The organism is Xanthomonas bonasiae (genome assembly GCF_014836395.1).
Lineage (GTDB): Bacteria > Pseudomonadota > Gammaproteobacteria > Xanthomonadales > Xanthomonadaceae > Xanthomonas_A > Xanthomonas_A bonasiae.
The window spans coordinates 1-115,343 of record NZ_JACSQX010000002.1 but is presented as its reverse complement, the minus strand read 5'-3'; the positions used below and the strand labels follow the sequence as shown (position 1 = coordinate 115,343).

Below are 115,343 nucleotides of genomic sequence, written 5' to 3'. Positions count from 1 at the left end.
CGCGCAGGCGGCGGCTTGCGTCGTTTTCCGCGCGCGAGCGCAGCCGGGTGAGCCAGTAGCGGCCGGCGTCGATGCGGGTCGGGAACGGCGCGAGCAGGCGCCCGGCGTCCAGGTCCTGGGCGAACAGGCGCAGCGGCAGCAAGGCCACGCCGGCGCCCGCCGCCGCCGCGCTGGCCAGGGTCAGCGACGAATCGCAGATCGGCCCGCTGGCGACCACTTCCGGCGCGCCGGCCGCCTGCAGCCAGCGCGCCCATTCGTCCAGCCGGTAGGAGCGCAGCAGCGGCACGCCGCCCAGGTCGGCCGGCACGCGCAGCGACCGCGCCAGCACCGGCGCGCACACCGGCGCGAACGGCGCGTCCAGGATCGGCGTGGCGGACTGGCCCTGCCAGTCGCCGTCGCCGAAGCGGATCGCCAGGTCCAGGCCTTCGCCGGCCAGATCGACCCGGTTGTTGTGGGTGTGCACGCGCAGTTCGATGTCCGCATGCGCGGCGTGGAAGGCGTCCAGCCGCGGCAGCAGCCAGCCCACCGCGAAGGTGCCGACCACGCCGATGCTCAGCGTCTCGCGGTAGCGGCCGCCGGCGAAGCGCTGCAGGGTGGCGGCGATGCGGTCGAAGGCCTCGGTCAGCACCGGATGCAGGCGCTGGCCTTCGTCGGTCAGGGCCACGCCGCGCGGCAATCGCTGGAACAGGACCACGCCCAGGCGCGCTTCCAGTTGCTTGATCTGGTGGCTGAGCGCGGCCTGGGTCACGCACAGCTCGGCGGCCGCGCGGGTCAGGTTCTGGTGCCGTGCGGCGGCTTCGAAGGCGCGCAGGGCGTTCAATGGCAGCTGCGGGCGGATCATCGTGCGCCATTAGTTATTTTCATGATTGCGATTGAATAACCTCGCTGGTGGGCCGCGGTCAAGCTGCGCATGATCGGGTCTTCGACGGAGGTGGACGATGCTGGACAGACGACGATTCCTGCAGGGCATGGGGCTGGCGGCGGCCGCGCTGGCGGTGGCGACGGTGGATGCGAAAGTGCCGCCGGGCAACGCGCGGACGCTGGCGCAGCGGCTCGCCGGGATCGAGCGCCGCACGGCCGGGCGGTTGGGCGTGGCGCTGCTCGACGGTAGCGGCAGGATGTTGGGCGGGCAGCGCCTGGACGAACGCTTCCCGATGTGCAGCACCTTCAAATTTGTATTGGCGGCCGCGGTGCTGCAGCGGGTCGATCGCGGCGAACTGAGCCTGGAACAGCGGGTCGACATCCGCGCCGCGGACATGGTGTCGCATGCGCCGGTGACCGAGCGCCATGTCGGCGGCACGCTCAGCGTGGCCGAGCTGTGCCGGGCGACGATGATCTACAGCGACAACCCGGCGGCCAATCTGCTGTTCCCGCTGGTCGGCGACCCGCCGGGGCTGACCCGCTTCCTGCGCAGGCTCGGCGATCCGGTGACCCGCAGCGACCGCCACGAGCCGGAGATGAACCAGTTCGCCGTGGGCGATCCACGCGATACCACCACGCCGGCGGCGACGGCCACGACCATGCGCACGCTGTTGCTCGGCGATGCATTGCAACCGGCCTCGCGCAAGCGCCTGACCGATTGGATGCTCGACAACCGCACCGGCGACGATTGCCTGCGCGCCGGCCTGCCGCGCGATTGGAAGATCGGCGACAAGACCGGCAGCAACGGCACCGACACCCGCAACGACATCGCCATCGTGTGGCCGCCGGGCGGGCGGGCGCCGTTGCTGCTGACCGCCTACCTCAACGGTGCCAAGGTCGACAGCGATGCGCGCGACGCGGCGCTGAAGGCGGTGGCGGTCGCGGTCCGCGAGACGCTCGCGGCTTGAGCGCGAGCGCCACGCGCGGCCGCAGCGGTCATCGCCGTGGCGCGCTTGGCGGCCCAGTGGACGCCGCTGCTGGTTGGCGGCAGCACCCATCCCAGGCGTGGCGCGGCCGCCGCACCTGCATTGCGAATCACCAGATCCGGGCGCCGGCGCATGCGCTGCCGCACCTGCGAGTGGACGCCTCGTGTTTCCGCATAGCGCATGCGTTCCTCCCTCTTGCTTGCTTCTTCCTCTTCGCCATCCACTGGAGCACCACGATGCGCAATCCGTTCCTTTCCAGCGTTGCGGCCGTCGCACTGCTGTTCGCCCATACACAGGCGCAGGCGGAGGCCTGGCAACCAGCGCCTGGCCATGTGCAGGTGCCGATCTGGCCCGGCACGGCTCCCGATGCATTGCCCCATCCGAAACCAGAATCGGTCGGTCCCGGACCAGGCAGGGCCAACGACGTCAGCCGGCCGACGATGACGGTGTATGCGCCGACGGGTCGCAACACCGGTGTGGCGGTAGTGGTGTTTCCCGGCGGCGGCTACCAAATACTGGCGATGGATCTTGAGGGCACCGAGATCTGCGATTGGCTGACATCGCGCGGCATCACCTGCGTACTGCTGAAGTACCGTGTCCCGAATTCGGGGCCGACCTGGGTCAACGGCGCTCGGTACTACCCGAAGGTCCAGACCGCGCTGCAGGACGCGCAGCGCACGCTGGGACTGGTGCGCCTGCATGCGGCGGAGTGGGGGATCGATCCGCACAAGGTCGGGGTGATGGGGTTTTCCGCGGGCGGGCATCTGGTGGCCGCGACCAGCACGCATTTCGCCAGGCGCACGTATCCGGCGGTGGATGCCGCCGACGCGCAGAGTTGCCGCCCGGACTTCGCCATCGCCGTCTATCCGGGCCACCTGTGGGCGCACGAGGACGAGGACGACGCCACGCGCGATCCGACCCGCCTGGATCTGCGCCCTGACATCACCGTCAGCGCGGATACGCCGCCGACCTTCCTGCTGCAGGCCGAGAACGATGAGGTGGATGGAGTGTCGCAGTCGCTGGCTTACTACGTCGCGCTGAAAGAGGCCGGCGTGCCGACGGAAATGCACCTGTACGCGCAAGGTGGCCATGCCTTCGGCCTGCGTGCGGGCAAGCTGCCGGTCGCGCAGTGGCCGCACCTGGTGGAAACCTGGCTGGGGAGCATTGGGGTGCTGGATGCGGCCGGCGCGCGCTGAGCGTTTCCGCGCTTGCCGGCGTGCGGCCGCTGCGCGGGTTCGCGTGCGGTCATCGCGCTAAAAAAACGTGGCGCTCAGCCGATCGGGCCGAGCGCACCGATCACGACCGGGTCCTCCTGATACAACCGCGCCGGCCCGCCCATCGCCGGATCGCTGACGCCGGGTTTGCCGGTTTCCACGCGCCCGGCCAGGCGCTGGCGCGCGCCGTCCTGGACCACCCACAGGTCGTACCAGCCGCCACTGGCCGCCGCGCTCCAGCTGCGCCGCTGTTCGGTGCCGGGCGCCAGCAGCACGCTGTCGCGGGGTTGCGCCTGCGCATAGGCGGCGGGCTGCAGTTCCACGCGCAGCGCGCTGTTGCCCGGGTTGCGCAGCAGCAGGCACAAGGCTCGCGGATCGCGCACGTCCTGGGCGATCTCGGCCTGCAGCGGCGCGGCGTCGAGGTCGCCGCGGTAATGGCGGTGGAAGCCGTTGGGGCCGAGCAGCCACAGGTCGTAGCGGCCGTCGTAGGTGGTCCAGGTGGCGTCCAGCGTGGCGCCTGCGCCCAGCGTGTAGCGCCGCGGAATCGCGGCCAGGTCGTAGCGGTCGTAGACCTGCAGCACCGCGGCTGCGCCGGCATTGCCCATCCGCAGCAGCACTTCGCCGCGTGGGCTCACGTGTTGCAACTGCACCGTCGGGCGATACGGCAACGCGCGCGAGCGGCGCACGCCGAACGGCTGCTGCGGCGCCTGCACGGTGGGCGGCAGCGGCGGCAGCGCATGTTCGTGCAAGGCGGCCGCGCGCGCGGCGGCGGCGCTGACGTCGGGCAGCGCGGCGAAGAACGGGCGCGTATCGGCCTGGCGGAAGTCGAAGGCATCGACCAGGTCGCCGCAGACCGCGCGGCGCCACGGCGTCAGCCCACTCGCGGCGACGCCAAAGCGGCGTTCCAGCAAGCGCAGCACCGAGGTGTGGTCGTAGACCTGCGAATCGATCCAGCCGCCGCGGCTCCACGGCGAGATCACGTACATCGGCACCCGCGGGCCCAGCCCGTAGGGCCGGCCGCGCAGTTCGGGCAGGTCGGCCTTTTCGTCGCCCGGCGCCGGGTGCAGGTGGTATTCGCCGTCGGTGCTCACCGTGGACGCCCCGGCCCAGCCACCGGCCGCTGCCGGGTCGGGCGAGGGCGGCGCCGGCGGCGGCACGTGGTCGAAGAAGCCGTCGTTCTCGTCGAACATCAGCAGCAGCGCGGTGCGCGACCACACCTGCGGATCGGCGGTCAGCGCATCCAGCACGCGCGCGGTGTAGGCCGCGCCCTGCGCGGGGCTGGACGGATCGGGATGCTCGCTGCCGGCGGCGTCGGCGATGATGAAACTCACCGCCGGCAGCCGTGCGCCGAGCACGTCCTCGCGCAGCTGCGCCAGCGTGCGCGTGCCGACTCCGCGTTCGCGCAGTTGCGATTCGTGCCCGGGCGCGCCGCGCCAGGCGGCACGGAACGGGGCGAAGCCGGCCAGCGGGTTGTCGGTGAAGTTGTCGGCCATGTCCTGGTAGATCTGCCAGGACACGCCGGCCTGCTGCAACGCTTCCACGTAGCTGGGCCAGCGGTAGTCGTCGGCATGCCCGCCCAGTTCGGGGAAGTTGTCGTGCGAGTTGGCGATCACCGGCCCGCCGGCGCGCGCGTGCGGATCGTTCTGCCCGGTCCACAGGAACACGCGGTTGGGATTGGTGCCGGCCTGGATCGCGCAGTGGTAGGCGTCGCACAGGGTGAAGGCCTCGGCCAGCGCGAACTGGAACGGCAGGTCGTCGCGTTCGTAGTGGGCCAATGCGTGGTCGTGCTTGGCCGCGGCCCAGCGGCCCATGCGGCCGTGGTCCCAGGCCTGCTGCGCATTGGGCCAGGTGTGCGGGGTGCCCTGCACGCGCATGCCGCGGAAGTCGCGCGCGGTATGCAGCGGAAACGGCGTCAGCAGCCGGCTGCCGTCTTCGCTGGGTTGCAGCCAGACGGTGCGCGGCGCGATGCCGGGCAACGGCGGCGCCGGGATCGGGAAGCGGTCGCCGAAGCCGCGCGCGCCGGCGAAGCTGCCGAAGTAATGGTCGAAGGCGCGGTTCTCCTGCATCAGGATCACCACGTGCTGCAGGTCCTGCAAGGTGCCGCTGCGCACGTCCGGGGCGATCGCGGCGGCGCGGGCGATGCTGGGCGGCAACAGCGCGGCGGCGGCGCCGGCGACGCCGGCCTGGAGCAGGCGGCGGCGGGGAAGATCGGTCATGGCGCGGGCACCGGCAGGACGGGACGAAAAGGGCTCGCCGGCGGCGCCAGGCCGCCGGCGAGGACGCAGCATGCGGGCTGCGCGATTACAGATCCAGCGTCAGGGTCAGGCCGACCGTGCGCGGTGCGGCGATGAACGCGCTGTCGCTGCCGTCCACGCCTTCCAGGTAGCGCTTGTCGGTGAGGTTGCTGACGTTGAGGTCCAGCTTCACGCCCTGCAGCTGCGCCGACAGCTGCGACAGGCTCAGGCCCAGGTGCGCGCCGAAGGTGGTGACGCCGTCCAGGCTGTTGCTGTTGGACGCATCCAGGTAGCGCTTGCCGAGGTAGCGCCCGGAGATGCCGAACGACCAGGCCTGGCCCTGCCAGTCGGCCGAGGCCACCAGGGTGTTGCGCGGCTGCCCGATCACCTGCGAGCCGGGGGTGATCTCCAGTGCGGTGTCGCGCGCGGCGTCGCCGCTGCCCAGGTAGGTCGCCTTGTTGAAGGTGTAGGCGCCGTTGACCCGCCAGCCGTTGTCCCAGCCATAGCCCAGCGCCGCTTCCACGCCGCGCGCATGCACGCCGCCGAAGTTCTCGTAGACGCCGTCGGTCTCGCCGAGATAGTCGATGCCGCTGACGAAGTTCGCCGGCACGTAGACGATGCGGTTGTCGAAGCGGATGTCGTACACGGTGACGCTGCCGGTCAGCGGCCAGCGGCTCATGCGCAGGCCCAGCTCGATGTTGTCGGCGGTCTCCGGCTTGACCCGGCTCAGCGCCACCGGGTCGGTCTCGCCGAGCACGCCGGAGGGAATCGCGGCGAAGTTCTGCGAATAGCCGGCGAAGGCTTCCAGGCCCTTCACCGGGGTGGTCCAGGTCAGGCCGGCGGAGAACAGCGGATCGGAATGCGAGTCCGACTCGACGTGTTCGCTGTCGCCGATGCGGCGGTCGCGGGTCTGGTCGACGAAGAACTGCTTGACGCCCACGCGCCAGGCGAAGTTGCCGTAGCGCATCACGTCTTCCACGTAGTACATGCGCTCGTCGGTGTCGTAGTGGTCCTTGAACTGCACCCAGTACGGCACGTGGTCGAAGGCGATGTTGGTGCCGACGTTGAGCAAGCGGTGCCAGTCGCGGGTGACGCTGCGCTGGTATTTTTCCAGCCACACGCCGGCGCGCACGGTGTTGTCGATCGCGCCCAGGTCGGCGCGCCATTCGGCATCGGCGGTGAAGCCGGCGCGGTCGTTGTCGTAATGGCTGTGGCGGTAGGACTGCACCGCCTGCGAGCCGACCGGGTAGCAGGCCGGATCGGACTCGGCCGGCACCGTCGCGCTGCCGCTGCAGCCGGCCAGCATCGTCGCCGCCGCGCCGGTGGGGGTGACGAAGTAGATCTTGCCCAGGTCGCTGCCGCCGTACACGGTGTGTCCGCCGGTGTATTCGGATTCGGGCTTGCCGCTGCCGTCGTCGGTCACGTCCACCAGGTACGGCGGGATCCAGTCGCCGCGGCCTTCCATGCGATGCGCGTAGCCGGCGAGCGTGGCCTTGAAGCCGTTGCCGCCGTCGAACGCACCGCGCAGGTAGCCGAAGGTGTTCTTGCGCAGCGCGCGCGAGCCGGAACGGTAGTTCTGGTCCAGATAGGGAATGCCGGTGAGGGTGCCGGTCAGCAGGTCGTGCTCGGGATCGCGCGCGAACTGCTCGGGGGTGACGCTGCTGTACTCGGATTCGTCGGCGTCGTCGTAGGACAGGTAGCCGCTGAGCTTCCACGCGCCCAAGTCGCTGTCGAACTTGCCGGCGAGATGATCGCGGGTGGTGTGGCCACTGCCGTCGATCCAGTCGGTGTTGCTGCTGTGCGAGGCGCTGAGCCAGGCCTTGCTGGTGCCGATCAGGCCGGTGTCGTAGCGCGCGTAGTACTTGCGCGCCTCGTTGTCGCCGATGCCCACGGCCATGCGCACGCGCTGTGCGTCGAGCGGTTCGCCGGTCAGGTAGTTGAGCGTGCCGCCCAGCGCTTCGTTGGAGCGCGAGGCGATGTCGGCGGTGCCCTGGCTGACTTCGACCGTCTCCAGGTCGAGCGTGTCGATGAAGCGGTTGGCCTTGGAGCCGCCGCCATAGGCCGAGCCGCCGTTGGGCAGGCCGTCGATGGTGGTGCCGATCTGCTGCGTATCGCGGTTGCTGACGAAGCCGCGCATGCTGATCTGCGTGCCCCAGTCGGAGGAGCCGAACGCATCGGCCTCGGTCACGATCACCCCGGGCAATTCGTTGAGCACGTCGTTGACGCTGCCCATCGCGAACTGGCGGTCCAGCATCTCCTTGCTGACGCTGGTCTTGGCGTAGGTGGTGGCTTGGCCGACGACCTGCACCTGGTCCAGGGTGGAGACCTGCGCGTCGGCATCGGCGGCAGGAGCGCCGGCGTCGCTGGCCGCCTGGGCGTGGGCGACCATCGCCGACAGCAGCAGGGCGAGGGTCGTGCGCCGCGGAGCACGGAAATTTTTCGGAAAATTCATCAAGGGTGAATGCTTGTGTGGGGGCTGCGATGGTGTCGACACATGGTTGCGTGTGTGTGACTGCCTGTTTGCGTTACGTGCCGCCGTGCGCGCGCATCCGCGACACGGCATGCGCAGGGCGCGTGCCAGCGGCGAGGCAGGCGGACACGCATCGCCGCGGCCGCGCTGGAGCCGGTGCCTCGCGTGTCAGGCCGCCCGCCTGCATACAGATAGGGAACAGGCAACCGCTGCAGGCGCCGGTGCGGCGTGACGACACCCGTGCACGCCACGCGGCATCATTGGCGCCGCCGCCGTCGCCGCCGGTGGCCCCCCACGATGGACACGCTGCCCGATGAGCCACGAACTGATCTACCTGCTGCTGATCTTCGCCCTGCTGGTGATCCCGCGCGCGCTGCAGCGCTTCAAGCTGCCGGCGCCGCTGACCTGCCTGCTGTTCGGCATCGTCGCGATGCTGGCGATGGGCGAGCGGGCGCACGATGCGGTGATCGCGCTGCTGGCCACGCTCGGCATCTCCTCGCTGTTCCTGTTCGCCGGCCTGGAGGTGGACCTGAAGGCGCTGCGCCGCGGGTTGTGGCCGCTGCTGCTGCACCTGCTGGTGCGCGGCGGCACCTTGTTCGGAGTCGGCTGGCTGGCCTGGCGCTACGCCGCGCTGCCGTGGCAGGCGGCCGGGTTGCTGGCACTGGCGCTGCTCACCCCGTCCACCGGCTTCATCATCGATTCGCTGGGCCGGCTCGGGCTCAGCGAGGAAGAGCGCTTCTGGGTCACCAGCAAGGCCATCGCCGGCGAATTGCTGGCGCTGGCGGCGTTGTTCGTGATCCTGCAGGCCGGCGATCCCTGGCGGATGGGCCTGTCCAGCCTGGCGTTGCTGGCGATGCTGGTCGGCCTGCCGCTGCTGTTCGTGGCGCTGGGACGCTGGGTGGCGCCGCAGGCGCCCGGGTCGGAGTTCTCGCTGCTGGTGATGGTCGGGCTGATCGCCGCCTACATCACCTATTCGCTGGGCGTGTACTACCTGGTCGGCGCGTTCATCGCCGGGCTGGTCGCGCGCCTGCTGCGCCAGCGCATGCCGCTGCTGGCCTCCGACGAGAACCTGCACGCGGTGCGGCTGTTCGCTTCGTTCTTCGTGCCGTTCTACTTCTTCAACGCCGGCACCAAGGTGCCGAGCGGGGCGCTGAGCCTGCAGGCGCTGGGGCTGGGCCTGGCGCTGACCGCGTGCGTGCTGCCGTTGCGCATCGGCATCGTCTGGCTGCAGCGGCGGCTGCTGTTCGGCGAGGATGCGCGCAGCAGCCTGCGGGTGTCGCTGGCGCTGGCGCCGACCCTGATCTTCACCCTGGTGCTGGCCGCGATCCTGCGCGAGCGCTTCGCCATCGCCGATGCGCTGTTCGGTGCGCTGCTGCTGTACGCGGCGCTGAGCACGTTGCTGCCGTCGCTGCTGTTCCGCATGCCGTTCGACGTGGACCCGGTTGAGGCCGCGCCGTTGCCGGCGGCACCGGCCCAGGGCCTGCTCGAGGCGCCTGCTGCGCAAGATCCGGCACCGCTGCCGGTCGATCCGCCGCGGCCGGCGCTGCCGCAGGCGGCCGTTTGAGCGGCGCGCGGTTCCCGAGCCCGCGCAGCGACGCTGCGGCCCGCGGGGAAATCCAGGACAGGGCGCCACGCGCCGGTATCGCTTGAAAGCCGGCGCCCGGGCCCCATACTGGCTGCCTCTGTTCCTTTCGCGTTTTTGCCGCCATGCCGATCTATGCCTTCCAATGTGCCGAGTGCGGTCACAGCTTCGACCGCCTGCAGAAACTGTCCGATCCCGATCCGGACGCCTGTCCGTCGTGCGGCGCGCCCGCGGTCAAGCGCCAGCTGACCGCACCGTCGTTCCGCCTGTCCGGTAGCGGCTGGTACGAGACCGACTTCAAGAAGGAGGGCGACAAGAAGCGCAACCTGGCCGAGTCCGGCAGCGGCAGCACCGGCGAGGCCAAGCCGGCCGCCGCGTCCAGCGACAGCGCGGCCAAACCTGCCGCAACCCCCGCGGCCACGCCGGCGCCTGCCGCCAAGCCCGCCGCGACCTGAGCGCGGCGTCCCGGAGCGGGGCGGGGCGGGGCGGGGCGTCCCGAAAAATGCGAACGGCCCGGAGTCGCCTCCGGGCCGTTCGCGTTCCTGCCTGGGAGGCTTCAGCGGGCGCCGAAGCGTGCCCGGCAGCCTTCCTTGACCCACACCGCATTGCCCTCGTAGCCCCAGTTGCGGCCTTCGACGCAGGTGGTGCCGGAAAGCTGCTGGATCACTGCCGGGCGGCCCTGGCGGCGGTCCCAGGCGCAGCTGCGCAGGCGCTTGTCGTCGCTGCTGCAGGTCACCGAGTAATCGCCGCCGGACGGCGGGCGGCCCGGACCCCAGCCGCCACCGCCGCCGCCGCCGCCCCGGCCTTCGGCGAACTCGCCGCGGCAGCCATCGTCCACCCACACCGCGCCGTCGCGCTGACCCCAGCTGCGGCCCTCGATGCAGCGGGTGTCGGACAGCTGCCGGACCAGCACCGCATTGCGCCAGCCGGTGGTGCAGACGCGCTGGCGCTGGTCCTGGCTCTCGCAGCGGATGGTGCCGCCCGGGCCGGGACCTGGGCCAGGACCCGGCCCGGGGCCGTCGCCGTCGCCCCAGCCACCGCGGCCTTCGGCGAAGCGGCCGCGGCAGCCGCGGTCCACCCACACCACGCCGGGGCCCGATCCCCAGGTCTGGCCCTCGATGCACGGCGAATCCGACAGCGCGCCGACCAGCCGCGCGCGGCCGCGGAACGGCGTCGCGCACTGGCGGCGCTTGCGGTCGTTGCTGGAGCAGGCGATGGTCTGGGCATTGAAGCCAGGCTGCGGCCGCCACTGGCCGCTGCTGCCGCGCAGCGAGGTGGAGATGTCCTGCTGGATGCGGCCGAAGCCCCAGCCGCGGTCGATCTGGTCCAGGTAGAACTCCAACTGGTCGTCGGGGATCTGCCGGCCGTGGCTCTGGTCGGCGTATTCGCGCTCGATCACCCGCACCCGGCTCGGCACCGACAGCTGCCGCAGGTCCTCCGGCGCATAGGCGCGCGCGCTTTGCGCGGCCACCGGCCCGCTGGCCAAGGCCAGGCCGACCACCAACAACCAACCGCTCAGCTGCTTCAACATGGGTCCCCTCCGATGCCCGTGACTGTGGGCGGACTATAGCCTCACGGAAACTTAAGGCCAGGTGAGTTGCGGCGGGATTTGCCCGGGCCGGCGCCGCGCCGCAGAATATCCGGCTTGCCGGCGCGTTCTGCGCCGGCGGCCCCACCTTGGAGTTTGCGATGCGTACCCACTTCTGCGGCCTGGTCGACGAGACCCTGATCGGCCAAACCGTCACCCTGGCCGGCTGGACCGATGTCGCCCGCAATCTCGGCGGGGTCTGCTTCATCGATCTGCGCGACCACGAGGGCATCGTCCAGGTGACGGTGGAGCCGGAGAACGCGGAGGTGTTCGCGGTCGCCGCCTCGCTGGGCTACGAGGACGTGCTGCAGGTGGAAGGCGCGGTGCGCGCACGGCATGCGGTCAACGACAAGCTGCGCAGCGGCAAGGTCGAGGTGATCGCCACCCGCATCACCATCCTCAACAAGGCCGCGCCGCTGCCGTTCCATGCGCACGAGAACCCGGGCGAAGAAACCCGCCTGAAGTACCGCTACCTGGATCTGCGCCGCCCGGAGATGCAGCGCATGCAGCGCACCCGCATCAAGCTGGTGCAGGGGCTGCGCCGCTACCTGGACGAGCGCGGCTTCCAGGACATCGAAACCCCGATCCTGACCAAGGCCACCCCGGAAGGCGCGCGCGACTTCCTGGTGCCGGCGCGCATGCATCCGGGCGAGTTCTACGCGCTGCCGCAGTCGCCGCAGCTGTTCAAGCAGATCCTGATGGTGGCCGGCTTCGACCGCTACTACCAGATCGCGCGCTGCTTCCGCGACGAGGCGCTGCGCGCCGACCGCCAGCTCGAGTTCACCCAGCTGGACATGGAGTTCGCGTTCGTGCGCGAGCGCGACGTGCAGGATGCGGTGGAGCAGATGATCCGCCACATCTTCAAGGAAGTGGTGGACGTGGAACTGGCCGCCGAATTCCCGCGCATGACCTGGGCCGAGGCGATGCGCCGTTTCGGCTCGGACAAGCCGGACCTGCGCATCGGCCTGGAACTGGTCGACGTGGCCGAGCTGGTCAAGTCCAGCGAGTTCCCGGTGTTCACCGCGGCCGCCGCCGATGCCAACGGTCGCGTCGCCGCGCTGCGCATTCCCGGCGGCGCCACGCTGTCGCGCAAGCAGATCGACGACTACGCCGCGCATGCCGCCAAGTACGGCGCCAAGGGCCTGGCCTACATCAAGTTGTCGGAGACCGGCGAAATCAGCTCGCCGATCGCCAAGTTCTTTTCCGAAGAGGCCTTCGCCGCATTGGTCAAGCACGTCGGCGCCGGCAACGGCGACATCGTGTTCTTCGGCGCCGGCGGCTACAACAAGGTCTCCGACTTCATGGGCGCGCTGCGGCTGAAGGCCGGCAAGGACTTCGGCCTGGTCGCCGAGGGCTGGGCGCCGCTGTGGGTCACCGACTTCCCGATGTTCGAATGGGACGAGGAAGCGCAGCGCTACGTCGCCCTGCATCACCCCTTCACCGCGCCGGCGGTGGACGACATCGCCGAACTGCGCACGCATGCCAGGACCGCGGTGTCGCGCGGCTACGACATGGTGCTCAACGGCAACGAAATCGGCGGCGGCTCGATCCGCATCCATCGCCCGGAGATGCAGAGCGCGGTGTTCGAACTGCTCGGCATCGGCGCCGAGGAAGCGCGCGCCAAGTTCGGTTTCCTGCTCGACGCGCTGAACTACGGCGCGCCGCCGCATGGCGGCATCGCGTTCGGCATCGACCGCATCGCCGCGCTGATGGCCGGCACCGAGTCGATCCGCGACGTGATCCCGTTCCCCAAGACCACCGGCGCGCAGGACCTGATGACCGACGCGCCGTCGCCGATCGCCGACGCGCAGCTGGCCGAAGTGCATGTGCAGGTGCGCGCCAAGCCGGTGCAGGGCTGAACGATGGCATTGGCGATCCGCCAGGCCACCGAGGACGACGCCGCCACGCTGGCGGCGCTGGCCGCGGCCACCTTCACGGAGACCTTCGGTCACCTGTACTCGCCGGAAGACCTGCACGGGTTTCTCGACGAGCACTACACCGCGGCGCGGCAGCGCACGATCCTGCAGCATCCGGAGTACGCGATCTGGCTGCTGGAGGACGACGGCGTGGCGGTGGGCCATGCCGCGGCCGGCCCGTGCGGCCTGCCCCACGCCGAGGTGCAGACTGGCGACGGCGAACTGAAGCGGCTGTACCTGCTGCGCTCGCACCAGAACAGCGGCTGGGGCAGCCGCCTGTTCGAAACCGCGCTGGCCTGGCTGGAACGCCAAGGCCCGCGCACGCTATGGATCGGCGTGTGGTCGGAAAACTTCGGCGCGCAGCGCTTCTACGCGCGCTACGGCTTCGAGAAGGTCGGCACCTACGAATTCCCGGTCGGGCAGACCCGCGATTTGGAGTTCATTCTGCGCCGCGTGGCGCGCTAACTGGCCAAGGGGGCGCCAGCAAGGCGGTGGAGTGCTGTGTCGCCTGCATGCCGCCGATGGCGAACACCGGTCGGGCTGCTGGAACGGCTACGGTTCAGCAATGCTGCGCTGCGGATCGTGCCGCCGCAACGATGGTCAAGGCCATCGCTGCGCCCTCATCATTGCGAGCCGTTTGCCGACCCTGTCCCCGCAGAGTGTGCGCCACGCTGCTTTGAGCCTTCCCACACTTTGTTCCCTGTTGGATGCCTGGGTGAAAAGCAGCGATTTGCTGTGAAGCAGGGGGCAGATACCCACATCTCTGCTGCCCGTTAATTGGACTGTATTTCCCACGTCTGGTTGGGATTGCCAAGGCAGTCCCACATTTGTACGCGCGCGCCATTGGCGGTACCGCCGGCAGAGTCATCAAGGCATCGGTTGTTCAAATCGCTGCGGATCTGTCCACGGATACGCTAGGTTTGCGCCTGACTTCCGTTGCAGGTCGCCATGACGATCGGTCTGCCGTTTGTGCCATAGCCGCCGCTGGCTTCAAGGCAGTTTCCGCCATAGCCGATGAGCGAGCCATTCGGACCAAGCGTCCATTTCTGGTTCTTGGTTCCTGAGCAGTCCCATAGCTGCACGGGGGCGCCGCTATAGATGCTGTAGTTGGCGACGTCCAGGCACCTGCCAGTGGAGACCTGAATCGCGCCGCTTGCAGGATCAAATTTCCATACTTGATTGGCGCCGCCTACGTTGTCCCAAGTCTGCAAGCGCGCGCCGTTGCCCGTGCCCCAGCTAATCACGTCAAGTACCTTGCCGCCGCTGGCAATAATCGAAGATGTACTGAAGCTCCAGCGTTGATTGGGGGAGTTGAGGGACTGATAAAGCTGGATCTTCGCTCCAACGTTAGCATTCACTCCTTCGATATCCAGGACCTTGTCGGTGCCGAAACTGCGCAGCGATCGACCTTGACTCTGCCATTGCCACTTTTGCTGCCGCAAACCGTTGCATCCCCAAACCTGGATTCGGGCGGTGTTGTCGGTTCTACCGTCCGCCACGTCCAGGCACTTGCCGGAAGGGCCGACGATCTGTCCCGGCGAACTGGAGTCGTCGAACGGCACGGTAGTTGCACGAAATTGAACGATGTTAGGTATGGTTATTAGGAACGCCATCGCGTTGTCGGCCTGTGCGACCACGCCGCAGGCCTGTCCATAGCATCCCTGGATCAGCGGAGACGAGTAGATATTGACCTCGCGCTGACCGTTGATGGCGTAGGCCATCACCGTGTGGAAGCTGCCGACGTCGCTGCGATGCCCATAGTTGTATCCGGTTTCCTGGCCGGTTTCGCGTTGGTGATTCGATCCGAGCAGGTGTCCGAACTCGTGTCCCAGGGTCGTCGGGGGGCAGTAGTAGTTGCCATCGACGCCATCGGAAACGATCGCGTACGCGTAGCGGGAATCGGTGCCTCCGTTGACCCAGGCGATGCCGCAATTGTTCTGGCTGGCGCTGTTGAAGCGGCGGACCAGGCCCACCAGGTCGGCGCCGTAGTTCTCGCGTATCTGGCGAATTGGGCGGAATGCGTCGTTGGACGCCTGGATCCAGGTCAGTTCGTCCAGCGCCTGCCCATTGTCGTTGTTGTTGGTGTAGCCCACTTCGATGATGCCGACCAGGCGGTAGCGCGCCTGCACGTTTGCATTGGCGAAGGCCTGGTTGGCGACCTCGACGAGATTGGTCAGCACCGATTCTATGGCCGACTCGCCGCCTCGGTACGCTTTGTAGTCCGGCGTGTAGCCCAGCACGACGTCGATCGTGTTGGTCGAGGTGGTGCCGGCGGCGGCATTCACCTGCGCCAGGGTCGCATAGTTGGCAATGGCGCCGGTCCCGGCCGCCAGCGGCGTCGCGTCGGCAGTCGGCAGCATATGCCGTGCGTCGCCGCGCCTGCTGGGTGTCGCCGATTGCAGTTCGACTTCGGATGCAGCCATGACATAGGGCTGCCCATCGATGGTGGAAATCCGGTAGGTCTTGCCGCCGCTGCTGCCGAGCGAGCCGAACACCGCGTTCTTGCCGAAGGTGATGACCGACTCCTCGCCGACCTGGGAACCCGGCAGGCGACCTACCCAGGTCCAGTTGCCGTTCTTGCCTTCGGTGTGACGGACATAGTCCATCCGCAGGCGGGTGCCGTCCGGCGCGACGATCGTCATCGCGCCCTCCATCGTGGCCCTCAATGCATACCGCTCGCTGACGCGTGCCGGATAGAGCGTGAAAGGGCCTTCCTTGGTCGGCGCTGCCTGGTCGACATAGGAAACCAGCGTGCCGTTGTCCGGCGCGTCGAACGATGCAGCGGTGCCTGCGGCGGGCTGCGCGGGCGCGCCATTGGCTGCGCCGCGGGCACCCGCGGTTTTGACGGGAGCTTGGTCGTGTGCGACTTGGCCAGCGTTCGATGCGGCATGAGACGTTCCGCTCTTCGAGACGCAACCTCCAAGCCACACGCCTGCCGCCACGGCGAGGCAGGAAGCCAGAATGATGCCCTTGTGGTACATGCAGCGATTCTCCTTGCTGGTTGCGCAGGCCTGCGTTCGATTCCCGTTTCGCTATCGTCCGCCGCTTGGCTTGCCCTGGACGGGATCCGGATGGAGCACTCGCTGGCGCGTAAGCGGATGCGGGGATGTGAATTTTTGAGCGTCTGCATTCGAATCCTGCGAGCAGCCCGCCAAGTGGCGATTGCTTCCAATGGGAGACGACGCAGATGTGTTTGCGCCATTGCTGCGCGGGTGGGCGCAGCAATGGCCTGCTCTTCGCTAACGACCGGGGGTGAGCTTTCTTGACGCCGGTGGCGCCGGAATTTCACTCTGGTGTTTCGAATTGTGACGTTTTACCGTGTGCATGCCGCGCCTGGCCACTTGCGCCTGGATGTGCAGCGCGTGGTCGGCGCTGGTCGGCGCTGCATGCGGCAGACCTTGTCATGAAAGGAGAACGCCATGTCGCGACCACTGAAATGCGCCGCCGCCTTGCTGCCGCTGCTGGCCGCGTGTGCGCCCTCGACCTCGCTGCAAACGGCCGGTGGCGGGCCGGCGGCGCAGGGCGATGGCCGCTGCCAGGCCGAGCCGGTGGCGTGGGCGGTCGGCCAGGCCGCAACCGAGGCGACCATGGCGCGGGTCCGCCGGGAGAGCGGCGCTGGCCAGCTGCGGCCGATCACCCCCGGCCAGGCGACGACCCGCGACCTGCGCCCGGACCGGGTCAACGTGTTCGTGGATGCGTCCAATGCCATCGTCCGCATCACCTGTGGCTGAGGTCGCGCGCACGGTTGCCGCGGGCGGCGTGGTCGACCCCTTGCCGCAGGTCCTGTTGCTGCACGGGATCTGGAACGGCCGTGTCTGGCTCGGGCCGCTGGCCTGGCGGCTGCGCCGCGAGGGCTTCCGCGTCGCCACCTTCGGCTATTCGACCGCGTTCGGCGGCGCCGAGGCGGCGCTGCCGCGGTTGCGGCAGCGGATCCAGCGCCTGGCGCAGCAGGGGCCGGTGGCGCTGGTCGGGCACAGCCTGGGCGGGCTGATCGCGCTGCAGGCCTTGCGCCAGGCGCCACAGCTGCCGGTGACCCGGGTGGTGTGCCTGGGCGCCCCGCTGGCCGGCAGCGCGGTGGCGCAGACGCTGCTGCGACGCGGTCTCGGCGTCGCCCTCGGGCGCAGCGCAGCCCTGTTGCAGCGGGGTCTTGGGCAGTGGGACGGCTCCGCCGCGGTCGGCATGGTGGCCGGCAGCGTCGCGTTGGGAGTGGGCAATCGCATCGCCGCGCTGGGGCCGGACTCGGATGGCACCGTGGCCCTGGCCGAGACCCGCGTGCCGGGCCTGCGCGACCATTGCCTGGTGCGCGCCAGCCACAGCGGCCTGCTGTTCTCGCCAGTGGCCGCGCGCCAGGCCGCGGCGTTCCTGCGGCATGGCCGCTTCGCCGCCTGAGCGGTTGCGCCGCGGATGCGGGCGCGGCGGCGCAATCGAGTAAAATCCGCCGCTTGTCCTTACTGATGTCCGGAACGCCCCATGGGTAGAGGCCCCTCGATCGAAGCCCGCAAGAACGCATCCGATGCGAAGCGCGGCAAGATTTTCACCAAGATCATCCGCGAGATCGGTGTCGCCGCGCGCGCCGGCGGCGGCGACCCGTCCAACAACCCGCGCCTGCGCGTGGCGATGGACAAGGGCCTGGCCTCGAACATGTCCAAGGACGTGATCGAGCGCGCGATCAAGAAAGCCACCGGCGAGCTGGAAGGGGTGGAGTACGAGGAGATCCGCTACGAGGGCTACGCGCCGGGCGGGGTCGCGGTGATCGTCGACTGCCTGACCGACAACCGCGTGCGCACCGTGGCCGACGTGCGCCACGCCTTCAGCAAGTGCGGCGGCAACCTGGGCACTGAAGGCTCGGTGGCGTTCATGTTCAAGCGCCTGGGCGTGCTCAGCTTCGCTGCCGGTGCCGACGAGGAAAAGATCACCGAGGCGGCGATCGAGGCCGGCGCCGACGACATCGTGGTCTATCCGGAGGACGGCGCGATCGACGTGCTGACCTCGGCGGACGCGTTCCACGCGGTCAAGGACGCGATGCAGGCGGCCGGCCTGACTGCCGACCATGCCGAGATCAGCTTCCGCGCCGACAACGACATCGCGGTGGAAGGCGATACCGCGCTGCAGGTGCGCAAGCTGCTGGACATGCTGGAAGACCTGGACGATGTGCAGGCGGTCTATTCCAATGCCGACCAGTCCGCGTTGAGTGGCGGCTGATATGGCGACGGCCGGGACTCGGGACGGTGCCGGGACTCGGGACGCGGGACGCGGGACTCGGAACGGCGCGTCGACGGGGCCCGATGCATCGCCGTCGCCCGGGGTCGTACCCGTTCGAACCAGTCGCGTAGCCAGCCCTTCGAGTCCCGAGTCCCGGGTCCCGAGTCCCGCCAAGGTCCGCATCCTCGGCATCGACCCGGGCTCGCAGCGCACCGGCGTGGGCATCATCGACGTCGACGGCAGCGGCCGCACCATCCATGTCCACCATGCGCCGCTGCTGCTGCTCGGCGAGGGCGACTTCTCGCAGCGGCTGAAGCGCCTGCTGCACGGGCTGGGCGCGCTGATCGAGGAGTACCAGCCGCAGGAAGTGGCGATCGAGCGGGTGTTCATGGGCAAGAGCGCCGACGCGGCGCTGAAGCTCGGCCACGCGCGCGGCGCGGCGATCTGCGCGGTGGTCTTGCGCGACCTGCCGGTGCACGAATACGCGGCCAAGGAGATCAAGCTGGCCATCGTCGGCAAAGGTGCGGCCGAGAAGCAGCAGGTGCAACATATGGTCGGTCTGATGCTGAGTCTGACCGGAAAACTGCAGGCCGACGCCGCCGACGCGCTGGCGGTGGCCATCACCCATGCCCACGTGCGCGCCACCGCGCAGCGCCTGGGCGTCAGTACGCAACAGGCTTGGAGCAGAAAATGAGTGGAGCCGGGATTCGGGATTCGGGATTGGGGATTCGCAAGAGCGAGGTGCCTGCGCCTGCGCGCGGCTGTGCCCAATCCCCAATCCCCAATCCCCAATCCCGGCACCTCGAACGAGGCGCCCAATGATCGGCCGTCTGCGCGGCATCCTCGCCTACAAGCAGCCGCCGTGGCTGGTGATCGACGTGGGCGGGGTCGGCTACGAGCTGGAGGCGCCGATGAGCACCTTCTACGACCTGCCCGACGTCGGTCGCGACGTGATCCTGTTCACCCACTACGCGCAGAAGGAGGACAGCGTGTCGCTGTACGGCTTCCTGCGCGAAGGCGAGCGGCGGCTGTTCCGCGACGTGCAGCGGGTCACCGGGATCGGCGCCAAGATCGCGCTGGCGGTGCTGTCCGGGGTCAGCGTGGACGAGTTCGCGCGCATGGTCACCAGCGCCGACGTCACCGCGCTGACCCGCATCCCCGGCATCGGCAAGAAGACCGCCGAGCGCATGGTGGTGGAGCTGCGCGACCGTGCCGCGGACTTTAGCGGCGGCGCGCCGGTCACCGGCCAGCTCGGTACCGATGCGGTGTCCGAGGCCACGGTGGCGCTGCAACAGCTCGGCTACAAGCCGGCCGAGGCGGCGAAGATGGCGCGCGACGCCGCCGCCGACGGCGACGAGGTCGCCAGCGTCATCCGCAAGGCCCTGCAGGCCGCGTTGCGCTGACCGCGCGCCGTACCTCCTTCTTCACGCCTCGCGGCGCTAACCTGATCCCTCAATGTCCACCACTCCCGCTCCGTCTCCCGGCTCCGGCCATTCGGCCGACGCCTCGCATGGCAAGGCCGGCTTCGCGCTGATCATCGGCGCCATCGGCGTGGTGTTCGGCGACATCGGCACCAGCCCGCTGTACACGCTCAAGGAAGCGTTCTCGCCGCACTACGGCCTGAGCAGCGACCACGACACCGTGCTCGGCGTGCTGTCGCTGGCGTTCTGGTCGCTGATGATCGTGGTCACGCTGAAGTACGTCACCATCATCATGCGCGCCGACAACGAGGGCGAGGGCGGCATCATGGCGCTGATGGCGCTGACCCAGCGCACCATGCGCAAGGGTTCGCGCTCGGCCTACGTGGTCGGCATCCTCGGCATCTTCGGCGCCTCGCTGTTCTTCGGCGACGGGGTGATCACCCCGGCGATCTCGGTGCTGGGCGCGGTCGAAGGCCTGGAGGTGGCCGCGCCGGGGCTGCACGCGTTCATCGTGCCGATCACCGTGGTGGTGCTGGTGATCCTGTTCCTGGGCCAGCGCTTCGGCACCGAGAAGGTCGGCAAGGTGTTCGGCCCGATCACCTGCCTGTGGTTCCTGTCGCTGGCGGCGATCGGCATCTGGAACATCGTCGACGCGCCGGAAGTGCTGAAGGCGTTCAACCCGTGGTGGGCGATCCGCTTCTTCCTCGACCACGGCTGGCACGGGGTCTGGATCCTCGGCGCGGTGGTGCTGGCGGTGACCGGCGGCGAGGCGCTGTACGCGGACATGGGCCATTTCGGCGCGCGCCCGATCCGTCACGCCTGGTACTTCTTCGTGCTGCCGTGCCTGGTGCTGAACTACCTGGGGCAGGGCGCGCTGGTGCTCAAGCATCCGTCGGCGCTGAAGAACCCGTTCTTCGAGGCGGTGCCCGGCTGGGCGCTGTACCCGATGATCGTGCTGGCCACGCTGGCGGCGGTGATCGCCTCGCAGGCGGTGATCACCGGCGCGTTCTCGATCGCGCGCCAGGCGATGCAGCTGGGCTACATCCCGCGCATGCTGATCAAGCACACCTCGCACGACACCATCGGCCAGATCTACATCCCCGGCATCAACTGGCTGCTGATGGTGATGGTGATCGCGCTGGTGCTGATCTTCCGCAGTTCCACCAATCTGGCGGTGGCCTACGGCATCTCGGTGTCGGCGACGATGCTGATCGACACCCTGCTGCTGGCGCTGGTGGCGCGCGCGCTGTGGCCGCGCTGGCGCAACTGGGTGCTGCCGCTGTGCGTGGTGTTCTTCGTCATCGACGCCGCGTTCCTGATCGCCAACGGCGCCAAGCTGCTGCAGGGCGCCTGGTTCCCGGTGGCGCTGGGCATCGTGATGTTCACCATGATGCGCACCTGGCGCCGCGGCCGCGAGCTGCTGCGCGAGGAAATTCGCAAGGACGGCATCCAGATCGACAGCTTCCTGCCCGGGCTGATGCTGGCGCCGCCGGTACGCGTGCCCGGTACCGCGGTGTTCCTGACCGCCGACGCGACCGTGGTGCCGCATGCGCTGATGCACAACCTCAAGCACAACAAGGTGCTGCACGAGCGCAACGTGTTCCTGACCGTGGAGACCCTGCCGGTGCCGTATGCCTCGGCCAAGCAGCGGCTGAAGATGGACGCCATCGGCGACGAGTTCTACCGGGTGATCGTGCGTTTCGGCTTCATGGAGACCCCCGACGTGCCGCTGGCGCTGATGCGCTCCTGCGACCAGGGCGGCATCTACTTCGACCCGATGGACACCACCTATTTCGCCAGCCGCGAGACCATCGTCGCCAGCGCCAACCGCGGCATGCCGATCTGGCGCGACAAGCTGTTCGCGGTCATGCACCGCAACGCCGCCCCGGCCACCGGCTTCTTCCGCATCCCCGGCAACCGGCTGGTGGAGCTGGGGGCGCAGGTGGAGATCTGAGGCCGCCTGCGGCGGCCGGGATTGGGGATTGGGGATTCGGGATTCGGGATTGGTCAAGGCCATAGCGCCGAAGCCATCCTGCAGTCGATACTATTGCGCTACCAATCCCGAATCTCGATTCCCCAATCCCGGCTCTAAATGGACCGCATCATCGCCAGCAGCGCCACCCGCGAGGACGACGCGGTCGAGGCCAGCATCCGTCCCAAGCGGCTGGCCGACTACCTCGGCCAGCAGCCGGTGCGCGAGCAGCTGTCGATCTATATCGAGGCGGCCAAGGCGCGCGGCGAGGCGATGGACCATGTGCTGATCTTCGGGCCGCCGGGCCTGGGCAAGACCACGCTCAGCCATGTCATCGCCAACGAGTTGGGGGTCAACCTGCGTACGACTTCCGGCCCGGTGATCGAGAAGGCCGGCGACCTGGCGGCGCTGCTGACCAACCTGCAGCCGCACGACGTGCTGTTCGTGGACGAGATCCACCGCCTGTCGCCGGTGGTCGAGGAAGTGCTGTATCCGGCGATGGAAGACTTCCAGATCGACATCATGATCGGCGAGGGCCCGGCCGCGCGCTCGATCAAGATCGACCTGCCGCCGTTCACCCTGATCGGCGCCACCACCCGTGCCGGCCTGCTGACCGCGCCGCTGCGCGACCGCTTCGGCATCGTGCAGCGCCTGGCGTTCTATACCCCGGAAGAACTGGGCAAGATCGTGCGCCGTTCCGCCGCCATCCTCGGCATCGCCTGCGACGCCGACGGCTGCGCGGAGATCGCGCGGCGCGCGCGCGGCACCCCGCGCATCGCCAACCGGCTGCTGCGGCGGGTTCGCGATTTCGCCCAGGTCCGCGCCGGCGGGCTGATCGACCTGCAGGTCGCGCAGGCGGCGATGCAGATGCTCGGGGTCGACCCGGAAGGCTTCGACGACCTGGATCGGCGCCTGCTGCGCACCATCATCGACTACTTCGACGGCGGCCCGGTCGGGGTCGAGTCGCTGGCCGCCTCGCTGTCGGAAGAGCGCGGCACCCTGGAAGACGTGATCGAGCCCTACCTGATCCAGCAGGGCTACCTGATCCGCACCGCGCGTGGGCGCATGGCGACCAACAAGGCCTATCTGCACTTGGGCTTGCCGCCCAAGCGGGATTCGGGATTCGGGATTGGGGATTCGGGAGGGCTGTTTTGACTGCTAGCCGCCAGGACACGCCTTTGCCCGGCGAATCCCCAATCCCCAATCCCGAATCCCGGCAGCTATTCAGTTGGCCGACACGCATCTACTGGGAAGATACCGACGCCGGTGGCGTGGTCTACCATGCACGCTACGTCGCCTTTCTGGAGCGGGCGCGCACGGAGTGGCTGCGCGCGCTGGGCTATGGACAGGAACGCCTGCGCCTGCAGCACGATCTGGTGTTCGCGGTGCGCGCGATGCAGCTCGACTTCCTGCGCCCGGCCCACCTGGACGATGCGTTGCAGGTCGGCGTCGCGCTGACGCAGTGCAGGCGCGCCAGCCTGCTGTTCGCGCAGTCGATCCATCGCGACGGCGAGCTGCTGTTGCGCGCGCAGGTGAAGGTGGCGGCGCTGGGCGCCGGCAGTTTCCGCCCGCGCGGCATGGACGACGCGTTGTACGACATTTTGAAAGCTCTCGAAATCACTGAAGCAGCATTACTGAGGAACGACGGATGATCGCATTGCTCCTGGCCCTGCAGGACACGGTGGCGGAGGCGCTACCGCAGGACGTGACCCAGACCGCCGCGCAGGCCGTCGCCAGCACCGCCGCCCATGGCGGCATCAACTACCTGGATCTGCTGATCAAGGCCAGCCTGCCGGTCAAGGTGATCGTGCTGCTGCTGCTGCTCGGCTCGCTGATCAGCTGGGTGATCATTTTCCGCAAGGCGCGGGTGTTCAAGCAGGCCAACCGCGACGCGGACGACTTCGAGAACCGCTTCTGGTCCGGCACCGACCTGACCAAGCTCTACGCCGGCGCGGCCGACCGCAATCGCGTGGTCGGCGGGCTGGAGGCGATCTTCGAGGCCGGCTTCCGTGAGTTCACCCGCCTGCGCGACAAGCGCAAGCTCGACGCGCGCATCCAGCTGGAAGGCGCGCAGCGGGCGATGCGCGCGACCTATGCGCGCGAAGTGGACCGCCTGGAGCGCAACCTGGAGCTGCTCGCCAACATCGGTTCCACCGCGCCCTACGTCGGCCTGGTCGGCACCGTGTTCGGCATCATGGTGACCATGCACGACATGCTCAACAGCGGCCAGCAGGCGGGCATCGCCGCGGTCGCGCCGGGCATTTCCGAGGCCCTGTTCGCGACCGCCATCGGCCTGTTCGTGGCGATCCCGGCGGTGTGGGCGTACAACCGCTTTACCACCCGGGTCGAGCGGATGGCGGTGCGCTTCGAGACCTTCTCCGAAGAGTTCAGCTCCATCCTGCAGCGCCAGGCCAGCGGCGACTGAGCGCCGCCGCGCGCTCCGCCCAAGACCCCAGGATTCCCGCATGACTGCCGCCATTTCCCGCCGCAAGCGTCGCAAGCTCAAGTCCGAGATCAACGTCGTGCCGTACATCGACGTGATGCTGGTGCTGCTGATCATCTTCATGGTCACCGCGCCGCTGCTCAGCCTGAGCGTGGACGTGGACCTGCCCGATTCCACCGCGCGTTCGGTGGAAAGCAAGAAGGACCCGGTGATCGTCAGCGTCGACGCCGAGGGCCGCTACACGCTGACCCTGCAGGACGGCAAGCCGGAGAAGATCGGCGCGCCGGAACTGAAGGCGAAGATGCAGGCCTTCGTCAGCCAGAACAAGGACGTGCCGGTGTTCGTCGCCGCGCCCGGCAATTCCAACTACCAGCTGGTCATGGACACCATGGTCATGCTGCAGCAGGCCGGCGTTCCCAAGGTGGGCCTGATGAGCCAGCCCGGTACCAATGCACGCTGAAGCCGATTCCCGACCGCCCCGCGAACAGGACAGCAACCAGGGCCTGATCGTCGGCGTGCTCCTCGCGCTGGCCGTGCATGTGCTGCTCGGGCTGCTGTTCTTCCTCGCCTGGTGGTGGTCGCCGGTGCGCCAGGTGGAGCCGGCGGCGGGCTCGCCGATGGTCGAGGCCTCGCTGGTCGTGTCGGCCGCCGACGTGCGTTCGGCGCAGAAGGCGGTGCAGGACGCGCCCAAGCCCCTGCCCGAACCGCTGCCCGAACCGGTCAAGGAGGTCGCCGAGGACGACACCGTGCCGCCGCCGCAACCGGTGCCCGTGCCCAAGCCGCAGCAGGCGCCGACCGAGCAGCAGCAGAAGGCGCAGGACTTCATCCCGGTGCCGGACAAGGTCGACCAGGACCGCGCCAGCCGGACTGCGATCTCGCAGGAAAAGGAAAAGCAGGAGCAGGAAGCCAAGCGCCGCCAGGAGCAGATCGACCTGACCGAGCAGAAGCGCCAGCAGGAGGCCGAGCAGAAGCAGCGCCTGGCCGCGCAGCAGGAAGAGGAGCGGCAGAAGAAGATCGCCGAGATCCGCAAGCAGCGCGAGCAGGCCGACCGCGAGGCCAAGCTGGCCGAGCAGAAGCTGCGCCAGCTGGCCGACGTGCGCGCCAAGCAGGCGTCGGCCACCGCCGCGTCCACGCCGCAGGCGGCGCCCGGGCAGAACGGCACCAATACCGATCTGTCGGCCAAATATGCCGCGGCGATCCAGCAGGCGGTGCTGAGCCAGTGGGTGCGCCCGGATTCGGTGCCGCTGGGGCAGAAGTGCAAGATCGCGATCAAGCAGATCGTCGGCGGGCAGGTGATCGAGGCCAAGGTCAGCCCCGACTGTCCCTACGACGAAGCGGGCCGGCGCTCGATCGAGGCCGCGGTGCTGCGCGCGCAGCCGCTGCCGTACCGGGGCTTCGAATCGGTGTTCGCGCGCGACCTGACCTTCAACTTCACTGCGCAGGATCGCTGAGAAGCCGGGATTGGGGATTCGGGATTGGGGATGCCAGGCTCCATGCCCCAGCCCCAGGGTCCAAAAAGCCCGCTTCCGGGCCTGGCGAGGCCCCGGGAACTCCCCGGCGGCGGTGCGATAGGCGATAATCCGCGCTTCCTGCCATCGGCTTCACATGTCGGTGGTTCATGATTGCGAATACGTTCACCCGCGCATTGCTATCTCTTGCGCCTTCCCGAGTACCGCTGAGCGACCCATGAAGAAACTGCCGCGCTGGCTTGCCGTCCTGACTGCCCTGTTGCTCCCCCTGGCCGCGTCCGCGCAGGACAAGGGCCTGGAAATCGACATCGTCGGCGGCAACGCGTCGGCGACCCCGATCACCGTCGTGCCGATGCCCTACCAGGGTTCGGCGGCCGCACCGTCCACCGACGTGTCCGCGGTGGTCCGTGCCGACCTGGACCGTTCCGGCCAGTTCCGCAATCTGCCCGAGGCGCAGATCGTCGAGCGCCCGACCCGCGGCAGCGAAGTGCAGTACGCCACCTGGCGCGCGCTGAAGCAGGATTACCTGGTCGCCGGCCGGGTGATGGATGCCGGCGAGGGTACCTACCGGGTCGAGTACGAACTGTTCGACGTGGCCAAGGGCGAGCGCATGCTCGGCCTGGCGATGACCGCGCGCGCCAGCGCGATGCGCGACGTGGCGCACCAGATGGCCGATGCGATCTACGAGAAGATCACCGGCGTGCGCGGCGCCTTCTGGACCCGCATCGCCTACGTCACCGCCAGCGGCAAGGGCGGCGCCATGCGCTATGCGCTGATGGTCGCCGACTCCGACGGCTACAACCCGCAGACCATCGTGCGCTCGGCCGAACCGCTGCTGTCGCCGAATTGGAGCCCGGACGGCAAGAAGCTGGCCTACGTGAGCTTCGAGCGCGGCAACTCCTCGATCTACATCCAGGACATCGCCACCGGCGCCCGCCAGCTGGTGTCCAGCTTCCGCGGCATCAACGGCGCGCCCTCGTTCTCGCCGGACGGCAAGAAGCTGGCCCTGGCGCTGTCGCGCAGCGGCAACCCGGAGATCTACGTGATGGACCTGGGCAGCAAGCAGCTGACCCAGCTGACCAACCACTTCGGCATCGACACCGAGCCGACCTGGGCGCCGGACGGCAGCAGCATCTACTTCACCTCCGATCGCGGCGGCCGTCCGCAGATCTACCAGGTGGCGGCGACCGGCGGCAGCGCCAACCGGGTCACCTTCCAGGGCAACTACAACGCCACCGCCAGCGTGTCCTTCGACGGCAACAAGATCGCCGTCGCCCAGGGCAGCGGCAACACCTACAAGATCGCGATGATGGACCGCAGCCTGGGTTCGCCGCGCTGGAGCACATTGTCTACGGGGTCGCTGGACGAGTCGCCGAGCTTCGCTCCGAACGCCAGCATGGTCCTGTACGCCGCCCGCGAAGGCGGGCGAGGGGTGCTTTACGCGGTCTCGGCCGATGCCCGCGTGCGCCAGCGCCTGGTCCTGGCCGATGGCGACGTGCGCGAGCCGTCGTGGTCGCCGTATCGGACTGCGCGTTGACACGTAAGTTTGATGTTAATATTTCGCTGCGTTGAACCCCCTTTCGGCTCAGGAGCCATATAGGTATCCCCATGAACAAGACCACCCGCGTTCTGCTTGTTTCGCTGTTGTCCGTTGCAGCTCTGGCCGGCTGCTCCAAGAAGGTCAAGGAAGTTCCCCAGACCGACACCACCGGCACCACCGGTTCCACCACCCCGACCGGCCCGTCGACCTCCGGCCTGTACGGCCCGGGCGATCTGGATACCGATGCCTGCCTGCGCCAGCGCGTGGTCTACTTCGATCTGGACCAGGACTCGCTGAAGCCGGAGTTCCAGGCGATCATGGCCTGCCATGCCAAGTACCTGCGTGACCGTCCGTCCTCGCGCATCACCCTGCAGGGCAATGCCGATGAGCGCGGTTCGCGCGAGTACAACATGGGCCTGGGCGAGCGTCGTGGCAACGCCGTGTCTTCGGCGCTGCAGGCTGCCGGCGGTTCGGCTGCGCAGCTGACCGTGGTCAGCTACGGCGAAGAGCGTCCGGTCTGCACCGAGTCGAACGAGTCCTGCTGGTCGCAGAACCGTCGCGTCGAGATCGTCTACACGGCGCAGTAATAGATGCGTATCGGTGTCCTTACATCGATGATCGTCGCGGCGGCCCTGGTGGTCGCCGCGCCGGCTCATGCGCAGCGTGCAAGCCTCGCCGATCGCGTGTCCGCGCTCGAGCAGCAGGCAATGAACACCCAGGGCAACACCGACATGCTGAACCAGCTCAACCAGCTGCGGACGCAGGTGCAGTCGCTGGAGTCCACGATCGAGCAATTGCAGCACGACAACGAACAACTCAAGCAGCGCGCCAAGGACCAGTACCTGGACCTGGACGGCCGCCTGAACCGGATCGAGGGTGGCGCGACGCCGCCGTTGCCGCCGGCCGGGGCTGCCGCACCCGCCGCTTCCGCACCCGCTGCCAAGCCGGCTGCCGCCGTTTCCGAACGGCCGCCGTCGGTGCATGGCGACGCTGGCACGCTCGCCGCCAGCGGCGACGAGCGCACCAGCTACAACGTTGCCTTCGATGCGCTGAAGGCCGGCAAGTACGCCGACTCGGCGAATCTGTTCCAGAGCTTTCTCGAGCTGTACCCGAACGGCGTCTACGCCCCCAATGCCTTGTATTGGCTGGGCGAGAGCTATTACGCCACCAAGAATTTCCCGCTGGCCGAGGCGCAGTTCCGCGACCTGATCGGCCGCTACCCGACCCACGACAAGGCCTCCGGCGCCCTGCTCAAGCTGGGCCTATCCCAGTACGGCGAAGGCCGCACCCAGGACGCCGAGCAGACCCTGCAGCAGGTGATCAGCCAGTATCCGGGATCGGATGCCGCGCGCACCGCGCAGGACCGCCTGCAGTCGATCCGCATCGGCCAGCAGCTGCGCTGAGCCCCCGAACGCTGCCGCCATCGTCGCGGGAGCATACTTTCCCGCCATGGCCGCCGTTCCCAGCGATATCGTACAAAGCCCGCTGCCGCGCCTGAAGCTGACGGAGATCTTCCTGTCGCTGCAGGGCGAGGCCGAGAGCGCCGGCTGGCCGACCGTGTTCGTGCGCCTGACCGGCTGCCCGCTGCGCTGCAGCTACTGCGACACGGCCTACGCCTTTCATGGTGGGCAATGGTGGGACATCGACGCGATCCTGGCCGAAGTGGCGCGCCACGGCGTGCGCCATGTCTGCGTGACCGGCGGCGAGCCGCTGGCGCAGAAGCGCTGCCTGCGCCTGCTCGAGCAACTGTGCGACGCCGGCTACGACGTATCGCTGGAAACCTCCGGCGCGCTGGACATCGCCGAAGTGGACCCGCGCGTGTCGCGGGTGCTCGATATCAAGACTCCCGCATCGCAGGAAGCGGCGCGCAACCGCTGGGAAAACCTGCCGCTGCTGAGTGCGCGCGACCAGATCAAGTTCGTGCTGTGCGGCCGCGCCGACTACGACTGGGCGCGCGCGATCGTCGCCGAACACCGCCTGCACGAGCGCTGCACCGTCTGGTTCTCGCCGAGCAAGAGCGAACTGGCGCCGCGCGACCTGGCCGACTGGATCGTCGCCGACCGCCTGCCGGTGCGCTTCCAGATGCAGTTGCACAAGCTGCTGTGGAACGACGAGCCGGGGCGTTGAGAAGCCGGGATTGGGGATTGGAGATTGGGGATTCGTAGAACTCCCTCCGATGTCCGATCGCGTGCTGTAGCTTTTGCGAATCCCCAATCTCCAATCCCCAATCTTGGCCCTTCAATGAAAAACGCCGTCGTCCTACTCTCAGGTGGCATGGATTCCGCCGTCGTCGTCGCCATCGCCCGCGAGCAGGGCTATGCCGTGCATGCGCTGAGCGTCAGCTACGGGCAGCGGCATACCTCCGAACTGGATGCGGCCACGCGCGTGGCGGCCGCGCTCGGTGCGGTGGCGCACAAGACGGTCAATGTCGACCTGCGCAGCATCGGCGGCTCCGCGCTGACCGACGACATCGAGGTGCCGGACGCGGGCGGCGAGGGCATCCCGGTGACCTACGTGCCGGCGCGCAACACCATCATGCTGTCGGTGGCGCTGGGCTGGGCCGAAGTACTGGGCGCGGCGGACATCTTCTGCGGGGTCAACGCGGTGGACTATTCCGGCTACCCCGACTGCCGCCCCGAGTTCATCGACGCGTTCCAGACCCTGGCCAACCTGGCGACCAAGGCCGGCGTGGAAGGCGCCGGGCTGCGCGTGCACGCGCCGCTGCAGCGCATGAGCAAGGCCGACATCGTGCGCGAGGGCGAGCGCCTGGGCGTGGATTTCGGCCTCACCGTGTCCTGCTACCGCGCCGATGCCGACGGCCGCGCCTGCGGTCACTGCGACGCGTGCCGCCTGCGCGCCGCCGGCTTCGCCGATGCGGGCGTGGCCGACCCGACCCGCTACGCCTGATTTCGCGTTGACGCGGGGGTGGGGTAGAATACGCACCCCGGCGCAACGCCGGGGCATTGTTTTGGGCCGTTAGCTCAGTCGGTAGAGCAGAAGACTTTTAATCTTTTGGTCGATGGTTCGAATCCATCACGGCCCACCATTCAGTCCACTGATGTGCAGCCATCCAACACCATTGGCGCGGCCCTGTACGGTCTGCCGGTGCTGGTTGGTGCCCATGCTGCGTGCGTCGAAGTCGGCCCGACCGTGGGCTCGTGGGCCTGGGGCGGCCCGATCTCAACGCGGGTTCGCCGCTTGGCTGAGCGGAATGGAGATCCGCGCTGGCACACCGAGTTGAGCCTTGCATTTCAGGTTGCCCTGCAAAGGGATCCAGTCCTGCGCTGCGAGCGGGCAGGCCGCGCGCAACTCGGCGACGTCCAGGACATCGCCCTTGAATCCCGGTATCTCCCATGGGTCTCCATGGAACTCGATCACCAACAGCCTGTCGGCTGGCCCCTCTTCGGGGACGGAGAAACCGTGCCGCCATTTGGTGAGGCCCCTCTCCATCTGCGTCCCGATGATGATTGCCGGCATACGTTTCTCCATATGAAAAACAAGGACGGGGGTTCGCGGCCGCGCAAGCGGCGGGCCATGCATCCTTCCACTGGCAGGTCTCACCTGATGAGAATCGTCCGGGCCGGAAAGGGACGCTTGCCCCGCGACGGATCGGAAGGGAGCTGCCGACCTTCACTCCCTGCATGGGCGCCAGCCACCTGTCCCGCGCGCGGCACTTGCAGGCGCTATGAAGCTTGGTGACGTGGGCGGTCGACCAAGTGGGAGCGCATGGCGCCTGCCGCAGTGAACCGGCGCCTGCCGTGCCGCGTCGGGCGCATCTCGATCGGGCGCATGCGGCTCAAGCGCCTTTCCGTCCGCGCTGCATGCTCGACGCCGCCGTGCGCAGCGCCTGACTGATCTGCTGCAGCACGCTCGAACGCACCGCCGCGTGCTGCCAATAGAGCGGGACGTCGAGCCAGCGTTGCGGGTCGATGACGACGATCTGTTTCTCGTGCAGTCCGGACGCGAGCATCTGCTCGGGGGCGAGGCACCATCCGAGACCGCGCGCGGCGGCTTCGACGAAGCCGGTCGAGGTCGGCAGGTAGTGGATAGGCGGGCTCAGGCGGGTGCGGGTGATGCGCCGCACGAAGCGCGCCTGCAGCGCGTCCTTGCGGTTGAACACCATCATCGGCGCCTGTGCCAGCGCGGCCGCTGTGAGTCCTGCGGCGAAGTGGCGCGCGACGAATGCCGGCGAGGCGATCGCGTGGTAGCGCATGCTGCCCAGGGCATGCACGTTGCAGCCCTGCAGCGGCTTGCTCGCGGACGTGACCGCGCCGAGCACGGTGCCGTTGCGCAGCAGCTCCAGCGTGTGGTCCTGGTCGTCCACGTGCACGTCGAACAGGAAGCCGTGCGCATGGTGCAGCGACGCCAGCGCGGCGAGGAACCAGGTCTGCAGTGAGTCGTCGTTGACCGCGATCGCGATGCTGCGCGCGGGGCCGGCGTCGGCCGCGTTCGGCAGGAAATCGGCCATCGCCTCGGCCTCCAGCGCCTGCATCGGCCGCACCCGGCGCAGCAGCGCTTCGCCTGCAGGCGTCGGCCGGTAGGGTGCCTGGCGCACGACCAGCACCTGCCCGAGGCGGTCCTCGAGCGCCTTGATCCGTTGCGAGATCGCCGACGGCGTCAGCGACAGCCGCCGTGCCGCCGCTTCGAAGCTGCCTTCGTCGAGCACGGCGGCGAAGGCCGACAGTTGCGGATGAAGCAGGTCCATGCGGCCGCCTGATTAGCATTTCTTCATAGCGTACAGAATATTTAGCTTGGCTAATCACGACCTTCGGGCCAGCATGCGTCTCCCTCGGTTCTGGCGATCCTCTCCTCATGGTGCTCGAAGCATCGCTTGCTGGCTTCATCGCCGGCGCCGGCTTGATCGTCGCGATCGGCGCGCAGAACGCGTTCGTGCTGCGCCAGGGTTTGCAGCGGCAGCAGGTGGGCCTGGTGGTGGCGGTCTGCGCAGCCGGGGATATCGCCTTGATCGTGCTCGGGGTCGCCGGCATCGGCGCGCTGGTGCAGCAATGGCCCGCACTGCTGCAGGTGCTGCGCTACGCCGGCGCGGCCTTCCTCGGCGTCTACGGCCTGATGGCGGCGCAACGCGCCTGGCGCGGTGCCGGCGCATTGAAGGCGCACGGCGAGACGCCGGCGAGCCGGCGCCGCGTGCTGCTGGCCTGCCTGGGCTTCACGTTTCTCAACCCGCACGTGTATCTCGACACGATGGTCCTGCTCGGCAGCCTGTCCACCCGCTATCCGGGAGCGCTGTGCTGGGCGTTCGCGTGCGGCGCCTGCGTGGCGAGCGTGGCCTGGTTCTGCAGCCTGGGCTATGGCGCACGATTGCTGCAGCCGGTGTTCCGCAAGCCCGGCGCATGGCGGATGCTGGACGCCTGCATCGCGGTGTTCATGCTGGCACTGTGTCTATTGCTGCTGCTGCGACCGCTCGGCTGATTGCCGCGGTCGGGCAGGTGCCTGCGCAAGGGAAACCCCCCATCGCACGCGCCGAATGGCGACAATGGGGCGATTGCGGCGCCTCGGCGTGCCCGCGGACGGCCGTCTTTCAGGAGTCGGCACGATGTGCGGGCTGCGAATCAGCACCGACAAGGCGAACTGCAGACGCGCGAGATCCATGGCTATCTGTCGCAGCACACCGGCTGGGCCAAGGACGTCCCGCTGGCGCTGCTGGAAAAGGCGATCGCGCATTCCCTGGGCTTTGGCGGTTTCGTCGGCCGCCGCCAGGTCGCGTTCGCCAGGGTGGTCTCCGACTACGCCACCTTCGCTTGCCTGGGCGACGTCTTCGGGTTGCCCAAGGACCGCGGCAAGGGCTACGGCAAGGCATTGATGGAGGCGATCCTGGCCCATCCCGAGCTGCAGGGCCTGCGCCGTTTCAGCCTCGCCAACAGCGATGCGCATGCGCTGTATGCGCGCTACGGATTCACCGCGCCGCGGTATCCGCACTCGCTGATGGAGCGCTATTTCCCGGGCATGTACACCGCTGCCCGCTGACGCGGCTTTCCGCGGCGGGCTCGGCCTGCAGCCAGGCGATCTGCTGGCCTTGCACTGTGTTTCGCGGGGCGTCGGCCGTGCTGCGCGCGCAGCGGTACTTCGCTCGAACACGACGCGGATCTCGCTACTCGGGGGCGACGCGAAGCGGTGGCGGACGCGCACTGCGGCCAAAAAATGGCCGGGTGCGCACATGTGCGTATAATAATCATTCTCGTTATCGGGCGGCGCCGGCACATCTGCGATTGGTACCGTCCTTGTCACAAGGATCCGTTGATGCGTCTGCTGTGTTCCCTGTCCGTCGCCATGCTTCCGCTGGCGGCTGCCATCACTGTTGCCCGGGCGCAGTCGCCCTCCACGCAAACGCTGGACGCCGTGGTCGTCAGCGCATCGCGTACCGACCAACCCGCGGACACGGCGCCCCAGACCGTGGTGGTGATCGACCAGCAGGAGATCGCCCAGCAGCTCAGCATCAGCAGCAATTCGTCGGACCTGCTGTCCAGCCTGCTGCCGTCGTATACGCCGAGCCGCGGCAAAATGAACGGCAGCGGCGAGACCTTGCGCGGACGCACGCCGCTGATCCTGGTCGACGGCATCCCGCAGTCCAATCCGCTGCGCCCGACCGGGCGCGAAGCGCACACGATCGACTACGCGATGGTCGAGCGCATCGAGGTGATCCAGGGCGCCAACGCGATGAACGGCCTGGGCGCCACCGGCGGCACCATCAACCTGGTCACGCGCCGCCCGCAGCCGGGCGCGCTCAACCAGCATGTCGAGGTGCAGGCGACCGTGCCGACCACCGACGTCGATGCCGAGACCACGAGCTACAGGACCAGCTACCGCATCGACGGGCGCCGCGACAAGCTCGACTACCTGTTCGCGGTCGGCTACGAGGACCAGGGCCTGTACCTGGACGGCGACGGGCGCGCGATCGGCACCGACGTGACCCAGGGCGATCTGATGGCCACGCGCGCCTACGACGTGCACGCCAAGCTGGGCTACTGGATCGACGACCGGCAGGAGCTGCAGTTCAGTTCCAACCGCTACCGGATCAAGTCCAAGGCCGAGTACCTCGGCGTGGCCGGCGATCGCGAACTCGGCATCCCGACCACCTCGGTGCGCGGCCGGCCCGAAGGCACGCCGCCATGGAACGACGTGTGGACCACCGGCCTGTCCTATGTTCATCACGACCTGGCGGGCATGGAACTGAAGGCGATGGTGTTCAACCAGGAGTTCGAAGGCCTGTTCGGCGCCGACAACTCGGCCACCTTCCAGGATCCGCGCATCGCGCCCAACGGCACGCTGTACGACCAGTCGCGCTCGGTCGCGTCCAAGTGGGGTTCCAAGACCAGCCTCGGCAAGGACGACCTGCTCGATGGCCGGCTCAAGCTCACCGGCGGCTTCGACACCCTGTGGGACAGCGGCAAGCAGGACCTGTACGGCACCGGCCGCACCTATGTGCCCGAGTCGGAATACCGCGACCTGGCCGCGTTCCTGCAGGGCGAATACCGGCTGCTGCCGCAGCTGACCGTGCATGGCGGCGTGCGCCACGAGGACGCGAAGCTGCGCATCGACAGTTACCAGACCCTGGCCCGCTACAACCGGGTGCAGGTGCAGGGCGGCACCCTGTCCTTCGCCGAGACGCTGTACAACGTCGGCGCGGTGCTGGCGCCGAGCGAGCGCTTCAACGTCTTCGCCAGCTATTCCGAAGGCTTCGGCATGCCCGACGTGGGCCGCGTGCTGCGCTCGATCAGCACGCCCGGCACCAGCGTCGCCAGCCTGAGCGCGCTGCAGCCGGTGCTGACCCGCAATGTCGAACTGGGCACGCGCCTGCGCGGCGCGGCGTGGGATGTCGATGTCGGCGTGTTCCAGTCGCGCTCGGACTACGGCACCCGGGTGATCGCGGTGGACGGTGCGTTCCAGATGGCGCGGGAGAAGACCCGCATCGAGGGCGTGGATGCCAGCGCCAAGTATCGGCTCAACGAGCGGCAGCGCCTCGGCCTGGCCTATGCGTATACGCGCGGGCGCTACGACAGCGACGGCAACGGCACGCTGGATGCGCACCTGGACGGATTGAACATCGCGCCCAACCGCGTCGTCGGCAGCTGGTCGTCGCAATGGACGCCGCGGCTGTCCAGCTTCGTGCAGGCGCAGTACGCGTTCGGCCGCAGCTTCGACGATCCGCAAAAGCGGTTCAGCGGCTATGCGCTGGTCGATGCGGCGCTGAACTACCGGTTGCGCCAGGGCGAACTGCGCCTGGCCGTCGCCAATCTGCTCGATCGCCAGTACATCACCTACTACTCGCAGAGCGCGCTGGTCGAACCGGACCGCTATTTCGCCGGGCGTGGCCGCACGCTGACGGTGGGTTACAGCCTGGATTTCTGAGCCGCGGCCGCTGCGTGACGCAAGCCTGAGCGCGTTCGCGGGCGCGGCGTTGCGGCGTGGCGTCCGCGTAGTGGTGGGCTGCGAGATGGACGCGACGGATGACGCTGGCTGTGCAGCCATCCGCGGCTGTCTGGTTTGGACCACTTGCCCGGGCCGGCGCGTTCGCCGGCGGCGGAGACGTTGCCGAGCAGTGCCGCACCAGGCGTCGGATCGCGCTCCGGCCGCGCGCGGGAATCGATGCATGGCGGGCGCCTGCCCGATGCCGGCGCGGGCAGGCCGCCGCTGCGCCGGCCGTCTGGGGGCTACCTACCAGCCGCCGTAGGGATAGCCGTAGCCGCCGCGGCCGTAATAGCCGCCGTGGCCTTCGCTCTGGCCGACGCTGATGCTGATGCCGACTTCGCGCGGCTTGCCGTCGTCGTTGTAGTAGGTCTTGCACAGGTTGAGGTTGGCGGCCTGATAGTTGCTGTTGCCGCCGCGCGAGGAATAGCCGAAACCGGTAGAGACGCTGCCGTGCACGTCGCCCTTGCAGCGGTCGGCGCGCGCCTGTTCGGCCTCGGCCACGGCCTGGGTGGCCGCGGCCTTCTGTGCCGAGGCCGAGGTACCGCTGGTGTCGCCGTAATAGGCGCCTGGCGGGTCGGCCTTGTACACCGGGTCGGTGCCGTAGGTGATCGGCTGCTGCGGCACGCTCAGGTCCAGCGCGCGCTTGGCCGCTTCGCTGTCGCTGTTGCCGCCGTCGGCGGAGGTCTGCGCCATGGCCGGGCCGGCGAGCAGGGCGCAGGCTAGCAGGAAGGATCGTTTCATCGGACGTACGCCAAGGAAAGAAGGGCTGGGTGGCTGCAACCGCAGCTGCGCGCCACCATGAGGCGACGCTATCAATACCACGTTGAACCCGGCCTGTCGGCAGCCGGGGATTTTCTTGCCGGTGCCGGGCACGGGCCGCGACGTGGCGGCAAACGGCCGTCGCCGGGCCGGTTCCGCTAGCCCTGCTGCAGCACGATATCGATCAGCTGCTGGCCGTAGCGGGCCAGTTTGGTGCCGCCGATGCCGCCGACATGGGCCAGTTCGTCCAGGCTGGTCGGGCGCTGTTCGGCGATATTGCGCAGGGTGCTGTCGTGGAAGATCACGAACGCCGGCACGTTCTGCTCCTTGGCCAGGCCGGCGCGCAGGTCGCGCAGCGCGTTGAACAGGCTCAGGTCCTGCGGCTGCACCGGCACGCCGGTGCGCGGGCTGCCGCTGCGGTCGCCGCGTTCGCGGCCGCGGCTCGGCGCCTCGCGGCGCATCATGATCTGGCGTTCGCCCTTGAGCACCTGGCGGCTGGCGTCGGTCAGGCGCAGCCCGCCGTAGGCGTCGCTGTCCACTTCCAGCAACCCGGTGGCGACCAGTTGCCGGAACACCCCGCGCCAGGCGCGCGCGTCCAGGTCCTTGCCGATGCCGTAGGTGCTGAGCTGGTCGTGGCCGAACTGCTTGATCTTCTCGCCGTCGCTGCCGCGCAGGATGTCGATCAGGTGGCCGACGCCGAAGCGCTGGCCGCTGCGGTAGACGCAGCTCAGCGCCTTCTGTACGGCCACGGTGGCGTCCCAGGCCGCGGCCGGGGTCAGGCAGTTGTCGCAGTTGCCGCAGGGCTGCGGATAGGTCTCGCCGAAGCCGGCCAGCAGCACCTGGCGCCGGCATTGCATCGATTCGCAATAGCCCAGCAACTGGTCGAGCTTGCGCCGCTCCACCCGCTTGCGGTCTTCGCCGGCTTCGCCCTTTTCGATCATCTGCTTGAGCAGCACCACGTCGCCCAGGCCGTAGCACAGCCAGGCCTCGGCGGCTTCGCCGTCGCGCCCGGCGCGGCCGGTTTCCTGGTAGTAGCCTTCCAGCGACTTGGGCAGGTCGGTATGCGCGACGAAGCGCACGTCCGGCTTGTCGATGCCCATGCCGAAGGCGATGGTGGCGCACATCACGATGCCGTCCTCGCGCAAGAAGCGGCGCTGGTTGGCGGCACGCACCTCGGCCGGCAGGCCGGCGTGGTAGGGCAGGGCGTTGAGCCCTTCCTTGGCCAGGAACTCGGCGGTCTCCTCGACCTTGCGCCGCGACAGGCAATAGACGATGCCGGCGCTGCCGCGGTGCGCGCGCAGGAAATCCAGCAACTGGCGCTTGCTGTTGTCCTTCTGCACCACGGTGTAGCGGATGTTGGGGCGGTCGAAGGAGCTGACGAAGTGGCGCGCCTGGGTCAGGTCCAGGCGTTCGGCGATCTCGCGCTGGGTCGGCGGATCGGCGGTGGCGGTCAGGGCGATGCGCGGGATCTGCGGCCAGCGCTCGTGCAGCACGGTGAGCTGCCGGTACTCGGGGCGGAAATCGTGGCCCCATTGCGACACGCAGTGCGCCTCGTCGATTGCGAACAGGGCGATGCGGCTGCGTTCGAGCAGGGACAGGAAGCGCGGGGTCAGCAGGCGTTCGGGGGCGACGTACAGCAGGTCCAGCTCGCCGGCCAGCAGCTCGCGCTCGACCCGCTGCGCGGTTTCGCCATCCAGCGTGGAATTGAGGTATTCGGCGCGCACGCCGAGCTGGCGCAGCGCCTCGACCTGGTCCTGCATCAGCGCGATCAGCGGCGAGATGACGATGCCGGTGCCGTCGCGCAGCAGCGAGGGGATCTGGTAGCACAGCGACTTGCCGCCGCCGGTGGGCATCAGCACCAGCGCGTCCTGGCCGGCGGCGACGTGTTCGACGATGTCCTGCTGCGGACCGCGGAACTGGTCGTAGCCGAACACGCGGCTGAGCACGGAATGGGCGGAAGATTGCATGCGCCTAGGATACCGCGTAGGTCAAGCGCGGCAGTGCGCCGCCACCACGCACCGCGGTGTCAGGCGCCAGCGGCCGCGTGCGTAGGCATTGCCCGACGCGCGCGGCGCCTGCCGACGAAGTGGCCGATCACCAGCACCGGCAGCGCGACCAGCAGCGCCGCCGAACAGGCCAGCGCCGGCGCGATCGTCGCCAGCACTTGCGCGGGATGGTCGGCGTCGTAGCCGCGCGCCCACACCGCCACTGCCACCAGGCCCAGGCCGCTCAGCAGCACCAGCAGCGCCAGTGCGGTCATCTTCGGCACGCTGCGCTGCTGCGGCTGGCAGCAGTCCACTGCCAGGGCCAGGGCGACGCACGCGGCCCATACCCCGGCGAACCAGTTCAGCGCGGGGACGAGAAAACTGATGCTGTAGCTGATCGCAGTCAGCACCGCGTTCAGCACCGCGAGCAGCAACGCGACCAGTTCATTTCTACTCTCGGTGGGCACGCCTGAGTCGTCGAGTTGCGACCCCGCATAAAAGCCAGCGGCCAAGCCAGCCGCGATACCGACGACGCATCCCAGCACGATGGCCAGCAGCGGGCGACGCAGCGAGGGATACGGAGACGGGGCGGTCATCGAACGTCCATGTAGGCGGAGCCGCCGCCTCGCCCACCAGTATGCAGGACGCGTGCGACCCAGAAGCCGCTTGCGCGGAGCCACCAGCGTGCAAGCCCCCTTGGTAAGGCGGCGCGCCGAAGGCGCGGGGATTGGAAGCCACGCAGCTGGGGCCCAGAGTTTGCGGCGCAAACTCTGGGAGGCCATGCCTGCTGCGCAGGCGTGGTCGTCCCCTTACTGCAGCAGCGACCGCAGCATCCACGCGTACTTCTCGTGGGTCTGCAGGCGCTGGGTCAGCATGTCCACCGACGGGTCGTCGCCGGCATCGTCGGCGGTCTTGAGCGCCTTGCGTGCGGTGCGGCACAGGGCCTCGTTGCCGACCACCAGCTGGCGCACCATCTCGCGCCAGTCGGCGCTGTCGCTCAGGCCCGGCTCTTCCGGGATCGAGGTCAGCGCGGCGAATTCCTTGTACGAGCCCGGCGCGTTGAAGCCCAGCGCGCGGATACGCTCGGCGACGTCGTCCAATGCCGCCCACTGCTCGGTGTACTGGGTCTCGAACATCAGGTGCAGCGAGTTGAACATCGACCCGGTCACGTTCCAGTGGAAGTTGTGGGTCTTCAGGTACAGGGTGAACGCGTCGGCCATGAAGTGCGACAGGCCATCGGCGATCTTCTTGCGGTCGCCGCCGCTGATCCCGATATCGATGTTGGGCGCGGACGGCGCCAGCGACGCCAGCGGCGTGGTGGACGCTGCCTGCTTGGCGGGGCTCTTGGTCTTGCCGGGGGTCTTGCTCTTGGCCATCAGGAAATCCTCTTGAGGGGTTGGGAACGATATGGCGTCACAATAGACAGACTAAAGCATGCGCTGTTATTCAAAGTTCAACGGCATCTGATTGATGAGCACTATCGAAAAACACTTGGCCGCCCGCCTGCGCGAGCGCCGCGACGCGATCGACGGGGCGCTGACCCGCGACCGCGGCCGCCTGTTCGGCCTATGGTCGCGCTGGCAGGCCGCGCCCGGCAATCCCGCATTGGAGGCAGCGTTCGAGCAGGCGCTGGGGCAGTCGCAGGCGCGCTGCCAGGCGCGCGCGGCGGCGCAGCCGGCGATCACCCTGGACGAGCAGCTGCCGATCGCGCGCGAGGCCGAGCGCATCGTGGCGCTGATCCGCGCGCACCAGGTGGTGGTCATCGCCGGCGAGACCGGCTCGGGCAAGACCACGCAGCTGCCGAAGCTGTGCCTGGCCGCCGGCCGGGGCGCCGCCGGCATGATCGGCTGCACCCAGCCGCGGCGCATCGCCGCGCGCGCGGTGGCCGCGCGCGTGGCCGAGGAACTGCGCACGCCGGTGGGCGGGGCGGTGGGCTTCCAGGTGCGCTTCAACGACCGGGTCGGCGAGGAGACCCGGATCAAGTTCATGACCGACGGCATCCTGCTGGCCGAGATCGCCAGCGACCGCTGGCTGTCCAGCTACGACACGATCATCGTCGACGAGGCGCACGAGCGCAGCCTCAACATCGATTTCCTGCTCGGCTATCTCAAGCAGCTGCTGCGCAAGCGCCCGGAGCTGAAGGTGATCGTGACCTCGGCGACGATCGACACCGCGCGTTTCGCCGAGCATTTCGACGGCGCGCCGGTGATCAGCGTCGAGGGCCGCACGTTCCCGGTGGAAGTGCGCTACCGGCCGCTGGAGGAGCCGGGATTGGAGAGTGGGGATTTGGGATTGGCGGAAGCGCGAGAGGGCCAACGTTCGCCGCGAACGGCCGTTGCGACTCCCGACTCCCGACTCCCCAATCCCGGCCTCACGGTCAACGATGCGATCGTGGCCGCGGTGGACGAGATCACCCGGCTCGACCCGCGCGGCGACGTGCTGCTGTTCCTGCCCGGCGAGCGCGAGATTCGCGACGCGCACCAGGCGCTGGAGCGGCGCAAGTACCACGAGACCGAGGTGCTGCCGCTGTACGCGCGGCTGTCCAACAGCGACCAGGACCGGGTGTTCAATCCCGGCCCGCGGCGGCGCCTGGTGCTGGCCACCAACGTCGCCGAGACCTCGCTGACGGTGCCGCGGATCCGCTACGTGGTCGATCCCGGCTACGCGCGGGTCAAGCGCTACAGCCCGCGGCAGAAGCTGGACCGGCTGCACATCGAACCGATCTCGCAGGCCAGCGCCAACCAGCGCAAGGGCCGCTGCGGACGCGTGGCCGAAGGCATCTGCTACCGGCTGTACGCCGAGGCCGATTTCCAGGCGCGGCCGGAATTCACCGATCCGGAGATCCGCCGCTCCAGCCTGGCCGGGGTGATCCTGCGCATGCTGCAGCTGGGGCTGGGGCGGATCGAGGATTTCCCGTTCCTGGAGCCGCCGGACGAGCGCGCGGTCGCCGACGGCTGGCAGCAGCTGGTGGAACTGGGCGCGGTCGGCGAGCCCGACCGCCATGGCCTGCGCAAGCTGACCGAGATCGGCCGCAAGATGGCGCGGCTGCCGGTCGATGTGAAGCTGGCGCGGATGCTGGTGGCCGCGCAGCAGCACGGCTGCCTGCGGCCGATGCTGGTGATCGCCGCGTTCCTGGGCATCCAGGACCCGCGCGAGCGCCCGCCGGAAGCGCGCGAGGCGGCCGACAACGCGCATGCCACCTTCGCCGATGCGCGTTCGGAATTCGTCGGCATCCTGCGCCTGTGGGACGGCTACCGGCAGGCGCACGAGGAGCTGACCCAGTCCAGGCTGCGCGACTGGTGCGGGCGCCACTTCCTCGGTTTCCTGCGCATGCGCGAGTGGCGCGAACTGCACCGCCAGCTGCACCTGCTGTGCGAGGAACTGGGCTGGAGCGAAGAGCCGGCGGCGGCCTCGCTGCAGCCGCTGCTGGCCGGTGCGGCGTCGCCGCCGCCGGCCCGCGATGCCGAGACCAGCGCGCGCGCCACGCGCGGGCAGCTGCATCGCGCTGCGCGGCTGGCGCGCGAAGGGCGCAGCGAGCCGGCGGCCATCGCGCCGGTCGCTCCCAAGCCCGCGCCGCCCGCCAACGCCACCGACGACGCACCACGTGCCAGCGAGCGCGAACGCGCCGCCGCCTACCAGGCGTTGCACCGCGCGCTGCTTGCCGGCCTGCCGACGCAGGTCGGCCATCGCACCGAGAAGGGCGATTTCCTGGCGCCGCGGCAGCGCCGCTTCCTGCTGTTCCCCGGCTCGGCGCTTGCGCGCAAGCCGCCGCCGTGGGTGCTGCCGGCCACGTTGCTGGACACGCAGAAGGTGTGGGGCATGACCAACGCCGCGGTCGAGCCGGACTGGGTCATCGCCGAGCTGCCGCACCTGCTGGCGCGCAAGCATTTCGACCCGCATTGGTCGCGCGCGCAGGGGCAGGTGCTGGCCTCCGAGCAGATCAGCCTGTTCGGGCTGGTGCTGGCGCCGAAGAAGCCGGTGCACTACGGCCGCATCGACCCGCCCGGCGCGCACGAACTGTTCGTGCGCCAGGGCCTGGTGCCGGGCGAGATCAACACCCGCGCCAGCTTCGTCGCCGACAACCAGAAAGTGCTGGCGCAGGCGCACGAGGAAGAAGCCAAGCTGCGCCGCGCCGGCATCGTCGCCGACGAGGACTGGCAGGCGCGCTGGTACCTGGACCGGATTCCCGGCGAGATCCACTCGGCCGCCGGCCTGGACGCGTGGTGGAAGACGCTGCCGCCGGAGCAGCGGCGCGCGCTGCACTGGTCGCTGACCGACCTGCTGCCGGGCGAAGGCAGCGAGGCCGACCGCTATCCGAAGTATTTCGCGCTGGGCGACGCGCGGCTGGCGCTGCATTACAAATTCGAACCCGGCGCGGCCGACGACGGCGTGACCCTGGAGGTGCCGCTGCACCTGCTCAATGCGCTGGATGCGGCGCGGCTGTCGTGGCTGGCGCCGGGTTTCGTCGCCGACAAGGCCGCGGCGCTGATCCGCAGCCTGCCCAAGGCGATGCGCCGCAACTACGTGCCGGCGCCGGACTTCGCCCGCGCGTTCTACGAGGCGTTCCCGCAGCCCGGCGCCGACGACATGCGCGGCGAGCTGGCGCGCTTCCTGCAGCGCGCCACCGGCGCGGCGCTGAGCGCGCTGGATTTCGACGAAAGCGCATTGGACCCGCATCTGCGCATGAACCTGCGGCTGCGCGACGACGCCGGCAAGGTGCTGGCCGAATCGCGCGACCTGGACGCGTTGCGCGCCCGCTTCGGCGACCGCGCAGGGCAGGCGTTCGCCGCCCGTGCCGGGCGCGAGATGGCGGCCGACGGGCTGCGCGAGTTCCCGTCCGCGCCGATCCCGCTGCAGGTGCCGGGCGAAGCGGGGGTGCCGGCGTATCCGGCGCTGGTGGACGAAGGCGACGCGGCGGCGCTGCGCATCTTCGCCGACCGCGCGCAGGCCGAGGCGGCGCATCCGCGCGGCGTGCGCCGGCTGCTGGAGATCGCGCTGGCCGACAAGGTCAAGCAGGCGCGCAAGCAGCTGCCGGTGTCGCCGAAGACCGGGCTGCTGTATGCGGCGATCGAGTCGCAGGAGCGCTTGCGCGGCGATCTGGTCGATGCGGCGTTGAATGCACTGCTCGAAGATGGCCTGGACGCGATCCGCGACCCGGGCGGCTTCGCCCAGCGCCGCGATGCCGCCGGCAAGCAACTGTTCGGCGAGGCGATGGAGCGGCTGAAGCTGGCCGAGGCGATCATGGGCGCGGCGGCGGAACTGAAGCCGCAGCTGGAATCGCCGCTGATGGGCTGGGCCAGCGGCAACCTCGACGACCTGCGCGCGCAGCTGGCGGCGCTGGTGCATCCGGGCTTCCTGCGCGAAACGCCGGCGACGGCGCTGGCGCAGTTTCCGCGCTACCTGCGCGCGATGATCCTGCGCGCCGAACGCGCCAAGCGCGATCCGGCGCGCGATCAGGCGCGGATGCTGGAGTTGAAACCCTTCGTCGATGCGCTGGCCGATGCCGCCGCGGCCGGGCGCAGCGCCGACCCACAGTGGCAGGCATTGCGCTGGGACCTGGAGGAATTGCGGGTGTCGCTGTTCGCGCAGGAACTGGGCGCCAAGCCCGGGATCTCGGCGAAGAAGCTGGCGCAGCGGGTGGCTGGAGTGCGGTGATTCGGGATTCGGGATTGGAGATTCGTAAAAGCGACTACGAATGTCTGATCGCACGCTTTGCGCTTTTACGAATCCCGAATCCCGACTTCCAAATCCCGGCCCCTAACTCAATCATCCACCCGCTCGCCCATCAGCTCGCGCTGGCGCTTGTCCAGCTCCTCGGCGTAGCGCTTGCGCACGAAGCTCTCGGTCAGCACGCCGAGCACCTTGCCGTGGTCGTCGACCACCGCCAGTTCGTCGCTCTGGGTCAGGTCGAACTGGCGCATCGCGGTGACCACGTCGGTCTCGGCGCGTAGCGCCACGTCGCGGTTGCCGGCGTAGTCGGCGATGGCCGCGTCGGCATTCACGCCGTCGGCGTAGGCGGCGGCCAGCGTCACCAGCCCGGCGTAGTGGCCCTGTTCGTCTTCCAGCACCACGCGCACGCCCGAGCCGAGCGGGAAACGGCGGCGGAACTCGGCCACCGAGGTGCCGGCGGCGAGCGGGTGCACGTCCTGGCGCATCATCCGTCCGGCGCTCAGGTGTTTGACCCAGCCCACGTCGCGCGCGCTCTTGATGGTCTCGCCGCGCAGGTGCAGGCGCCAGGTCGAGAACGAATAGCCGAACACCTGGCGCACGATGGTGTTGGCCACCAGCACCGCCACCATCACCGCGCTGGCCAGCACGAAATCGTGGGTGCCCTCGAGCACCAGCATCGCCATCGTCATCGGCGCGCCGACCACGGCCGCGGCCAGCGCGGCCATGCCGGCCAGCGAGGCCGCGGTGCCGTCGACCAGGGCCATGCCGGTGCCCAGGTTCAACAGCCCGGCGAACAGGCCGCCGACCAGCGAGCCCATGAACAGCGAGGCGAAGAACAGGCCGCCGCGGAAGCCGAAGCCGAGCGAAATGCCCGAGGCCAGGCACTTGAGCAGCAACAGCACGCCCAGCCATTGCAGCGAGGTCGGGCTGGTCAGGTCCAGGTGCAGCGCGCCGTGCCCGGAGGAGAGCACCTGCGGGGTGATCAGCGCCAGCGGGATCAGCATCAGGCCGCCGGCCACCGGCCGCGCCCAGCGCGGCAGCGGGCTGCGGTTGACCGCCTGCTCGATCGCGCCGACCAGGCGCATCACCGCCACCGCCAGCAGCGCGCAGATCGCGCCGAGCAGCGCGTACAGCAGGTAGTCGCGCGCTTCCAGCGCGGATGCCGCCGAGGCCGGCAGCAGGTACGGCTGCACGCCGGCGGCCTGGGCCACGAACACCGCGCCCAGCGAGGCCACCGCCACCGGCGCCAGCGCCGATGGCGAGTACGCGCCGATCACGATCTCGAACGCGTAGAACGCGCCGGCCAGCGGCGCGCCGAACGCAGCGGCGATGGCCGCGCCGGCACCGGCGCCGACCAGGGTGCGGATGTCGGCGCGGCGCAGGCGCAGGATCCGTCCCAGGTGCGAGCCGCTGCCCGCGCCCATCTGCGTGTACGCCGCCTCCAGCCCGACCGATGCGCCGCAGCCGTTGGACAGCAGGGTCTGCGCGGACACGATCAGGTTGTCGCGCATCGACATGCGTCCGCCGTACAGCGCATTGGCTTCGACCGCATCGATCAGCTGGCGCTTGCGCGCGCGCGCGGCCATGCCGAGCAGGCCGACCAGCAGCCCGCCCAGCGGCAGCACCAGCAACTGGCCCAGGCTCAGTTCGGGCATCGCGCTGAGCCGGGCATCGACGTCCAGGCCGTACAGCCAGGCCTGCGCGCCATGCGCCAGGCCGCTCTGCAGCAGGGTCAACAGGCCGGCGACCAGGCCGACCAGCAACGCCAGCGCGATGAACCAGACGTCGCTGGCGCGGAAGCGCCGGCGCAGCGCGTCGGCGAGGCTGTGCGAGGCGTCGGCCAGGCCCAGCCGCGGATGCTGGCGCACGTTCACGGCCTACGCCTTACTTGACGCGGCGCACCTTGGCCTGGGTGTTGTAGGTGTCCACCTGCATGTACCACACGCCGCCGATGCCCGGCTTGATCCGCACCTTGGGCGCGCTGCGGCGCACGCTGGTCAGGCTGGCGGACTCGGTCTGCTCCCATTCCTGGCCGTTGGCCAGCACGTAGCGGCGGCCCTTGGAGAAGCCGGTGAACTCGCCGACCAGGGTGCTTTCGATCGGTTCCTGGCTGCCGAAGTCGAAGAAGCCGCGGTTCTTCACGATCACTTCCTGGCGGCCTTCTTCCTTGGCCTTCTCCAGCGCCACCGCGGTCTCCTTGGCGACCTTGCCCTGCAGCCAGTCGTTCAGCGCAGTCAGTTCCTGCGGCGACAGCTTGTCCAGCCCGGCGGCCTTGAATTCCTGCGCCGACATCTGCGTCTGCAGGTCGCCGGCGACGGTGCGCTGGGCGGCGGCGGGAACGGCGCACACGGCGAGCGCCGCGCACAGGACCAGGGGAGTGAGGCGCGCAAGCAGCATGGCGGGATCCGGGCAGTGGAGTGCGACGTAGTGTAGTCGCAAGACGTGGCGCGGGTGCTGGGTGGCGATGCCCGCCGGTGCGCTGCTGCTGCGGTCATGCCCCGCTGTGCGCCATCCCGCGGCGCTGACGCGGGTCACTCGCCGACGCCGCCGCGGCACGCGGTTGGCCGGCGCAGATGCCCGGCCGGCGATCAGCCCGCGCTGGACTCGGTTTCCGCTTGCGGCCGTGGCGGGCGCCGGTACAAGAACGCCGGCGCCGCAGCGGCCGCCTCGCGCTGGGCCAGCGCCTGCACGTCGGCATGCTCGGGCGCGCGCTCGCAGACCGGGTCCAGCGTGGCCGCATCGCCGCTCAGCGCCAGCGCCTGGCAACGGCAGCCGCCCCAGTCGATCTCGCGTTTCGGACAGCCCTGGCACACCTCCGGCATCCATGCGGTGCCGCGGTAGCGGGCGAACGCCTCGCCGTCCTGCCAGATCGCCGCCAGCGGCCGCTCGCGCAGGTTTTCGAACACCATGTCCGGCAAGGTCTCGGCGGCGTGGCAGGGCAGCACGTCGCCGCGCGGCGAGATGTTGACGAAGCGCTGGCCCCAGCCGCCCATGCACGCCTTGGGCCGGTGCGCGTAGTAGTCGGGGGTGACGAAATCGATGGTCAGCCGGTCGCCCAGCCGTTCGCGCGCCGCGGTCACCGCGACCACGGTGGCGTCGATCTGCGCGCGGCTGGGCATCAGCGCGGCGCGATTGCGCAGGCCCCAGCCGTAGTACTGGGTGTGCGCCACTTCCAGGCGCTCGGCGCCCAGTTCCAGCGCCAGCTCGATCATCGCCGGCACCCGTTCGGCATTGTGGCGGTGGATCACCGCGTTGATCGTCAGCGGCAGGTCGAGCGCACGCACCGCGGCGGCGAACGCGCGCTTCTTGGCCAGGCTGTCGCGGTAGCCGGCGATGAAGTCGGCGCCGGCGGCGTCGGCGTCCTGCACGCTCAGTTGCACGTGTTCCAGTCCGGCGGCGGCCAGTTGCGCCAGCATCGGCGCGCCGCCGGCCACGCCGGAGGTGATCAGGTTGCTGTACAGCCCCAGCGCGCGCGCATGCGCGACCAGCTCGGGCAGGTCCTTGCGCAGCATCGGTTCGCCGCCGGAAAAATGCGCCTGCAGCACGCCCATCGCCGCGGCCTGGTCCAGCGCCGAGCGCCAGCCGGCGGTGTCCATTTCCTCGCGCAGGCCGGCCAGGGCGATCGGGTTGGAGCAGTACGGGCAGGCCAGCGGGCAGCGGTGGGTCAGCTCGAGCAGCAGCGACAGCGGCGGCGGCACGGTCGCGTTCATGCGCGCAGCAGACGCTTGCCGTGCAGGTCCGCGGCCAGCTCGAGCACGTCGCGCTCGACCTCGGCCGGATCGGCGTCGAACTCCGCGGCCAGGTCCGCGGCGATCGCCGCCAGCGAGCGCGTGCCGTCGCAGCGCGCCACGATCGCATGCGCGATCTCGTCCAGTTCGACCACCCGTTCCGGCGCCAGCAGCACCCATTGCGCGCGGGTGCGGTCGTGCTGCAGGCGCACGCCGGCGGCCAGCCGCGGGCAGCTGTCGGGCGCCGCTGCGCTCATGCCGCCGCCTGCGCGGGCGCGGCGACGAACGCGTCCGGCCAGGCCACGCCGGGTTGCACGTAGGCGAAGTGCAGCGCATCCAGCTGCGACCACAGCACGCCGCACTTGAAGCGCAGCGCGTCCTGCACCAGTTGCTGCTTTTCCACCGTGTCGGCGTGGCGCTTGACGTAGTCCAGGGCGAAGTCCGAATCGCGCGGCGCCTCGTGCAGGCGGTGCTCGAAATACGCCAGCGCCTCGCGCGAGACGAAATCGTAGTGCTGCAGCATGCCGGCGACGCGGCGGCCGATGATGCCCGGCGCGAACAGCTCGGTCAGCGACGAGGCGATCGCTTCCAGCAGGCTCTTCTCGCGCACGAAGTGCAGGTAGGCCTGCACCGCGAAGCGGGTGCCCGGCAGCAGGGCGCGGCCGGATTGCACGAGCGCACGGTCCAGGCCCAGCGCGTCGGTCAGGTGCAGCCAGCGCGCGATGCCGCCTTCGCCGTCGGCGCTGCCGTCGTGGTCGACGATGCGCTGGCGCCAGATCCGGCGCAGCGCCGGATCGTCCATCCGCGCCAGGATCGCCGCGTCCTTCAACGGGATGCAGCGCTGGTATTCGTAGCGGTTCAGCGCCCAGGCCTGGACCTGGCCGCGCTCCAGCCGGCCGCTGTGCAGCAGCGCATGGAACGGGTGCTGGTCGTGGTACAGGCGCGCGCCGATCGCGCGCAGTTCCGCTTCCAATTGCTCGGGGCTCAGCAATGCGCTCACAGGCGGGTTCTCACAGGGTGATGTCCATGCCGTCGTGGGCGACGTCCCAGCCGTGCGCGGCCACCGCTGCGCGTTCGGCCGAGCCGGCGTCGAGGATCGGGTTGGTGGTGTTGATGTGGATGAAGACCTTGCGCGCCACGTCCAGGTCGGCGAACGCGCGCAGGGTGCCGGCCTCGCCGTCGATGCTGAGGTGGCCCATGCGCTGGCCGGTCTTGGCGCTGACCCCGAGCTGCACCAGTTCGTCGTCGCGCCACAGGGTGCCGTCGAAGAACACCAGTTCGGCGCCGCGCAGGCGCGTGCGCAACGCGTCGGTCATGGTCGCGCAGCCGGGAATGTAGTGGAAGCGATGGCGGCCGTCGTCGATGGTCAGGCCCAGGGTCTCTTCGTCGGAGCCGGCCAGGTCGCCGCTGTGGCGGCTCTCCATGAACAGCGGCACCTTGCCCGGCACCGCGAACGGCGTCACCTGCAGGCCGAGCAGCGACAGCGGCGTGTCCAGGGCGAAGGCATGGCGCTGCACGTAGGCCGGGTGCAGAGCGTCGAAGATCGGATTCTGCGCCAGCAGGTCGAGCACGCGGCCGCTGGCATGCAGGTCGAAGCGCTGGCTTTCGCGCATCGACAGCAGGCCGGCGATATGGTCGATCTCGCCGCTGGTCAGCAGCACGGCCTCGATCGGCGAATGGCGCAGGTCGCGTTGCGGCCACAGCGCGGGGGTGGCCAGCAGCTGCTGGCGGAAATCGGGGGAAGCGTTGATGAGCAGCCAGCGCTGGTTGTCGGCGCTGACCGCGATGCTGGCCTGGGTGCGACGTTGGGCACCCGCAAGCTGTTGCCATGCCCGCAGGCTCGCGGGTGTATGGCAGTTCCATTGCGGGTGCCCTCCGCCGGCCGCCGATCCCAATACGATGAGGTGCATCCGGTCTCCGTCTACGGCGCCTGGCCGGTCACGCATCGTCTCGGGAACGGGGCTGACACGCGATCAAAGCTCGCCGGAGGCGTAACAGTTGATTTCCGCACCGACGCAGATTTCGCGGATCACGGGCTTGTTCCACTTCTTCATGGGCGTTCCTCTTCGGGTGGGATCACGGGGCGACGACGGCGACATCGGTTTCAGCGGAGCGCGGCGTCGGTTTCGAGAATAGGCCCGCACCCCACGGGGGATGTGAAATTTCCGGTAAGGGCGGGCCAAGTCGCAAGCCGGTCACAGTGAGCTTCTGGTAGGGATGCGGCCGCGGCGGTCCGCGCGGCGCGTTGCGTGCAATTGTGGGCGGGCGCGCAAGCGCGCTAGTGTAGGCGGCACCGTTTCGTCACGACCGTCCGTCCTTGAATCACTCTCCCCATCCCGGCCTGGAGGCGCTGCTGCAGCGTCCGGCCGCCGCCGCGCTGGCGCCCGCGCTGCGCGAAGCGCTGTTGCAGGCCTGGCACGCGCAGCCGGAACAGACCGCGCGCGCGCCGTGGCCGGTGCTGGCCGATACGCTGGACGCGCTGGCGCTGCTGTCCGCCGACGAAGCGGCGCTGCTGGCCGCGCTGCTGTTCGACCTGCCCGGCTTGCGCGCGCAGCTGGCGCAGTTGCCGGTCGCGCCGCCGGCGCGGGCGCAGGCGGTGGTCGGCCTGCTCGACGGCCAGGACGCGGCCGACCAGGTCTGGGCGCTGCACGCCGGGCGCGAGGCCGGGCGCAACAGCGAAGGCCTGCGCCGGCTGCTGCTGTCGATCGTGCAGGACCTGCGCGTGGTGCCGATCCTGCTGGCGCGGCAGCTGGCGAAGATGCGCGTGGCCGACAAGCTGCCCGAGGCGCAGCGCCGCGCGCTGGCGCAGCTGACCCGCGACATCCACGCGCCGCTGGCCAACCGGCTGGGCATCTGGCAGCTGAAATGGGAGCTGGAGGACCTGGCGTTCCGCCACCTGGAGCCGGACACCTACCGGCGCATCGCGCGCGAGGTGGACGAGAGCCGGGTGGCGCGCGAGCGCTATATCGAGGCGGTCAAGAAGATCCTGTCCAAGGCGCTGGGCGAGCAGGGCCTGCAGGCGGAGATCAGCGGCCGGCCCAAGCACATCTACAGCATCTGGCGGAAGATGCAGAAGAAGCGGCTGGCCTTCGACCAGCTGTACGACTTGCGCGCGGTGCGGGTGATGGTCGACGACGTCGCCGCCTGCTACGCCGCGCTGGGCGTGGTGCATGCGCTGTGGGCGCCGGTGCCCAGCGAGTTCGACGACTACATCGCCCGACCCAAGGCCAACGATTACCGCTCGCTGCACACCGCCGTGGTCGGCCCGGAAGGGCGCACGATCGAGGTGCAGATCCGCACCCACGAGATGCACGCGCAGGCCGAGCTGGGCGTGGCCGCGCACTGGAAGTACAAGGAAGGCGGCAAGGGCGCGGAGAAGGCGTTCGACCGCAAGATCACCTGGATGCGGCAGCTGCTGGAGCAGTCGCAGGACGGCGAGCAGGGTGGGCTGGCCGGCGCGCTCGACGCCGAGCTGGTCGAGGACCGGGTCTATGCGCTGACCCCGATGGGCGAGGTGATCGACTTGCCGCAGGGCGCCACGCCACTGGATTTCGCCTACCACGTGCACACCATGGTCGGGCACCGCTGCCGCGGCGCCAAGGTCAACAACCGCATCGTGCCGCTGACCCACAAGCTGCGCAGCGGCGACCGCGTCGAGATCCTGACCGGCAAGGAGGCCGAGCCGCGCCGCGACTGGCTGCTGCCGGCCAACGGCTACCTGGCCAGCGGCCGCTCGCGCGACAAGGTGCGCGCCTGGTTCCACAAGCTCGACCGCGCGCGCAACGTGCAGGCCGGCAAGGACCTGCTCGAGCGCGAACTCAAGCGCCTGGGCCTGCAGCATGCCGACCTGTTGCCGGCGGCGAAGAAGTTCCATGCCGACGGCATCGAGGAGCTGTACATCCAGGTCGCGCTGGGCGACGTCGGCCCCAGCCAGGTCGGCCGCGCCCTGCACGAGGCCGAACGCGCCGCGGCGCAGCCGGCGGCGCCGGCACTGCCGCGGCCGACCGCGCGCCGTAGCGGATTGGCCAAGTCCAAGTTCACCGTGCAGGGCGTGGGCAACCTGCTGGTGCAGCTGGCGCGCTGCTGCCAGCCGGTCGCCGGCGAGCCGATCGCCGGCTACCTGACCCGCACCCGCGGCGTCACCGTGCACCGGGTCGATTGCGCGTCCTTCGCCCGGCTCGCCGCCAGCAACCCGCAACGGGTGCTGCCGGTGGAGTGGGGCCAGGCCGGCGGCGGCTACGAGGTGGACGTGCTGGTGCGGGCGATGGACCGGCGCTGGCTGCTCAAGGACATCACCAACCTGATCGCGCAGGAGGACGCGCACGTGCTGGAGATCAACAGCGACAACGTGCGCGACAGCGGCCGCACCCAGTTGCGGCTGCGCCTGAAGGTCGGCGACTACGGGCAGCTGTCCACCTTGCTCGGCAAGCTCGACGCGCTGCCCGGGGTGGACGAGGCGCGGCGCCTGGGCTGACCCGGGCCGCGCGCTGCGCGCGCATGCATGGTCTTGCCATGCACGCACGCTAAGCTTGCGCGGTGAGCAAGCCGCCAGATCAGGTCAGGGACGAACGCCGGCGCCCGCAGCGGTCGGTGCCGCTGTGGCGCGACCGCCGTGTCTGGCGCTGGGCGCTGGCCGTCCTGCTGCTGGCGGCGCTGGCGCTGGTGATGTTCCGCCGCCCGCTGGCCGATCTGCTGTGGCCGGAAACGCGGATCCAGCAACTGCTCGACCAGGGCAATGCGGCATTGCGCGCCGGCCGCCTCAGCGCCGCCGACGGCAGCGGCGCGCGCGAGCGCTACGAGGCGGCGCTGGCGCTGGACGGCGACCGCCTGCAGGCACGGGCCGGGCTGGCCGCGACCGGCCGCGCCGCGCTCGGCCAGGCGCGTGCGGCGCTGGCCGCCGGGCGCTATGCGCAGGTGCGCTCGGCGTTGGCGCTGGCGCGCGCGCTGCAGGTGCCGCGCGCCGACGCCGATCGTATCGACGCCGCCTTGCGCCAGCGCGAAGCCGCGCATGCCGGGCTCGACCAACTGTTGCAAAAAGCGGCACAGGCCCAGCGCGAGGGGCGCCTGGACGGCGCCCCCGACGCGGCGCTGCCGCTGTACCGGCAGGTGCTGGAGTTCGCCCCGGAACGGACCGCGGCGCTGGAAGGCCGCGAGGATGCCTTGTCGGAATTGCTGCAGCGCGCGCAGGCGGCGCTGGCGCGCGGCGACGTGGCGGCGGCCGCGGCGCTGGTGGATAGCGCCCGCGACTACGACCCCGGGCACGTCGACCTGCCGGCGGCGCAGGCGGCGCTCAATCGTGCGCTGGAAGCCTTGCAGCGCGAAATCGATGCAGCGCTGCGCCGGCAGCGGCCGGACGCGGCGGCGCGGGCGCTGGCCAAGCTGCGCGCGGCCGCACCCGATGCCGCTGGCGTGCGCGATGACGAGGAGCGCGTGGCCGCGGCGTATGCGGCGCAGGTCACGCGCGCCGCCGCCGATTTCCGTTTCGCCGAGGCCGAGCGCGCGCTGCAGAACGGGCAGGCGGTGGCGCCCGACAACCGTGCGCTGGCCGACGCGCGGCAGGCGCTGACGCGTGCGCGGCAGAGCCAGGCCACGCTGCATTCGCCGCTGTCGCCCGCCGCGCGCGCGCGCCGCCTGCAGACATTGCTGGCGGAACTGCAGGCGGCCGAGGCGCGCGGCGACTGGCTGACCCCGCCCGGCAGCAGCGCCTACGACGCGCTGCAGGCGGCGCAGGTGCTGGCGCCACGCGATGCCCGCGTGCGCAGCGCCGAGCAGCGCGTGCTGTCGGCGCTGCGGCGCTGTTTCGACGACGAATTGCGGGGCAACCGGGTGCTGGCGGCGAGCGCGTGCTACGACGCCTGGCGTGCGCTGGCGCCGGGCGGCAACGGCGTGGCCGCGGCACGCCGGCGCCTGGCGCAGCGCTGGCTCGCGGTCGGCGACGAGCGCCTGAGCGCCGGCGACGCCGACTTCGCGCGCGAGGCGCTGCGCCGCGCCCGCGCGATCGATCCAGGCACGCCGGAGCTGGCCGCGTTCGAGCGCCGCTTGCGCAGCTTGTCGCCCGGGCGCTGAGTGCCGTTGGGCAGCGGGTTGCTGCGTCGGCGAGAGGGGCAGCCGTGTGGCCGAGCCGTCCTGGCTCCGGATGTGGTTGGTCGCGGCTGAAGCCGCTCCTACAGAGGCGTGCCGCGCGCTTGCAGGGTGCACTGTAGGAGCGGCTTCAGCCGCGACGCTTTACCGGTAGCGCATCAGGGCGATGGAAGGCTGCTAGCCAGAGCCGCTGCTGTGTCGGACGTCAACGGCTTCACAGCAACCCTAGTCGAGAAACACCTGCCGCACCGTGGCGCGCGCCGCGTCCAGCGAGAAGTGCGTGGCGATGTTGCGCAGGCCGTTGGCGGCCAGCGTGTTCCATAGCGCCTCGTCGGTGTACAGCTGCGCCAGCGCGGCGACGAACTGTGGCGCGCTGTCGGCGATCAGCACGTCCTCGCCGTGGCGCAGGTGCATGCCTTCCACCGCGCACGGCGTGGCCACCACCGGTTGCCCGTGCGCCATGCTCAGGTTGACCTTGCCCTTGACCCCGGCGCCGAAGCGCAGCGGTGCCACCGCGATGCGGATCTCGTCCATGTAGGCGACGATGTCCGGCACGTAGCCGAGCAATTCGACCCCGGGCGTGGCGGCGCCGAGGCGGCGGATGTCGTCGGGCATGTCGGCGCCGATGCAGTGGAAGCGCAGGTCCGGCAGCAGCGCGCGCAGCGGCGGGAACACCTCCTGCAGGAACCAGCGCACCGCATCCACGTTGGGCGCATGGCGGAAGCCGCCGACGAACACCAGATCGCGGCGCTGCGCCCACGGCAGGCCCGGTCCGGCCACTTCGTGCAGATTGGAGATCAACGCGGTGCGCACCTGCGGCGCCTCGCGCTGCAGCTGTTCGCGCTCGACGCCGCTGACCAGCACGGTGACATCGACCTGGGCCATCACCTCCAGCTCGCGCGCGCGGGTGCGTTCGGCCTCGCGCAGCAGCCGTGCGTCGCCGGCCAGCTCGGCGCCGCGGCGCTCGCGCAGGTAGTGCAGATCGACGGTATCGAACAGCCGCCGCGCCTGCGGTGCGAAGCGGCGCAGCAGCGGCAGGCAGGCATGGGCGACGTGGTGGCGCACCAGCAGCACCGCATGGAAGCGTGCGCCGTGCTGCTGCAGGAACCCGCTCACGCTCTTCAGGTAGGGCGCATACCACACCTCCACGCCGAGCCGCTGCAGCGCCTCGCTGTGGCGGCTGGCGTACTCGCGGCCGCTGGGCACGAACACCACGTGCGCGCCTTCCTGCAGCAGCAGGCGGATCAGGTTGAGCTGGCGCAGCGAGGCCGAGTCGCGGTCCGGTTGCGGCAGCGCCTCGTCGAGGATCAGCACCTGGCGCTGCCGCCGGTGCAGTTGCGCCGGGGTCGGCGTGGTACCCGGTGGCAATTGCCGCGCCAGCACATCGGCCCATTTGGCCGCGAACACGCCGCGGTTGCGCACCTGGTAGGCCTTGATGCCGCTGCCGGTATCGGTGCCGTTGCTGGTGCCCTCGTCGTGCACCACCTGGCTCGCCGGCTGCAGCAGGGTGCGCAGCCCGGCCTTGCGCACGGCGAACGCCAGGTCGGTGTCCTCGTAGTAGGCCGGCAGGTAGCGCGTGTCGAAGCCGCCCAGCGCCAGGAAGCGTTCGCGCTCGATCGCCAGCGCCGCACCGGCGCCGTAGTCGATGTCGCGCAGGTAGGCGTAGCGCGGATCGTCCGGCGATTCGAAGCGGCCGTAGCTCCAGGCGCTGCCGTCGGCGAAGACCACGCCGCCGGCTTCCTGCAGGCGCCCGTCCGGGTACAGCAACTGCGCGGTGACCAGCCCGGCCTGCGGCACCTGCGCGAAGGTGTCCAGCAGCGCATCCAGCCAGCCCGGCTGCGGCACCGTGTCGTTGTTGAGGAACACCAGGTAGCGGCCGCGCGCGCGCGCCGCGCCGTCGTTGCAGGTGGCGATGAAGCCGCCGTTCTGGCGGCGCACGTGGTAGTGCAGGCCCTGGATCTGCGGCAGCCACTGCACGGTCTCGTCGCTGCTGCCGTCGTCGATCACCAGGATCTCGCAGGCCGCGGCCGGCGGGTGCGCGGCGAGCGCGCGCAGGCAGGCGAGGGTATGCGCGACGTGGTTGTAGACCGGGATCACGATGCTGGCCAGCGGCGCGTCGCTGACCGGCACCCCGAAGGCGGCGAACGGCTGCGGCGCGACCGCGAACAGCGTGCGCCGCGGCGGCGGCAGCGGCTGCGCATGCACGCGCAACCGCTGCCAGGTGCTGCGCCAGCCGCGCGAGCGCAGGCTGGCCAGGCCGCGCCGCAGCAGGCCGGCAAAACGGTTCAGGGCGTAGCGCAGGTTCGCCCAGGACATCGACATCCGTTGCAACTCCAGCTGAAACAAAGGGGACCCCGCGCCGCGCTGCCTGCTGGCCTGCGCTAGACTCGCCGGAATTTACATTCTCGCATCCCCGTGCCACGACGCTACGACGACAACGACACCGACGATCAGGACACCGACGATCTCGACAGCGGCGCCTCGCCCTGGCGCCGGCGCCTGCTCACCTGGGGCCTGGCCGCCACCGCGCTGGGCCTGGGCTTCCTGATCCCGTACACGGTCTATCTGAACAAGCAGGTGACGCAGCGCTTCGGCGAACTGCGCTGGCAGATTCCGACCCGGGTCTACGCCCGCCCGCTGGCGCTGGCGCCGGACACGGCGATGGACGCGCAGACGCTGAAGACCGAACTGGACGCGGCCAGCTACCGCGAGGATGCCGGCGCGCAGCGCCCCGGCACCTACCAGCAGGACGGTAGCCGCTTCGTCATCGCCAGCCGCGGCTACGTCGACGTGGACGGCCGGGTCGCGCCCAGGCGCGTGGAAGTGAGCCTGTCCGGCGGCCGCGTGGCGGCGCTGCGCGATGCGCAGACGCGCAAGTCGCTGACGGCCGCGCGGCTGGATCCGGCGCGCATCGCCACCTTGTACGGGCAGAAACAGGAAGAGCGCCGACTGGTGCGGGTGGACGAAGTGCCCGAACTGCTGGTCACCGGTCTGCAGGCGGTGGAAGACCGCGACTTCAACTACCACCACGGCATCGACCTCAGCGGCATGGTGCGCGCGGCCTGGGTGATGGTGCGCTCCGGCGGCAAGAGCCGGCAGGGCGCCAGCACCCTGACCCAGCAGCTGGCGCGCAGCGGCCTGCTCGGCATCGGCAAGGAACAGACGCTCACCCGCAAGTTCAACGAGATCCTATACGCGCTGATCATGGAAGCGCGCTACGACAAGCGCACCATCCTCGAGGCCTATCTGAACCAGGTCTACCTGGGCCAGCGCGGCAGCCAGGCGATCCATGGCGTGGCCTCGGGCGCGGAGTTCTGGTTCGGACGCGAACTGGATTCGCTGCCGCCGGAGCAGGTGGCGCTGCTGATCGGCCTGGTCAAGGGGCCTTCCTACTACGACCCGCGGCGCTTCCCCGAGCGCGCGCTGGACCGGCGCAACTTCGTGCTCGGCAAGCTGCGCGAAAGCGAGTTGATCGACGAGCCCACCTACCGCAAGGCGCTGGCCGCGCCGTTGGGGGTGCCGGCCAATCCGGGGCTGGTCGCGGCCAACCGCTTCCCGGCCTATGTGGACCTGGTGCGCCGCCAGCTGGCGCGCGACTACCCGGAAAGCGCGCTGCAGGGCGCCGGGCTGAGCGTGCTGACCGGCATGTCGCCGTCGGCGCAGGCCTATGCCGAAGGCGCGGTGACCCGCACCCTCACCGCGCTGGAAACCAACAAGAAGCGGCCGCCGCTGCAGGCCGGGCTGGTGCTGACCGACACCCACAACGGCGACGTGCTGGCGGTGGTCGGCAGCCGCGACGTGTCGCAGCCCGGCTTCAATCGCGCGATCGAGGCGCAGCGCCAGGTCGGTTCGCTGCTCAAGCCGTTCGTGTACCTGCTGGCGCTGGCGCAGCCGGACCATTACTCGCTGGCCAGCTGGGTCGACGATTCGCCGGTGACGGTGCAGCTCAGCCGCGGCAAGCGCTGGACCCCGGGCAATTCCGACAACCGCAGCCACGGCACGGTGCGCGTGGTCGATGCGCTGGCGCATTCGTACAACCAGGCCACGGTGCGGATCGGCATGCAGGTCGGGCCGGAGCGGGTGGCGCAGCTGATCAAGGTGCTGGCCGGGCTGGAGGCCGAGAACAATCCGTCGCTGATCCTGGGCGCGACCGACCAGAGCCCGTACGCGATGACCCAGCTGTACCAGTTCCTCGCCTCCGGCGGCGAGATCCAGCCGCTGCATGCGGTGCGCGGCGTGCTCGATCCGCAGGGCAAGCTGCTCAAGCGCTACGACAAGGCCCCGGCGCCGGCGCAGGAAGGCGATTCGGTCGCGGCCAACCTGGTCGGGCTGGCGCTGCAGCAGGTGGTCAGCAACGGCACCGCGCGGCAGCTGCTAGGCGACGGCCTGGGCAAGTTGACCCCGGCCGGCAAGACCGGCACCAGCAACGATGGCGTGGACAGCTGGTACGCCGGCTACACCGGCGATCATCTGGCGGTGATCTGGATCGGCAACGACCAGAACAAGCAGACCGGCCTGTACGGCGCCACCGGCGCGATGCGGGTGTGGTCGGGCATCTTCGCGCGGTTGCCGAGTTCGCCGTTGAAGGTGCAGGGCAAGGGCATCGACTGGCAATGGATGGATCCGGCCGGCAGCAACAGCACCGATCCCAGTTGCCCTGGCGCGCGCCAGTTCCCGTTCGTGGTCGGCTTCGCCCCGGCGTATGCGCCGTGCGCGCCGCCGCAGGCGCTGCCTGAAGAAGGGCAGCCCGCTGCCGAGGGCGAGGAGAGTCGTGGCGGCGGCTGGCGCAGTTGGTTCGGCCTGGACAAGAAGAAAGAAGCGCCGCCCGCCGACGCGGCGTCCACCCCTCCGGCGCAATGATCCACGGATGCCTGCCATGACCCGATACACCCCCACCGTCGCCATCGCCGCGCTCAGCCTGCTGCTGGCCTCCTGCGTCAGCGCACCGCCGCCGCCCCCGCCGCCGCCGGTGGACACCACCACTCCGGCGCAGCGGCTGGCCGCGATCGAGGCCAGCGGCGGCGCCGACGACACCGAACTGAGCGTGCAGCCGTTGCGCGATCCGCAGGTCGAGGACCTGCGCGACAGCGCCAAGCGCAAGCGCGCGGCCGGCGACCTGGCCGGCGCGGCGGCGGCGCTGGACCAGGCCCTGCAACTGGTGCCGGAAGACCCGGCGCTGCTGCAGGACCGCGCCGAACTGGCCTTGCTGCTGAAGGACGACGCGGGCGCCGAGGCGTTCGCCAAGCGCGCCATCGACCTGGGCTCGCAGACCGGCCCGCTGTGCCGGCGCCACTGGGCCACCATCGAGCAGTCGCGGCTGGCCCGCGGGCAGAAGGAGAACGCGGCGTCCGCGCACGCGCATATCGAAGGCTGCACGGTGGCGGGCATCAAGCGTTATTGATTGAGAGCCGGGATTGGGGATTGGGGATTCGGGATTGGTAAAAGCGACGGCGGTTCGGTTGTTTGTGGCAGGCCGATATCGCCGCGTCGGTGGCCGCACTAGATAGCGAAACCCGACCTGCCGCTTTCGCGAATCCCCAATCCCGACTCCCCAATCCCGGCCCTCTATGTCCCTCAGCCACGCCAGCACCGAAGCGCTCAGCGAAGGCGGTGCGCTCGCCCGCCAGCTGGATGCGTTCGTGCCGCGTGCGGCGCAGCTGCGGCTGACCGCGGCGATCGCCGAGGCGTTCGAGCAGCGCGACGTGCTGCTCGCCGAGGCCGGCACTGGCACCGGCAAGACCTATGCGTATCTGGTGCCGGCGCTGCTGTCGGGACTGAAGACCATCGTCTCCACCGGCACCCGCGCGCTGCAGGACCAGCTCTACCACCGCGACCTGCCGCGGGTGCGCGCGGCGCTGGGCGTGGGCCTCAACAGCGCGCTGCTGAAGGGCCGCGCCAACTATCTGTGCAAGTACCGGCTGGAGCAGGCCAAGGGCGAGCCGCGCTTCACCTCGCGCGAGCAGATCGCGCAGTTCCAGCGCATCGTCGCCTGGGGCGGGCGCACCCGCTTCGGCGACATCGCCGAGCTGGAGGCGCTGCCCGACGATTCGCCGCTGCTGCCGATGGTCACCTCGACCATGGACAACTGCCTGGGCACCGAATGCCCGTTCTGGGGCGAGTGCTTCGTGGTGCAGGCGCGGCAGCGCGCACAGGCCGCCGACGTGGTGGTGGTCAACCATCACCTGCTGTTGGCCGACCTGGCGCTGAAGCAGGAAGGCTTCGGCGAGATTCTGCCCGGCGCGCAGGTCTTCGTCATCGACGAGGCGCACCAGCTGCCGGAACTGGCGGCGAACTTCTTCGGCGAAAGCTTCGGCATGCGTCCACTGCAGGAGCTGGCGCGCGACTGCCTGGCCGAGAGCCGCCACGTCGCCGGCGCGCTGGCCAGCCTGCAGGCGCCGGTGCAGGCGCTGGAGCAGGCCTTGCGCGAACTGCGCGCGGCGATGGAAGGGTTGCCCACCCGCGGCACGCAATGGCGGCTGCTGGCCAAGCCTCAGGTACGCGACGGCTTCGATGCGCTGCTGGCGGAACTGGCGCGCTTGCAGGAGAGCCTGGCGGGGCTGCGCGAGGCCTCGCCCGGTTTCGACGCCTGCGCCGCGCGCGCGCAGGAGATGCGCGCACGCCTGGGCCATTGGCTCGGCGACGACGCGCCGATCCCCGATTTCGACGCCGAGCCGGCGCCGCCGTCCAACGATGTGCTGTGGTACGAACTGAGCGCGCGCGGCTTCCGTTGCCAGCGCACGCCGCTGGACGTGTCCGGCCCGCTGCGCCTGCATCGCGAAAAGTCGCACGCGGCGTGGGTGTTCACCTCGGCGACGCTGGCGGTGAAGGGCGATTTCGAGCACATCGCCACCCGCCTGGGGCTGAGCGATCCGATGACCTTGCTGCAGCCCAGTCCGTTCGACTGGGCGCGGCAGGCGCTGTGCTATCTGCCGGCGCTGCCGGACCCGAACGCGCGCGGCTTCGGCACCGCGCTGATCGCGGCGTTGCATCCGGTGCTGCAGGCCTCGCAGGGCCGCGCCTTTCTGCTGTTCGCCTCGCACCGTGCGCTGCGCGAGGCCGCCGAGGCGCTGCGCGACGGGCCGTGGCCGCTGTTCGTGCAGGGCGAGGCGCCGCGCGCGAGCCTGCTGCAGCGCTTCCGCGAATCCGGCAACGGCGTGCTGCTCGGCTCCGCCAGTTTCCGCGAGGGCGTGGACGTGGTCGGCGATGCGCTGAGCGTGGTGGTGATCGACAAGCTGCCGTTCGCCGCGCCGGACGACCCGGTGTTCGAGGCGCGGCTGGACGCGATCCGCCGCGACGGCGGCAATCCGTTCCGCGACGAACAGCTGCCGCAGGCGGTGATCGCGCTGAAGCAGGGCGTGGGCCGGCTGATCCGCAGCGAGACCGACCGCGGCGTGCTGGTGCTGTGCGATCCGCGGCTGCTGTCCAAATCCTACGGCCGCACCTTCCTGGAGTCGCTGCCGCCGTTCGCGCGCACCCGCGATGTCGAGGACGTGCGTCAGTTCTTCGGCGCCGACGCCGCGCTGCCGGTGGATAATCACGAACACATCGCCTCGCCGCCGTTCGACTAGCCGGCGCACGGCATCCGCTTTTGCTCCTCGCTTCGCTTTTTCGAATCCCCAATCCCGAATCCCCAATCCCGGCCTCCAATGAAAATTCTCGCTTTCGAAACCGCCACAGAAGCCCTCTCCGTCGCCGTGCATGTCGATGGCGCGGTGCGCGAGCGGTTCGAGCTGGCGCCGCGCCGGCATGCCGAGCTGGCGCTGCCGTGGGCCGAGCAGTTGCTGACCGAGGCCGGCATCGCGCGCAGCCAGCTCGATGCGATCGCCTTCGGCCGCGGCCCTGGCGCGTTCACCGGGGTGCGCCTGGCGATCGCGCTGGCACAGGGCATCGCGCTGGCGCTGGACCTGCCGGTGCTGCCGGTGTCCACCCTGCATGCGCTGGCCTTGCGCGCGCCGGACGATGCGCCGCAGGTGCTGGCCGCGATCGACGCGCGCATGGGCGAGATCTATGCGGCGGCCTTCGTGCGCGATGCCGACGGCCTGCACGCGCTGACGCCCGAGCAGGTGCTGGTCCCGGACGCGTTCGTGCTGCCGCAGACGGACGCGCCCTGGCATGGCGTCGGCACCGGGCTGGCGGCGATCGACAACGCGTTGCAGCGGCGCCTGCACGCGCAGTTGCGCAGCGTCGATGCGCAGGCCCTGCCGCATGCCGCCGACGTGCTGACCCTGGCGCTGGCGGCCCACGCGCGCGGCGAAGCGATCGCGCCGGAACGCGCCGAACCGGCCTATCTGCGCGACAACGTCGCGCTGACCCTGGCCGAGCAGCAGGCGCAGCGGGCCGCACGATGAGCGCGGACGAGCGCGAGCGCGCGCGTTTTCGCGGCTGCCTGCTGGGCCTGGCGGTCGGCGATGCGCTCGGCACCACGTTGGAATTCAAGGCGCCGGGCAGCTTCGCGCCGATCGACGACATGGTGGGCGGCGGTCCGTTCGATCTGCAGCCCGGGCAGTGGACCGACGACACCTCGATGGCGTTGTGCCTGGCGCATAGCCTGCTGTACCGCGAAGGCTTCGATGCCGCGGACCAGATGAACCGCTATTGCAACTGGTACCGCCACGGCTACCTGAGCAGCACCGGCGCGTGTTTCGACATCGGCAACACCGTGCGCCAGGCGCTGGAGCGCTATCTGGACGGCGGCCCGGCCTTCAGCGGCAGCGCCGACCCGCGCGCGGCCGGCAACGGCTCGCTGATGCGGCTGGCGCCGGTGGCGATGTACTACGCGCATCGCCCCGAAGGACTGGCCGACCGCGCGGCGGACAGTTCGCGCACCACCCATGCCGCGGCCGAAGCGCTGGATGCCTGCCGGCTGTTCGCGTTGCAGTTGCGCGCGGCCCTGCTCGGCGGCGATCGCGTGCATGTGCTGCAGGCGCCGGATGTGGCCCTGGACACGCCGGCGCTGCGCGCGCTGGCCGTGCGCGACCATGCCGCGGTGCCGGCAACGCAGATTCGCGGCACCGGCTACGTGGTCGATGCGTTGTCGGCGGCGCTGTGGTGTTTCGCGACGACCGAGTGCTTCGCCGATGCGGTGCTGCGCGCGGCGAATCTCGGCGACGACGCCGACACCACCGCGGCGATCTGCGGGCAGCTGGCCGGCGCCTTCTACGGCATCGACGGCATCCCCGCCGCCTGGCGCGAGCGCGTGCAGGACGCGGCGGACATCGTCGCGCTGGCCGATCGCCTGCATGCGGCCAGCGTGGCGGGATGACCGCATGCGGGGAGGCCGGCGATGGCTCGTCGGTCTCCCCGCGCTGCGCCCGCGCGGTAGCGGTCAGTAGTCGTAACTGACGCTCAGCCGCAGCGAGCGCGGTGCCTGGCTTACGAACGCCGCGCCATAGACCGGATCGCTCACGCCCGGGTCGGTTTCCGAATACGGGTACTTCCACAGCGTGGCCTGGCCGTTGAAGACGTTGAACACGTCCAAGTTGAAGGCCAGCTTGTGGTCGGCGTACGCCGGCCGCCACGACACCCCCAGATCGAGCTGCTTCAGCCACGGCAGCCGGCCCTGGCTGCCCGGAGGCGCCGCCTTGCCCTGGTAATAGTGGTAGGCGATGCCGTAGCCGGACGGGTCGCTCTGGTCGGCGCCGTAGGAACCCAGCGCGCTGAACGGCGAGCCGGACACCAGCTTGAGGTTGGCCGACACCAGCCATTCGGGATTGAACTGGTAATAGCCGTAGAACTTGAACTGATGGGTATGGTCGTTGCTCTGCGGGCCGTTGGTGTGTTCCATCAGCTGCGCGTAGTCCCAGGCCTGGGTGGTGGACACCGCGGTCTGGCCGATGCCCGACAGCAACTGGCCTTCGGTGGTGCCGTAGCTGCGCGACCAGGTGTAGTCGAAGCGCCCGTACCAGCGCTGGTCGAACGGGTGCTCCAGCGACAGGTTGAGCCCGTAGTAGTTGCGCTTGAACTTGGGAAAGCCGAGCTCGGCATTGCTCAGCGGGACGCTGACGTAGTTGCCCGAGGTGTCCACCAGGGTGAAGGTGTTGGACTTGCCCGGATTGATCAGCCAGCAGCTGACCGGATTGCTGTCCAGGGTCACCGTATGTCCTTGCGCGGCCGCCGCCGCGAACACCGTGTCGCTGTCGCAGTAGTCGTCCACGCCGCTGCGCAGGGCCCGGTAGGTGCCCTTGGCGCCGTAGACCCAGTTGTCGCCCCAGGCCTTGGTGAAGCCGAGGATGAACTCGTCCTGGAACGAGGGCTTGATGCCCTGCGTGGCCACGGTCTTGGCATCGGGCAGGATGCCGTAGTTGTTGTTGGAGGAGACCGCGCCGGAGATCTGGGTCAGGTCGGTGGGGTAGCCGTTGGCGTCGATGCCGCCGTAGGTGTAGTAGGTCGAGGTCGCCAGGGTCGCGCCGGCGGCGTTGAATGCCGGGTTCAGCGGCAGCGCCAGGTAGTAGCGGCCGGCGTTGCCGTAGACCTTGAAGCGCGCGTCGCCGTCGACGTCCCAGCTGAAGCCCAGGCGCGGCGCCCACTGCCCGCTGGTCTGCTTGATGTAGGCGTCGCCGTCGCGGTTGTAGTTGGTGAACTGGTCCAGGCGCAGGCCGAGGCTGAGCAGGAAGCGGTCGCTGACCTGCCAGTTGTCTTCGATGTACTGCGCGCGCTGCACCGCGCGCACCGAGGCCAGGGCACTGTAGACGTACCTGCGCACGTAGTAGCCGTCCTCGCCGTTGGCGTAGCCGCCGGTGGCCGGCACGCCGAGGCCGGTGTTGATCGGTATGCTCGGATTGGATTGGCCGTAGATCCACTGGTACCCATCGCCCGAGGCCACCGAGCCGCGGTTGAGCGCGCGCGCGTTCTGGTTGTCGATGCCGACGGTGATGCTGTGCGCGCCGATGACGTAGTTCAGGTCCAGCCGCAGGTTGTCGGTGCGGTTGCCGCGGTCGGGATCGACCAGCAGCGAAGTGGTCTGCGTATTGGTGATCGGGGTGCCGCCGGTGTAGGCCGGGTTCTGGAACGAGGTACCGCTGAGGTAGGTCAGCGCGCCGTTGTAGGTGGGGTTGCCGGTGTAGTCGTCGGTGCGCTGCTTGCCGTACTGGGCGCTGAAGGTCAGGCGGTCGGTGAGGTAGCCGGTGTACTTGGCGGTCCACAGGTCGCCGCCGGTCTTGGTGGTGTTGGCGTCGCCGCGCAGGTCGCCGATGTCGTAGCCGCTGTACTCGTAGTACTTGCCGCGGGTGATGTAGCGGCTGGAGGCGCCGGTGATCTCCAGCAACTGGTTGTCGCTGATGTTCCAGTCGAGCTTGGCGTACCAGCTCGGCCGGCGGTAGTGGTAGTCGTAGTAATACTCGCCCGGGGTGGTTTCGCGCGCGCCGTAGAACCTGTCGCCGTCCTGGCGCTGCAGTTCGTAGGAGCCGAAGAAGAACAGCTTGTCCTGGATCAGCGGACCGCCCGCGTACAGGCTCTGGGTGCTGAGCGTCGAACCGCTCTTGCTATCCGGCCGGTACAGCGCGCCGTTGCCGGGCGCGTAGACGTCCTTCTGCGAGGAGCGCAGGCCATCGGGTTCCCAGGTGGCCTGGCCGCCGAAATGCCATTCGTTGCTGCCGCGCTTGCCGACCGCGTTGATCACGCCGCCGTCGGAACGGCCGTACTTGGCGCTGTAGCCGCCGGTGTAGACCTCCAGCTGGTCGATGCTGCCGTAGGGCAGGGTCAGTCCGCCCAGTCCGCGCAGCGGGTCTGTGGTGTTGAAGCCGTTGATGTAATAGGCGTTCTCCGCAGCCGAGGAGCCGCCGAAGCTGAGCAGTTGCGCGCCGGTCGGGCCGGTATAGGTGCCGCTGCCGCTGTTGCCGGCCACGCCGGGCGCCAGCTGTGCGATCGCCTCGGCCGAGCGTCCCAGCGGCAATCGTTGCAGCTGTTCGGCGTTGATCACGGTGCGCGAGTCCACGCTGCTCACGTCGATCGCGGCGGCGGCGCGGTCGGCGCTGACGTTGACCCCGGTCAGGCTGGTGACCGCGGCGAAGGAGACGTCGGTGACCGCGCCGACGGTGAGGCCGACGCCTTCGCGGCTGCCGAGCACGGCGTCGTCGGCGCCCTTGGCGACGACGGTGTAGGTGCCAAGCGGCAGCTGGCCGATGCTGTAGCGGCCGCGCGCATCGACCGCGACTTCGCGGCTGAGGCCGCTGTCGCTGCGCACCTGCACGCGCTGCGCATTGGCCGGCGCCTGGCCGGCGACCGTACCGGTGGTGGACTGGGCCAGGGCGGCGGGCGCAGCGAGGGCGGCGCCCAGCGCCAGCGCGAGCAGGGCGGGCCTGCGAAGGAGGTGGGGCTTTTTCATGGAGGAGGCGGCTCGGGGTAGTGGGGGGCGGGGACGCGCCGCGCCGGCCTCCGAGTCACTCGTCCTTGGCGATGCGGTGTGCGCGGTAACGTTCCCCGCCACCATTAACCTTAATGTGACGCCTATTCAGAAATGCCGCGTCGTTATGTCGCTGGCATGAATCGTTATCTCGATGCTTGCCGCGGGCGCGCACGCCCTGCCACGCGATGCAAATAGCAGCTCCCTTCTCCCATCGGGAGAAGGTGCCCCGCAGGGGCGGATGAGGGTGGGGCGCAGCCTCGAAACGTTGGGTGTCGCCACGCAGTCCGCGGCGGCCGTACCCTCACCCCAACCCCTCTCCCGGTGGGAGAGGGGCTCGGTTTGTCCCTTCTCCCTCCGGGAGAAGGTGCCCCGCAGGGGCGGATGAGGGTACGGGCGCAGCCTCGAAACGTTCAGTGCTGCCAGGCGGTCCGCGGCGGCCGTACCCTCACCCCAACCCCTCTCCCGGTGGGAGAGGGGCTCGGTTTGTCCTTCTCCCACCGGGAGAAGGTGCCCCGCAGGGGCGGATGAGGGTACGGGCGGAGCCTCAAAACGTTGGGTGTCGCCACGCAGTCTGTGGCGGCCGTACCCTCACCCCAACCCCTCTCCCGGTGGGAGAGGGGCCAGAGGGGCCAATTGCTTCAGCCGCCGCGCGCTCAGCGGTCGTCGCGCAGCGTGCCGCCGGGCAGGAACACCCAGGTGCGGGTGACCTGCAGGATGTCGATGTTGTCTTCGGTATGCGGCAGCGGCGGGAACGGTTGCGCCAGCTGCACCACCCGCATCGCCGCGGCGTCGAGCATCGGCACGCCGCTGGAGCGCAGGATGCGGCTGCTCTCGACGCTGCCGTCGCGGCGCACGCCGACGCTGATCACCACCTGGCCGCCCAGCCGCTGCCGTCGCGCCTCGTCGGGATAGTTGAGATTGCCGACGCGCTCGGCACGGTCGACCCAGGCGCGCAGGTAATTGGCGTAGGCGTATTCGCGGGTGCTGGCGGAGACGAACTTGCGGTTCGGGCGCTTGGCGTACTGCTCCGACCGCAGGTGCACTTCGGCGGCCAGGCGCGCCATCTCCGCATCGCGCTGCTCGCGCTGCGCATCCACCGGCTGGGTCGGGGCGTCGGTGCGCGGCTGGGTCTGCGCTGCCGGCTGCGGCTGCTCGCCGCGCGCGCTGCTGACCACGCGCGGGGTCGGCTCCGGTGCCGCCGCCGCGGTCTGCGCGCGCAGCGCCTGCGGCGCCAGGCCGTCGTGCTGCTGCGGCACGATGCCGGGCTGGCTGTCGCGCGGGCGCTGCGCCTTGTCGTGGTCGCCGCCGCCCTGCTGGTTGGCCTGGGCCAGGAAGTCGGCCTGCTTCGGCGTCAGCGGGGTGCTGGTCTGGCTGAAGATCACGTCCAGGGTCGGCACCAGCGGCGCGTCGTCGTCGATCGCGAAGCCCACCCCCAGGATCAGCAGGCCGTGCACGATCAGCGACAGCACCAGGGTGGCGCCGAGCCTGTCGCGCTCGCCGATGCGCGGCGCGGGCGTCGCGGCGGCCGCGCTCATCGCGCCGGGTAGGCCTCGATCGCGTCGAACAGCAGCCCGGCGATGTTCAGCCCGAACTGCGCGTCCAGTTCGCGCACGCAGGTCGGGCTGGTGACGTTGACCTCGGTCAGGAAATCGCCGATCACGTCCAGGCCGACGAAGCGCATGCCGCGCCGTTTCATCTCCGGGCCGACCTGGGCGGCGATCCAGCGGTCGCGCTCGCTCAGCGGGCGGCCTTCGCCGCGGCCGCCGGCGGCCAGGTTGCCGCGGAATTCGTCGCCCTGCGGGATCCGCGCCAGGCAGTAGTCCACCGGTACTCCGTCCACCAGCAGGATGCGCTTGTCGCCGGCGCTGATGTCGGGAATGAACCGCTGCGCCAGGGCCAGGGTACGGCCGCCGTCGGTCAGCGTCTCCAGGATCACGTTGAGGTTGGGGTCGCCGGTGCCGCTGCGGAAGATCGAGCGCCCGCCCATGCCGTCCAGCGGCTTCAGCACCGCCTGGCCGTGCTCGAGCACGAACGCCTTCAGCGCGGCCGCGTCGCGGCTGACCAGGGTCGGCGGGCAGCATTGCGGGAACAGCTGCGCGGCCAGCTTCTCGTTGAAGTCGCGCAGGCCCTGCGGGTCGTTGACCACCTGCGCGCCGGCGCGCTGGGCCACGCTCAGCACGTGGGTGTCGTACAGGAATTCCGAATCGAACGGCGGGTCCTTGCGCATCAGCACCACCTGCCCGGTGCCGAACGCCAGCTCGGCGAATGCGCCAAGTTCGAACCAGCCGGTCTTGTCGTCGCGCACCTGCAGCGGCGCCGCCTGGGCCAGCGCGCGGCCCTCGCGCAGCGACAGCCCGCCGGGGCGCACGTAGTGCAACCGATGCCCGCGGCGCTGCGCTTCCAGCAACATCGCGAAGGTAGTGTCTTTGGCAATCTTGATGCTGGCGATGGGATCCATCACCACGATGACATCGAACGACATGGCGTTACCCGGGGGACTGAGCGGAGGATGGTAGCGGGTCGGCGGCAGGGGTGCGCAAGGGCCGTGGCACGGGGCCATGCGCTGCCCTGCGGCGGCAATCAAACTGTGACATAGTTAGCGCTGGAAAGTGATCCAAAGCAGAGCCGTGGCGGCGGCCTTGACAGTCCGAGCGGGTCTTGGGATACATGTCGTTTCGCAGCGACGTCGGAACCGATGAAGCGTCGCGCGCCTGGGGGGCAAGTGAATGAGTGAAAACACGACTGCGGGTGGGGAACTCGCAGGACTGAGGGTCATGGTGATCGATGACTCGAAGACGATCCGTCGTACTGCCGAAACGCTGTTGAAGCGCGAGGGGTGTGAGGTGGTCACTGCCACCGACGGCTTCGAGGCCTTGGCCAAGATCGCCGATCAGCAACCGCAGATCATCTTCGTGGACATCATGATGCCGCGGCTGGACGGCTATCAGACCTGCGCGCTGATCAAGGGCAACCAGCTGTTCAAGGCGACGCCGGTGATCATGCTGTCCTCCAAGGACGGCCTGTTCGACAAGGCGCGCGGGCGCATCGTCGGTTCCGAGCAGTACCTCACCAAACCCTTCACACGCGAAGAACTGCTGGGCGCGATCCGTACATACGTCAACGCCTGACCAGGGGGAAAGGCACCATGGCTCGAATCTTGTTGATCGAGGACTCACCGACCGACCGGGCGGTGTTTACGCAGTGGCTGGAAAAAGCCGGGCACGAGGTGCTCGCCACCGACAACGCCGAGGACGGGCTGAAGATCGTCCGCGAGCAGGCGCCCAGCCTGGTGCTGATGGACGTGGTGCTGCCGGGGATGAGCGGCTTCCAGGCCACTCGCGCGCTGTCGCGCGACGAGGCCACCCGGCACATCCCGGTGCTGATCATCAGCACCAAGAGCATGGAGACCGACAAGGTCTGGGGCATGCGCCAGGGCGCCACCGACTACATCGTCAAGCCGCCGCGCGAAGACGAGCTGATCGCCCGCATCAACCAGCTGGTCGGCTGACGTGCGTTCGCCCTTCGACATCCTCGAGGCCTACGAGCGGCGCAGCCTGGCGCACGCGGTGCAGATGCCCGAGCGCGAATTCGACGAGGACATCTGGCGCGGGGTCGGCTTCCGCGTCGGCAACCGCCATCTGGTGTCCGACTTCCGCGAGGTGGTGGAAATCGTGCGCATGCCGCCGATCACCCCGGTGCCGGGCGCGCAGCCGTGGCTGCTGGGCGTAGGCAACCTGCGCGGCAACCTGTTCCCGGTGGTCGATTTGAAGCAGTTCATGGAAGGCCAGCGCACCTCGCTGCTGGAGGGCCAGCGCGTGCTGATCATGCGCCAGAGCGGCGGCGACGTGGCGTTGACCATCGACGAACTGTTCGGCCAGCGCAGCTTCGCCGAATCGCAGGCGGTGGAACCCGGCGACCTGGCGCAGGGCCGCTACGCGCACTTCGTCGACCGCGCGTTCCGCGGCGACACCCACGACTGGGGCGTGTTCTCGCTGTCGCTGCTGTCGCGCACACCCGAATTCCGTCAAGCCGCCGCCTGAGCGCGCGGCCTGCCTTCGCATCGAAGATCGAGGTCGAATCATGAGTACTGCACCGGACGCCCCCAAGGCCAGCAAGCTTGGCAGCGTGGGGACGAGTTTCTGGCTGGGCCTGTTGGCGCTGTCGCTGATCGTGTTCGGCGCCAATACCGGCGTGGCCACCTGGCAGGGCAACCGCCTGGCCGGCGCCAGCACCGGTGCGGCCGATCTGCAGGTGCTGTCGCAGCAGCTGGCCAACCAGGCGCGCGACGCGGTGTCCGGCAACGCCGCCACCTACAAGGAATTCAAGCAGACCAAGTCGCGGGTGGAGAGCACCGTCGCCGGGCTCAACGCGCGCTACGCCAACGAGACCGGCATCGCCGGCCCGCTGGCCGAACTCAACCGCACCTGGACCCCGCTGGGCAAGAACGCGCAGCAGGTGGTGGACAGCGAACCGGCGGTGCTGGCGCTGGCCGGCAATGCCGAGCGCTTCGTCGGCGGCGTGCCGCAGCTGCAGGCGCAGTTGAACGAGGTGGTGCGCGCGATGACCGTCGGCGGCGCCCCCGCCGCGCAGATCTACAACACCCTGCAGCAGGTGGTGGTGGCCGGCACCATGGCCCGCCGCGTCACCGAGATGCGGGCCGGCGGCAGCGGTGCGGCCAGCGCCGGCGATGCGCTGGCGCGCGACTCGGTGGTATTCGGGCAGATGCTCGAAGGCCTGCGCAACGGCAACGAGGAACTGGGCATCGCGCCGGTGCGCAACGCCGCCGCGCTGGCTGCGCTGGAGCAGTCGCAGGCGCAGTGGGCGGAAATGAAGAAGGACCTGGACGCGCTGCTGGCCAGCTCGCGCAGCCTGTTCGCCGCGCAGTCCTCGGCCGCGGCGCTGACCGCCGGCTCGGACAAGATGCTCGACGACAGCAAGAAGCTGTTCGACGCCTTCTCCGCGTTCGGCTCCACCCGCGACACCCGCCTGTTCCCGAACTTCTGGCTGGGCGTGGTGTCCGGCCTGCTGGCGCTGCTGTCGATCATCGGCTTCGTCTGGACCTCGGTACGCAGCCGCACCCGCGACCAGGAAATCCGCTACCAGACCCAGGTCGAATACAACAGCCGCAACCAGCAGGCGATCATGCGCCTGCTCGACGAAATCAGTTCGCTCGGCGAAGGCGACCTGACCGTCAAGGCCTCGGTCACCGAGGACATGACCGGCGCCATCGCCGACGCGATCAACTACGCGGTCGACGAGCTGCGCCACCTGGTGACCACGATCAACGACACCTCGGCCAAGGTCGCCATCTCCACCGAGGAAACCCAGGCCACCGCGCTGCAGCTGGCCGAGGCCGCCGGCCACCAGGCCGAGCAGATCGGTTCGGCGTCCGAGCGCATCAACGAAATCGCGGCCAGCATCGAACAGGTCTCGCGCAACTCCAGCGAGTCGGCCGAAGTGGCGCAGCGCTCGGTGGTGATCGCCGCCGAGGGCGCCGGCGTGGTCCGCGAGACCATCCAGGGCATGGACCAGATCCGCGACCAGATCCAGGAAACCTCCAAGCGCATCAAGCGCCTGGGCGAATCGACCCAGGAGATCGGCTCGATCGTCGAACTGATCAACGACATTTCCGAGCAGACCAACATCCTGGCGCTCAACGCCGCGGTGCAGGCCGCCTCGGCGGGCGAGGCCGGTCGCGGCTTCGCGCTGGTCGCCGACGAAGTGCAGCGCCTGGCCGAACGCACCTCCGGCGCCACGCGCCGCATCGAAGGCCTGGTGCAGACCATTCAGGCCGATACCAACGAAGCGGTCAGCTCGATGGAGCAGACCACTTCCGAAGTGGTGTCCGGCGCGCGCCTGGCCGAAGACGCCGGCACCGCGCTGACCGAGATCGAGCGCGTCTCCAACGCGCTCAACAACCTGATCAAGAACATCTCCATCGCCGCGCACCAGCAGTCCGCCGCGGCGACCGACATCACCCAGACGATGGACGTGATCCGCCGCATCACCGGACAGACCTCGCAGGGCGCCGGCCAGACCGCCGAATCGATCGGACGGCTGGCGCAGCTGGCGGCGGACCTGCGGCGCTCGGTCGCCGACTTCAAGCTGCCGGCGTGAGCGGATCGGAACAGGGTGGAAGGACAGTGCACATGACGTACCGCGAAAACTCCCTGCATCCCGCCGCCGCGCTGGCGCGGCACGGCGCGCGGCCGTCCGCGGAGACGCGGCGATGAGCGCGCTGCGCGATGCGATGAGCCACGCCGCCCTGGGCTGGGTCAAGCCGGAGCTGGACGAGACCCTGCGCCAGGTGCGCGGGGAGATCGAATACTTCGTCGAAGACCCGGCCGACACCAGCCGCATGCGCTTTTGCGCCGGCTACCTGCACCAGGTGCAGGGCACCTTGCGCATGGTCGAGCTGTACGCGCCGGCGATGGTCGCCGAGGAACTGGAACTGCTGGCCATCGCCGTGCAGAACGGCCAGGTGCCCGACCGCGACGAGGCCTGCGCCACGCTGATGCGCGGCACGGTGCTGCTGCCCGACTACCTGGAGCGCCTGCAGGACGGCCATCGCGACATCCCGATCGTGCTGCTGCCGCTGCTCAACGAGATCCGCGCCTCGCGCGGCGAGCCCGGCTTGAGCGAAGGCGCGCTGTTCGCGCTGTCGCCCGACGCCAGCGCCGCCACCGAGGCCGAACTGGACCATGCCCGGGGCAGCCTCAGCGGCCGCAACCGCGAACTGCTCGACACCGTCGGCACCGCGATCAAGGAAGAACTGCTGCGGGTCAAGGACGCGCTCGACCTGCACCTGCGCACCGGTGGCGACGTGGCCGCGCTGCAGACCCAGGTGGACGAACTGGGCAGCGTCGCCGATACCCTCGGGGTGATGGGCCTGGGCGTGGCCCGCGGCGTGGTGGTGCAGCAGCGCGATGCGCTGCGCAGCATCGTCGACGGCGAGCGCCAGGCCGACGAGGGCCTGTTGCTGGATATCGCCGGCGCGCTGCTGTACGTGGATGCCTCGCTCGACGACCAGGTCGCCTATCTCGGCGCCAGCGCCGGCATCCACGACGATGCCAGCGCCGCCGAGGCGCGGCGCACGGTGGAAGTGCTGGCGCACGAGGCGATCGCCAATTTCGCCGCCGCGCGCGAGCATTTCGTCGCCTTCATCGAGACCAACTGGGAACACGAGCGCCTGACCGAAGTGCCGCGCCTGCTCGGCGAGGTCGCCGGTGCGCTGCGCATGCTGGAACTGCCGCAGCCGGCCGATTACCTGGAAGGCGTGCGCCGCTACGTCGCCACCGAGCTGATCGGCAAGCGCCGCGTGCCCAGCGGGCGCCAGCTGGACACGCTGGCCGATGCGATGGCCAGCCTGGAGTACTACCTGGAAGCGCTGCGCGAGCGCCGCCCGGGCCGCGAGGAAATCCTCGACATCACCCGCACGAGCCTGGAAACGCTGCGCTACTGGCCACTGCCCAGCGATGCGCCGGCGCCGCAGGGCGTGGCGCCGCAGGTGGCCGATGCGCCGTTGCTCGCGCCCGTGGCGGAGCCGGGCATCGCGTCGGCCGATGCCGTTGCCGACGTGCCGAGCGCGGCGTCCGCGCCGCCGCCGGTGCCGTCCTGGGAGTTGGCACCGGTCGCGGATGCGCCGATCGTCGCGAGCACGCCGCCGCCGCTGCCGGGCGAGTCGCCGCAGGCGCCGCAGTGGACCTTGCACGACGCTGCCGAGGCCGCCGCGAACGCCGGGGCTGCCGAGCGTGCCGATGCCGACGCCGAGCCGTCCGCCGCGGCGGTCAGCGCTGCCGGCAACGACGATGCGCCCGTCCTCGTGTCGTCGCCGAGCAGTTTCGATCCGGTCGCCGCCGAGCAGGAAGAATGGTCGGCCACTGTCGAGCCGCTGCAGATCAGCACCGACACGCTGGCGTTGGAAGGCGATGCGTTGCGTTGGGAGAGCGCCGAAGCGGCGCCCGAGCAGGCCATCGCGCATGCCGATGCCGCGCCCGCGAGCGACGAAGCGACACCGGCCAGCTACGGGTTCGACCCGGTGGCCGCCGAATACGCCGAATTCGAATCGGCTGCCGAGCATGACGATCCGGCCCTGGTCATCGTCGACGCCCCGGTTGCCGCGCCCACCGACAACGTCCACGACGATGTGCTGGTGATCGAACTGGAGGATGCGCCGGCCTTCGCCGAGACCGCGTCCGACGAGGTCCACGGCATCGTCTGGAACGACACGCCGGCGACCCTGGCCGACGACGACAGCGACGCTGTCGCCGAGTCCGGCACGCCCACCATCGACCTTTCGTCGAGCGAGACCGTGTTCGCGGCCGAGGCCGAGAGCGCCGAAGCGCCGCACGCGCAGGCCGACGAGGCGGAGCATGCCGACGCCGCTGCAGGCGCCGAACAGAGTCCGTTCGTCGACCTGACCTGGCCGGAGCCGACCCCGGAGCCGGAAGCGCCGGCGCCCGGCGTGCACAAGGCCAGCATCCAGCCGATCGAGCTGGACGCCGCTTCGGCGGCGTTCCTCGCCGAACTCGACGCCGCTGCCGCACAGTTCGATGTCGCCGCGCCCGCCGCGGCCGCGTCCGCCGGCGCGACCGAGGCCACCGCCGACCACGCGCAAGCGCCGACCGATGCGGTCGCGGCACCCGAGGCGCCCGCGCCGGCCGCCATCGACGGCGGCTTCGTCGACGACGGCGGCGAGATCGACGCGGACATCCGCGAGGTGTTCCTCGAGGAATTCGACGAGGAGCTGGTCAACCTCGGCACGCTGCTGCCGGCATGGCGCGCGTCGCCGAATCACCTGGAAAGCCTGCGTCCGATCCGTCGCGTGTTCCACACCCTCAAGGGCAGTGGCCGGCTGGTCGGCGCGCGCGTGCTCGGCGAGTTCAGCTGGAAGATCGAGGGCATGCTCAATCGCGTGCTCGATGGCAGCCGCGCGGCCAGCCCGGCCGTGGTGACCATGGTCGAACTGGCCTACGAGGTGTTGCCGCAGCTCAACGCCGCACTGCGCGGACATGGCGTCATCCATGCCGACCTGGACGCGATCCAGGCGGTCGCCGACCGCATCGCGGCAGGCGAGGACGCCTACTATTTCGCCGCCGCGCCGGCACCGGCCGTTGCCGCGCCGCGCGCCGGCACGCCGGCTTCGGTGGACAGCGTGCTGCGCGAGATCCTCGAAGCCGAGGTCGGTACGCATCTGGAGACGGTCCGCGACTGGCTGCAGCATGCGCCGCAGCCGGCCACCGAGGCGCTGCTGCGCGCGGTGCACACGATGAGCGGCGCGTTCGCGATGACCGACGTGCCGGAAATCACCGACGTCACCGGCCCGGCCGAGAGCTACGTCAAGCGTCTGCTGGCCGCCGCGATGGTGCCCGGCGCCGACGGCGTGCGTGCGCTCGACGATGCCGCGCAGGCCATCGCCGCCACCATCGAGGAACTGCAGGCGCCGTCGCCGGTGATCCCGCCGTTCACCGAGCTGGCGCAGCGGCTGCAGGCCTTGGTCGCCACGCTGCCGGAAGTGCAGTGGCCTTCGGTCGCGCACGACGAAGAGGACGAGGACGAACCGCAGCCGCACGCCGATGCCGGGCTGGATGCGCAGTTGCTGCAGGCGGTGGAACTCACTTCGGCCGACGACCTGTCGGCGTACCTGGGCGATGCCAGGCACCTCGACGCGGCCGGCACGGACGATCATGCCGCCGCCGATCACGTCGCCGAAAGTGCCGCTACCGATGCCTTCGTTGCGCATGCAGTCGATGCGCCGTCGGCGTTCGATGCGGCGCAGTCGCACGCGACTGGCGAAGACTCCGCCGACGGCGTGGTATCGACGGCGCCTGCGCTCGACGACCACGATGCGTCCGCCGACGAGGAAGACGGCATCGCCGCAGCCGCCGTTGCGCAGGAGGCGGAGGCCGCAGAGGAATCGGACGTGATCGCCGAGGCGCCGGCCGACAGCGAGCCTGCTGCGATCGGCGCCGACGAACAGGCACTGCTGGCGCAGGACGGCAAGCTCGACGAATTGACCGTCGACGCGCCGCTGGCCGAGGAGCGCGTGCCGGCGGACAGCGAATTGCCGCCGCCCGTGGAAGCGCCGGTCGAGACGCAGGAGCAGGACGTAGCGGCCGACGATGGCGCGACGCACGACGACACCCATCACGGCGAGTATCGGGAAGACCCGCAAGGCACGCACGACCAGGCCGGGCACGCCGAAGGTGAGCCGGTTGAAGGCGCGCACGACCAGGGCGAGCACGACCAGGAGCGCGATCCGCAGGGCTATGCGTTCAATGCAGAGCCGGTGCAGCCGTCCACGCAGTGGCACGGCAGCGAGCCGGTGTCGGCGAACGACGATGCCGAACCGCTGCTTGCGGCGGACGACGCTGCGGCGCATGCCGACACCGCAGCGCACGCACACGACAACGTGGATGCTGCAGCGCAATCGCAGCACGAGACCGTCGATGAAGGCGCCGATGGCGACGCTGCCCAGGCCGACATCGAAACGCATCCGGCCGACGCCGAAGCGAACGATGCGCACGACCACGCGTCTTCGTCGCATGATGAAGACGCCGCACATGCCGCATCCGAACTCGCCGATACCGATGCCGAAGCAGCGCTTGGCGCGACGACAGATGCTGAAGCAGCGCATTCGACCGAAACGGCCGACGTGCCAGCGTCCGATGCCGGGTACCAAGGCGATGCCAGCTTTGACGCGGTGCCGGTCGAAGCGTCGTATGCCCATGAAGCGCACGCCGAAGAGCAGCATTCGACCGATCAGGAGCATGCGCCAGCGGCCGATGCCGCGCATGAGGGCGATGCTGGTGCCGACGCAACGCCGGCCGAAGCAGCGTACGCCGATGAGGCGCACGTCGACGCAACGCAAGCGACCGACTCTGCCGACGCCGCGCCGGACCATGCGGAGCATGCCGGCGATCCGGGAGACGTCGCGGATACGCAGGCCGAGCCTGCATACGCGGAAGCCGCCGAGCCGACCGAAACCGAAACCGGCGACGAGCATCACCCGCCAGCCGCCGCATCCGACGAACCGTCGTTCGCCGAAACCTCCCAGCACGACACAGCCTCGGCCGAATCCAGCGACCTGGCCGCGGTCGATCTCGGCCCGCTGGACTTCGCCGATCTGGACCGCGAACTGGTCGATATCTTCGTCGAGGAAGGCAAGGACCTGCTCGACCATTGCGACCGCCTGATCGCCGAACTGCGCGCCGCGCCGCAGGACCGCGACGCGCTCGCCGGCTTGCAGCGCGACCTGCATACGCTCAAGGGCGGCGCGCGCATGGCCGGGGTCAACCCGATCGGCGACCTCGGCCACGGCATCGAATCGCTGCTGGAGGCGGTGGCCGCCAACCGCACCGAACTCGATCGCAGCGACGTGCAATTGCTCGAGCGCGGGTTCGACCGCCTGCATCAGTTGCTCACCCTCACCGGCAACCACCGCGCGGTGGCGATGCCGCTCGATCTGATCGGCCGCTTCGACGCGCGCACCCACGGCCGCAGCCTGCCGCTCGCCGCCGACGGCATCGATGCCGTCGCCGAAACCGCAACCGCAACCGATGCCGACGTGGCGGCGATGATCCAGGCCGCGGTCGATCCGGCCTCGGTGCCCGCACCGGCACCGGCGCCGCTGTCGGCACCGCTGCCGGTGGACGGCACGCTCGACGAGGAGTCGATGATCGCGCGGCCGATGCAGGAACAGGTGCGCGTGCGCGCCGACCTGCTGGACCGCCTGGTCAACCACGCCGGCGAAGTGGCGATCTACCGCTCGCGGCTGGAGCAGCAGCTGGGCGCGTTCCGCGGCGCGATGTCCGAACTGGACCGCACCAATGCGCGACTGCGCGACCAGCTGCGCCGCCTGGACCTGGAAACCGAAGCGCAGATCGTCGCCCGTTACCAGCGCGAACAGGACCAGAGCGAGCAGAGCTTCGATCCGCTGGAACTGGACCGGTTCTCCACGCTGCAGCAGCTCAGCCGCGCGCTGAACGAATCGGCGGCCGACCTGGGCGGCCTGCAAGGCGTGCTCGACGACCTGGCGCGCCAGTACGACGGTTTGCTGCAACAGCAGTCGCGCGTGAGTTCGGAACTGCAGGACGGGCTGATGCGCGCGCGCATGGTGCCGTTCGACGGCCTGGTGCCGCGGCTGCGCCGGGTGGTGCGGCAGGCCGCCAGCGAAACCGGCAAGCAGGTGCACCTGACCCTGGAAGGCACCCACGGCGAACTCGACCGCAACGTGCTCGACCGCATGATCGCGCCGCTGGAGCATATGCTGCGCAACTCGGTCGCGCATGGCCTGGAAACGCCGGAGCAGCGTCGCGCCGCGGGCAAGGCGGAAGAGGGCAGCATCGCCATCCGCCTGCGCCGCGAGGGCTCGGAAATCGTGCTGGAAGTGGCCGACGACGGCGCCGGCCTCAACCGCGATGCGATCCGTCACCGCGCCGAACAGCGCGGCCTGATCGCGATCGGCGCCGCGCTGTCCGACGAAGAGCTGGATTCGCTGATCTTCGCCCCCGGCTTCAGCACCTACGACCAGGTCAGCCAGCTGGCCGGCCGCGGCGTGGGCATGGACGTGGTGCGCAACGAAGTGCGCCAGCTCGGCGGCTCGGTGGACATCCACTCGGTGTGGGGCCAAGGCGTGACCTTCACCCTGCGCCTGCCGCAGACCCTGGCGGTGACCCAGGCGGTGTTCGTGCAGATCGGCGAGACCACCTTCGCCGTGCCGGTGGCCTCGGTCAGCGGCATCGGCCGCATCAGCCGCGAGCGTTTCGAAGCGGCCGACGGCGGCTACCACTACAGCGGCGAGGAATTCGCCCTGCACGACCTCGGCTCGCTGGTCGGCCAGGCGCCGGCACGCGCCGAAGGACAGGCGCAGGTGCCGCTGCTGCTGGTGCGCGCCGGCGACCTGCGCGCCGCGGTGGCGATCGACCAGGTGCTCGGCAACCGCGAAATCGTGGTCAAGCCGGTCGGCCTGCAGATCGCCTCGGTGCCCGGCATCTACGGCGCCACCATCACCGGCGATGGCCGCGTGGTGGTGATCCTGGACGTCGCCCCGCTGGTGCGCCGCTACCTGGCGCAGCCTGCACGGCCGGTGGTGGAAGCGGCGCCGGCCGAACAGCGGCGCGTGCCGCTGGTGATGGTGGTCGACGATTCGCTGACCATGCGCAAGGTCACCGGCCGCGTGCTGGAACGCCACAACTTCGACGTGATCGTCGCCCGCGACGGCATCGAGGCGCTGGAGCGCCTGGAAGAACGCGTCCCCGACCTGATGCTGCTGGATATCGAGATGCCGCGCATGGATGGCTACGAACTGGCGACCGCGATGCGCGCCGACCCCCGCTACAAATCCGTGCCGATCGTGATGATCACCTCGCGCAGCGGCGAGAAGCACCGCCAGCGCGCCTTCGAGATCGGCGTGCAGCGCTACCTTGGCAAGCCTTACCAAGAGTTGGATCTGATGCGCAACGTGTACGACCTGCTGGGGATCGCCCGTGTTCGCGAGTGACGGCACCGCCAGCGGCACCCCGGTCGCGTTGCTGGCGCGTCCCGGCCAGGCGCGCGAGCGCCTGCGCGAGGCGCTGCACCAGGTCGGCGCGGCGATCGTGCTCGAGGACGATCCCGGCGCGATCGATGCGCAGACCCTGGCCGACGCCGCGCCCGACGCGGTGTTGATCGCGCTGGAACCGGCGATCGAGGACGCACTGGAACGGCTGGATGCGGCACTGGACCTGCCCGGCCTCACCGTGATCTTCGACGAGGCCGAACTGGCCGCGCGCCGCGAGGGCTGGGAAGCGCAGCGCTGGGCGCGGCACCTGGCGGCCAAGCTGCAAGGCCACCAGGACGTGCTGCCGCCTGGGCGCGAAACCGACACCGGCCTGCAGCCCGAGCCGGGCCTGCCGGCGACCCCGGCGCAACTGCACGAAGGCGCGCCGATCGGTTTCCACGTCGAGGAAGCGGCCAGCTTCGCGACCACTGTGCCCGGCGACAGCTTCTACGCCTGGCAGCCGCCGGCCGATGCCGCGCCCGGGTTCGAGGACATGCAGTTCTCGCGCGATCAGATCGCTGCCGGCGATGCGGCCGCGCCTGCAACGGCGTCGGAACCGGCGACTGCGACCGAGGCGGCATCCGCTGCGTCGACCAGCGCGCCGCCACCGCTGCCGGCCAGCGCCTGGTCGCTGGTGGACGACGACGCGCCGCTGGTGGTGCAGGCGCGTGCGCCGCTGAGCCAGATGCAGATTTCCACCGAAGGCCTGTCGCTGGTCGCGCTGGAGTCCGAGGAGGAGTCCACCATCGACAATGCCGCCGCCGCTGCAGTGACGGTCGCGCAAGGCGCGGTGCTGGTGATGGCCGGTATCGGCGGTCCCGATGCCATCCGTCGCCTGCTCGCCGCATTGCCGGCGGGCTTCCCGCAGCCGCTGCTGGTGCAACTGCGCCTGGACGGCGGCCGCTACGGCAACCTGGTCAAGCAGATCGCGCGCGTGTCCGCGTTGCCGGTGCTGCTGGCCGAAGCCGGCCAGGCGGTCGGCGTCGGCAACGTCTACATCCTGCCCGACGATGTCGGCGTGCGCAGCGGCGAAACCGCCGGCCTGCGTTTCGTCGCCCAGCAGGCCGGCGCCTCGGTGGTCGGCGGCTTGCCCGCCGCGCACAGTGCCGTGCTGCTGCTCAGCGGCAGCGACCCGCAGCAGGTCGACGACGTGCTCGCACTCGCCACACAAGGCGCCTGGGTCGCCGGCCAGACCGGCGACGGCTGCTACGACCCGGCCGCCGCCGCGCAACTGATTGGCCGCGGCCACCCCAGCGGCGACCCGGTGCAGCTGGCGCAGGCCTTGTCCGCGCGGTGGGGCGGCTGAGCCCCCGCCCGCGCGTTTTTCCCGGTTCCAGGACGACGTAATCCATGAGCAGCTACGCCAGCAACGACGAAATCCGCGGTGTCCTGATCCAGGCCGGCAGCGAGCGGGCCCTGCTGCCCAACGCCACCGTCGCCGAAGTGATGTCGCGCGTGCCGGTCGAACCGCTGCCCGACGCCCCGCACTGGCTGCTCGGCCAGATCGCCTGGTATGGCTGGAACGTCCCGCTGCTCTCGTTCGCCCGCCTGACCGGCCTGGGCAGCGAAACCGTCGCCTCCAACAACAAGATCGTCGTGCTGAAGGCGCTGGGCGGCAATCCCGACTTGCCGTACTTCGCACTGATCACCCAATCCTTCCCGCAACTGATTTCGGTGCCGCGTGATGGTTTGCTTGCCGACGCTTCCGAAGAAACGTTGCCGGCCGGCGTCCATATGCGTGTGTTGCTGGGCGAGCAGAGCGCGTTGTTGCCGGATCTGGAAGCGATCGAGGGGATGATTGGGGAGCGGTTTTCGGCGGTGCTTTAGCTTAGTGCTGTTTTGATGGTTCCAACTTGACCGGAAAATGCAACGAAGCTGTCGGATGATGTGCATTCTCTTGACGGGACTGGATGCGGCCGGTCGGATCAGACGCTTTCGGTTGTGATTCGTCGTGCCGTCGTCTAGTATCGTCTACCAGTGATGACAAGGATTGTCGTATGCGAAACGTGTGTATCCCGTTTTCCCCGCTGCCTCGCTCAGGAATGAGCCCTCTTTACTGCTCTAAGCAGTGCGACTCTGGGTCATTGGTCTGGCCGCATACCACACGATTCGCACCGAGGCAGCTGCGTAGCTCGTTTGAGTTGAGGCGGAGATTGTTTTTTTTATGATGAGTCCGGCGGGCAGCCAAAAGGGCTGCGACTGTCGGCGATATCCGTTTCGATTGAATTGATGGACTTCTTGCAAGGAATGGCAATGACCAGATCGCACCGCTACGACTCAAACATCGGCATGACGCGCTTTGTGCGTCTGATGGCGTTGCTCTGCCTGGTCTTTGTTTCCGCGCTCGCAGCCGCTCAAGAAAAGAAGCCGCAATTTCTGGTGCGCGATGCGGAGGGAACTTCCCGTGGTCTCTACGATACCCAGGTGCAGGCCGAGGCGGCGATAAAGGCGATTCCTGGTCCGCAGAACCGTGAAGATGCCTATCGCTATGTCGATACGATAAAAGAAAAGAAGGTTCTGGAGAATGGCAAGCTCCTCATTACTTATTGGATGGGGAAAGAGAAGGCGAAAGACGAGGACTGGCGCTATACCGTTGGATCTGTCATTGATATTCCAACAGAAGCCGAAGCACTGGCCGCTATCATTCAGCAAGAGCAGGCAAGAGTGCCAGCTTGTGGAGCCGTCACGGCCGCCCCGTCAGGCGAATGGACTGCACAAATAGGCCCATTCCCCGAATATGACGTGGGTATGGAAACTCAAAGTAGGTGGTATAAAGTCAACACGTTCTTCAAAGATTGCAGTGGCCCAGCCCAATCTTCAACTGCCATTTTCAGGGCGCGTCGCACTACATGCCCCAAGCCATACACCTCATGGCTTATTAGCGTCCAGGCATGCGCAAATAAAGAAATCTTCGCTACTGTCGAAGTCTCTGCGCCCCAATGCGAAAGAAGTGCCGGTGCCGGTGCCGACTCCGGTTTTCGCGGCAATCCCTGCGACGTCAAGACGGGCGAGAAGGTTGAAGTCGAGCATGACGTTGCTTTTGGATGGGTTGATTTTACTCGCTACTACCATTCCGGCGTTGCAGTTGCATCCGGCGGTTTCGGCCCAGACTGGACGTATTCTCACAATCTGCATTTGGCAATCCAGGCAGATGGTCTGGGCGTGGTCGAAGGCAATGGCTATATCGTGCCATTTCGCAAGGTGGGCTCGGACTATTTCGCTGCCAATGCGTCTGGCGAAAAAATAGTTGTTAGCGGCAATCAATGGCAACTCTATCGTCAGGATGCGATCTATACTTTCGATGAGAAGGGTCGACTGGTTGCTCGCATGTCGGAGGACGGGGCCGGCCTGGTTTATGCTTACGACGATAGCGGCCGCCTGCATACCATCGCCTCCCTTCAGGGACGTTCCATCGAACTGCAGTACGCAGATGCGTCTGACGATGCACTCATATCCGGCATTTCTTCGGCAGGTATTCAACTCGCCTCTTACAGCTACGATCAGAATCGTCTGAAGAGCGTGACCTATGCCGATGGCGGGATCCGGACCTATCACTACGAGGACTCGCGCTTTCCCCGGCACTTGACCGGGATCACCCATGAGGACGGGCAACGCTTCAGTACGTTCGCCTACGACGCGGCCGGGCGGGCGATCTCCAGCCAGCATGCAAGCGGAATCGACGGCATCACATTGGCGTATTCGTCCGCCGGAACCGCCGTCATCGACGCGCTGGGCGACAGGACCGACTACACGCTGACCACAGCGGGTGGCGAATCTCCGAAGGTCGCGTCCGTGGCAAGAAGCGACGGCACGATGAGCTATACCTACTACGATCAGGCAACTGATTATCGCAGGAGGCTCAGCACCGTGACCGATCGGCTTGGGGTCCAGGCCAAGCATGGCTATTCGGAGCTGACTGAGAATGGCGTGGATGTGAGCGTCCATACCGTGCAGGAGGCTTTTGGACTCCCGCAAGAGCGCACGGTCACGACGAGGACGACCACCGGCTCCAATCGGTTGCTTTCGGTTCAAAGCGCTGGACGCACCACGTCCTACACGCGAAATGATCGGCTTCAGCCTGTTCGGATGTCGGTAAGCGGCCCTACGTCCAGCGAGAAACGCGATGTGATTTATAGCTATTGCGAGGCATCCGATGTCGCCGCGGCAGACAGCACCTGCCCCGTCTTGGGCTACCTGAAGTCGGTAGATGGTGTGCGAACCGATGTCAGCGATATCTCCAGCTACAACTATTACCCATCCAACGATGCGGCGTGTGCCACGACGCCTGCCGTGTGTTCGCACCGCAAGGGCGACCTTTGGAAGGTCACCAATGCGATGGGGCAAGTGACCGAGTATCTCTCTTACGACGGTGCCGGCCGTATGCTGTCGGTGAAAGACGCCAATGGCCTCGTGACCGACTACACCTACCACCCGCGCGGCTGGCTGACGACGGCTACCGTGCGAGGTGCCGATACCGCCAGCGACCGCGTCACCAACATCGACTACTGGCCGACCGGCCTGGTCAAGCAGGTGACCCAACCCGATGGCGCCTTCACCGCCTTCACCTACGACGCGGCGCACCGCCTGACCGATATCGCTGACAACGCCGGCAACACGCTGCACTACACGCTGGACAACGCCGGCAACCGGGTCAAGGAAGACACCAAGGACGCGGCGGGCACGCTCAAGCGCACCCTGTCGCGGGTCTACAACCAACTCGGCCAGCTGGCCACGCAGGCCACCGCCAGCGGCGACCCGACCGACTTCGGTTACGACGCCAACGGCAACACCACGGCCGTCACCGATGCGCTGGGGCACAAGACCCAGGACGACTACGACCCGCTCAACCGCCTGGCGCGCACGCTCCAGGACGTGGGCGGCATCGCGGCCGAGACCAAGTTCGGCTACGACGCGCTGGACAACCTGACCAAGGTCACCGACCCCAAGGGCCTGGACACCACCTACGCCTACAACGGCCTGGGCGACCTGACCAAGCTCACCAGCCCGGACACCGGCGTCACCACGTACACCTACGACAGCGCCGGCAACCGCGCCACGCAGACTGATGCGCGTAACATCAAGACCACCTACAGCTACGACGCACTGAATCGGCTGACCAAGGTCGCGTATCCGACCACCAGCCTCAACGTCACCTATACCTACGACGTCAGCCAGACCACCTGCGCCACCGGCGAGACCTACGCGGTCAGCCGCCTGGCTCGCATGCAGGACGGCAGCGGCACCACCGACTACTGCTACGACCGCTTCGGCGACCTTGTGCGTAAGGTGCAGACCACCAACGGCAAGGTGTTCGTGCTGCGCTACGCCTATACCAAGGCCGGGCAGCTGAGCCGACTGACTTATCCCGACGGCGCGGCGGTGGACTACGTGCGCAACGCCCAGGGCCAGACCACGGAAGTGGGCGTGACCCCGGCGGGTAGCACGCGTCAGGTGCTGCTGGGCAATGCGACCTACTACCCGTTCGGCCCGGTGGCGAGCTGGTCCTACGGCAACGGCCGCCCGATGCAACGGGTGCTGGACCAGGACTACCGCCCGCTGGCGGTCAGCGACACCCGCAGCGACGGCCTGAGCACCGGCTTCGCCTTCGACCCGGCCGGCAACCTCAGCGCCCTGACCGCCGCCGGCAACACTGCCCCGGTGGTGAGCCTGGACTACGACGCCATGGGCCGGTTGACCGCGTTCAAGGACGGCCCGACCGGCACGGTGATCGACGGCTACAGCTACGACGCCACCGGCAACCGGCTCAGCGCCAAGGTCAACACCACCACCCAGAGCTACACCTACCCGACCACCAACCACCGCCTGAGCGCGGTGGCCGGCACCGCCCGCACCTACGATGCGATCGGCAACACCCTCTCCGTCGGCGGCACCGCACAGGAGTTCGCCTACGACGCCACGGGCCGGATGAGCCAGGCCAAGCGCGCGGGCACGGTCGTGATGAAGTACGGCTACAACGGCCGCGGCGAGCAGGTGCGTCGGGTGGACAAGACCAACACCTACACGCTGTACGACGAGAGCGGGCATTGGCTGGGCAACTACGACGCCAACGGCGCCGCGCTGCAGCAGGCGATCTGGCTGGACGATCTACCGGTGGGCGTGCTGGCCAAGAACAGCCTGCACTACGTACAGCCGGACCACCTGGGCACGCCGCGTGCCGTGATCGACTCGGTCCGCGACGTAGCGATCTGGACTTGGGACCTGAAGGGCGAAGCCTTCGGCAACACCCCACCGGACCAAGACCCAGACAAGGACGGCACCGCGTTCGTGTTCGACATGCGCTTCCCGGGGCAGCGCTACGACTCTGCCATGGGGTTCAATCAGAACTATTTCCGGGACTACGACCCCGCCACTGGGCGGTATGGGCAGAGTGATCCAATAGGTTTGGTAGGAGGCGTGAGCACCTACAGCTACGTTGCTTCTAAGCCACTTTTGCAAGTGGATCTACTTGGGCTTGACGGAGGTTTAGTTTGTGGTCCTGCTGACGATTCAGGTTCAGACTGCAGTCGGACCGCTCCGGGTGCTTGGCGAGGGAGAAAGTCATTTCCTGACAGTGTGAGACAGTCTACCCGACAGGTACTATCGCGTGATGAGGCCGATGCTATCAATACCCTGAATGGACGGATCAGTTCCCTTATGTGCGGGGCAGTAGGAGTCATGACCGCTCGTACTGGTGTATGGGGGGGGCTTGGTATTGGTCTCGCCTGTGGCGAGGCTTTGTCTCAGGCGAAAGATGCAGTCCATGCTGGTGATATTCTCCATACTGAAGTTAACATTTGCCCTGACGCTTCGGGAAATAATGATAAAACTAAAGTATGGGTCGAGTATCGAAAATAAAAGGCCTAAGAAATGTCTCCTAAATGGATTATTGATTCTATCTTTGTAGTCGTCAGCCTGTCTGGAGCTTATTTCTTTAATATTTTTGGAAATTTTTTTAGGTTGGCATTGTATTTCATCATTTGCATTGTGGTGTATTTTTTTGCAAAATATGTTTTTGAAAAAACAAAGAGATTTTATAAATAGGGCTATTCCCGCTGAGCTAGATGATCTGCCGGTGTGCGTGAACGATTACCACCCGCTCAACCACCTACGGCAACGGCCGCCCGATGCAGCGCGTGCTGGATCAGGATTACCGTCCGCTTGCAGTCAGCGACACCCGCACTGATGGCCTGAGCACCAGCTTCGCCTTCGACCCGGCCGGCAATCTCAGCGCCCTGACCGACGCGGGCAACACTGCCCCGGTGGTGAGCCTGGACTACGATGCCTTCGGCCGTCTGACCGCGTTCAAGGACTGCCCGATCGGCACGGTGATCGACGGCTACAGCTACGACGCCACCGGCAACCGGCTCAGTGCCAAGGTCAACACCAGCACGCAGAGCTACACCTACCCGACCACCAACCACCGCCTGAGCGCGGTGGCCGGCACCGCGCGCACCTACGACGCGATCGGCAACACGCTGTCCATCGGCGGCACGGCGCAGGAGTTCGCCTACGACGCCACGGGCCGGATGAGCCAGGCCAAGCGCGCGGGCATGGTCGTGATGAAGTACGGCTACAACGGCCGCGGCGAGCAGGTGCGGCGGGTGGACAAGACCAACACCTACACGCTATACGACGAAAGCGGGCACTGGCTGGGCAACTACGACGCCAACGGCGCGTCGCTGCAGCAGGCGATCTGGCTGGACGACCTGCCGGTCGGCGTATTGGCCAAGAACAGCCTGCGCTACGTGCAGCCGGACCACCTGGGCAGCCCACGCGCGGTGATCGACCCGGTGCGCGACGTGGCGATCTGGACCTGGGACCTGAAGGGCGAAGCCTTCGGCAACACCCCGCCGGACCAGGATCCGGACAAGGACGGCATTGCGTTCGTGTTCGACATGCGTTTCCCGGGGCAGCGCTATGACGCAGCGACGGGGTTCAACCAGAACTACTTCCGGGACTACGACCCTGGCACCGGGCGCTATGGGCAGAGTGATCCGATTGGGATTGATGGTGGGCCTTCAACATACAGCTACGTTGAGCATGCGCCACTCGGCTATGTGGATCCAGCAGGACTCGATCGAGTAATCGTGGTTCCTTGGTGGTGGCCTCCTGCAATTCCATTTCCAGGTAGTGAGAGGGTGCCAGAGGGCTATTATTCAAGCTCGGATCCTTGGGATCGAGCGACTGCCGCGGATGGCACCACCGCACGTGATTGGGGGCGAACAGTTGGGCGCGCTGGGCGGAACGGAAGTTGGTGCGTGATGAAATGCAAGGCTGAAGAAAATGGTTCGTCAGGCCGAGGTCGAACTCAGGGAAGTTGTCAATGCCCTGATTTTATTTACGGGCTTGGCTTGGGTTCCAATGATGCGCAGGCTTGGAACAATGCATGGGATGCAGCGAATATGAATACACCTGTCGGTTGCATGAAGAAACATTTCAATGGCCTTGCCGGAAGTTGTAGGGGTTGGAAGGGTGGAAAAAGAAAATGACTTTGTTGATATGAAAATGTCGAGATTAAAAAAGCTTGCTGAGAGCGGAGATGCTTCCTCTCAGTCAGCCCTTGCCACTTCCTATGCCATTGGGGATGGAGTTGAGGCTGATCTTGTACTGGCTAGATATTGGTATTCGAAGGCTGCCGAGCAAGGTGATGCGGATGCTTGCTTTAATCTTGCGTCGATGGTTTTGCTTGGCGAAGGTGGAGCTAAGTCTAGTCGTAAGGCTGGGTCATTAATGCGAAAGGCTTCTTGTTTGGGGTCCGGCGATGCCAGTATTTGGATTGGCGAGACCGCGATGCGGGACGGACATGGTGATGTTGCAATCACGTACTTTACACGTGCCTTGGCGCAAGGGGATTTGCGTGGCGCTCGTGGAATTTCTCTGTTGCTAGCTGATAGCCAATTTGGACCTGTCAAAAAGTGGGGCTTCTTGATTTCTGAAGAGTTAAAGAAGTCGGGTGTCGTGATCTAGGTTTTCCTAGGCGGCAGCTAAGAGTGATCCGGTGGCAAGTGAGGCGATCAATCTCATCCTACTCTGCCGCATGATGTGATGCTCGGCGCGCGTCGTCCCGCGAGCCCTTCCAACGCCGGAGTCTTCCCCATGCCCCAACGCCGCCACCTCTTGAAGACCGCAGCCTTCTGCGCCATCGCCATCGCCATCGCCACCAGCATGGTCACCGCGTTGCCGCGCGTATGGGCCGCGGCCAGTAAGGGGGTTACGCCGCTGCCGCGCGGCGCGGCGCGGGTGATCCCGACCTGGGACTTCGGGATCGCGGCGAACCAGGCAGCGTGGCATGTACTATCGCGCGGTGGCGTGGCGCTGGATGCGGTGGAGGCCGGGGTGTGGGTGCCGGAGGCCGACGTCAATAATCCGACGGCAGGGTTGGGCGGCTATCCCGATCGCGGTAAGAACTTGAATGAAATTCGTCGTATTTGCGGGGGCGGTGATGGCTGCTCTAATTAATATAGTAGGGAAGTCATTTGATGAGCTAATGGGACTTTTTTTCTGCGAAGTCCTTGACGATGACGATTTTTATGACGTCGTCGCTGCTGAGTTGGCTAAGGACTACCGGCATGCGTTGGAAAGTATTCTGGGTAGTCTCTCCAGTAAACGTCTGCGTGCAGGTATCTGTGGCCTGGGGATGGCTTCTTCTATTGAGAGTGAGTCGGCGATCAAGAATTTCCTTCATCATGAAGAAGCTTTGGTTGTCGCTGCTGCTATTGATGGGCTGAGGCGGATCGGTTCGGCGGAATGGCCGATCATTTCATCGCAACTGCACAATCTTTCTCCCTATGTCCGGGGCGCGGCTCTCAGATATGCAAAAGAAGCGCTCGGTAAGGACGCACTGCCGCTGTTGCTGACGGGCCTGGATGACGAGGATCCAATTGTTCGAGAAAACGCAATTGATGAACTGGACGGGCTTATCTCGACTGATGACGCTTATCTGATAACACCTTACTTGGATGATTCGGCTGCTCATGTAAGGCAGGCAGCTCAGACGCTGTTGGATTCCATTCGCTAGTCGTGTCGCTTGGGCATTGTCGTGTTCGCCCTTCTAGGGCGTGGCAACACGCCCCATCTCAGTGGTATGCGCTCGTGACAGACGCCTCCAACCTGCCGCGCCATCTTTCCGCTGGCTGATCCTGCTGCAGGCAGCAGTTCTGTAAGATTTTGAGTTGCGACTGCAGGGTGGCTCGTGCTATGGCGTGCCTCGGTGAAAATTTTTCGATGCGCGCAGCGACCCATTCAATCCATTCCAGCTCTGTCGCATGATGCAAGGCTAGCCGCGCGCAACTTCGCCCGGCGCCCTTCCTTCCGCGCCGGAGCTATGCAATGCACGAACGCCGCCACTTCCTCAAGACCGCCGCCTTCGGCGCCCTCGCCACCGGCCTGGCCGCTGCGTTGCCGCGTGCACGGGCCGCGGTCAGCAATGGGGTCCCACCTCTGCCGCGCGGCGCGGCGCGGGTGATCTCGACCTGGGATTTCGGGATCGCGGCGAACCAGGCGGCGTGGCAGGTGCTGTCGCGTGGCGGCGCGGCGCTGGATGCGGTGGAGGCCGGGGTGAAGGTGCCGGAGGCCGACCCGAACAATCCCACCGTGGGACTGGGCGGCTATCCCGATCGCGATGGGCGGGTCACGCTCGATGCCTGCATCATGGATCACACCGGCGGCTGCGGGTCGGTGGCGGCGCTGGAGGACATCGTGCATGCGATCTCGGTGGCGCGGCGGGTGATGGAGAAGACGCCGCACGTGATGCTGGTCGGCGACGGGGCGCTGCAGTTCGCGCTGGCGCAGGGCTTCGAGCGCACCAATCTGCTCACGCCGTCGTCGGAGAAGGCGTGGAAGGAGTGGCTGAAGACATCCGAGTACAAGCCGGAAGCGAACATCGAGAACCGCGCCTACCAGAAGGGCACGCTGCCCGGCGGCAAGGACAACCACGACACCATCGGCATGCTGGCGCTGGACGCGCACGGCAATCTGTCCGGCGCCTGCACCACCAGCGGCATGGCGTGGAAGATGCACGGGCGGGTCGGCGACAGTCCGATCATCGGTGCCGGTCTTTACGTCGATAACGAAGTGGGCGGGGCGACCTCGACCGGTGTCGGCGAGGAGGTGATCCGCAATGTCGGCAGTTTCGCGGTGGTGGAGATGATGCGCCAGGGCAAGAGTCCGGCCGAGGCCTGCCGGGAGGTGGTGATGCGCATCGTGCGGCGCAAGCCGCAGCTGACCCGCGACCTGCAGGTCGGGTTCCTGGCGATGAACAAGCGTGGCGAGGTCGGTGCGTTCGCGATCCAGCCCGGTTTCAGTTACGCGGTCTGCGATGCGCAGCGGCAGGATCTGCTGCTGCCGGGGCAGAGCCATTTCGCGAAGCCGGCCGCATGAGCCAGGCCGTGCCGATGGGACTCGAAGTGGCTGCCGATTCGATCGGTTCGGCGCTGGCGGCGCAGGCCGGCGGGGCGATGCGGGTGGAACTGTGCGGCGGCCTGGACGGCGGCGGGCTGACGCCGTCGTTCGGCACACTGGCGGTGCTGCGCGATCGCTTGACCATTCCGCTGTATGTGCTGATCCGCCCGCGGGTCGGCGATTTCGTATTCGACGACGCGGAAGTGGAGGCGATGCGCCGCGACGTGGAGCAGTGCGTGCGGTTGGGGTGCGACGGGGTGGTGCTGGGTGCGCTGGATCCGGCCGGCGAGGTCGATATGGCGACGATGCGGGTGTTGATCGCGGCGGCTGGATCGCTCGGGATCACGTTCCACCGCGCCATCGATGTCAGCGCCGATCCGCGGCGTGCGTTGGAGGATGCGATCGCGCTGGGGTGCGAGCGGGTGCTGACGTCGGGTGCGCGCGAGACGGCGGAGGAGGGCGCTGCGCTGATCGCCGAGCTGGTGCGGCAGGCGGGCACGCGCTTGAGCGTGATGCCGGGATCGGGAGTGTCCGATACCAATCTGGCGCGGCTGCGTGCGTTGACCGGCGCGCGCGAGTTCCATGGTTCGGCGCGCGGGCCGCTGGCGTCGCGCGCGCTGACGCCGCATGCGCATGTGCGCAGCCTGGGTGGGGATCGCATGCAGACCGATGTGGAGCGGGTACGGCGGATGGTGGCGTTGCTGGCGGAGTAGTCGGGCGCCGGCGGTGTGTCGGAGGCGACTCGTCTGCCGCGATTGGATGGGGCGGAGCGATCCTGATTTCCGCCGATGATGCGGATTGCGGTCAGCGTCTGCGATATGGCAGGAGGAGCTTCGGTCCCGACAGATCAACAAATCGGTGGGGTGACAGGCTCCGTTCGTCGCGACTGAAGTCGCTCCCACAGGGGCTTGCGGCCGGGCTGCCTGGTGCGCTTTGGCAGGAGCATCAGCCCTAACCGGCCGCCGAAGTTTGCTGCCTCATCGTGGTCTGTGTCGCGGTTGAAACCGCTCCTACAAGGAAGTGTGCGATTGATTGGCTGGGTGCACTGTAGGAGGGACTTCAGCCCCGACAGATTGCCAAATCGGCGGGGTGACAGGCTCCGTTCGTCGCGCCTGAAGTCGCTCCCACAGGGGCTTGCGGCCGGGCTGCCGGGTGCGTTGTGGGAGGAACATCGGCCCTGTCGGTTGCCGAAGTCAGCTGGTTCGTCGTGGTCTGTGTCGCGGTTGAAACCGCTCCTACAAGGAGGCTTGCGGGGTGCACTGTGGGAGGGACTTCAGCCCCGACGGCTGCCGAAGTCTGCTGCCTCATCGTGGTCTGTGTCGCGGTTGAAATCGCTCCTACAAGGAAGTGTGCGATTGATTGCCTGGGTGCACTGTAGGAGGGGCTTCAGCCCCGACGGACGGCTCCCGGAGCCTGCTATCTCGTCGCAGTCTGTGTCGCGGTTGAAACCGCTCCTACACGGAGGCTTGCGGTTAGCTGGCTGGGTGCACTGTGGGAGGGACTTCAGTCCCGACGGCTGCCGAAGTCCGCGATCGCGTCGTGGCATGTGTCGCGGCTGAAGCCGCTCCTACAGGAAGCCCGCGTTGCGTTGGCTGGTCGCTGCGGTGTCGGATCGCCGATTCGCACGAGGTGCAAATGGCGCTAGTGCAGCGAATGCCTCATGCCGGGACGCGCAACCTCACTCCTTGCCGTCCGACTTCGCCGCGGCCACGCTCAATCGCTTCGGGTCCAGCACCACGTGCTTGATGCGGGTGCGTTTCCAGGTGTAGCTGATGTGCACCAGGCCGTCGCGGGTCTGGATGACCGCCGGATAGGAGAATTCGTCCTTGGCGCTGTCTTCCAGGGTCAGCACGCGGGTCCAGTGGCTGCCGTCGGCGGACAGGGCGACCGCCAGGGTGCCACGGCCGTCCCACCAGTCCTTGCCGGCTTCGGTGGGGTTGTAGACCAGCAGCGAGCGGCCGTCGGCCAGGACCACGGCGTCGGTGCCGGAGTTGGGGTTGGCCAGGTCGAGCAGGGTCATCGGTCCCCAGCTGCGGCCGTGGTCGTGCGACCAGGTGCTGAACACGTGGTTCTGCTGGCTGCGGCCGATCGCCTGCACGCGGCCGTCGGTGTGCACCAGCACGCTGGGCTGGATCGCGCCGATCCGCGCCGGGTCGTTCAGCGCCGGGCCGCGGGTCCAGTGCGCGCCGTTGTCGTCGGACCACTCCATGTGCGCGACCCAGCCGGCGTCTTCGCTGCTGCTGGGGCTGAGGATGCGGCCGTCGGCCAGTTGCACCGGCTTGTTCTTGATCGGGCCGAGGATGCCCTCGGGCAGGCGCTCGGGCGCAGACCAGTGCGCGCCGCCATCGCGGGAAGTGATCTGCATGCCCCACCAGCGCTTCGGGTCCGGGCCGACCTTGTAGAACAGCCGCAGCGGTCCCTTGGCCGGCTGGAACAGCACAGGATTCCATGCCGGCAACGGCGTGCCCTGCGGCTGCTTGCCGTCGGCCACGCGTTGCGCCGGCTGCCAGCCGTGCGCGTCGCGCCGTGCGACCCAGATGCCGACGTCGTCGGCGCCCTCGTGGCGCCCGCCGAACCACGCGGCGAGCAGGCCGTCGCGGGTTTCCAGCAGGGTCGAGGCATGGCACTGCGCGGTCGGCGCCGCGGTGTTGACGAATTCGCTGTAGACGATCGGCGAGGGCAGGCCGAGCGGCGGTGCGGTCGGCGCGGGCGCGGCGATCGCGCGCACGGCGAACAGCGAAAGGAGTGGGAGCAGCGTGGGGTACATCATGGTGGTCCGGTCCTGTGCCGGTTAAAGAGATACCTATTTATCATCAATTAAATACCACATGCTGACTGTGTCGGCAGCAAACGGGTGCTCCGACGCCGTCGAGGACCTGCGATGCCGAACCGCCCGCTCTCGCCGATCCGCTGGCTGGCCGCCCTTGGCCTGACCGCGCTGGCCGCGCCGCGCGCGCTGGCGGATAGCTTCTCCCGAGGGAAGCCGTCGTCGCAGCAGTTCGGGGTCCAGGTCGCGCGGGCAGACGCGATCGGACATACGAAGACCGATCGCTTCCCGGCGGTCATGGCCTCGCGCGTGCGCCTGAACCTCACTGGCCAGCGCCGACGCGTCGCACATCCGCGCGTTCCAGTTGTTCGGCATGGGCGCTGCCGCGCGCTGAATCCGCCCGTCTGCGCCACGCACCGGCCGCACCTGGGCGTCCGCCGGGCGCGGCCTTTTTCACATCGCGGCGAAGGCTGCGTTTAGGACAGTGTCGCCGAGCATCGCGCGATGCCTGCAGTGCGCTGCGCGGACGAGGCATGCGCGAGTCGATGGCGATACGTTTCCGAACGGAGCATCGGCATGGTCAGCAGGGCAGGTGGACGCCGATCCCGTTTCCGGTCGGCATGGACGCGTTGCAGGGTCCGGCGCCGTGCGCGCCTGCGCCAGGCATGGTGCGTGGCGCTGGCGTGCATCGCAGTCATGCTGGCGCCCTCCTGGGATACGCGTGCGCAGTCGCTGTCGGCCGTGGCCGAGGCTCGCCGCGATCCATTGCGGACCGCCCGCGAGCAGCCGATCACGCCTCGGCCTCCCGGCACGCCGCTGGCGCCGGCCAGACGCGACGATTCGATCGATGCGCTGCAACGCGTCGCGCTCGCCGCCGGCCGTCTGCGCTCGCGCTGCGCTGCGGACCCGGAGCGATCCGGCTTTCATTCTCGTCCCTAGGCGGCGGATGCCGCCCGTCTCTTCCTAAAGGATCCGCCATGGCCTATTTCAAGCTCGCCGAACAAACCCAGCTGACCCGCTACGTCTGCGATTACCACAGCCACTTCACCGGCATCCTGCCGACGCAGCGCAAGCAGGACGACGCGGCCGGGCCGTCGCTGGCCCAGTTGCTGGCGCAGCGTTTCTATCCCAACGACGCGCATGGCTTGGCCAAGGGCGAACTGCTGCTGTTCGACTATGCGCTGGCGCTGATGACCGATCCGGCCAGTAATCCGTTCGCACGGCTGCTGCGCAAGGCCAATCGCGCCGAGTACGAGCGCGCCGAGTGCGTGGCGGAGAATCTGTACATCGCCTGCCAGGTGCTGGCGGCGAACGCGGGTTACCTGCAGGAAGAACTGGCGCTGCCGCCACAGTCGCCGGCGCTGTATGCGCTGGTCGGTCGCGAGATCGTCGCCCCGGCGCTGGCGTCCGCGGCAGGACCGGACGCGCGCCTGCGCGAGCTGGTGCGCTACTTCAACAACAAGATCTACAGCGCCAGCAAGTACACCCCGTTCGACGACGCCTACAAACTGCGCGGGAATTTCGTGAAGCAGCTGTGCCAGGGCGATCCGGCCCGCTACGGCAGCTGGAGCGAAGCGCAGCAGGCCGACTACCGGCTGTGGGTGACCGCGACCTTCGACTACCTGCGCGAGGACGGCGTGCTGCTGACCCAGAGCGCGGCCACCGAGGACGAGATCCCGCAGCTGGCCGCGCTCGCGCAGCAGTACAACGCGCAATACGGCACGGACTACCGCCTGCTGGTGCACACGCCGCACCAGTACATGCCCGATGGCGCGCTGACCAAGTATCTGACCGACAAGGTCAAGCCGTTGCTGGCCGGGCAGGGCGACGGCTACGCGACCATCGTCGGGCTGGACCTGCTGGGCGCGGAGAACAAGGTCGGCAACTACGGCGAGCTGTTCGCCTGGCTGCAGTCCAATGCCGATGCGTTGCGCGGCAACTTCGGCAGCGGCGACGGCAAGCGGGCGCTGCGCGTGATCGTGCACATCCACTGCGGCGAGGGCAGCGGTTTCGGCACGGAGAACCGCTCGCTCACCGGTTACTACATCCATCAGGCCGGCGACCCGGATCCGGCGTTCTACGCGGCGCTGTCCGCGCACGTGCTCGATGCCTGGAATGCGGCGCAGGCCAAGCGCCGCGACACGCCGCGCGGCACGCGGGGGACCGCCACGCCGCAGGGCCTGTTCGAGGAACTGTTCACCAATACCGCATTCGGGCATGCCGGGCACGTGCTGCGCCGGTTCGACATCAATGCGCCGCTGTCGCGCGAATTGGCCGGGTATCACGCCAAGCGCAACGTGATGGCGCTGAGCGAGGCGCTGGACCAGCCATCGGCGACGCCGGCGACCGACTGCTACCACGCGCTGGTGCAGGACAATCCGCTGTATGCGTTCCGTCTCGGGCACGACTATTACTATCGCAGTTACATGGTGTCGCGCTATCCGTGGCTGGCCTTCGACACCAACCTGGGCAGCAACGCGATCACAGGCGCCTCGGCGCTGTTCGACTCGGTGCAGGACTACCGGCTCAATCGCGGCTACCGGCATCTGGACGGCTACATCGATACCGACGTGCTCGCCGCGGTCGGCAACGCGGTGTTGAGCATGGAGGCGCAGGGACTGAGCCGCGCGCAGGTCGCCACCTTCATCGGCCTCAGCCGGCCAGACGATCTGGCCACGACGTTGCAGCAGAACCGGGCCGTGCTGCAGCCGCTGCTGACCGACGCGCTGGCGCCGATCCACGATCCGGCGCAGGACGATTTCATGTTCGATACCTACTGTAAAGTGACCCTGTACTGCGCCGGCGACGATCCCTCCGCCGCCTCGCGTTACCAGGCGATGGTGCGCAGCCTGCTGGTGTTCCAGAACTGGCGTTCCTACCTGCTCGGCGCCGACGGCCAGGGCGTGGAGCACACCGGCGTGCAGCACGAGTATCTGCGCATGCTGGTGCTGTTGATCTACACGCTGCTGCCGAACAACCAGAACGATCTGCAGGTGGACCTGCTGCAGACCGTGGCCGCGCTGCTGCGCAAACTCGCGCTCGGCTACTGGCGGGCGACCATCGGCCAGCCGGGCATGCTCGAGGTCAATGCCGATCCGCTGGGCCTGGAATCGCTGGATGGCTTCAAGGGTCCCGCCTCGGTGGTCGTGGTGCGGCGTACGCCGCCAGCCCAGTCGTGACTTCCGGGCAAGGGGACATCGCGATGGACGAGATCACCGAGTACCTGTGGCAAGAGCAACTCGCGCAACCGCCAGCCGTGGCGGCGGACACGCCGCCGGCGGACGCCGCAGCGACTACGCCGCCGCAGTCGTCGGCGCAGTCGTCGGCGCCGGAGCGGGAGCAGCCCTATCAGCCCAACCTGGACCAGTTGCTGCGTGCATTGAGCAACCCCGAAGTGCGCGAGGCCCTGGTCAAGCTGCTGCAGCCTCGCTGATCCACGCCGACACGTTCCGATCCGGGCCTGACTGCATGCGCAGCAGGCCCTTTTTTTGCGTACGCGCGCGACAGGAAACTTGGTCGCTGCGGCGCACGCGCGTATGCATTCGTAGACAAAGCAACGTGGCGTGCCGCATGTGGCGCGGCCGGCCGCCAATGCGGCGTGGCGTTGTCACCCAGGGAACAGCTATTGCCTGCAAGCCCCGCAGAGACTCGTTGCACAAGGGACTTCGGGAGTGTGTGCGATGGATGTGGCAACGGGGAAAGAGGAAGGGGATGCCGGCCGTTTCGCCAGGGCCGACGAGATGTTCACGCGGGCATGGCGCAACGCTCTGCCGGATCTGCGCCGGCGTGCGTTGCGGCTGGCCAACGGTCGCCTGGATGCCGCGGAAGACCTGCTGTCGGATACCGCGGTGAAGGCGCTGCTGTTCATGCGCCGCTCGCCGGAGGCGATGACCGATCCGCAGGGATTCCTGTTCGTGGTGTTGCGCCACGTGTTTCTGGACGCGGTCAGGCGTCGCCGCAGCGGCGAGCCGCTGGACCGGCAACACGAGGCGCACGACGTGGACACCGTGGCCGACCAGGGCATGACCGCGCTGCAGCGCGCCGAGTTGAGCGATCAGATGGAGCGCGTGGTCGCCGCGGTGGCGGCGCTGACCCGCGAACAGCGGCGCCTGTTCGGCTACCGCTTCGTCGAGGAATTGCCGTATCCGGTGATCGCCAATCTGCTCAGCATCAACCAGCCGCTGGTGCGCAAGCGCGTGGAGTTGTTGCGCAAGCGCCTGCGCCTCGCGCTGGTGGCGGAGTGAGCGCGCGCGGCCAGGGTTTCACAAACCGCCCACGGCGGCGTTTTCATTCAACGCCGGGCCGGCGCGGGCTGCGGCATCGCGGGCACTGCGGCTGACCCACGGCTCCGTCCGTGACGACCGCAGCGCCTCCCGGCAGGCGACTTACGAAGGAACAGGTTCATGGCAGACAACACGCTCGTCAATTCGCAGATCACCGATGCGGTCACCCAGACCAACGTCAAGGTGGTGGCCGAGGCGCCCGCCCAGGCGATCGCCTCGCTGTACCAGGTCTCCAGTCACTCCACCGGGCTGGCGTTGCAGAACGCGGTGTACAGCCAACAGGCGCTCAACCAGATCTCCACCGCGGTGGTGTCCAAGGCGGTGGCGCTGATCATGGCGATCGGCGAGAAGTGACGCGGCCCGCATAGCGCCGGGCGCTGCCGCGGCGTCGTTTCATCCTTCAGGAGAGTGGCATGTGGCCTTTCAACAGCAAGACCAACCCGCCGCCAGCGGCCGCCGCAGCGCCAGCGCCCGCGGTAGCATCGCCGGCGCCGGGTGCTGCGACGGTACCCGACGCACCGGTGGCGAGCGCTGCGGCGGCAGACGGGCCCGTGCCGACAGCGGACGGCGCGGCGCCATCGGCCCCCGCATCCGCGCCCGCGCCCACCGTTACCGCTGCCGCTGAGGCGGTGCCTGCCAGTGTACCGACGGCTGCGCCGACGGGAAGCGCTGGCGGCACCGAGGCAGGCAGTCCCGATGCGGCATCCGCATCAACCGCCACCGACGCCGCGGCGGCCAGTGCCGGCGGCGCTGCGGCGGCCCCGCCCAGCGATGGCGATGCTGCGTCGCCTTCGCCTTCGCCTTCGCCTTCGCCGGCAGCACCGACCTCGCCTCCGCCGCCACCTCCGCCTCCACCGCCACCCTCAATGCTGAGGACGCTCAACGCACGCATGATGGATCAGGCGGCTGCAGCGACACCGGCCAGCGACGCGCTCAACAGCAAGATCGTGCAGGCGGTGCGGCTCACCAATGCCGAAACGATGGCGTACGCGCCGTCGCAGATCGTGATCGGTTCGGACATGCTGATCAGCCAGGCGGCCGGCCTGGTCGCGCAGTCCGCGGCGGTCTATTTCGACGGCGTCAGCAAGATGGCGCTGGCCAGCCAGGGCGTGCTGATCAAGCAGATGACCGAGAACCTGGCCGAGAACAAGCTCGAGCAGGCCGCCGAGGATGCCCTGGGCGTGCTGGCGACCGATGTGCTGGTCGGCGCGGCGGCGGCGGTGGCGGCCGCGGCCGGCGCGCTGGAAGCGGAGTCGGCCAGTTTCGCCATCGACAAGATCGACCAGAGCATCGCCAAGTACGCCGACCTGATGCGCGGGCGCAAGTCGGCCAGCAGCTGAGCGCGCGCACCGCGCGAGACACCCGCCATCGGGAGCGATCATGCAGGACACCCCAGAATCCGAACTCGATCCGTTGTACGGCTTCGCCCAGCGCTGGCTGGGGCGCGAGCTGAGCCCGGTCGAACGCGTGCAGTTGCAGGCCTTCGCGCAGTCGGCCACTGCCGCGCAGAGCAAGCCGTCGGCCAAGGCGCGGGAGATGTCGAAATCGCTGATCGACGCGGAGCGCCAGCGCGTGGACGGCTTGATCGCGCAGATGATGCACGGCATGCAGGACGCCGCGCGCGGCGTCGAGCTGGCCGACGGCGCCAGCGGCCACGCGGTGCTCGATGCGGTCGCCGCCGCGCCGTCGCTGGACGCGTTGCGTCCGGGCCGGCTGCGCCCGCTGCAGAGCGGCGAGACCAGCGGCAACCAGCTGCTGGTGGCGCAGATCGCCGATCGCCTGGGCAACCTGGTGCGCAAGGAAGTGCAGGCCTGCTTCGATCGCGAGTTCGGCAACCTGGCGCAACAGATGCAGACGGTGGTGGACGCGGCGCGCGCGGTCGGATTGGTCGATGCGCCGCCGTCGGCGGAGGCGGGCGAAAGTACCCCGGCAACGCCCGCTTCGGGCTGATCCATCCGAACGCGCATGGCCGTGCATGTCCGCTTCGTCGGCGGATGTGCGCGGCCGTGCGTGTTTGCGTATCTGCGGTGTGGCGGTGCGGTGATGCGGCGGCGGCAATGCTGCGGTATGTGCTGCGCAATTCATGCCGGATGCGCCTGCGCACATAGCTGCCGCAGCAGTGGCGATACGGCGATGGGACCGATCGATGACGCACAGGTCGGCATTGCATGGGCTACCGAATGCGATCCCTCGGTAGCCGTCTGTGGGGCATCGCATGCGCCTGTAGTAGGCAGCCGCTGCCATGACGCCAAGCGCACGTGGCGATACCCGCCGTCGCGAGACAGGCGATGCAGCGGCAAGGGCGGCGGTACCGCAGGCCATGCAGTTCGCTCGCGCTAGCGCCGCCGTCGCCGTCGCCGATCCGGCGCGACGGCGCAGGTGTTTGCCGGCGACCCTGCCGGCCTTCGCCAAACCCGGTGGAACAGCGAGACAAGTGCGGCGCCTGGTTTCACAGTCCGTGCACTGCGCCGTTTTCAGTGATCGTACGGCGTGGGCCGTACGCCAACCCAGGAGCGAACACATGGCATTTCCAACCGCCGTCAACGACCAGATCACCGATGCGGTCACCCAGTCCAACGTCAAGGTCATCGGCGAAGCGCCGGCCTTTGCGATGGCGTCGATCTACCAGAGCATGGCGCACTCGACCGGCATCCTGTTCGAGAACGCCGTCTCGGCGCAGCAGCAGCAGAACACGCTGGCGCAGGCCGCGGCCAACCAGGGCGTGATGCAGATCTACAGCCTGGATACCACCGCCGCCGCCGGCGCCACCGAGAAGGTCGCGCAGACCGGTGTCTCCGACAACCTCACCAGCCTGCTGACCGTGCTCAACGCGTTCAAGTAAGCGTCGGCCCGCTTGCCGTCGCCATAGCGCGGCGACGGTAGCGCGGGGCGCGAGTCTGCTATTCCTTTCCTATCGAGGAGCGTTTCATGGCTTATCCCACCGCAGTCAACAACCAGATCACCGATGCCGTCACCCAGTCCAACGTCAAGGTCATCGGCGAGGCGCCGGCCTTCGCCATGGGCTCGATCTACCAGAGCCTGGCGCATTCCAGCGGCATCCTGTACGAGAACGCGGTCGCTTCCCAGCAGCAGCAGAACACGCTGGCGCAGGCGGCCAACAACCAGGGCGTGATGCAGATCTACAGCCTGGACACCACCGCCGCGGCGGGGGCGTCGGAGAAGATCGCGCAGACCGGCGTGTCCGACAACCTCACCAGCCTGATGACCGTGCTGCAGGCGTTCAAGGGCGGCGGCGTCGCGGGTTTGAACAACCCCTGACGCCGGCGCGTCCAGGACGGCGCCACGACGCGGTCGCGCCGTTCCTTTGCCGGTCTCGTCCACTTCGGTCCGCAGGCGTGCGGATCGGAGCGGCGATGCCGCCGCGGCGCGTACCGCGCCGCCTTCCACCACGCCCTGCCCTCGACCGGTGCGCGCCTTGGCTGCCCGCCGCGGCAGGATGCGTTCGACGCCAGGCGTTGCGCAATGCGGCGCCTGAGAAGGGGGAGTATGGACTTTCCTGCAGTGGCCACCCTGGAGGCCTCAGACATCGTCGCTGCGGCCCATGTCGGCAACGACCTGCAAACGCCCGCGGCCCATACCGGCCATCGGACACTGCTGGAGCGCTCGATGCTGTTCCACGACCTGCCTGCCGCGTTGCTCGACCACCTGCTCGCACATGCCAGCGAATGCGATCTGGCGCCGGGCAGCGTGCTGTTCTTCAAGCACGACCCGAGCAGCTTCGTCGGCGTGGTGGTGCGCGGGCGCCTGTACAAGGTGCTGTATGGCGCGGACGGACAGGAACTGATCGTCGGCACCATCGAGCCGGGCGGCCTGGTGGACGAAGCCGCGCTGCTCGAGCCGCACGGGCGCAGCTTCACCGCGATCGCATTCGGCGCCAGCACCGTGCTCAAGCTGTCGCGCCGGCACTTCGCGCCCCTGATGGAATCGCCGTTGCTGCAGCAGCGCATCGAAGCGCTGCTGCGCGTGCGCCTGCGACAGGCCCTGGACAGCCTGGAAAGCATGTGCCTGCACCGGCTGGAAGTGCGCCTGGCGCGCTACGTACTGCGCCAGCTGGAGGTGCAGGAGTGGCAGCGCGGCGGCAGCTGCGCGATCGTGCTGCCGCCCAACCAGAGCATCCTGGCGGCGATGCTCAACGTCAGCCGCTCCAAGCTCAATGCCCAGCTGCAGCAATGGAAGCGCAACGGCCTGGTCAGCCGCCGCCGCAACCTGCTGCGCATCCACGACCTCGACGCGCTGTGCGCCAAGGCCTACCTGCACGCCAACGCACCGCTGCGCACGCTGGCCTGGCACGGCGAGGACGGACTGCGACCGGCGCCGTGCCTGCCGTTGCTGCCTTGCAGCTCCGGCTAACGCACACCCGATTCCGCAATGCCCCTGTAGGAGCGGCTTCAGCCGCGACAGGATGTTCCCGGAACACGGATGACAACCGCGATGCGCAAGCATGGTTACCTGTTCTTCGGCACCCCTCGCACCGCCCAGGAGAGCACCGGATAAGAAAAATCCCCGAGTAGGGTGCGTCATTTCGCAATATGACCCGAGCGCGCAGGCTTCTCCCTCATCCCGAAAGCAAGGCGCAATACGGCAAACCTCCGCAGGCACCCCTCGTAAAGCACAAGGCACGCGCCCATGCTGAGAAGCAGGATGGCGAAGTATTTCATCCACGGGCCCCACGCGCATTGGATGACGTAATAGCCGATCGCGACAATGATCGTCTGATGCATGATGTAGAACGGATAGCTGGCGTCCTTCGCCCAGGCAAGGACGCGGTTCGTGCGGGAGAGATAGCGGTAGCCGTAGCCGAGGAACACCATGAGCCATAGCCAGGTGAAGAGATTGGAGCCGACCCTGTCGATCAGCGAGTCGTGCAGGATGATGCCCGTGGTGAACAGCGAGATCAGCAGGAAGAACGCCACCAGTCCCATGACGAGCGACCATCGGCGGAAATCGGATAGCCACTTCCAGACGCCGGGCATGGAGGCCATGAAGTATCCGTACGCCGTCAGCAGCAAGTAATGGTTGAAGATGTACCAATCGCTGACGAGATTGTGCGTCTCCGGGAACCGCAGTTTCAGCAGGGCTTCGTTGATGCCCAGCGGGATCCCCAGCAGGAAAAGCCATTTTCCCGGCGCAATGTGTTTTGCGGTTCGCTTCCACCACAGCATTGCGGGGAGCAGCAACACCACGTACACGTACAGGTAAAGAATGAACCACAGGTGGTGCCAGCTGAAATCGCCGGCCGGATAGAAATGGAATTGCAGAACGCGCGTCAGGTAGAAATCCAGATAGCTGCCAGTCCATTGTCCATGCAGCAGCCGCTCGTAGTAGATCTGCGGCGGGACGACCAGGAACATGCCCACGATCAGGGGCAGTAGCAGCTTTTGCGTCCGTTCTCGCAGGAACAGCCCGGTACTGCGCCGCTGCAGCGCGAACCACATGCCGGCCCCGGCAACGACGAACAGCAGCGGCATGCGCAAACGATGGGCGATATCCATCGGCCACTCGAGAGAGGGAATGGTCTGGCTGTTGACGACATGCCAGCCCCAGCCGACGAAGATCATCCCCGTATGGAAGAAGAACAGCACGAAGATGGCGATGACGCGTAACCAGTCCAGGAAGTCGTAGCGTTCCTGCGGTTGTGTGGTGGCAAGCATCGGTTGGGTCTCCCGTATCCGCGATATCGGGGAGCCTGAGCGATCGGCAGCTGGCCAGCAGCGGATTTGGGGTGGGCGGAGGCCGGCCGTGGCGAGGCGGACGCTACCAGCCCATGCGCGCGAACAAGGCTTCGCGATACCGCCGGCTGAGCCGCAAGGTGCGGCCGTTGCGGAGATGGAGTTCGTAGTCGCCCTTGAACAGCGGCGTGAGCGATCCGATGCAGGCGACGTTCGCCGCGGCCGACCGATGGATGCGGACGAAGCGCTGTTCGCCCAGCTGCGCCAGCAGATCCTGCAGGGTCCTGCGCATCAGGTAGGTACGCGCGGCGGTATGCACATGCACGTAGTTGTCGTCGGCTTCCAGCCACTCGATCGATGCGGTTTCGATCAGGTGCAGCCGTTCGCCATCGGGCACGAGCAGGCGCTCGCACTCCGGCGCGCCTGCCCGCCCGATCGCGACCGCCGCCGCGCCGGACTCATGCGCGTCCAGCCGCTCGCGCACGCGTTGCACGGTGCGCGCGAGCCGATCCCGGTCGTAGGGCTTGAGCAGGTAGTCGATCGCGTTGAGGTCGAACGCCTTTACGGCATGCGCATCGAAGGCGGTCACGAACACGATCAGCGGCGCGCTCGAGGGGTCGAGCTGCGCCGCGACCTGCAGTCCCGACAGCGTCGGCATACGCACATCGAGAAACGCCACGTGCGGCCGGAGTTGCCTGATGCAGTGCGCTGCCGACAATCCGTCCCCGGCCGACCCGACCACGGCGACGCCCGGTTGCTCCGCCAGCCAGCGTTCGAGCTTCTCGCGCGCGGGCGCCTCGTCGTCGGCGATCACGGCGCGGATCATCGCGTGGCCTCCGCCAGCGGGATCGAGACGCGCGCGGCGACACCGCCACCTTCGTTGCGGACGACCAGGGACGCAGCATCGCCATAAATGATGCCTAGCCGCTCCCGGCAGTTGCGCAATCCCAACCCGTCATGCATCTCCAGCGCCGGCAGCATGGAGCCAGAATTGCGCACTTCGATTTCCAGCGAGCCGCCTTCATGCCGCGCACTGATCGTGATGTCCACGCACGACAACGTGGGCTCGACGGCGTGTTTGAACGCATTCTCCAGCAAGGGTTGCAGCAGGAGCGCGGGAACGCTGGCATCGAGCAGTGCGGCATCGACCCGCCACGTCAGGGTCACCCGATCCCGGAACCGCTCGCGCATGATGTCCGCGTATAGCTCGAGCGTGCGCAGCTCCGCAGCGAGCGGTGTCATCGCGTTCTCGACTGTCCCAAGGCTGGTGCGCAGCAGGTCGCCGAGCGCCGCCAACAGACGGTCGGCCCGCGCCACGTCCATATGCATCACCGAAGAGACGGTATTGAGTGCGTTGAACAGGAAGTGCGGCCGCAGCTGACCCTGAAGGTGCGCCAGCTGCGCCTCGGCCAGCGCCTTCTGCGTTTGCAGCAGGCGATTGCGCTGCAGTTGCCACTGGTCATTGGACTCGAGTCCAAACAGGATCCCCAGCCATAGGCCTACGAACACGCTCAGCTTGGCGGTCTCGTACACGAACAGGTAGCGCCAGCTCGGGTGCGCGTAGGTGAGGCCCACTGCGGCATAGACACCATGCCGTATCGCATACACCGCCACGATGAAGGTGACGGCGACCACCGGCAACCAGCGCAGGTAGCGGCCGAACCAGGTCAGGGGCTTGTCCAGAGAAGGCGCGTGGCGTCCACGCACCCGGAACGCAAGCCAGAGCCATCCGGTCGCGACCAGCGCGGAACTTCCTTCCCACAGCACCGGCTCCCACCAGCGGGTGAGCGGATTGCGCAGACCTTCCTGCAGGGCAACGCCGATCATCAGCAGACAGAATCCGGTCCACAACACGATCAAGGCATTCCGGGTGAGCATCGCGCCGCTGGCGGCGTCGACGCCTGCCAGCGATGGATGAGATGGCGCGTTCATGTCGGCAAGTGTAGCCACGGCGCTAGGCGCGGGCGCGCCTATGTGGCAAGCGGGACCTGCATGGGGCAAGTGGGGCGTGACGGGGGGCGATGCATCCAGGCTGTTGCCAGGTCTGAGCAACGGGCCAGTGGTTTGGTGTCTAGTTGACTGGCTCTGGGGGCGCGTTACGCAAACAACTCCACCGCAGCATCGCTCCACGCATGCCCATGCAATCCCCACGGGCTGTCCTCCGGCGCCGGCGGGAACCCTGTCCGGCAATAGCCGCGCTTGGCTTCGAAATCGAAGATCGCATGCGGATAGCCGTTGATCAGCAGTACCACCTTCTTGCTGTCCTGGGACCAGCCGATCTTCACTTCGGAAGGCGTCTCCCGGTCGGCGACGTCGGCAGCGTTGTAGATGTGCAGCGCATTCTGGATCGGGTTGTCATCCGCCGACGGGTCGACCGCATAGAAATAGCCGGTGTCGCCGTCGTCCTCGAAGACGGCGACGAACGGCTCCTCGGGCGCTTGCGCCTCGACGACCAGGGCGGTACCGACGAGCAATTCGCTTTCGGCAGTGAGGGTGATGGGCATGTTCGTTCGCTCGGCTGCTGGATAGGTCGGCGCTGTCGCTCAGCGCCTGTAGGTCATTACACCACCGGTCCCCCACGGCCGGGGACGTCTTGATTGCGCTGCGTCGCTTCCTGCGCAAGCTGCTGTTCCTGGTGCTTGTTGAATGCCAGCGATTGCTGCGAAGTTTCCTGCAGCGAGGGGACGGGGTCGTTGGTGTTGACCGAAGCCCTGAACCCCGGCGTGGTCCCCGTCACCCACAACGTGTCCCCCGCCAGGCGCACGCCATCGATCTTGCTGGCGTCGGTCATGCCTTCCTTTTTGCTCAGCAGCATGGCGTGGGCGACATGGTCGTCTGCGATATGTGCCGGCGTGCCATCCCTGAGCTTCGCGAAGAGCGCCTGATCGTTCGGGGGCAGTTGCCCGAGCGGCGATGCCTGCCTGTCGGCGTGCTCGATAGCGGTTGCCATCGGCGAGCCTTGCGCCGGCAAGGAGGCATGTGGCACGGGTTCCGCTGGTTTGGTCCCGCTTTGGATCGCCGAGCCTTTGCCTTCCAGTGCAGGCGTTTCTGCTTGCTTGATGTCTTCCGCGGTGGTGATCGCTTTGGGCACCATCTTGCTGTCGGACAGGAAGCCGTCGCGGCCATCGTCCATCATCGTCACGATCGCGCTGTCCGGCCCCGGGCGACCGGTCTTGGGATCGGGCTGCAGCATCAGGGAATACGGCTTGCCGGCATCCAGGCCGTCGTGGGCGTGAGTGCGGGAGACGGCGGCCGTGGCGGCGTCGATCTCCGCTTCGGTTCGCGCAATCCCGGCGCTGGCATAGGCGCTGGCCACCATGCCGCGCATCGTCGTGGCTTTCGGCAGCGTCGGATTGGCCTGCGCTTCGGCGGCCATGGCGGCGTATTCCTGCAAACCGGCCAGCTGGCTGCGATGCACTTCGTTCAATTCGTCGCGGACGTTGCCCTGGGCCTGGTTGGTGCCGTAGATCATGCCCGGCGTCGTCCATTCGCCATTGGCGCCACGGGTGTAGGTGTGGCCATCGGACGCCTGCAGGGCGTCCGTCTGCGCGCTGGCGTGCTTCACTGCGGCCGGCATGTCGCCGTGCTGGTGCCAGCCGAACTGGTTGTAGGCCACCTGGTAGCGGCCGGCGATCGCAGCCGGCGTGTTGGCCGCGTTCTGGGCGATGATCAATTTCGAGGCCTGCTCCAGTTCGGCCGCGCGTTGCGGGGTGGCGATTTCGGCATGGGTGACCTTCATGCCGTGCTCGATGTATTGGTCGACGACCGTCCGCGACCAGGTGTGGGTCTGCGGGTCGCGGGTCCAGTGGCCTTCCCCGTCCAGGCTGGGAGCTTCCCCCTTGCCCGATGGGATGGAGTAGGGATTCTGCGGCTGCGACAGATTCGCCAGTCCCAATTCGTAGGACGCGTTGGCGGACTTGTAGTTCAGTTGGTTGGCCAGCACGTCGCCGGCCACATATCTGACCTTGCTGTAGGTGGCGCTTTCGTTTTCCGGCGATGCCGTGGTCGTGGCCTTGATCTGCTGCGTCTCCGCCACCCGTGACCAGGTACCTTTCGGATCGTTGGGATCGCGGCTCCATTCGTTGCCGTCCCGGTCCTTCTGGGTGAAGACGCTGTCGATATCCTTCTGCTGCGCCCATTTCTCGCCGAGGAAGGCACCGCCGACGCCACCGGCCACGCCGCCGATCGCCGACGTGACGAGGGCGCCCGGGCCGCTCGGCGAGCCGCCCGCCAGGCCATATCCGGCGCCCGCCAGGAAGCCGACGGCGATGCCGCCACCGATGCCGCCGACGTTGCGACCGATGAAATGGGTCTTGGCCGACTCGGCGCCTGTCGCGTTGCCCTGCGCCTCCAGCTTCACCACTTGATGGCCGGTGGTGGAGAAGTCGTATGCCAGTGCGGCCACCGCGATCACGGTTCCGCCTTTCGCCAGCATGCCGGGACGCAGGCCTTTGGACGCCGCCGCCGCTTCACCGGTGATGGCCGCCTCTCCCAGCGACGCCGCAGGTGCCCCGAATCCGGTGGGCGCACGGGTCAGGCCCGCGTTTGCCAGTTCGGCGGCGGGCGGGAATTTGGCGGCATCTGCGCCGAGGGTGGCGGCGGCCTCCTGCGAGAGCGAGACCTTGGTGACCTTCGGTCCCACGTTGTCAGGCGACACAAAAATGCCCTTGGGCACTGCCTCGATGAACTGCGCCTGCACCTTGGGCAACACGGCATCGGCGCCACCTTGGGCGTAGAGCGCTTTCAGTTCGCTTACCGGCTGCCCGCCCAGGGTTCTGACGTTGGGGTTCTCCAACACGACGGGCAGTTCCACCTTGCCGAAGACACGTTCGATGTTGGCATTGGTGGCGACTACCTTGATGTCGCCGCGCAGCGAGCCTGCGAATTCGTTGGAGGCTTCGCCCCATAAACAGCCTTCAAGCGAGGTGGCGCTTTTAGCGACGGCCTTTGGATCGCCAAAAAGAAACTTCGTGGCCGATTCTCGGGCTTGGGCGAGGTCTTGCCCCTGTCCTACGAAGACACGTTCCGCCGCTCTGCGAATTTCGCTTGTGACTTCAGAATCTGCGAGAAATTGCGCCCGTGGCGTATTGTTAATGACGGGTAAGCCAGTCTTGCTCGACAGCTCCAATGCGATCGCCTCAGACGGTACCTCGCCGACCTGTCGGCTATAGAGAATTCCTCCTTCGCCTATCGCTTTGGCAGGGTACTGACGTGCGACGGCCTGGATTTCTTCCAGCGAGGCCGCTTTTCTGATTTGTTCGATTTGCCTGGTGTAGTCATCGCTCATGACGCGACCACATCATCCGTGACTAGAATCCAGCCATCCCTGAAGATAACCTGGCCCATAAAGTGGGCGGTTGGGTATTCCGTCAATATGGATGGTCTATTCGGAAACTTAGTGCCAGCAGCGATCAGTTGAACGATCAGTGCCTGAATGGTGTTGACTTGAGCTTGCGAGAAGATCTGACATCCATCCAGCATCGGCATTCCGAGAGATTTTTCGCTGCCGTAGCCGAAGGACACCACTTCAATGTTGTAGTCATTGTTGTTGGGCAGGAAGGCTGTTTGGATTTCTCCAAAAAATTCAATGCCATCCACCTCGACAGCGAATGTCTCGTGACCGAGCTCGTCGACGCCCCGGACTAGGCCCGAAAATCGTGCTCGCCCTTCGGGAAACTGTACCCAGGCGAAGGTGGGGTGGTCATGCAGATCCATGTCGGTTGCTCCCTGTTAGATGATCGGAAATTCCGGCTTCCTGCGGCAGATTGTCCAGCAGCGGCGCCAGGGTAGGCAATCGCTTCGCGATCGGGTTGCGAGCACTACTCTACAAGCCTCTAGCGCCTTCCGCCATCAGCGATCAGGATGAAGATCCATGGCGGTACAGGCCGCCTGAAGGTCACGGCTCGGTGCTGGCAGGCTCTAACGCCAAGACGCCATGGTGGGGATAAGTGCCGGGGTCTGGGTGATCTGTGCTCGGGTAGATGGGCCCCAAAGCACGATCACGCGCAGATGGGGGCATCGACGTAGAAATGGCGGATGTCGCCGTCATCCCCAAGACGGCGGTGAAGAGTCCTGAGAGCTTGCGCCTCGATGACCAGGGATGTGCCCGCGATCGATTCGCTTTCGGCGTTGCGGGCGACTGGTGTGTTTATGGTCTCAAGCCGTTGGAGCCGCCATCACTCGTGACGCGACGCGTCATCCGCGGCCAGCACCCAGTTTTCACCGAACATGACTTCGCCCATGAAGTGGGCATGGGGATATTCCGTGAGCACATGCGGTCTGTACGCAAATTGTCTGCCGGCGGCGATCAATTGAACGATCAGCGTCTGGATGGTGCTGGTTTCCGCTTTCGTGAAGGTCTGGCATGCCGTTGGCGGCATGCCAACGTAGCCGTCGCTGCCATAGCCAAATGAAACGACTTCCACGTTGTAGTCGTTGCCATTCGGTAGAAACGCTTTTCGGATTTCTCCAAAGTACTCTTCGCCACGGACCTCGATGGCAAAGGTTTCATGGCGCTGCTCATCCATGATGCCGCGTACGCCGCCTGAGAACCTTGCACGCCCCTCGGGGAACTGCATCCAATCGAAGGTGCGGTGATTGTACGAGTCCAATGCCTGTTGCTCCTTGCCGTAATCAAAGTCCCAGTGTCTTTCCCGATTGTCTAGCGGCGATAGCCGTACATGCAATCGTTTGTTGAATAGCTGACTAGCTTTGCTTTATGACGCAGTGGCCACGCTCACCTCCAGTTCGCTGTCGCGCACTTGCACGCGCAACGTACTGCCGATGGTGAAGCACAGTTCCTTCATCCAATGGCCGTCCGGGCGTAGCGCGGGCAGCCGCTTGCGGTTGGCGGAGCAGCAACAGCCGATACAGCGCTGCTGCGGCGGGCGTGGGTGGCGGGGCGCACGCGATGCACGGGCAAGATCGGCGGCATCGGCGGCGGCGATTCCTGCACGTGGCCGGCCAAGGGGAGGGGGCTGGGGATCAATTGCCTCCGTCCCCTTTTGTTCTATAGCCGGTCACCACCTCGCCTGGGTCGACTGGCCTCAACTCACCGCAGTAGGCCGACCACGAAGTCCAGCAGCGCCCGCGTCTTGGCCGGGACGTGGTGCCTGGTGGGGTAGTAGGCGTGCAGTGGAAAGCGCTCGTCCTGCCAATCAGGGAACAAGGGCACGAGCTTGTTGCCGGCGAGGTAGCTCTCGGCGCCCAGTTCGAACAGCTGGGCGATGCCGTGGCCAGCCAGGCAGGTGCTGTAGAGGGTGCCGGCATCGTTGACAGTCAAGGCGCCACGGGCCGCGACGGTGAGCTTTCGTCGGCGCTGGTGGAACTCCCAGGGGAATGGCCGACCAGTGATCGAGTCACGAAACAGGATGCACCGGTGGTGACCTGTCTCGAGTTCGCGAGGATCGGTCGGCCGGCCGTAGCGTCGGAGATAGGACGGCGACGCGACGGTCAACACCCGTGTATCGAGCAATTTGCGGGACACCAACGACGAGGGTTGCGGAAAACCAAAACGGATCGCCAGGTCGAACCCGTCGGTCACCATGTCGCCAAGGTCGTCCCGGCTGCGCAGTTCCACCTCGAGACCCGGATGACTGTCTAGAAAGGTGCCCAGCATGGGGCCAAGGATCAGCCGGGAAAAGAATGGGTCGATATTGACGCGCAGCCGACCGCGTACCGCGGCAGTGCCCCCCGCGGCGCTGCTGGTGGCCTCTTCGAGCGCGCCGACCAGTGGCATGACCTGCTCGTAGAAACGGCGCCCCTCGTCCGTCAAACGCACGGACCGGGTACTGCGCTCGAAGACACGGATGCCTAGCCTGCTTTCGAGCCGCGCCACGGCCCGGCTGACGCCGGATTGGGACATGTCGAGTGCTTCCCCGGCCCGGCTGAAGCTGGCCATGTCGACGACGGCTGCCATGACGTCGAGGCCTTCGAGCAGTTGCGGGTCGAACATTGCCATTGATGACTGCCGCGCATGAACAAGATGCCTCCCATGCTATCGCCTTTCGCGGAGCACGTACTCAGACTTCCGGTCAACGCTACGCACCCCGCGTGGCATCAGGAGAACCCCATGTTTGTCATCACCGGAGTGACCGGCCAGGTCGGTGGTCGGATCGCCAGAGCGTTGCTGGCCGAAGGCGTTTCCGTGCGCGCCGTTCTGCGGGATGCGGCCAAGACATCGACGTGGGCCGGTCTCGGTTGCGAGACGGCATTGGCCGCGATGGACGACGCCGCGGCGTTGGCGGACGCATTCGCCGGGGCCGAAGCCGTGTTCGTGCTCTTGCCGCCCGTGTTCGATCCGGCGCCGGGCTACGCCGAAACCCGGGCCAATGTCGCAGCGCTGGTCACGGCGCTGCAGCAGGGACGGCCGCAGCGTGTGGTGGCGCTTTCCACCATCGGCGCCCAGGCGACGCAAGACAGTCTGCTGACCCAGTTGCAGATCATGGAACGCGCCTTTGAAGCGCTGCCCATGCCGGTCGCCTTTCTGCGCGCCGCGTGGTTCATGGAGAACACCGCGTGGGACATCGACGGTGCGCGCGCGCTTGGTGTCGTGTCGAGCTTCCTGCAGCCGCTGGACAAGCCGGTGCCCATGGTGGCGACGGCAGACGTAGCCGCGACGGCGGTTCGGATGCTGCGCGAGGTGTGGGAAGGAGACCGGGTGGTCGAGTTGGAAGGGCCGCACCGCATCACGCCGTTGGCCCTGGCCGCCGCCTTGGGCCGGGTGCTCGGGCGCGATGTCGTGGCGCAGCCGGTACCGCGGGCGACCTGGGACGCGCTTTTCCGCTCACAAGGCATGGCCAACCCGGAGCCGCGCATCCGGATGCTGGACGGTTTCAACGATGGCTGGATCGAATTCGAAGCCGGCTGTGAGGCATCGCTGAAGGGCACGACGGAACTCGAGACGGTGTTGCGAGGCCTTGTGGCCCCGGCGAACGCCTGATGCGCCAGAGCCTCTCTGGAAACCAAACGGAGTCGATGCAATGGGCAGTCTGAGCATGCAGGGTGTGGAGATCCCCTGGTAGAAAGCGCGCTGGCGCTGGCTATCGGCCTATCGACTGTAACCGGGTCAGGTTCGCCTAGGAAGTCAGCCTGACCCCGCTTTTGTCCCAGCATCGACCCGAGCCGTGGCGAGCGCGTGTTCCGTAGTGCTGCGGATGCGCTGTGCGCGGGATGGCAGCCGGCAACGCGCTGCGTCCTTTGGGCGTCGTCGCAGAAGCAACTGCACAATGGCGAGGTCGCGTGCCGGCTTTTTGTCTGCCCAGGCCGGCGATCGGCAACCCCTATGCCCGATGCGCGAACGAGTGCTCTAATGCCGGAGCCGCCATTGGCTTACCGTCCCGGAGCAAACACCTTGAACGCCCATCGATTTTTGGTTGCCGCGTTGTCCGCTTGCCTGTCGGCGTTGCCTACGCTCGCCGTCGCCGCGACGCAGGCGCCCGTCGCCCCGGCGAAAGTGATGATGCTTGGCTCGTTCCACTTCGAAAATCCTGGGCGGGACATGGTGAAGTTCAAGGTCTCCGACGTCATGTCGAAAGACAACCAGGCCTACCTCGCGGGCCTTGCCGCGCGGCTCGCCGCGTTCCATCCCACCGATGTCCTGGTGGAATGCGAGCCGTCCGAGCAGGCGAACTACGACGCTGCGTTTGCCCGCTACCGCGACGGTCAGTCGACCCTGCCGAATAACGAAATCCACCAGATCGGCTTCCGCGTCGCCAAAGCCTCAGGGATTGCGGGAGTGACGTGCTTCGACGAAGGCCAAGTAGGCTGGGACTCCGATCCGATGTTCGATTACATCAAGGCGCACGACCCGGCCATGCAGGTGACGATGGATGCCACGTTCAAGAATCTCTCCGCGCGCGCCGATCGCGAGCAATCGACGTTGCCGCTGCACGAGCTGCTGCGCCTGACGAACGATCCCGCGCGCGACCGCGAAAACAAGAATCTCTACATCAGCACCAATGCCGTGGATGCCGGTGGCAGCTTTGCCGGTGCCGACGCTGCGGCCAGTTGGTGGCACCGCAACTTCCGCATGTATGCCAACGTGCAGAAGGCCGCGCAACCCGGCCACCGCGTGCTGGTGATCGCTGGATCCGGCCATACGGCGATCCTCAAGGACCTGTTGGCGATCGACATGCAGCGCACTGCCGAGGACGTGAGCGGGTATCTGGCGCCGTAAGTCGACCTGAGGTTAGGGGTAACAGCGGGGCTCAACAGTGGGGCCAGAAGAAATATGTGCTTTAAATTGATGTTTCCTCTGGCCCCTTTGTTGGCGATGCTCATCGGTGTGGTAACCATGAAGATGCTCCATGCGCGCGCATTTGCGAACCAACGCCGCTGCGCAATGTTGATTGCTAAGAACTAAAGCTGGGGGAAGCTTCAGAATTTGCGCCCTGTTTTCCCAGTTTTAGCCCCGACACCGATCACCGATTTCCAGCCATGACTAAAGTTCTGATCCTCAGTGTAAGCGCCGGCAATGGCCACGTGCGCGCAGCACAGGCGCTTGCTGCCGCCGCACCCTCTCTCGCTTCCCCGTGCACGGCTGTACATATCGACACCATGGCCCATGTGTCAGGGGCGTTCCGCCGTATCTACACGGATTGGTACATCCAGCTCGTGAATCGCGTGCCCGAACTCTGGTCGTATCTGCATCAGCGCAGCGACGTCACGCCGCACCACGCGGCGTCGCAGCGCTTGCGCCGCGGCATCGAGCGACTGAGTACCGGCGCGCTGCTGCGCGAGATTCGAAACGCAAAACCCGATGCTGTGATTTGCACCCACTTCCTGCCGGCCGAGTTGCTGATGCGCGAACGCAGAAACGCTCGTCTCGACTACCCCGTCTGGTTGCAGATCACCGACTACGACCTGCACAACATGTGGCTCGTTCCCGGGATGACCGGCTACCTGGCGGCGAACGAAGAGGTCGCGTTCCGGCTTCGCGCACGCGGCATTCCGGCCGACCGTGTGCACGTCACAGGAATTCCGGTGATGCCAGCATTCTCGAAGCCCGACGCGCCGACGCTGGACCGCGATGCGTGCGCTGCAGCCCTGGGTCTGGATCCATCGCGCTCCACGCTGCTGATGGCGTCAGGCGGCGCTGGCGTTGGCGATCTTGCGAGCATGGTCGAACGTGCACTGGGCATGGCAAGCGATTTCCAGGTGATCGCCGTGGCGGGCCGCAATGCCGAAACGCACGCCAGACTGGCGGCGCTGGCGCTTCGCCATCCGGGTCGGATGATCGCGGTGGGCTTCACCGACGAGATGCACAAGCTCATGGCAGCTGCCGATCTGGTCGTCACCAAGCCCGGCGGCCTCACCGTGTCCGAGTGCCTGGCGCTGGGCAAGCCGATGCTGCTGATCTCGCCGATCCCTGGCCAAGAAGAACACAACGCCGGCTTCCTGATGGAAGAAGGCGCAGCATGGCTGGCCTACGATGCCATTGGCCTTGACTACAAGGTCGAACGGCTGATGGCCGATCGGCCGAAATTGCGAACCATGGCCGCGTGCAGCCTTGCGCTCGGCAAGCCCCAGGCCGCAGCGACGGTACTTCAACGTGTGCTGCAGAGCATGCCGCATGATGCGGGCCGCAGATAGAGCGCCCATCCGCCGCACACTGGTCTACCTGGCTTGGTTACTTGTGATGGCGTTCTTTTTCGCCAAGGTCGAGGTTCAGATCGAGGGGCTGTAACGGGGCCACGTTGAGCCACCCCTGATAACTCGGACACCTGAAAGCGAGGACAATCCTCGCACGGAGGTGTTCGATGCAGAAGCGGC

Annotated in this window: 89 protein-coding genes, 1 tRNA gene and 5 pseudogenes (1 of these 95 running past the window's edge); 63 read left to right on the top strand and 32 right to left on the bottom strand. The window is 68.1% G+C overall.

From position 1 onward, the window contains the following. Positions 1-841: the 5' portion of a LysR family transcriptional regulator AmpR gene (gene ampR / locus H9658_RS03335; protein WP_191824346.1), read on the bottom strand. Its footprint begins 23 nt before the window's first position; only the first 841 of its 864 coding nucleotides appear in the window; it begins with the start codon at positions 839-841; its stop codon lies off the left edge, out of view. A 97-nt stretch (positions 842-938) separates the two neighbouring features. Between ampR and bla the strand changes: the two genes are divergently transcribed. Together bla and H9658_RS03325 are read left to right on the top strand one after the other, a co-directional pair. Further along, positions 939-1,829, top strand: coding sequence for a class A beta-lactamase (gene bla / locus H9658_RS03330; protein WP_191824345.1), 891 nt, complete (start codon positions 939-941; stop codon positions 1,827-1,829). Positions 1,830-2,083: 254 nt separating this feature from the next. Then, entirely contained in the window at positions 2,084-3,043 is a 960-nt protein-coding gene (locus H9658_RS03325; protein WP_191824344.1) for an alpha/beta hydrolase, read from the top strand. Between the two features lie 74 nt (positions 3,044-3,117). Here the strand turns inward: H9658_RS03325 and H9658_RS03320 are convergent, their stop codons facing one another. Together H9658_RS03320 and H9658_RS03315 are read right to left on the bottom strand one after the other, a co-directional pair. Next, positions 3,118-5,277: a phosphocholine-specific phospholipase C gene (locus tag H9658_RS03320; RefSeq protein WP_191824343.1), complete on the bottom strand. Its 2,160-nt coding sequence runs from the start codon at positions 5,275-5,277 to the stop codon at positions 3,118-3,120. A gap of 85 nt (positions 5,278-5,362) precedes the next feature. Then, positions 5,363-7,747, bottom strand: a complete 2,385-nt coding sequence (locus H9658_RS03315) for a TonB-dependent receptor (RefSeq protein ID WP_191824342.1) — start codon at positions 7,745-7,747, stop codon at positions 5,363-5,365. Between the two features lie 331 nt (positions 7,748-8,078). Here H9658_RS03315 and H9658_RS03310 point away from each other — a divergent pair, with 331 nt between their 5' ends. Both H9658_RS03310 and H9658_RS03305 read left to right on the top strand, forming a co-directional pair. After that, entirely contained in the window at positions 8,079-9,329 is a 1,251-nt protein-coding gene (locus H9658_RS03310) for a cation:proton antiporter (RefSeq protein ID WP_179566549.1), read from the top strand. A 143-nt stretch (positions 9,330-9,472) separates the two neighbouring features. Further along, the gene (locus H9658_RS03305; RefSeq protein WP_191824341.1) at positions 9,473-9,802 is read left to right on the top strand and encodes an FmdB family zinc ribbon protein; all 330 of its coding nucleotides are present in this window, start codon (positions 9,473-9,475) and stop codon (positions 9,800-9,802) included. Positions 9,803-9,903: 101 nt separating this feature from the next. On the opposite strand, the gene H9658_RS03300 is transcribed toward H9658_RS03305, so the two are convergent. Continuing rightward, entirely contained in the window at positions 9,904-10,878 is a 975-nt protein-coding gene (locus tag H9658_RS03300; RefSeq protein WP_191824340.1) for a DUF3011 domain-containing protein, read from the bottom strand. Positions 10,879-11,036: 158 nt separating this feature from the next. Between H9658_RS03300 and aspS the strand changes: the two genes are divergently transcribed. Continuing rightward, the gene (aspS, locus tag H9658_RS03295; RefSeq protein ID WP_191824339.1) at positions 11,037-12,794 is read left to right on the top strand and encodes an aspartate--tRNA ligase; all 1,758 of its coding nucleotides are present in this window, start codon (positions 11,037-11,039) and stop codon (positions 12,792-12,794) included. Between the two features lie 3 nt (positions 12,795-12,797). Further along, a complete protein-coding gene (locus H9658_RS03290) occupies positions 12,798-13,316 on the top strand; it encodes a GNAT family N-acetyltransferase (protein ID WP_191824338.1) in 519 nt (172 codons plus the stop codon). A 308-nt stretch (positions 13,317-13,624) separates the two neighbouring features. Here H9658_RS03290 and H9658_RS22845 read toward each other — a convergent pair whose 3' ends face one another. Both H9658_RS22845 and H9658_RS03285 read right to left on the bottom strand, forming a co-directional pair. Continuing rightward, positions 13,625-13,750 (bottom strand): RICIN domain-containing protein, encoded by a 126-nt coding sequence (locus H9658_RS22845; protein ID WP_318241175.1) that lies wholly within the window; start codon positions 13,748-13,750, stop codon positions 13,625-13,627. 15 nt (positions 13,751-13,765) lie between these two features. Then, the gene (locus tag H9658_RS03285) at positions 13,766-15,832 is read right to left on the bottom strand and encodes a ricin-type beta-trefoil lectin domain protein (protein ID WP_225209714.1); all 2,067 of its coding nucleotides are present in this window, start codon (positions 15,830-15,832) and stop codon (positions 13,766-13,768) included. 438 nt (positions 15,833-16,270) lie between these two features. Between H9658_RS03285 and H9658_RS03280 the strand changes: the two genes are divergently transcribed. From H9658_RS03280 to H9658_RS03200, 17 genes are all read left to right on the top strand, one after another. Beyond that, on the top strand, positions 16,271-16,582 hold the full coding sequence (locus H9658_RS03280; protein WP_191824337.1) for an I78 family peptidase inhibitor: 312 nt from the start codon (positions 16,271-16,273) through the stop codon (positions 16,580-16,582). Beyond that, positions 16,554-17,240, top strand: coding sequence for an alpha/beta fold hydrolase (locus H9658_RS03275; RefSeq protein ID WP_191824336.1), 687 nt, complete (start codon positions 16,554-16,556; stop codon positions 17,238-17,240). Before H9658_RS03280 ends, H9658_RS03275 begins: the two co-directional genes overlap by 29 nt. A gap of 81 nt (positions 17,241-17,321) precedes the next feature. After that, positions 17,322-18,053, top strand: coding sequence for a YebC/PmpR family DNA-binding transcriptional regulator (locus H9658_RS03270; protein WP_191824335.1), 732 nt, complete (start codon positions 17,322-17,324; stop codon positions 18,051-18,053). A 181-nt stretch (positions 18,054-18,234) separates the two neighbouring features. Continuing rightward, positions 18,235-18,747, top strand: a complete 513-nt coding sequence (ruvC, locus tag H9658_RS03265; protein WP_179567957.1) for a crossover junction endodeoxyribonuclease RuvC — start codon at positions 18,235-18,237, stop codon at positions 18,745-18,747. Between the two features lie 124 nt (positions 18,748-18,871). After that, entirely contained in the window at positions 18,872-19,456 is a 585-nt protein-coding gene (gene ruvA / locus H9658_RS03260; RefSeq protein WP_179566538.1) for a Holliday junction branch migration protein RuvA, read from the top strand. A 52-nt stretch (positions 19,457-19,508) separates the two neighbouring features. Next, positions 19,509-21,428 carry a potassium transporter Kup gene (locus tag H9658_RS03255; RefSeq protein ID WP_179566537.1) on the top strand — a complete coding sequence of 640 codons (1,920 nt, stop codon included), beginning with the start codon at positions 19,509-19,511 and terminating at the stop codon, positions 21,426-21,428. 138 nt (positions 21,429-21,566) lie between these two features. After that, on the top strand, positions 21,567-22,601 hold the full coding sequence (ruvB, locus tag H9658_RS03250; RefSeq protein WP_179566536.1) for a Holliday junction branch migration DNA helicase RuvB: 1,035 nt from the start codon (positions 21,567-21,569) through the stop codon (positions 22,599-22,601). 23 nt (positions 22,602-22,624) lie between these two features. Next, positions 22,625-23,098: a tol-pal system-associated acyl-CoA thioesterase gene (gene ybgC, locus H9658_RS03245; RefSeq protein ID WP_179566535.1), complete on the top strand. Its 474-nt coding sequence runs from the start codon at positions 22,625-22,627 to the stop codon at positions 23,096-23,098. Continuing rightward, positions 23,095-23,871, top strand: coding sequence for a protein TolQ (gene tolQ / locus H9658_RS03240; protein WP_003478956.1), 777 nt, complete (start codon positions 23,095-23,097; stop codon positions 23,869-23,871). The genes ybgC and tolQ overlap by 4 nt, the downstream gene beginning before the upstream one ends. A gap of 40 nt (positions 23,872-23,911) precedes the next feature. Continuing rightward, the gene (gene tolR / locus H9658_RS03235; protein ID WP_179566534.1) at positions 23,912-24,349 is read left to right on the top strand and encodes a protein TolR; all 438 of its coding nucleotides are present in this window, start codon (positions 23,912-23,914) and stop codon (positions 24,347-24,349) included. Further along, positions 24,339-25,340, top strand: a complete 1,002-nt coding sequence (gene tolA, locus H9658_RS03230; RefSeq protein WP_225209713.1) for a cell envelope integrity protein TolA — start codon at positions 24,339-24,341, stop codon at positions 25,338-25,340. The genes tolR and tolA overlap by 11 nt, the downstream gene beginning before the upstream one ends. A gap of 235 nt (positions 25,341-25,575) precedes the next feature. Next, positions 25,576-26,895: a Tol-Pal system beta propeller repeat protein TolB gene (tolB, locus tag H9658_RS03225; RefSeq protein WP_179566533.1), complete on the top strand. Its 1,320-nt coding sequence runs from the start codon at positions 25,576-25,578 to the stop codon at positions 26,893-26,895. A 71-nt stretch (positions 26,896-26,966) separates the two neighbouring features. Next, on the top strand, positions 26,967-27,485 hold the full coding sequence (pal, locus tag H9658_RS03220) for a peptidoglycan-associated lipoprotein Pal (protein ID WP_191824334.1): 519 nt from the start codon (positions 26,967-26,969) through the stop codon (positions 27,483-27,485). 3 nt (positions 27,486-27,488) lie between these two features. After that, positions 27,489-28,301: a tol-pal system protein YbgF gene (ybgF, locus tag H9658_RS03215; protein ID WP_191824333.1), complete on the top strand. Its 813-nt coding sequence runs from the start codon at positions 27,489-27,491 to the stop codon at positions 28,299-28,301. A gap of 46 nt (positions 28,302-28,347) precedes the next feature. Next, positions 28,348-29,025 (top strand): 7-carboxy-7-deazaguanine synthase QueE, encoded by a 678-nt coding sequence (gene queE, locus H9658_RS03210; RefSeq protein WP_179566528.1) that lies wholly within the window; start codon positions 28,348-28,350, stop codon positions 29,023-29,025. Between the two features lie 114 nt (positions 29,026-29,139). Beyond that, complete coding sequence (queC, locus tag H9658_RS03205; protein ID WP_191824332.1) at positions 29,140-29,805, top strand: 7-cyano-7-deazaguanine synthase QueC; 666 nt, start codon at positions 29,140-29,142, stop codon at positions 29,803-29,805. A 63-nt stretch (positions 29,806-29,868) separates the two neighbouring features. Next, a tRNA-Lys gene (locus H9658_RS03200) sits at positions 29,869-29,944 on the top strand. Between the two features lie 134 nt (positions 29,945-30,078). Here H9658_RS03200 and H9658_RS03195 read toward each other — a convergent pair. Beyond that, the gene (locus H9658_RS03195; RefSeq protein ID WP_179566524.1) at positions 30,079-30,375 is read right to left on the bottom strand and encodes a hypothetical protein; all 297 of its coding nucleotides are present in this window, start codon (positions 30,373-30,375) and stop codon (positions 30,079-30,081) included. Positions 30,376-30,694: 319 nt separating this feature from the next. Then, positions 30,695-31,603, bottom strand: coding sequence for a LysR family transcriptional regulator ArgP (locus tag H9658_RS03190; RefSeq protein WP_191824331.1), 909 nt, complete (start codon positions 31,601-31,603; stop codon positions 30,695-30,697). Between the two features lie 107 nt (positions 31,604-31,710). Here H9658_RS03190 and H9658_RS03185 point away from each other — a divergent pair, with 107 nt between their 5' ends. From H9658_RS03185 to H9658_RS03175, 3 genes and pseudogenes are all read left to right on the top strand, one after another. Then, entirely contained in the window at positions 31,711-32,328 is a 618-nt protein-coding gene (locus H9658_RS03185; RefSeq protein WP_191824330.1) for a LysE/ArgO family amino acid transporter, read from the top strand. Positions 32,329-32,452: 124 nt separating this feature from the next. Then, positions 32,453-32,883 (top strand): annotated as a pseudogene (locus H9658_RS03180) (GNAT family N-acetyltransferase). Between the two features lie 273 nt (positions 32,884-33,156). Then, the gene (locus tag H9658_RS03175) at positions 33,157-35,265 is read left to right on the top strand and encodes a TonB-dependent receptor (RefSeq protein WP_191824328.1); all 2,109 of its coding nucleotides are present in this window, start codon (positions 33,157-33,159) and stop codon (positions 35,263-35,265) included. A gap of 306 nt (positions 35,266-35,571) precedes the next feature. Here the strand turns inward: H9658_RS03175 and H9658_RS03170 are convergent, their stop codons facing one another. The 4 genes from H9658_RS03170 to H9658_RS03155 all read right to left on the bottom strand — a co-directional run bounded on the left by H9658_RS03170 (position 35,572) and on the right by H9658_RS03155 (position 39,445). Then, on the bottom strand, positions 35,572-36,066 hold the full coding sequence (locus H9658_RS03170; protein ID WP_191824327.1) for a hypothetical protein: 495 nt from the start codon (positions 36,064-36,066) through the stop codon (positions 35,572-35,574). 176 nt (positions 36,067-36,242) lie between these two features. After that, entirely contained in the window at positions 36,243-38,051 is a 1,809-nt protein-coding gene (gene recQ, locus H9658_RS03165) for a DNA helicase RecQ (protein ID WP_179566514.1), read from the bottom strand. Positions 38,052-38,110: 59 nt separating this feature from the next. Continuing rightward, on the bottom strand, positions 38,111-38,665 hold the full coding sequence (locus H9658_RS03160; RefSeq protein WP_191824326.1) for a hypothetical protein: 555 nt from the start codon (positions 38,663-38,665) through the stop codon (positions 38,111-38,113). A 213-nt stretch (positions 38,666-38,878) separates the two neighbouring features. Then, positions 38,879-39,445, bottom strand: a complete 567-nt coding sequence (locus H9658_RS03155) for a Dps family protein (protein WP_225209712.1) — start codon at positions 39,443-39,445, stop codon at positions 38,879-38,881. Positions 39,446-39,539: 94 nt separating this feature from the next. Between H9658_RS03155 and hrpA the strand changes: the two genes are divergently transcribed. Next, entirely contained in the window at positions 39,540-43,724 is a 4,185-nt protein-coding gene (hrpA, locus tag H9658_RS03150) for an ATP-dependent RNA helicase HrpA (RefSeq protein WP_191824325.1), read from the top strand. A gap of 107 nt (positions 43,725-43,831) precedes the next feature. Here hrpA and H9658_RS03145 read toward each other — a convergent pair whose 3' ends face one another. The 7 genes from H9658_RS03145 to pqqA form a co-directional block, all read right to left on the bottom strand. Next, on the bottom strand, positions 43,832-45,607 hold the full coding sequence (locus H9658_RS03145; protein WP_406848096.1) for a chloride channel protein: 1,776 nt from the start codon (positions 45,605-45,607) through the stop codon (positions 43,832-43,834). A 16-nt stretch (positions 45,608-45,623) separates the two neighbouring features. Next, entirely contained in the window at positions 45,624-46,136 is a 513-nt protein-coding gene (locus H9658_RS03140; RefSeq protein ID WP_191824324.1) for a hypothetical protein, read from the bottom strand. A 191-nt stretch (positions 46,137-46,327) separates the two neighbouring features. Next, positions 46,328-47,449 carry a pyrroloquinoline quinone biosynthesis protein PqqE gene (gene pqqE / locus H9658_RS03135; protein WP_191824323.1) on the bottom strand — a complete coding sequence of 374 codons (1,122 nt, stop codon included), beginning with the start codon at positions 47,447-47,449 and terminating at the stop codon, positions 46,328-46,330. Then, complete coding sequence (gene pqqD / locus H9658_RS03130; RefSeq protein WP_191824322.1) at positions 47,446-47,724, bottom strand: pyrroloquinoline quinone biosynthesis peptide chaperone PqqD; 279 nt, start codon at positions 47,722-47,724, stop codon at positions 47,446-47,448. Before pqqD ends, pqqE begins: the two co-directional genes overlap by 4 nt. After that, positions 47,721-48,467, bottom strand: coding sequence for a pyrroloquinoline-quinone synthase PqqC (gene pqqC / locus H9658_RS03125; protein ID WP_191824321.1), 747 nt, complete (start codon positions 48,465-48,467; stop codon positions 47,721-47,723). The genes pqqD and pqqC overlap by 4 nt, the downstream gene beginning before the upstream one ends. 10 nt (positions 48,468-48,477) lie before the next feature. After that, positions 48,478-49,377: a pyrroloquinoline quinone biosynthesis protein PqqB gene (gene pqqB / locus H9658_RS03120; protein WP_191824320.1), complete on the bottom strand. Its 900-nt coding sequence runs from the start codon at positions 49,375-49,377 to the stop codon at positions 48,478-48,480. 63 nt (positions 49,378-49,440) lie between these two features. Next, positions 49,441-49,521 carry a pyrroloquinoline quinone precursor peptide PqqA gene (gene pqqA, locus H9658_RS23270; protein WP_010344287.1) on the bottom strand — a complete coding sequence of 27 codons (81 nt, stop codon included), beginning with the start codon at positions 49,519-49,521 and terminating at the stop codon, positions 49,441-49,443. 263 nt (positions 49,522-49,784) lie between these two features. Between pqqA and H9658_RS03110 the strand changes: the two genes are divergently transcribed. Further along, positions 49,785-51,941, top strand: coding sequence for a RelA/SpoT family protein (locus H9658_RS03110; RefSeq protein ID WP_191824319.1), 2,157 nt, complete (start codon positions 49,785-49,787; stop codon positions 51,939-51,941). Between the two features lie 191 nt (positions 51,942-52,132). After that, positions 52,133-53,533, top strand: a complete 1,401-nt coding sequence (locus tag H9658_RS03105) for an ATP-binding protein (RefSeq protein ID WP_191824568.1) — start codon at positions 52,133-52,135, stop codon at positions 53,531-53,533. Between the two features lie 240 nt (positions 53,534-53,773). Here H9658_RS03105 and H9658_RS03100 read toward each other — a convergent pair whose 3' ends face one another. Next, a complete protein-coding gene (locus tag H9658_RS03100) occupies positions 53,774-55,870 on the bottom strand; it encodes a glycosyltransferase (protein ID WP_191824318.1) in 2,097 nt (698 codons plus the stop codon). A 93-nt stretch (positions 55,871-55,963) separates the two neighbouring features. On the opposite strand from H9658_RS03100, the gene mrcB reads away from it, so the two are divergent. From mrcB to H9658_RS03075, 5 genes are all read left to right on the top strand, one after another. Continuing rightward, the gene (gene mrcB, locus H9658_RS03095; protein WP_179566502.1) at positions 55,964-58,408 is read left to right on the top strand and encodes a penicillin-binding protein 1B; all 2,445 of its coding nucleotides are present in this window, start codon (positions 55,964-55,966) and stop codon (positions 58,406-58,408) included. Positions 58,409-58,424: 16 nt separating this feature from the next. Next, complete coding sequence (locus H9658_RS03090; RefSeq protein WP_191824317.1) at positions 58,425-58,949, top strand: hypothetical protein; 525 nt, start codon at positions 58,425-58,427, stop codon at positions 58,947-58,949. Positions 58,950-59,115: 166 nt separating this feature from the next. Then, positions 59,116-61,116 (top strand): ATP-dependent DNA helicase, encoded by a 2,001-nt coding sequence (locus tag H9658_RS03085; RefSeq protein WP_191824316.1) that lies wholly within the window; start codon positions 59,116-59,118, stop codon positions 61,114-61,116. Between the two features lie 78 nt (positions 61,117-61,194). Then, positions 61,195-61,896, top strand: coding sequence for a tRNA (adenosine(37)-N6)-threonylcarbamoyltransferase complex dimerization subunit type 1 TsaB (gene tsaB, locus H9658_RS03080; RefSeq protein WP_191824315.1), 702 nt, complete (start codon positions 61,195-61,197; stop codon positions 61,894-61,896). After that, positions 61,893-62,810: an ADP-ribosylglycohydrolase family protein gene (locus H9658_RS03075; RefSeq protein ID WP_191824314.1), complete on the top strand. Its 918-nt coding sequence runs from the start codon at positions 61,893-61,895 to the stop codon at positions 62,808-62,810. Before tsaB ends, H9658_RS03075 begins: the two co-directional genes overlap by 4 nt. A gap of 63 nt (positions 62,811-62,873) precedes the next feature. Here H9658_RS03075 and H9658_RS03070 read toward each other — a convergent pair whose 3' ends face one another. The 3 genes from H9658_RS03070 to gshB all read right to left on the bottom strand — a co-directional run bounded on the left by H9658_RS03070 (position 62,874) and on the right by gshB (position 68,373). Continuing rightward, positions 62,874-65,870 carry a TonB-dependent receptor gene (locus H9658_RS03070; protein ID WP_191824313.1) on the bottom strand — a complete coding sequence of 999 codons (2,997 nt, stop codon included), beginning with the start codon at positions 65,868-65,870 and terminating at the stop codon, positions 62,874-62,876. A gap of 674 nt (positions 65,871-66,544) precedes the next feature. Further along, the gene (locus H9658_RS03065; protein ID WP_179566492.1) at positions 66,545-67,426 is read right to left on the bottom strand and encodes an energy transducer TonB family protein; all 882 of its coding nucleotides are present in this window, start codon (positions 67,424-67,426) and stop codon (positions 66,545-66,547) included. After that, a complete protein-coding gene (gshB, locus tag H9658_RS03060; RefSeq protein WP_191824312.1) occupies positions 67,423-68,373 on the bottom strand; it encodes a glutathione synthase in 951 nt (316 codons plus the stop codon). The genes H9658_RS03065 and gshB overlap by 4 nt, the downstream gene beginning before the upstream one ends. A 244-nt stretch (positions 68,374-68,617) precedes the next feature. Between gshB and pilG the strand changes: the two genes are divergently transcribed. The 15 genes and pseudogenes from pilG (at position 68,618) to H9658_RS02990 (ending at position 91,544) form a co-directional block, all read left to right on the top strand. Next, on the top strand, positions 68,618-69,019 hold the full coding sequence (gene pilG, locus H9658_RS03055) for a twitching motility response regulator PilG (protein ID WP_003472648.1): 402 nt from the start codon (positions 68,618-68,620) through the stop codon (positions 69,017-69,019). Between the two features lie 17 nt (positions 69,020-69,036). Next, complete coding sequence (locus H9658_RS03050) at positions 69,037-69,399, top strand: response regulator (protein WP_179566488.1); 363 nt, start codon at positions 69,037-69,039, stop codon at positions 69,397-69,399. 1 nt (position 69,400) lies between these two features. Next, positions 69,401-69,931 (top strand): chemotaxis protein CheW, encoded by a 531-nt coding sequence (locus H9658_RS03045; RefSeq protein WP_179566486.1) that lies wholly within the window; start codon positions 69,401-69,403, stop codon positions 69,929-69,931. A gap of 40 nt (positions 69,932-69,971) precedes the next feature. Further along, complete coding sequence (locus H9658_RS03040) at positions 69,972-72,008, top strand: methyl-accepting chemotaxis protein (protein WP_191824311.1); 2,037 nt, start codon at positions 69,972-69,974, stop codon at positions 72,006-72,008. Between the two features lie 112 nt (positions 72,009-72,120). After that, positions 72,121-76,029, top strand: a pseudogene (locus H9658_RS23345) (Hpt domain-containing protein); the annotation flags it as partial. A 240-nt stretch (positions 76,030-76,269) separates the two neighbouring features. Further along, positions 76,270-79,392: pseudogene (locus tag H9658_RS23340) on the top strand (response regulator); the annotation flags it as partial. Further along, the gene (locus tag H9658_RS03030) at positions 79,379-80,737 is read left to right on the top strand and encodes a chemotaxis protein CheB (RefSeq protein ID WP_191824309.1); all 1,359 of its coding nucleotides are present in this window, start codon (positions 79,379-79,381) and stop codon (positions 80,735-80,737) included. The pseudogene H9658_RS23340 and the gene H9658_RS03030, both read left to right, overlap by 14 nt. Before the next feature lie 44 nt (positions 80,738-80,781). Further along, a complete protein-coding gene (locus H9658_RS03025; protein ID WP_191824308.1) occupies positions 80,782-81,258 on the top strand; it encodes a chemotaxis protein CheW in 477 nt (158 codons plus the stop codon). 402 nt (positions 81,259-81,660) lie between these two features. Then, positions 81,661-86,286, top strand: a complete 4,626-nt coding sequence (locus tag H9658_RS22840; protein WP_225209711.1) for an RHS repeat-associated core domain-containing protein — start codon at positions 81,661-81,663, stop codon at positions 86,284-86,286. A gap of 248 nt (positions 86,287-86,534) precedes the next feature. After that, positions 86,535-87,920, top strand: a pseudogene (locus tag H9658_RS03015) (RHS repeat domain-containing protein); the annotation flags it as partial. After that, entirely contained in the window at positions 87,871-88,398 is a 528-nt protein-coding gene (locus H9658_RS03010; RefSeq protein ID WP_191824307.1) for a tetratricopeptide repeat protein, read from the top strand. The pseudogene H9658_RS03015 and the gene H9658_RS03010, both read left to right, overlap by 50 nt. A 129-nt stretch (positions 88,399-88,527) precedes the next feature. Continuing rightward, positions 88,528-88,830, top strand: a pseudogene (locus H9658_RS03005) (N(4)-(beta-N-acetylglucosaminyl)-L-asparaginase); the annotation flags it as partial. A gap of 13 nt (positions 88,831-88,843) precedes the next feature. Continuing rightward, positions 88,844-89,449, top strand: coding sequence for a HEAT repeat domain-containing protein (locus H9658_RS03000; protein WP_191824305.1), 606 nt, complete (start codon positions 88,844-88,846; stop codon positions 89,447-89,449). A gap of 311 nt (positions 89,450-89,760) precedes the next feature. After that, positions 89,761-90,810 carry a N(4)-(beta-N-acetylglucosaminyl)-L-asparaginase gene (locus H9658_RS02995; RefSeq protein ID WP_191824304.1) on the top strand — a complete coding sequence of 350 codons (1,050 nt, stop codon included), beginning with the start codon at positions 89,761-89,763 and terminating at the stop codon, positions 90,808-90,810. 14 nt (positions 90,811-90,824) lie between these two features. Beyond that, positions 90,825-91,544, top strand: a complete 720-nt coding sequence (locus H9658_RS02990; RefSeq protein ID WP_191824567.1) for a copper homeostasis protein CutC — start codon at positions 90,825-90,827, stop codon at positions 91,542-91,544. 965 nt (positions 91,545-92,509) lie between these two features. On the opposite strand, the gene H9658_RS02985 is transcribed toward H9658_RS02990, so the two are convergent. Beyond that, a complete protein-coding gene (locus tag H9658_RS02985; protein ID WP_191824303.1) occupies positions 92,510-93,601 on the bottom strand; it encodes a sialidase family protein in 1,092 nt (363 codons plus the stop codon). A 111-nt stretch (positions 93,602-93,712) separates the two neighbouring features. On the opposite strand from H9658_RS02985, the gene H9658_RS02980 reads away from it, so the two are divergent. The 11 genes from H9658_RS02980 to H9658_RS02930 all read left to right on the top strand — a co-directional run bounded on the left by H9658_RS02980 (position 93,713) and on the right by H9658_RS02930 (position 102,252). Beyond that, positions 93,713-94,078 carry a hypothetical protein gene (locus H9658_RS02980; protein ID WP_191824302.1) on the top strand — a complete coding sequence of 122 codons (366 nt, stop codon included), beginning with the start codon at positions 93,713-93,715 and terminating at the stop codon, positions 94,076-94,078. A gap of 216 nt (positions 94,079-94,294) precedes the next feature. Beyond that, positions 94,295-94,537: a hypothetical protein gene (locus H9658_RS02975; protein WP_191824301.1), complete on the top strand. Its 243-nt coding sequence runs from the start codon at positions 94,295-94,297 to the stop codon at positions 94,535-94,537. Positions 94,538-94,575: 38 nt separating this feature from the next. Then, positions 94,576-96,777 carry a hypothetical protein gene (locus H9658_RS02970; RefSeq protein WP_191824300.1) on the top strand — a complete coding sequence of 734 codons (2,202 nt, stop codon included), beginning with the start codon at positions 94,576-94,578 and terminating at the stop codon, positions 96,775-96,777. Positions 96,778-96,800: 23 nt separating this feature from the next. After that, positions 96,801-97,031, top strand: coding sequence for a hypothetical protein (locus tag H9658_RS02965; RefSeq protein ID WP_191824299.1), 231 nt, complete (start codon positions 96,801-96,803; stop codon positions 97,029-97,031). 247 nt (positions 97,032-97,278) lie between these two features. Then, positions 97,279-97,842, top strand: a complete 564-nt coding sequence (locus tag H9658_RS02960; protein WP_191824298.1) for an RNA polymerase sigma factor — start codon at positions 97,279-97,281, stop codon at positions 97,840-97,842. A 159-nt stretch (positions 97,843-98,001) separates the two neighbouring features. Continuing rightward, positions 98,002-98,235, top strand: a complete 234-nt coding sequence (locus H9658_RS02955) for a RebB family R body protein (protein WP_145702145.1) — start codon at positions 98,002-98,004, stop codon at positions 98,233-98,235. 512 nt (positions 98,236-98,747) lie between these two features. After that, complete coding sequence (locus H9658_RS02950) at positions 98,748-99,221, top strand: hypothetical protein (RefSeq protein WP_206230738.1); 474 nt, start codon at positions 98,748-98,750, stop codon at positions 99,219-99,221. Between the two features lie 40 nt (positions 99,222-99,261). After that, positions 99,262-99,831, top strand: coding sequence for a hypothetical protein (locus tag H9658_RS02945; protein WP_191824297.1), 570 nt, complete (start codon positions 99,262-99,264; stop codon positions 99,829-99,831). A 571-nt stretch (positions 99,832-100,402) separates the two neighbouring features. Then, entirely contained in the window at positions 100,403-100,723 is a 321-nt protein-coding gene (locus H9658_RS02940; protein WP_145702141.1) for a RebB family R body protein, read from the top strand. 86 nt (positions 100,724-100,809) lie between these two features. Next, positions 100,810-101,160 carry a RebB family R body protein gene (locus H9658_RS02935; protein WP_179566460.1) on the top strand — a complete coding sequence of 117 codons (351 nt, stop codon included), beginning with the start codon at positions 100,810-100,812 and terminating at the stop codon, positions 101,158-101,160. Positions 101,161-101,388: 228 nt separating this feature from the next. After that, entirely contained in the window at positions 101,389-102,252 is an 864-nt protein-coding gene (locus H9658_RS02930; RefSeq protein ID WP_191824296.1) for a Crp/Fnr family transcriptional regulator, read from the top strand. Between the two features lie 167 nt (positions 102,253-102,419). Here H9658_RS02930 and H9658_RS02925 read toward each other — a convergent pair whose 3' ends face one another. From H9658_RS02925 to H9658_RS02885, 8 genes are all read right to left on the bottom strand, one after another. Then, complete coding sequence (locus H9658_RS02925; protein ID WP_191824295.1) at positions 102,420-103,553, bottom strand: acyltransferase family protein; 1,134 nt, start codon at positions 103,551-103,553, stop codon at positions 102,420-102,422. A gap of 103 nt (positions 103,554-103,656) precedes the next feature. Continuing rightward, positions 103,657-104,397 carry a LytR/AlgR family response regulator transcription factor gene (locus H9658_RS02920; RefSeq protein ID WP_191824294.1) on the bottom strand — a complete coding sequence of 247 codons (741 nt, stop codon included), beginning with the start codon at positions 104,395-104,397 and terminating at the stop codon, positions 103,657-103,659. Further along, complete coding sequence (locus tag H9658_RS02915; protein WP_225209710.1) at positions 104,394-105,503, bottom strand: sensor histidine kinase; 1,110 nt, start codon at positions 105,501-105,503, stop codon at positions 104,394-104,396. The genes H9658_RS02920 and H9658_RS02915 overlap by 4 nt, the downstream gene beginning before the upstream one ends. Positions 105,504-105,667: 164 nt before the next feature. After that, positions 105,668-106,075: a DUF2251 domain-containing protein gene (locus tag H9658_RS02910; RefSeq protein WP_179566450.1), complete on the bottom strand. Its 408-nt coding sequence runs from the start codon at positions 106,073-106,075 to the stop codon at positions 105,668-105,670. A gap of 56 nt (positions 106,076-106,131) precedes the next feature. Further along, positions 106,132-108,858 (bottom strand): hypothetical protein, encoded by a 2,727-nt coding sequence (locus H9658_RS02905; RefSeq protein ID WP_191824292.1) that lies wholly within the window; start codon positions 108,856-108,858, stop codon positions 106,132-106,134. Further along, a complete protein-coding gene (locus tag H9658_RS02900; protein WP_179566446.1) occupies positions 108,855-109,286 on the bottom strand; it encodes a hypothetical protein in 432 nt (143 codons plus the stop codon). The genes H9658_RS02905 and H9658_RS02900 overlap by 4 nt, the downstream gene beginning before the upstream one ends. 461 nt (positions 109,287-109,747) lie before the next feature. After that, the gene (locus H9658_RS02895; RefSeq protein ID WP_191824291.1) at positions 109,748-110,182 is read right to left on the bottom strand and encodes a hypothetical protein; all 435 of its coding nucleotides are present in this window, start codon (positions 110,180-110,182) and stop codon (positions 109,748-109,750) included. Between the two features lie 440 nt (positions 110,183-110,622). Further along, entirely contained in the window at positions 110,623-111,531 is a 909-nt protein-coding gene (locus tag H9658_RS02885) for a LysR family transcriptional regulator (protein ID WP_179566442.1), read from the bottom strand. A gap of 111 nt (positions 111,532-111,642) precedes the next feature. Here H9658_RS02885 and H9658_RS02880 point away from each other — a divergent pair, with 111 nt between their 5' ends. The 3 genes from H9658_RS02880 (at position 111,643) to H9658_RS02870 (ending at position 115,163) form a co-directional block, all read left to right on the top strand. Then, the gene (locus tag H9658_RS02880; protein ID WP_191824290.1) at positions 111,643-112,512 is read left to right on the top strand and encodes an NmrA family NAD(P)-binding protein; all 870 of its coding nucleotides are present in this window, start codon (positions 111,643-111,645) and stop codon (positions 112,510-112,512) included. A gap of 411 nt (positions 112,513-112,923) precedes the next feature. Next, positions 112,924-113,748, top strand: coding sequence for a DUF5694 domain-containing protein (locus tag H9658_RS02875; RefSeq protein WP_191824289.1), 825 nt, complete (start codon positions 112,924-112,926; stop codon positions 113,746-113,748). A 260-nt stretch (positions 113,749-114,008) separates the two neighbouring features. After that, positions 114,009-115,163: an MGDG synthase family glycosyltransferase gene (locus H9658_RS02870; RefSeq protein WP_191824288.1), complete on the top strand. Its 1,155-nt coding sequence runs from the start codon at positions 114,009-114,011 to the stop codon at positions 115,161-115,163. Positions 115,164-115,343 lie beyond the last annotated feature (180 nt).

Excerpts from the sequence above, each read along its gene's own strand:
- bla (WP_191824345.1), top strand. The coding sequence starts at position 939 with ATGCTGGACAGACGACGATTCCTGCAGGGCATGGGGCTGGCGGCGGCC.
- H9658_RS03325 (WP_191824344.1), top strand. The coding sequence starts at position 2,084 with ATGCGCAATCCGTTCCTTTCCAGCGTTGCGGCCGTCGCACTGCTGTTC.
- H9658_RS03320 (WP_191824343.1), bottom strand. The coding sequence starts at position 5,277 with ATGACCGATCTTCCCCGCCGCCGCCTGCTCCAGGCCGGCGTCGCCGGC.
- H9658_RS03315 (WP_191824342.1), bottom strand. The coding sequence starts at position 7,747 with ATGAATTTTCCGAAAAATTTCCGTGCTCCGCGGCGCACGACCCTCGCC.
- H9658_RS03310 (WP_179566549.1), top strand. The coding sequence starts at position 8,079 with ATGAGCCACGAACTGATCTACCTGCTGCTGATCTTCGCCCTGCTGGTG.
- H9658_RS03305 (WP_191824341.1), top strand. The coding sequence starts at position 9,473 with ATGCCGATCTATGCCTTCCAATGTGCCGAGTGCGGTCACAGCTTCGAC.
- H9658_RS03300 (WP_191824340.1), bottom strand. The coding sequence starts at position 10,878 with ATGTTGAAGCAGCTGAGCGGTTGGTTGTTGGTGGTCGGCCTGGCCTTG.
- aspS (WP_191824339.1), top strand. The coding sequence starts at position 11,037 with ATGCGTACCCACTTCTGCGGCCTGGTCGACGAGACCCTGATCGGCCAA.
- H9658_RS03290 (WP_191824338.1), top strand. The coding sequence starts at position 12,798 with ATGGCATTGGCGATCCGCCAGGCCACCGAGGACGACGCCGCCACGCTG.
- H9658_RS03285 (WP_225209714.1), bottom strand. The coding sequence starts at position 15,832 with ATGTACCACAAGGGCATCATTCTGGCTTCCTGCCTCGCCGTGGCGGCA.
- H9658_RS03280 (WP_191824337.1), top strand. The coding sequence starts at position 16,271 with ATGTCGCGACCACTGAAATGCGCCGCCGCCTTGCTGCCGCTGCTGGCC.
- H9658_RS03275 (WP_191824336.1), top strand. The coding sequence starts at position 16,554 with ATGCCATCGTCCGCATCACCTGTGGCTGAGGTCGCGCGCACGGTTGCC.
- H9658_RS03270 (WP_191824335.1), top strand. The coding sequence starts at position 17,322 with ATGGGTAGAGGCCCCTCGATCGAAGCCCGCAAGAACGCATCCGATGCG.
- ruvA (WP_179566538.1), top strand. The coding sequence starts at position 18,872 with ATGATCGGCCGTCTGCGCGGCATCCTCGCCTACAAGCAGCCGCCGTGG.
- H9658_RS03255 (WP_179566537.1), top strand. The coding sequence starts at position 19,509 with ATGTCCACCACTCCCGCTCCGTCTCCCGGCTCCGGCCATTCGGCCGAC.
- ruvB (WP_179566536.1), top strand. The coding sequence starts at position 21,567 with ATGGACCGCATCATCGCCAGCAGCGCCACCCGCGAGGACGACGCGGTC.
- tolQ (WP_003478956.1), top strand. The coding sequence starts at position 23,095 with ATGATCGCATTGCTCCTGGCCCTGCAGGACACGGTGGCGGAGGCGCTA.
- tolR (WP_179566534.1), top strand. The coding sequence starts at position 23,912 with ATGACTGCCGCCATTTCCCGCCGCAAGCGTCGCAAGCTCAAGTCCGAG.
- tolA (WP_225209713.1), top strand. The coding sequence starts at position 24,339 with ATGCACGCTGAAGCCGATTCCCGACCGCCCCGCGAACAGGACAGCAAC.
- tolB (WP_179566533.1), top strand. The coding sequence starts at position 25,576 with ATGAAGAAACTGCCGCGCTGGCTTGCCGTCCTGACTGCCCTGTTGCTC.
- pal (WP_191824334.1), top strand. The coding sequence starts at position 26,967 with ATGAACAAGACCACCCGCGTTCTGCTTGTTTCGCTGTTGTCCGTTGCA.
- ybgF (WP_191824333.1), top strand. The coding sequence starts at position 27,489 with ATGCGTATCGGTGTCCTTACATCGATGATCGTCGCGGCGGCCCTGGTG.
- queE (WP_179566528.1), top strand. The coding sequence starts at position 28,348 with ATGGCCGCCGTTCCCAGCGATATCGTACAAAGCCCGCTGCCGCGCCTG.
- queC (WP_191824332.1), top strand. The coding sequence starts at position 29,140 with ATGAAAAACGCCGTCGTCCTACTCTCAGGTGGCATGGATTCCGCCGTC.
- H9658_RS03195 (WP_179566524.1), bottom strand. The coding sequence starts at position 30,375 with ATGCCGGCAATCATCATCGGGACGCAGATGGAGAGGGGCCTCACCAAA.
- H9658_RS03190 (WP_191824331.1), bottom strand. The coding sequence starts at position 31,603 with ATGGACCTGCTTCATCCGCAACTGTCGGCCTTCGCCGCCGTGCTCGAC.
- H9658_RS03185 (WP_191824330.1), top strand. The coding sequence starts at position 31,711 with ATGGTGCTCGAAGCATCGCTTGCTGGCTTCATCGCCGGCGCCGGCTTG.
- H9658_RS03175 (WP_191824328.1), top strand. The coding sequence starts at position 33,157 with ATGCGTCTGCTGTGTTCCCTGTCCGTCGCCATGCTTCCGCTGGCGGCT.
- H9658_RS03170 (WP_191824327.1), bottom strand. The coding sequence starts at position 36,066 with ATGAAACGATCCTTCCTGCTAGCCTGCGCCCTGCTCGCCGGCCCGGCC.
- recQ (WP_179566514.1), bottom strand. The coding sequence starts at position 38,051 with ATGCAATCTTCCGCCCATTCCGTGCTCAGCCGCGTGTTCGGCTACGAC.
- H9658_RS03160 (WP_191824326.1), bottom strand. The coding sequence starts at position 38,665 with ATGACCGCCCCGTCTCCGTATCCCTCGCTGCGTCGCCCGCTGCTGGCC.
- H9658_RS03155 (WP_225209712.1), bottom strand. The coding sequence starts at position 39,445 with ATGGCCAAGAGCAAGACCCCCGGCAAGACCAAGAGCCCCGCCAAGCAG.
- hrpA (WP_191824325.1), top strand. The coding sequence starts at position 39,540 with ATGAGCACTATCGAAAAACACTTGGCCGCCCGCCTGCGCGAGCGCCGC.
- H9658_RS03140 (WP_191824324.1), bottom strand. The coding sequence starts at position 46,136 with ATGCTGCTTGCGCGCCTCACTCCCCTGGTCCTGTGCGCGGCGCTCGCC.
- pqqE (WP_191824323.1), bottom strand. The coding sequence starts at position 47,449 with ATGAACGCGACCGTGCCGCCGCCGCTGTCGCTGCTGCTCGAGCTGACC.
- pqqD (WP_191824322.1), bottom strand. The coding sequence starts at position 47,724 with ATGAGCGCAGCGGCGCCCGACAGCTGCCCGCGGCTGGCCGCCGGCGTG.
- pqqB (WP_191824320.1), bottom strand. The coding sequence starts at position 49,377 with ATGCACCTCATCGTATTGGGATCGGCGGCCGGCGGAGGGCACCCGCAA.
- pqqA (WP_010344287.1), bottom strand. The coding sequence starts at position 49,521 with ATGAAGAAGTGGAACAAGCCCGTGATCCGCGAAATCTGCGTCGGTGCG.
- H9658_RS03105 (WP_191824568.1), top strand. The coding sequence starts at position 52,133 with ATGTTCCGCCGCCCGCTGGCCGATCTGCTGTGGCCGGAAACGCGGATC.
- H9658_RS03100 (WP_191824318.1), bottom strand. The coding sequence starts at position 55,870 with ATGTCGATGTCCTGGGCGAACCTGCGCTACGCCCTGAACCGTTTTGCC.
- H9658_RS03090 (WP_191824317.1), top strand. The coding sequence starts at position 58,425 with ATGACCCGATACACCCCCACCGTCGCCATCGCCGCGCTCAGCCTGCTG.
- H9658_RS03085 (WP_191824316.1), top strand. The coding sequence starts at position 59,116 with ATGTCCCTCAGCCACGCCAGCACCGAAGCGCTCAGCGAAGGCGGTGCG.
- tsaB (WP_191824315.1), top strand. The coding sequence starts at position 61,195 with ATGAAAATTCTCGCTTTCGAAACCGCCACAGAAGCCCTCTCCGTCGCC.
- H9658_RS03075 (WP_191824314.1), top strand. The coding sequence starts at position 61,893 with ATGAGCGCGGACGAGCGCGAGCGCGCGCGTTTTCGCGGCTGCCTGCTG.
- H9658_RS03070 (WP_191824313.1), bottom strand. The coding sequence starts at position 65,870 with ATGAAAAAGCCCCACCTCCTTCGCAGGCCCGCCCTGCTCGCGCTGGCG.
- H9658_RS03065 (WP_179566492.1), bottom strand. The coding sequence starts at position 67,426 with ATGAGCGCGGCCGCCGCGACGCCCGCGCCGCGCATCGGCGAGCGCGAC.
- gshB (WP_191824312.1), bottom strand. The coding sequence starts at position 68,373 with ATGTCGTTCGATGTCATCGTGGTGATGGATCCCATCGCCAGCATCAAG.
- pilG (WP_003472648.1), top strand. The coding sequence starts at position 68,618 with ATGAGTGAAAACACGACTGCGGGTGGGGAACTCGCAGGACTGAGGGTC.
- H9658_RS03050 (WP_179566488.1), top strand. The coding sequence starts at position 69,037 with ATGGCTCGAATCTTGTTGATCGAGGACTCACCGACCGACCGGGCGGTG.
- H9658_RS03040 (WP_191824311.1), top strand. The coding sequence starts at position 69,972 with ATGAGTACTGCACCGGACGCCCCCAAGGCCAGCAAGCTTGGCAGCGTG.
- H9658_RS03025 (WP_191824308.1), top strand. The coding sequence starts at position 80,782 with ATGAGCAGCTACGCCAGCAACGACGAAATCCGCGGTGTCCTGATCCAG.
- H9658_RS22840 (WP_225209711.1), top strand. The coding sequence starts at position 81,661 with ATGGACTTCTTGCAAGGAATGGCAATGACCAGATCGCACCGCTACGAC.
- H9658_RS03010 (WP_191824307.1), top strand. The coding sequence starts at position 87,871 with ATGGCCTTGCCGGAAGTTGTAGGGGTTGGAAGGGTGGAAAAAGAAAAT.
- H9658_RS03000 (WP_191824305.1), top strand. The coding sequence starts at position 88,844 with ATGAAATTCGTCGTATTTGCGGGGGCGGTGATGGCTGCTCTAATTAAT.
- H9658_RS02995 (WP_191824304.1), top strand. The coding sequence starts at position 89,761 with ATGCACGAACGCCGCCACTTCCTCAAGACCGCCGCCTTCGGCGCCCTC.
- H9658_RS02990 (WP_191824567.1), top strand. The coding sequence starts at position 90,825 with ATGGGACTCGAAGTGGCTGCCGATTCGATCGGTTCGGCGCTGGCGGCG.
- H9658_RS02985 (WP_191824303.1), bottom strand. The coding sequence starts at position 93,601 with ATGATGTACCCCACGCTGCTCCCACTCCTTTCGCTGTTCGCCGTGCGC.
- H9658_RS02980 (WP_191824302.1), top strand. The coding sequence starts at position 93,713 with ATGCCGAACCGCCCGCTCTCGCCGATCCGCTGGCTGGCCGCCCTTGGC.
- H9658_RS02975 (WP_191824301.1), top strand. The coding sequence starts at position 94,295 with ATGCTGGCGCCCTCCTGGGATACGCGTGCGCAGTCGCTGTCGGCCGTG.
- H9658_RS02970 (WP_191824300.1), top strand. The coding sequence starts at position 94,576 with ATGGCCTATTTCAAGCTCGCCGAACAAACCCAGCTGACCCGCTACGTC.
- H9658_RS02965 (WP_191824299.1), top strand. The coding sequence starts at position 96,801 with ATGGACGAGATCACCGAGTACCTGTGGCAAGAGCAACTCGCGCAACCG.
- H9658_RS02960 (WP_191824298.1), top strand. The coding sequence starts at position 97,279 with ATGGATGTGGCAACGGGGAAAGAGGAAGGGGATGCCGGCCGTTTCGCC.
- H9658_RS02955 (WP_145702145.1), top strand. The coding sequence starts at position 98,002 with ATGGCAGACAACACGCTCGTCAATTCGCAGATCACCGATGCGGTCACC.
- H9658_RS02950 (WP_206230738.1), top strand. The coding sequence starts at position 98,748 with ATGCTGAGGACGCTCAACGCACGCATGATGGATCAGGCGGCTGCAGCG.
- H9658_RS02945 (WP_191824297.1), top strand. The coding sequence starts at position 99,262 with ATGCAGGACACCCCAGAATCCGAACTCGATCCGTTGTACGGCTTCGCC.
- H9658_RS02940 (WP_145702141.1), top strand. The coding sequence starts at position 100,403 with ATGGCATTTCCAACCGCCGTCAACGACCAGATCACCGATGCGGTCACC.
- H9658_RS02935 (WP_179566460.1), top strand. The coding sequence starts at position 100,810 with ATGGCTTATCCCACCGCAGTCAACAACCAGATCACCGATGCCGTCACC.
- H9658_RS02930 (WP_191824296.1), top strand. The coding sequence starts at position 101,389 with ATGGACTTTCCTGCAGTGGCCACCCTGGAGGCCTCAGACATCGTCGCT.
- H9658_RS02925 (WP_191824295.1), bottom strand. The coding sequence starts at position 103,553 with ATGCTTGCCACCACACAACCGCAGGAACGCTACGACTTCCTGGACTGG.
- H9658_RS02920 (WP_191824294.1), bottom strand. The coding sequence starts at position 104,397 with ATGATCCGCGCCGTGATCGCCGACGACGAGGCGCCCGCGCGCGAGAAG.
- H9658_RS02915 (WP_225209710.1), bottom strand. The coding sequence starts at position 105,503 with ATGAACGCGCCATCTCATCCATCGCTGGCAGGCGTCGACGCCGCCAGC.
- H9658_RS02910 (WP_179566450.1), bottom strand. The coding sequence starts at position 106,075 with ATGCCCATCACCCTCACTGCCGAAAGCGAATTGCTCGTCGGTACCGCC.
- H9658_RS02905 (WP_191824292.1), bottom strand. The coding sequence starts at position 108,858 with ATGAGCGATGACTACACCAGGCAAATCGAACAAATCAGAAAAGCGGCC.
- H9658_RS02900 (WP_179566446.1), bottom strand. The coding sequence starts at position 109,286 with ATGGATCTGCATGACCACCCCACCTTCGCCTGGGTACAGTTTCCCGAA.
- H9658_RS02885 (WP_179566442.1), bottom strand. The coding sequence starts at position 111,531 with ATGGCAATGTTCGACCCGCAACTGCTCGAAGGCCTCGACGTCATGGCA.
- H9658_RS02880 (WP_191824290.1), top strand. The coding sequence starts at position 111,643 with ATGTTTGTCATCACCGGAGTGACCGGCCAGGTCGGTGGTCGGATCGCC.
- H9658_RS02870 (WP_191824288.1), top strand. The coding sequence starts at position 114,009 with ATGACTAAAGTTCTGATCCTCAGTGTAAGCGCCGGCAATGGCCACGTG.